Source organism: Hydrogenobaculum acidophilum, from assembly GCF_054656715.1.
Genome location: NZ_BAAHXP010000002.1, coordinates 1 through 112925 on the forward strand (window position 1 = coordinate 1; position 112925 = coordinate 112925).

At 35.6% G+C, this 112925-nt stretch carries 127 protein-coding genes and 3 tRNA genes (1 of these 130 running past the window's edge); 82 read left to right on the forward strand and 48 right to left on the reverse strand.

What is annotated here, in order from left to right:
- The 4 genes from ACYQZV_RS01115 to ACYQZV_RS01130 all read right to left on the reverse strand — a co-directional run.
- Window positions 1–90, reverse strand: a 90-nt coding sequence (locus ACYQZV_RS01115) for an iron-sulfur cluster assembly scaffold protein (RefSeq protein ID WP_459892770.1), incomplete at its 3' end; no start/stop codon positions are given.
- 80 nt (window positions 91–170) lie between these two features.
- Window positions 171–1181, reverse strand: a complete 1011-nt coding sequence (purM, locus tag ACYQZV_RS01120) for a phosphoribosylformylglycinamidine cyclo-ligase (RefSeq protein ID WP_459892330.1) — start codon at window positions 1179–1181, stop codon at window positions 171–173.
- The gene (gene thpR / locus ACYQZV_RS01125; RefSeq protein ID WP_459892332.1) at window positions 1178–1747 is read right to left on the reverse strand and encodes an RNA 2',3'-cyclic phosphodiesterase; all 570 of its coding nucleotides are present in this window, start codon (window positions 1745–1747) and stop codon (window positions 1178–1180) included. The genes purM and thpR overlap by 4 nt, the downstream gene beginning before the upstream one ends.
- Window positions 1744–1956 carry a hypothetical protein gene (locus tag ACYQZV_RS01130; RefSeq protein WP_459892334.1) on the reverse strand — a complete coding sequence of 71 codons (213 nt, stop codon included), beginning with the start codon at window positions 1954–1956 and terminating at the stop codon, window positions 1744–1746. Before ACYQZV_RS01130 ends, thpR begins: the two co-directional genes overlap by 4 nt.
- Window positions 1957–2020: 64 nt before the next feature.
- On the opposite strand from ACYQZV_RS01130, the gene asd reads away from it, so the two are divergent.
- From asd to argS, 5 genes are read left to right on the forward strand one after another with little or no spacing between them, the layout of a single operon-like run.
- A complete protein-coding gene (asd, locus tag ACYQZV_RS01135) occupies window positions 2021–3031 on the forward strand; it encodes an aspartate-semialdehyde dehydrogenase (RefSeq protein WP_459892336.1) in 1011 nt (336 codons plus the stop codon).
- Window positions 3018–3368 carry an iron-sulfur cluster assembly scaffold protein gene (locus ACYQZV_RS01140; RefSeq protein WP_459892338.1) on the forward strand — a complete coding sequence of 117 codons (351 nt, stop codon included), beginning with the start codon at window positions 3018–3020 and terminating at the stop codon, window positions 3366–3368. Before asd ends, ACYQZV_RS01140 begins: the two co-directional genes overlap by 14 nt.
- Window positions 3346–4272, forward strand: a complete 927-nt coding sequence (locus ACYQZV_RS01145; RefSeq protein ID WP_459892340.1) for a YbgA family protein — start codon at window positions 3346–3348, stop codon at window positions 4270–4272. Before ACYQZV_RS01140 ends, ACYQZV_RS01145 begins: the two co-directional genes overlap by 23 nt.
- Window positions 4269–4685, forward strand: coding sequence for a hypothetical protein (locus tag ACYQZV_RS01150; protein ID WP_459892342.1), 417 nt, complete (start codon window positions 4269–4271; stop codon window positions 4683–4685). The genes ACYQZV_RS01145 and ACYQZV_RS01150 overlap by 4 nt, the downstream gene beginning before the upstream one ends.
- A gap of 10 nt (window positions 4686–4695) precedes the next feature.
- The gene (gene argS, locus ACYQZV_RS01155) at window positions 4696–6306 is read left to right on the forward strand and encodes an arginine--tRNA ligase (protein ID WP_459892343.1); all 1611 of its coding nucleotides are present in this window, start codon (window positions 4696–4698) and stop codon (window positions 6304–6306) included.
- Window positions 6307–6346: 40 nt separating this feature from the next.
- Here argS and ACYQZV_RS01160 read toward each other — a convergent pair whose 3' ends face one another.
- The gene (locus ACYQZV_RS01160; RefSeq protein WP_459892345.1) at window positions 6347–7606 is read right to left on the reverse strand and encodes an NHL repeat-containing protein; all 1260 of its coding nucleotides are present in this window, start codon (window positions 7604–7606) and stop codon (window positions 6347–6349) included.
- A 185-nt stretch (window positions 7607–7791) separates the two neighbouring features.
- Here ACYQZV_RS01160 and ACYQZV_RS01165 point away from each other — a divergent pair, with 185 nt between their 5' ends.
- The 3 genes from ACYQZV_RS01165 (at window position 7792) to ftsY (ending at window position 10314) form a co-directional block, all read left to right on the forward strand.
- The gene (locus ACYQZV_RS01165; RefSeq protein WP_459892347.1) at window positions 7792–8460 is read left to right on the forward strand and encodes a substrate-binding domain-containing protein; all 669 of its coding nucleotides are present in this window, start codon (window positions 7792–7794) and stop codon (window positions 8458–8460) included.
- A gap of 61 nt (window positions 8461–8521) precedes the next feature.
- Entirely contained in the window at window positions 8522–8821 is a 300-nt protein-coding gene (locus ACYQZV_RS01170) for a hypothetical protein (protein WP_459892349.1), read from the forward strand.
- Window positions 8822–8922: 101 nt separating this feature from the next.
- Window positions 8923–10314: a signal recognition particle-docking protein FtsY gene (gene ftsY, locus ACYQZV_RS01175; protein ID WP_459892351.1), complete on the forward strand. Its 1392-nt coding sequence runs from the start codon at window positions 8923–8925 to the stop codon at window positions 10312–10314.
- Here the strand turns inward: ftsY and ACYQZV_RS01180 are convergent, their stop codons facing one another.
- The 4 genes from ACYQZV_RS01180 to ACYQZV_RS01195 all read right to left on the reverse strand — a co-directional run bounded on the left by ACYQZV_RS01180 (window position 10315) and on the right by ACYQZV_RS01195 (window position 13347).
- Window positions 10315–10449 (reverse strand): hypothetical protein, encoded by a 135-nt coding sequence (locus ACYQZV_RS01180; RefSeq protein ID WP_459892353.1) that lies wholly within the window; start codon window positions 10447–10449, stop codon window positions 10315–10317.
- 40 nt (window positions 10450–10489) lie between these two features.
- The gene (gene glgB / locus ACYQZV_RS01185) at window positions 10490–12385 is read right to left on the reverse strand and encodes a 1,4-alpha-glucan branching protein GlgB (RefSeq protein WP_459892355.1); all 1896 of its coding nucleotides are present in this window, start codon (window positions 12383–12385) and stop codon (window positions 10490–10492) included.
- The gene (gene galU, locus ACYQZV_RS01190) at window positions 12372–13247 is read right to left on the reverse strand and encodes a UTP--glucose-1-phosphate uridylyltransferase GalU (RefSeq protein WP_459892357.1); all 876 of its coding nucleotides are present in this window, start codon (window positions 13245–13247) and stop codon (window positions 12372–12374) included. The genes glgB and galU overlap by 14 nt, the downstream gene beginning before the upstream one ends.
- Window positions 13248–13275: 28 nt before the next feature.
- A tRNA-Val gene (locus ACYQZV_RS01195) sits at window positions 13276–13347 on the reverse strand.
- A gap of 116 nt (window positions 13348–13463) precedes the next feature.
- Between ACYQZV_RS01195 and ACYQZV_RS01200 the strand changes: the two genes are divergently transcribed.
- Both ACYQZV_RS01200 and ACYQZV_RS01205 read left to right on the forward strand, forming a co-directional pair.
- Window positions 13464–14687: an MFS transporter gene (locus ACYQZV_RS01200; protein ID WP_459892359.1), complete on the forward strand. Its 1224-nt coding sequence runs from the start codon at window positions 13464–13466 to the stop codon at window positions 14685–14687.
- A complete protein-coding gene (locus ACYQZV_RS01205; RefSeq protein ID WP_459892361.1) occupies window positions 14609–15031 on the forward strand; it encodes a hypothetical protein in 423 nt (140 codons plus the stop codon). The genes ACYQZV_RS01200 and ACYQZV_RS01205 overlap by 79 nt, the downstream gene beginning before the upstream one ends.
- 2 nt (window positions 15032–15033) lie before the next feature.
- Here the strand turns inward: ACYQZV_RS01205 and ACYQZV_RS01210 are convergent, their stop codons facing one another.
- A complete protein-coding gene (locus ACYQZV_RS01210) occupies window positions 15034–15561 on the reverse strand; it encodes a phosphate-starvation-inducible PsiE family protein (RefSeq protein WP_459892363.1) in 528 nt (175 codons plus the stop codon).
- Window positions 15562–15643: 82 nt separating this feature from the next.
- Here ACYQZV_RS01210 and fbp point away from each other — a divergent pair, with 82 nt between their 5' ends.
- From fbp to ACYQZV_RS01245, 7 genes are all read left to right on the forward strand, one after another.
- Window positions 15644–16789, forward strand: coding sequence for a fructose-1,6-bisphosphate aldolase/phosphatase (fbp, locus tag ACYQZV_RS01215; protein WP_459892365.1), 1146 nt, complete (start codon window positions 15644–15646; stop codon window positions 16787–16789).
- 18 nt (window positions 16790–16807) lie between these two features.
- Window positions 16808–18775, forward strand: coding sequence for an aconitate hydratase (locus ACYQZV_RS01220; RefSeq protein WP_459892367.1), 1968 nt, complete (start codon window positions 16808–16810; stop codon window positions 18773–18775).
- Window positions 18776–18778: 3 nt separating this feature from the next.
- On the forward strand, window positions 18779–19777 hold the full coding sequence (locus ACYQZV_RS01225) for a malate dehydrogenase (protein WP_459892369.1): 999 nt from the start codon (window positions 18779–18781) through the stop codon (window positions 19775–19777).
- On the forward strand, window positions 19774–20652 hold the full coding sequence (locus ACYQZV_RS01230) for a tyrosine-type recombinase/integrase (protein ID WP_459892372.1): 879 nt from the start codon (window positions 19774–19776) through the stop codon (window positions 20650–20652). The genes ACYQZV_RS01225 and ACYQZV_RS01230 overlap by 4 nt, the downstream gene beginning before the upstream one ends.
- 27 nt (window positions 20653–20679) lie before the next feature.
- Entirely contained in the window at window positions 20680–21753 is a 1074-nt protein-coding gene (locus ACYQZV_RS01235; RefSeq protein WP_459892374.1) for a type IV pilus twitching motility protein PilT, read from the forward strand.
- Window positions 21754–21897 carry a hypothetical protein gene (locus tag ACYQZV_RS01240; protein WP_459892375.1) on the forward strand — a complete coding sequence of 48 codons (144 nt, stop codon included), beginning with the start codon at window positions 21754–21756 and terminating at the stop codon, window positions 21895–21897.
- 66 nt (window positions 21898–21963) lie between these two features.
- A complete protein-coding gene (locus tag ACYQZV_RS01245) occupies window positions 21964–22566 on the forward strand; it encodes a peroxiredoxin (protein ID WP_459892377.1) in 603 nt (200 codons plus the stop codon).
- Between the two features lie 46 nt (window positions 22567–22612).
- Here ACYQZV_RS01245 and ACYQZV_RS01250 read toward each other — a convergent pair whose 3' ends face one another.
- From ACYQZV_RS01250 to ACYQZV_RS01265, 4 genes are read right to left on the reverse strand one after another with little or no spacing between them, the layout of a single operon-like run.
- Entirely contained in the window at window positions 22613–23473 is an 861-nt protein-coding gene (locus tag ACYQZV_RS01250) for a helical membrane plugin domain-containing protein (protein WP_459892379.1), read from the reverse strand.
- A 12-nt stretch (window positions 23474–23485) separates the two neighbouring features.
- Window positions 23486–24631 (reverse strand): NAD(P)/FAD-dependent oxidoreductase, encoded by a 1146-nt coding sequence (locus ACYQZV_RS01255; RefSeq protein ID WP_459892381.1) that lies wholly within the window; start codon window positions 24629–24631, stop codon window positions 23486–23488.
- Between the two features lie 14 nt (window positions 24632–24645).
- Window positions 24646–24873 carry a sulfurtransferase TusA family protein gene (locus ACYQZV_RS01260; protein ID WP_459892383.1) on the reverse strand — a complete coding sequence of 76 codons (228 nt, stop codon included), beginning with the start codon at window positions 24871–24873 and terminating at the stop codon, window positions 24646–24648.
- A 10-nt stretch (window positions 24874–24883) separates the two neighbouring features.
- Window positions 24884–25282: a DsrE/DsrF/DrsH-like family protein gene (locus ACYQZV_RS01265; protein WP_459892385.1), complete on the reverse strand. Its 399-nt coding sequence runs from the start codon at window positions 25280–25282 to the stop codon at window positions 24884–24886.
- Window positions 25283–25446: 164 nt separating this feature from the next.
- Here ACYQZV_RS01265 and thrB point away from each other — a divergent pair, with 164 nt between their 5' ends.
- The 8 genes from thrB (at window position 25447) to ACYQZV_RS01305 (ending at window position 33523) form a co-directional block, all read left to right on the forward strand.
- Window positions 25447–26334, forward strand: a complete 888-nt coding sequence (gene thrB / locus ACYQZV_RS01270; RefSeq protein ID WP_459892387.1) for a homoserine kinase — start codon at window positions 25447–25449, stop codon at window positions 26332–26334.
- On the forward strand, window positions 26322–27308 hold the full coding sequence (mtnA, locus tag ACYQZV_RS01275) for an S-methyl-5-thioribose-1-phosphate isomerase (RefSeq protein WP_459892389.1): 987 nt from the start codon (window positions 26322–26324) through the stop codon (window positions 27306–27308). The genes thrB and mtnA overlap by 13 nt, the downstream gene beginning before the upstream one ends.
- A 3-nt stretch (window positions 27309–27311) precedes the next feature.
- The gene (locus ACYQZV_RS01280; RefSeq protein ID WP_459892391.1) at window positions 27312–28286 is read left to right on the forward strand and encodes a gluconeogenesis factor YvcK family protein; all 975 of its coding nucleotides are present in this window, start codon (window positions 27312–27314) and stop codon (window positions 28284–28286) included.
- The gene (nadB, locus tag ACYQZV_RS01285) at window positions 28273–29808 is read left to right on the forward strand and encodes an L-aspartate oxidase (RefSeq protein ID WP_459892393.1); all 1536 of its coding nucleotides are present in this window, start codon (window positions 28273–28275) and stop codon (window positions 29806–29808) included. The genes ACYQZV_RS01280 and nadB overlap by 14 nt, the downstream gene beginning before the upstream one ends.
- A gap of 90 nt (window positions 29809–29898) precedes the next feature.
- Window positions 29899–31014 carry a radical SAM protein gene (locus tag ACYQZV_RS01290; protein ID WP_459892395.1) on the forward strand — a complete coding sequence of 372 codons (1116 nt, stop codon included), beginning with the start codon at window positions 29899–29901 and terminating at the stop codon, window positions 31012–31014.
- 82 nt (window positions 31015–31096) lie between these two features.
- On the forward strand, window positions 31097–32119 hold the full coding sequence (locus tag ACYQZV_RS01295; protein ID WP_459892397.1) for a flagellar basal body P-ring protein FlgI: 1023 nt from the start codon (window positions 31097–31099) through the stop codon (window positions 32117–32119).
- Window positions 32120–32130: 11 nt separating this feature from the next.
- Window positions 32131–32493 (forward strand): rod-binding protein, encoded by a 363-nt coding sequence (locus tag ACYQZV_RS01300; protein WP_459892399.1) that lies wholly within the window; start codon window positions 32131–32133, stop codon window positions 32491–32493.
- Window positions 32480–33523 (forward strand): DnaJ C-terminal domain-containing protein, encoded by a 1044-nt coding sequence (locus ACYQZV_RS01305; RefSeq protein WP_459892401.1) that lies wholly within the window; start codon window positions 32480–32482, stop codon window positions 33521–33523. The genes ACYQZV_RS01300 and ACYQZV_RS01305 overlap by 14 nt, the downstream gene beginning before the upstream one ends.
- Here ACYQZV_RS01305 and ACYQZV_RS01310 read toward each other — a convergent pair whose 3' ends face one another.
- Both ACYQZV_RS01310 and murC read right to left on the reverse strand, forming a co-directional pair.
- Window positions 33524–34297 (reverse strand): glycosyltransferase family 2 protein, encoded by a 774-nt coding sequence (locus ACYQZV_RS01310; protein WP_459892403.1) that lies wholly within the window; start codon window positions 34295–34297, stop codon window positions 33524–33526.
- Complete coding sequence (gene murC / locus ACYQZV_RS01315; RefSeq protein WP_459892405.1) at window positions 34278–35627, reverse strand: UDP-N-acetylmuramate--L-alanine ligase; 1350 nt, start codon at window positions 35625–35627, stop codon at window positions 34278–34280. The genes ACYQZV_RS01310 and murC overlap by 20 nt, the downstream gene beginning before the upstream one ends.
- A gap of 80 nt (window positions 35628–35707) precedes the next feature.
- Here murC and ACYQZV_RS01320 point away from each other — a divergent pair, with 80 nt between their 5' ends.
- The 10 genes from ACYQZV_RS01320 to ACYQZV_RS01365 all read left to right on the forward strand — a co-directional run bounded on the left by ACYQZV_RS01320 (window position 35708) and on the right by ACYQZV_RS01365 (window position 47830).
- Window positions 35708–36412: a SapC family protein gene (locus ACYQZV_RS01320; RefSeq protein WP_459892407.1), complete on the forward strand. Its 705-nt coding sequence runs from the start codon at window positions 35708–35710 to the stop codon at window positions 36410–36412.
- A gap of 1 nt (window position 36413) precedes the next feature.
- Window positions 36414–38612, forward strand: a complete 2199-nt coding sequence (locus ACYQZV_RS01325) for a methyltransferase domain-containing protein (RefSeq protein ID WP_459892409.1) — start codon at window positions 36414–36416, stop codon at window positions 38610–38612.
- Window positions 38609–39259: a succinate dehydrogenase/fumarate reductase iron-sulfur subunit gene (locus tag ACYQZV_RS01330; protein WP_459892411.1), complete on the forward strand. Its 651-nt coding sequence runs from the start codon at window positions 38609–38611 to the stop codon at window positions 39257–39259. The genes ACYQZV_RS01325 and ACYQZV_RS01330 overlap by 4 nt, the downstream gene beginning before the upstream one ends.
- A complete protein-coding gene (gene coaD / locus ACYQZV_RS01335) occupies window positions 39256–39729 on the forward strand; it encodes a pantetheine-phosphate adenylyltransferase (RefSeq protein WP_459892413.1) in 474 nt (157 codons plus the stop codon). Before ACYQZV_RS01330 ends, coaD begins: the two co-directional genes overlap by 4 nt.
- A gap of 119 nt (window positions 39730–39848) precedes the next feature.
- Window positions 39849–42662 carry a molybdopterin-dependent oxidoreductase gene (locus ACYQZV_RS01340; protein WP_459892415.1) on the forward strand — a complete coding sequence of 938 codons (2814 nt, stop codon included), beginning with the start codon at window positions 39849–39851 and terminating at the stop codon, window positions 42660–42662.
- A 17-nt stretch (window positions 42663–42679) separates the two neighbouring features.
- A complete protein-coding gene (locus ACYQZV_RS01345; protein WP_459892417.1) occupies window positions 42680–43351 on the forward strand; it encodes a 4Fe-4S dicluster domain-containing protein in 672 nt (223 codons plus the stop codon).
- Window positions 43352–43361: 10 nt separating this feature from the next.
- Window positions 43362–44261 carry an NrfD/PsrC family molybdoenzyme membrane anchor subunit gene (gene nrfD, locus ACYQZV_RS01350; protein ID WP_459892419.1) on the forward strand — a complete coding sequence of 300 codons (900 nt, stop codon included), beginning with the start codon at window positions 43362–43364 and terminating at the stop codon, window positions 44259–44261.
- Complete coding sequence (locus ACYQZV_RS01355) at window positions 44255–45217, forward strand: 4Fe-4S binding protein (protein WP_459892421.1); 963 nt, start codon at window positions 44255–44257, stop codon at window positions 45215–45217. The genes nrfD and ACYQZV_RS01355 overlap by 7 nt, the downstream gene beginning before the upstream one ends.
- Before the next feature lie 58 nt (window positions 45218–45275).
- Complete coding sequence (locus ACYQZV_RS01360; protein ID WP_459892423.1) at window positions 45276–46937, forward strand: methyl-accepting chemotaxis protein; 1662 nt, start codon at window positions 45276–45278, stop codon at window positions 46935–46937.
- A complete protein-coding gene (locus ACYQZV_RS01365; RefSeq protein ID WP_459892424.1) occupies window positions 46934–47830 on the forward strand; it encodes a hypothetical protein in 897 nt (298 codons plus the stop codon). The genes ACYQZV_RS01360 and ACYQZV_RS01365 overlap by 4 nt, the downstream gene beginning before the upstream one ends.
- Here ACYQZV_RS01365 and rlmB read toward each other — a convergent pair.
- From rlmB to ACYQZV_RS01390, 5 genes are read right to left on the reverse strand one after another with little or no spacing between them, the layout of a single operon-like run.
- Window positions 47800–48540 carry a 23S rRNA (guanosine(2251)-2'-O)-methyltransferase RlmB gene (gene rlmB / locus ACYQZV_RS01370; RefSeq protein ID WP_459892426.1) on the reverse strand — a complete coding sequence of 247 codons (741 nt, stop codon included), beginning with the start codon at window positions 48538–48540 and terminating at the stop codon, window positions 47800–47802. The genes ACYQZV_RS01365 and rlmB overlap by 31 nt on opposite strands.
- Window positions 48525–49229 carry a 3-deoxy-manno-octulosonate cytidylyltransferase family protein gene (locus tag ACYQZV_RS01375; protein ID WP_459892428.1) on the reverse strand — a complete coding sequence of 235 codons (705 nt, stop codon included), beginning with the start codon at window positions 49227–49229 and terminating at the stop codon, window positions 48525–48527. Before ACYQZV_RS01375 ends, rlmB begins: the two co-directional genes overlap by 16 nt.
- Complete coding sequence (locus ACYQZV_RS01380) at window positions 49226–49567, reverse strand: hypothetical protein (RefSeq protein ID WP_459892773.1); 342 nt, start codon at window positions 49565–49567, stop codon at window positions 49226–49228. The genes ACYQZV_RS01375 and ACYQZV_RS01380 overlap by 4 nt, the downstream gene beginning before the upstream one ends.
- Window position 49568: 1 nt before the next feature.
- Window positions 49569–50903, reverse strand: a complete 1335-nt coding sequence (locus ACYQZV_RS01385) for an MATE family efflux transporter (protein ID WP_459892430.1) — start codon at window positions 50901–50903, stop codon at window positions 49569–49571.
- A gap of 59 nt (window positions 50904–50962) precedes the next feature.
- A complete protein-coding gene (locus ACYQZV_RS01390; protein ID WP_459892432.1) occupies window positions 50963–51628 on the reverse strand; it encodes a hypothetical protein in 666 nt (221 codons plus the stop codon).
- A 176-nt stretch (window positions 51629–51804) separates the two neighbouring features.
- Here ACYQZV_RS01390 and ACYQZV_RS01395 point away from each other — a divergent pair, with 176 nt between their 5' ends.
- The gene (locus ACYQZV_RS01395; protein WP_459892434.1) at window positions 51805–52149 is read left to right on the forward strand and encodes a c-type cytochrome; all 345 of its coding nucleotides are present in this window, start codon (window positions 51805–51807) and stop codon (window positions 52147–52149) included.
- Window positions 52150–52302: 153 nt separating this feature from the next.
- The gene (locus tag ACYQZV_RS01400) at window positions 52303–53844 is read left to right on the forward strand and encodes an ATP-binding protein (protein WP_459892436.1); all 1542 of its coding nucleotides are present in this window, start codon (window positions 52303–52305) and stop codon (window positions 53842–53844) included.
- Window positions 53845–53964: 120 nt separating this feature from the next.
- Here the strand turns inward: ACYQZV_RS01400 and ACYQZV_RS01405 are convergent, their stop codons facing one another.
- The gene (locus ACYQZV_RS01405; protein WP_459892438.1) at window positions 53965–55416 is read right to left on the reverse strand and encodes a hypothetical protein; all 1452 of its coding nucleotides are present in this window, start codon (window positions 55414–55416) and stop codon (window positions 53965–53967) included.
- Window positions 55417–55715: 299 nt separating this feature from the next.
- On the opposite strand from ACYQZV_RS01405, the gene ACYQZV_RS01410 reads away from it, so the two are divergent.
- From ACYQZV_RS01410 to ACYQZV_RS01425, 4 genes are read left to right on the forward strand one after another with little or no spacing between them, the layout of a single operon-like run.
- A complete protein-coding gene (locus tag ACYQZV_RS01410) occupies window positions 55716–56027 on the forward strand; it encodes a rhodanese-like domain-containing protein (RefSeq protein WP_459892439.1) in 312 nt (103 codons plus the stop codon).
- A gap of 13 nt (window positions 56028–56040) precedes the next feature.
- Window positions 56041–56907 carry an aspartate/ornithine carbamoyltransferase family protein gene (locus tag ACYQZV_RS01415; RefSeq protein ID WP_459892441.1) on the forward strand — a complete coding sequence of 289 codons (867 nt, stop codon included), beginning with the start codon at window positions 56041–56043 and terminating at the stop codon, window positions 56905–56907.
- A gap of 10 nt (window positions 56908–56917) precedes the next feature.
- Window positions 56918–57790 carry a PSP1 domain-containing protein gene (locus tag ACYQZV_RS01420; RefSeq protein WP_459892443.1) on the forward strand — a complete coding sequence of 291 codons (873 nt, stop codon included), beginning with the start codon at window positions 56918–56920 and terminating at the stop codon, window positions 57788–57790.
- The gene (locus ACYQZV_RS01425; protein ID WP_459892445.1) at window positions 57791–58369 is read left to right on the forward strand and encodes a purine nucleoside phosphorylase YfiH/LACC1 family protein; all 579 of its coding nucleotides are present in this window, start codon (window positions 57791–57793) and stop codon (window positions 58367–58369) included.
- A 73-nt stretch (window positions 58370–58442) separates the two neighbouring features.
- Here the strand turns inward: ACYQZV_RS01425 and ACYQZV_RS01430 are convergent, their stop codons facing one another.
- Window positions 58443–58664 carry a type II toxin-antitoxin system HicB family antitoxin gene (locus tag ACYQZV_RS01430; protein ID WP_459892447.1) on the reverse strand — a complete coding sequence of 74 codons (222 nt, stop codon included), beginning with the start codon at window positions 58662–58664 and terminating at the stop codon, window positions 58443–58445.
- A 119-nt stretch (window positions 58665–58783) separates the two neighbouring features.
- Between ACYQZV_RS01430 and thrC (ACYQZV_RS01435) the strand changes: the two genes are divergently transcribed.
- Window positions 58784–59842 carry a threonine synthase gene (gene thrC, locus ACYQZV_RS01435; RefSeq protein WP_459892450.1) on the forward strand — a complete coding sequence of 353 codons (1059 nt, stop codon included), beginning with the start codon at window positions 58784–58786 and terminating at the stop codon, window positions 59840–59842.
- 2 nt (window positions 59843–59844) lie between these two features.
- Here the strand turns inward: thrC (ACYQZV_RS01435) and ACYQZV_RS01440 are convergent, their stop codons facing one another.
- Genes ACYQZV_RS01440 through metG form a run of 17 tightly spaced genes read right to left on the reverse strand, consistent with a single transcriptional unit; the run spans window position 59845 to window position 72268 of the window.
- Window positions 59845–60447, reverse strand: a complete 603-nt coding sequence (locus ACYQZV_RS01440) for a segregation/condensation protein A (RefSeq protein ID WP_459892452.1) — start codon at window positions 60445–60447, stop codon at window positions 59845–59847.
- Window positions 60437–60853 carry a molybdopterin-guanine dinucleotide biosynthesis protein B gene (locus ACYQZV_RS01445; RefSeq protein ID WP_459892454.1) on the reverse strand — a complete coding sequence of 139 codons (417 nt, stop codon included), beginning with the start codon at window positions 60851–60853 and terminating at the stop codon, window positions 60437–60439. Before ACYQZV_RS01445 ends, ACYQZV_RS01440 begins: the two co-directional genes overlap by 11 nt.
- Window positions 60850–61713 (reverse strand): acetylglutamate kinase, encoded by an 864-nt coding sequence (gene argB / locus ACYQZV_RS01450; protein ID WP_459892456.1) that lies wholly within the window; start codon window positions 61711–61713, stop codon window positions 60850–60852. Before argB ends, ACYQZV_RS01445 begins: the two co-directional genes overlap by 4 nt.
- Before the next feature lie 10 nt (window positions 61714–61723).
- Window positions 61724–63085 carry a dihydrolipoyl dehydrogenase family protein gene (locus ACYQZV_RS01455; protein ID WP_459892458.1) on the reverse strand — a complete coding sequence of 454 codons (1362 nt, stop codon included), beginning with the start codon at window positions 63083–63085 and terminating at the stop codon, window positions 61724–61726.
- Window positions 63072–63317: a hypothetical protein gene (locus ACYQZV_RS01460; RefSeq protein WP_459892460.1), complete on the reverse strand. Its 246-nt coding sequence runs from the start codon at window positions 63315–63317 to the stop codon at window positions 63072–63074. Before ACYQZV_RS01460 ends, ACYQZV_RS01455 begins: the two co-directional genes overlap by 14 nt.
- 4 nt (window positions 63318–63321) lie before the next feature.
- Window positions 63322–64497: a M16 family metallopeptidase gene (locus tag ACYQZV_RS01465; protein ID WP_459892462.1), complete on the reverse strand. Its 1176-nt coding sequence runs from the start codon at window positions 64495–64497 to the stop codon at window positions 63322–63324.
- Window positions 64498–64499: 2 nt separating this feature from the next.
- On the reverse strand, window positions 64500–65558 hold the full coding sequence (locus ACYQZV_RS01470) for a tetratricopeptide repeat protein (protein ID WP_459892464.1): 1059 nt from the start codon (window positions 65556–65558) through the stop codon (window positions 64500–64502).
- A complete protein-coding gene (locus tag ACYQZV_RS01475; protein ID WP_459892466.1) occupies window positions 65555–65698 on the reverse strand; it encodes a hypothetical protein in 144 nt (47 codons plus the stop codon). Before ACYQZV_RS01475 ends, ACYQZV_RS01470 begins: the two co-directional genes overlap by 4 nt.
- Window positions 65695–66369: a PspA/IM30 family protein gene (locus ACYQZV_RS01480; RefSeq protein WP_459892468.1), complete on the reverse strand. Its 675-nt coding sequence runs from the start codon at window positions 66367–66369 to the stop codon at window positions 65695–65697. The genes ACYQZV_RS01475 and ACYQZV_RS01480 overlap by 4 nt, the downstream gene beginning before the upstream one ends.
- A gap of 51 nt (window positions 66370–66420) precedes the next feature.
- Window positions 66421–66738 carry a DF family (seleno)protein gene (locus tag ACYQZV_RS01485; RefSeq protein ID WP_459892470.1) on the reverse strand — a complete coding sequence of 106 codons (318 nt, stop codon included), beginning with the start codon at window positions 66736–66738 and terminating at the stop codon, window positions 66421–66423.
- A gap of 1 nt (window position 66739) precedes the next feature.
- Entirely contained in the window at window positions 66740–67309 is a 570-nt protein-coding gene (locus ACYQZV_RS01490; protein ID WP_459892472.1) for a TetR/AcrR family transcriptional regulator, read from the reverse strand.
- Window positions 67310–67334: 25 nt separating this feature from the next.
- Entirely contained in the window at window positions 67335–68093 is a 759-nt protein-coding gene (locus ACYQZV_RS01495) for a tRNA (adenine-N1)-methyltransferase (protein ID WP_459892774.1), read from the reverse strand.
- A complete protein-coding gene (gene accB, locus ACYQZV_RS01500; protein ID WP_459892474.1) occupies window positions 68093–68539 on the reverse strand; it encodes an acetyl-CoA carboxylase biotin carboxyl carrier protein in 447 nt (148 codons plus the stop codon). The genes ACYQZV_RS01495 and accB overlap by 1 nt, the downstream gene beginning before the upstream one ends.
- A 1-nt stretch (window position 68540) precedes the next feature.
- Window positions 68541–69125 (reverse strand): elongation factor P, encoded by a 585-nt coding sequence (gene efp, locus ACYQZV_RS01505; protein WP_459892476.1) that lies wholly within the window; start codon window positions 69123–69125, stop codon window positions 68541–68543.
- Window positions 69118–69873, reverse strand: a complete 756-nt coding sequence (locus ACYQZV_RS01510) for a DUF815 domain-containing protein (protein ID WP_459892478.1) — start codon at window positions 69871–69873, stop codon at window positions 69118–69120. Before ACYQZV_RS01510 ends, efp begins: the two co-directional genes overlap by 8 nt.
- Window positions 69870–70745 (reverse strand): 4-hydroxy-tetrahydrodipicolinate synthase, encoded by an 876-nt coding sequence (gene dapA, locus ACYQZV_RS01515; protein ID WP_459892480.1) that lies wholly within the window; start codon window positions 70743–70745, stop codon window positions 69870–69872. The genes ACYQZV_RS01510 and dapA overlap by 4 nt, the downstream gene beginning before the upstream one ends.
- A 41-nt stretch (window positions 70746–70786) precedes the next feature.
- The gene (metG, locus tag ACYQZV_RS01520) at window positions 70787–72268 is read right to left on the reverse strand and encodes a methionine--tRNA ligase (protein WP_459892482.1); all 1482 of its coding nucleotides are present in this window, start codon (window positions 72266–72268) and stop codon (window positions 70787–70789) included.
- Between the two features lie 62 nt (window positions 72269–72330).
- Between metG and ACYQZV_RS01525 the strand changes: the two genes are divergently transcribed.
- Window positions 72331–72735, forward strand: coding sequence for a hypothetical protein (locus ACYQZV_RS01525; protein WP_459892485.1), 405 nt, complete (start codon window positions 72331–72333; stop codon window positions 72733–72735).
- On the opposite strand, the gene ACYQZV_RS01530 is transcribed toward ACYQZV_RS01525, so the two are convergent.
- The 6 genes from ACYQZV_RS01530 to ACYQZV_RS01555 are packed head-to-tail and all read right to left on the reverse strand — an operon-like array spanning window position 72732 to window position 76561.
- Window positions 72732–73019, reverse strand: coding sequence for a DUF503 domain-containing protein (locus tag ACYQZV_RS01530; RefSeq protein WP_459892487.1), 288 nt, complete (start codon window positions 73017–73019; stop codon window positions 72732–72734). The genes ACYQZV_RS01525 and ACYQZV_RS01530 overlap by 4 nt on opposite strands.
- A gap of 7 nt (window positions 73020–73026) precedes the next feature.
- Window positions 73027–73458, reverse strand: a complete 432-nt coding sequence (locus tag ACYQZV_RS01535) for a tetratricopeptide repeat protein (RefSeq protein ID WP_459892489.1) — start codon at window positions 73456–73458, stop codon at window positions 73027–73029.
- Window positions 73455–74483: a tRNA 2-thiouridine(34) synthase MnmA gene (gene mnmA, locus ACYQZV_RS01540; RefSeq protein WP_459892491.1), complete on the reverse strand. Its 1029-nt coding sequence runs from the start codon at window positions 74481–74483 to the stop codon at window positions 73455–73457. Before mnmA ends, ACYQZV_RS01535 begins: the two co-directional genes overlap by 4 nt.
- A 2-nt stretch (window positions 74484–74485) precedes the next feature.
- Window positions 74486–74926, reverse strand: a complete 441-nt coding sequence (locus tag ACYQZV_RS01545) for a thioredoxin family protein (protein WP_459892494.1) — start codon at window positions 74924–74926, stop codon at window positions 74486–74488.
- A complete protein-coding gene (locus ACYQZV_RS01550) occupies window positions 74923–75663 on the reverse strand; it encodes an MlaE family ABC transporter permease (RefSeq protein WP_459892496.1) in 741 nt (246 codons plus the stop codon). The genes ACYQZV_RS01545 and ACYQZV_RS01550 overlap by 4 nt, the downstream gene beginning before the upstream one ends.
- Before the next feature lies 1 nt (window position 75664).
- Window positions 75665–76561 (reverse strand): protoglobin domain-containing protein, encoded by an 897-nt coding sequence (locus tag ACYQZV_RS01555; RefSeq protein ID WP_459892498.1) that lies wholly within the window; start codon window positions 76559–76561, stop codon window positions 75665–75667.
- A gap of 147 nt (window positions 76562–76708) precedes the next feature.
- Between ACYQZV_RS01555 and ACYQZV_RS01560 the strand changes: the two genes are divergently transcribed.
- The 10 genes from ACYQZV_RS01560 to ACYQZV_RS01605 all read left to right on the forward strand — a co-directional run bounded on the left by ACYQZV_RS01560 (window position 76709) and on the right by ACYQZV_RS01605 (window position 83876).
- Window positions 76709–77011 (forward strand): ArsR/SmtB family transcription factor, encoded by a 303-nt coding sequence (locus tag ACYQZV_RS01560; RefSeq protein ID WP_459892500.1) that lies wholly within the window; start codon window positions 76709–76711, stop codon window positions 77009–77011.
- The gene (gene trxA / locus ACYQZV_RS01565; RefSeq protein WP_459892502.1) at window positions 77001–77327 is read left to right on the forward strand and encodes a thioredoxin; all 327 of its coding nucleotides are present in this window, start codon (window positions 77001–77003) and stop codon (window positions 77325–77327) included. The genes ACYQZV_RS01560 and trxA overlap by 11 nt, the downstream gene beginning before the upstream one ends.
- A complete protein-coding gene (gene trxB, locus ACYQZV_RS01570; RefSeq protein ID WP_459892504.1) occupies window positions 77324–78262 on the forward strand; it encodes a thioredoxin-disulfide reductase in 939 nt (312 codons plus the stop codon). The genes trxA and trxB overlap by 4 nt, the downstream gene beginning before the upstream one ends.
- Window positions 78263–78343: 81 nt before the next feature.
- Window positions 78344–79327 (forward strand): flagellar brake protein, encoded by a 984-nt coding sequence (locus ACYQZV_RS01575; protein ID WP_459892506.1) that lies wholly within the window; start codon window positions 78344–78346, stop codon window positions 79325–79327.
- The gene (locus ACYQZV_RS01580) at window positions 79324–80148 is read left to right on the forward strand and encodes a Gfo/Idh/MocA family oxidoreductase (RefSeq protein WP_459892508.1); all 825 of its coding nucleotides are present in this window, start codon (window positions 79324–79326) and stop codon (window positions 80146–80148) included. Before ACYQZV_RS01575 ends, ACYQZV_RS01580 begins: the two co-directional genes overlap by 4 nt.
- The gene (locus ACYQZV_RS01585; protein WP_459892510.1) at window positions 80123–81277 is read left to right on the forward strand and encodes a ribonuclease E/G; all 1155 of its coding nucleotides are present in this window, start codon (window positions 80123–80125) and stop codon (window positions 81275–81277) included. The genes ACYQZV_RS01580 and ACYQZV_RS01585 overlap by 26 nt, the downstream gene beginning before the upstream one ends.
- 45 nt (window positions 81278–81322) lie before the next feature.
- Complete coding sequence (thrC, locus tag ACYQZV_RS01590) at window positions 81323–82561, forward strand: threonine synthase (protein WP_459892512.1); 1239 nt, start codon at window positions 81323–81325, stop codon at window positions 82559–82561.
- A gap of 130 nt (window positions 82562–82691) precedes the next feature.
- Window positions 82692–83438: a YihY/virulence factor BrkB family protein gene (locus ACYQZV_RS01595; protein ID WP_459892514.1), complete on the forward strand. Its 747-nt coding sequence runs from the start codon at window positions 82692–82694 to the stop codon at window positions 83436–83438.
- Window positions 83439–83487: 49 nt separating this feature from the next.
- Window positions 83488–83790: a flagellar biosynthesis anti-sigma factor FlgM gene (gene flgM / locus ACYQZV_RS01600; protein WP_459892516.1), complete on the forward strand. Its 303-nt coding sequence runs from the start codon at window positions 83488–83490 to the stop codon at window positions 83788–83790.
- A gap of 13 nt (window positions 83791–83803) precedes the next feature.
- Window positions 83804–83876 (forward strand) — tRNA-Val (locus tag ACYQZV_RS01605).
- A 3-nt stretch (window positions 83877–83879) separates the two neighbouring features.
- Here the strand turns inward: ACYQZV_RS01605 and ACYQZV_RS01610 are convergent.
- Window positions 83880–85307 carry a chloride channel protein gene (locus ACYQZV_RS01610; protein WP_459892518.1) on the reverse strand — a complete coding sequence of 476 codons (1428 nt, stop codon included), beginning with the start codon at window positions 85305–85307 and terminating at the stop codon, window positions 83880–83882.
- Window positions 85308–85345: 38 nt separating this feature from the next.
- Between ACYQZV_RS01610 and oadA the strand changes: the two genes are divergently transcribed.
- The 6 genes from oadA to bamA are packed head-to-tail and all read left to right on the forward strand — an operon-like array spanning window position 85346 to window position 93412.
- The gene (gene oadA / locus ACYQZV_RS01615; protein ID WP_459892520.1) at window positions 85346–87205 is read left to right on the forward strand and encodes a sodium-extruding oxaloacetate decarboxylase subunit alpha; all 1860 of its coding nucleotides are present in this window, start codon (window positions 85346–85348) and stop codon (window positions 87203–87205) included.
- Window positions 87198–87812: an ATP phosphoribosyltransferase gene (gene hisG / locus ACYQZV_RS01620; protein ID WP_459892522.1), complete on the forward strand. Its 615-nt coding sequence runs from the start codon at window positions 87198–87200 to the stop codon at window positions 87810–87812. Before oadA ends, hisG begins: the two co-directional genes overlap by 8 nt.
- A 7-nt stretch (window positions 87813–87819) precedes the next feature.
- On the forward strand, window positions 87820–88554 hold the full coding sequence (locus tag ACYQZV_RS01625) for a motility protein A (RefSeq protein WP_459892524.1): 735 nt from the start codon (window positions 87820–87822) through the stop codon (window positions 88552–88554).
- Between the two features lie 5 nt (window positions 88555–88559).
- Window positions 88560–89351 carry an OmpA/MotB family protein gene (locus tag ACYQZV_RS01630; RefSeq protein WP_459892526.1) on the forward strand — a complete coding sequence of 264 codons (792 nt, stop codon included), beginning with the start codon at window positions 88560–88562 and terminating at the stop codon, window positions 89349–89351.
- A gap of 30 nt (window positions 89352–89381) precedes the next feature.
- Window positions 89382–91085, forward strand: coding sequence for an FAD-dependent oxidoreductase (locus ACYQZV_RS01635; RefSeq protein ID WP_459892528.1), 1704 nt, complete (start codon window positions 89382–89384; stop codon window positions 91083–91085).
- A complete protein-coding gene (gene bamA / locus ACYQZV_RS01640; RefSeq protein ID WP_459892530.1) occupies window positions 91085–93412 on the forward strand; it encodes an outer membrane protein assembly factor BamA in 2328 nt (775 codons plus the stop codon). Before ACYQZV_RS01635 ends, bamA begins: the two co-directional genes overlap by 1 nt.
- A gap of 1 nt (window position 93413) precedes the next feature.
- Here the strand turns inward: bamA and ACYQZV_RS01645 are convergent.
- A tRNA-Arg gene (locus ACYQZV_RS01645) sits at window positions 93414–93487 on the reverse strand.
- A 54-nt stretch (window positions 93488–93541) separates the two neighbouring features.
- On the opposite strand from ACYQZV_RS01645, the gene tyrS reads away from it, so the two are divergent.
- The 23 genes in view from tyrS to ACYQZV_RS01760 are tightly spaced (at most 53 nt apart) and all read left to right on the forward strand, a layout consistent with a single transcriptional unit that may run on beyond the window.
- A complete protein-coding gene (gene tyrS, locus ACYQZV_RS01650; protein WP_459892532.1) occupies window positions 93542–94720 on the forward strand; it encodes a tyrosine--tRNA ligase in 1179 nt (392 codons plus the stop codon).
- Window positions 94717–96027 (forward strand): nucleotide sugar dehydrogenase, encoded by a 1311-nt coding sequence (locus ACYQZV_RS01655; protein WP_459892534.1) that lies wholly within the window; start codon window positions 94717–94719, stop codon window positions 96025–96027. The genes tyrS and ACYQZV_RS01655 overlap by 4 nt, the downstream gene beginning before the upstream one ends.
- Window positions 96027–96449, forward strand: coding sequence for a transcription antitermination factor NusB (gene nusB, locus ACYQZV_RS01660; RefSeq protein ID WP_459892536.1), 423 nt, complete (start codon window positions 96027–96029; stop codon window positions 96447–96449). Before ACYQZV_RS01655 ends, nusB begins: the two co-directional genes overlap by 1 nt.
- Window positions 96442–97128: a uroporphyrinogen-III synthase gene (locus tag ACYQZV_RS01665; protein ID WP_459892538.1), complete on the forward strand. Its 687-nt coding sequence runs from the start codon at window positions 96442–96444 to the stop codon at window positions 97126–97128. The genes nusB and ACYQZV_RS01665 overlap by 8 nt, the downstream gene beginning before the upstream one ends.
- Window positions 97129–97147: 19 nt before the next feature.
- Window positions 97148–98023, forward strand: coding sequence for a UDP-3-O-acyl-N-acetylglucosamine deacetylase (lpxC, locus tag ACYQZV_RS01670; RefSeq protein WP_459892540.1), 876 nt, complete (start codon window positions 97148–97150; stop codon window positions 98021–98023).
- Window positions 98024–98074: 51 nt separating this feature from the next.
- Window positions 98075–98902: a DsbC family protein gene (locus ACYQZV_RS01675; protein ID WP_459892542.1), complete on the forward strand. Its 828-nt coding sequence runs from the start codon at window positions 98075–98077 to the stop codon at window positions 98900–98902.
- Window positions 98903–98933: 31 nt separating this feature from the next.
- Complete coding sequence (locus ACYQZV_RS01680; protein WP_459892544.1) at window positions 98934–100073, forward strand: acetoin utilization protein AcuC; 1140 nt, start codon at window positions 98934–98936, stop codon at window positions 100071–100073.
- 53 nt (window positions 100074–100126) lie between these two features.
- Window positions 100127–100858 (forward strand): Crp/Fnr family transcriptional regulator, encoded by a 732-nt coding sequence (locus ACYQZV_RS01685; RefSeq protein ID WP_459892546.1) that lies wholly within the window; start codon window positions 100127–100129, stop codon window positions 100856–100858.
- 22 nt (window positions 100859–100880) lie between these two features.
- The gene (gene guaA / locus ACYQZV_RS01690; RefSeq protein WP_459892548.1) at window positions 100881–102404 is read left to right on the forward strand and encodes a glutamine-hydrolyzing GMP synthase; all 1524 of its coding nucleotides are present in this window, start codon (window positions 100881–100883) and stop codon (window positions 102402–102404) included.
- A 1-nt stretch (window position 102405) separates the two neighbouring features.
- Complete coding sequence (locus ACYQZV_RS01695; RefSeq protein ID WP_459892550.1) at window positions 102406–103128, forward strand: pyridoxine 5'-phosphate synthase; 723 nt, start codon at window positions 102406–102408, stop codon at window positions 103126–103128.
- The gene (locus ACYQZV_RS01700) at window positions 103125–103568 is read left to right on the forward strand and encodes a DNA polymerase ligase N-terminal domain-containing protein (protein ID WP_459892552.1); all 444 of its coding nucleotides are present in this window, start codon (window positions 103125–103127) and stop codon (window positions 103566–103568) included. Before ACYQZV_RS01695 ends, ACYQZV_RS01700 begins: the two co-directional genes overlap by 4 nt.
- Window positions 103569–103615: 47 nt before the next feature.
- Entirely contained in the window at window positions 103616–104614 is a 999-nt protein-coding gene (gene fliG, locus ACYQZV_RS01705; RefSeq protein ID WP_459892554.1) for a flagellar motor switch protein FliG, read from the forward strand.
- Entirely contained in the window at window positions 104607–105356 is a 750-nt protein-coding gene (locus tag ACYQZV_RS01710) for a metallopeptidase (RefSeq protein ID WP_459892556.1), read from the forward strand. Before fliG ends, ACYQZV_RS01710 begins: the two co-directional genes overlap by 8 nt.
- A complete protein-coding gene (locus tag ACYQZV_RS01715; RefSeq protein ID WP_459892558.1) occupies window positions 105322–106599 on the forward strand; it encodes a FliI/YscN family ATPase in 1278 nt (425 codons plus the stop codon). Before ACYQZV_RS01710 ends, ACYQZV_RS01715 begins: the two co-directional genes overlap by 35 nt.
- Before the next feature lie 13 nt (window positions 106600–106612).
- Window positions 106613–107317, forward strand: a complete 705-nt coding sequence (locus ACYQZV_RS01720) for a flagellar hook assembly protein FlgD (protein WP_459892559.1) — start codon at window positions 106613–106615, stop codon at window positions 107315–107317.
- 17 nt (window positions 107318–107334) lie between these two features.
- On the forward strand, window positions 107335–109086 hold the full coding sequence (locus ACYQZV_RS01725; protein ID WP_459892561.1) for a flagellar hook protein FlgE: 1752 nt from the start codon (window positions 107335–107337) through the stop codon (window positions 109084–109086).
- Window positions 109087–109097: 11 nt separating this feature from the next.
- Complete coding sequence (locus ACYQZV_RS01730) at window positions 109098–109580, forward strand: flagellar basal body-associated FliL family protein (protein ID WP_459892563.1); 483 nt, start codon at window positions 109098–109100, stop codon at window positions 109578–109580.
- 4 nt (window positions 109581–109584) lie between these two features.
- Entirely contained in the window at window positions 109585–109857 is a 273-nt protein-coding gene (locus ACYQZV_RS01735) for a hypothetical protein (RefSeq protein WP_459892565.1), read from the forward strand.
- The gene (gene fliP / locus ACYQZV_RS01740; RefSeq protein ID WP_459892567.1) at window positions 109835–110593 is read left to right on the forward strand and encodes a flagellar type III secretion system pore protein FliP; all 759 of its coding nucleotides are present in this window, start codon (window positions 109835–109837) and stop codon (window positions 110591–110593) included. Before ACYQZV_RS01735 ends, fliP begins: the two co-directional genes overlap by 23 nt.
- Complete coding sequence (gene fliQ / locus ACYQZV_RS01745) at window positions 110590–110859, forward strand: flagellar biosynthesis protein FliQ (RefSeq protein ID WP_459892569.1); 270 nt, start codon at window positions 110590–110592, stop codon at window positions 110857–110859. Before fliP ends, fliQ begins: the two co-directional genes overlap by 4 nt.
- A gap of 1 nt (window position 110860) precedes the next feature.
- Window positions 110861–111640: a flagellar biosynthetic protein FliR gene (locus ACYQZV_RS01750; RefSeq protein ID WP_459892571.1), complete on the forward strand. Its 780-nt coding sequence runs from the start codon at window positions 110861–110863 to the stop codon at window positions 111638–111640.
- Window positions 111624–112685 carry a flagellar biosynthesis protein FlhB gene (flhB, locus tag ACYQZV_RS01755; protein WP_459892573.1) on the forward strand — a complete coding sequence of 354 codons (1062 nt, stop codon included), beginning with the start codon at window positions 111624–111626 and terminating at the stop codon, window positions 112683–112685. The genes ACYQZV_RS01750 and flhB overlap by 17 nt, the downstream gene beginning before the upstream one ends.
- On the forward strand, window positions 112682–112925 hold the beginning of the coding sequence (locus ACYQZV_RS01760; protein WP_459892575.1) for a 7-carboxy-7-deazaguanine synthase QueE. 395 nt of this gene lie beyond the right edge of the window; the window shows 244 of its 639 coding nt (coding positions 1–244); its start codon is at window positions 112682–112684; its stop codon lies off the right edge, out of view. The genes flhB and ACYQZV_RS01760 overlap by 4 nt, the downstream gene beginning before the upstream one ends.

Sequence of the window (112925 nt, forward strand, 5' to 3'; positions counted from 1 at the left end):
ACATTGGCCTACGCCGTTGGCATCTTCCAAAACCCCTACGTTTCTTGGGTTAAGGAAGTGATCCAAAACCACATCGCTATATTCAAACATACATGCAACCTCCTTTAAGTTGATAATATTAATGTATGTATTAATTTTTGATTAGTTATGACTATACTCAATTTTTATGACTATACGTCATTTAAAACAATTTTTTGACCATCTTTAGAACTTTCAATATGCCCTACCACAAAAGCATCTTTTAAAATACTTAAGGCAATATCCCTATCTTTCTCGTCTATTACGGCCATAAACCCTATACCCATGTTGAAGGTTTTATACATTTCTTTTTTATCTATGTTTCCAAGCTTTTGAAACCATAAAAATAAATCAGGTATATCGTAGTTATATACAATCGCTTTTAATCCATCTGGTATAACCCTTGGTAAATTGCCAGGGATTCCACCGCCTGTTATATGAGCCATGCCTTTTATCTTTATTTTGCTTTTTAGGTCTAAAATATCTTTCACATATATTCTAGTAGGTGTAAGCAATATTTCCCAAAGCTCTTTACCAAATTCGTTTACATAAGCATGGTATGTAAGATTTTGCTTTTCCAAAACATGCCTTATAAGAGAAAAACCGTTGCTGTGAAACCCAGATGACGGTAGCGCTATTATAATATCGTTTTCTTCTATATTGGATCCAGTTATCACATCGTCCTTTTTGCATATGCCTATACAAAATCCAGCCAAATCGTATTCTCCCTCTTTGTAAAAACTAGGCATCTCTGCCGTTTCCCCGCCCACTAAAGGCGTACAAGCTTCTTCACAACCTCTAATAATACCATCTATCAAAGGGTTTATGAGGCTATCTTCTATTTTTCCTATGGCTATATAATCCAAAAAAGCCTTTGGCGTTGAGCCAGTGGTTATTATGTCGTTGACATTCATAGCTACCAAGTCTATACCAACGGTGTTGTGTATATTTACACTTTGAGCTATCTTTAGCTTGGTACCTACCCCATCTGTAGTAGAAGTTATCACCAAATCACAATCTTCTACCAAAAATCCTGCCGCAAAAGCACCAAAAGGAAGCGCTTGTGTTAGGTTTTTATTGAGATTAGAAAGTCTTTCTTTCAAAAAGCCCACAAAACGATCGGCTTTTTCTATGTCTACACCTGCTTCTTTATAAGTGCTCATGTTCTGATATCACTCCCTTTTAAATAAAATTCCTCAACTATTGTATATATAGGTCCTACACTTGTAAGTGAGCTTTTAACAAGAGCTATTTTGTTTATTTCCTCTTCTAAAAAGAATATATCTTTATGTTTTCTCATAAACGGGTAGATTTTATTTGAGGTTATTTCATTTATTCTACATATACTTACGTGTGGATAGAAGGGTTTTGATTCTGGTTCTATACCACTTTTAGCGTTGGCTTTTACTATCTTGTTTGCCAAAACCTTTAAACTGTTTGCCCCTTTTGATATGCCTATCCAAAGAATACGAGGCTTGCTTGTGTTTGGAAAAGCCCCTACACCAGTGTAAGCCACTGTAAAAGGTGAAAAGTTTTCCGATATCTCTTCAAGATTGTAAAGAAGATTTACTCTTTTTGGCTCTTCTACATTACCTACAAACTGCAACGTAATATGAAGGTTTTGAGGCTCTACCCATTTTCCCAATATTGCATCTGATAATTCATCTTTTAATCTATTTATATGCTCTTCTAACTTTTTGGTAGTAAAAATACCTACAAAAAATCTCATGCTTCTTTTTTCTTCCCCAAAAGCCAAATACCAAAGCCTATACCTATAGCTATAAGTGTTACAAATCCTGCAAAATATTGGGATTTGTTATAGCTATAAAACCTATAAAATGTATCGAGGCAAAATACGTAAAATAGATAGTATCCATAAGCCACTATAAGATAAGAAAAACCTTTCCAGAGGTACTTCAATACATCCTTCATTTCCATATAAGTATATTATACAGAAAATCCGTTGCAGAATAGCTTCTAATTTATTATAATACTTATCTATATGGTAAATGTTGCGATAGTAGGGGCTACTGGTGAAGTAGGAAGAGCGTTTTTAAAGGTTTTGGAAGAAAGAAACTTTCCCGTAAAAGAGCTTAGGCTTTTTGCCTCTTTAAAATCAGAAGGCAAAACACTTACCTTCAAAGGTTGTGAATATAAGGTAGAGGCTTTAGAAAAGCAAGATTCTTTTAAAGGTATAGATATAGCACTTTTTTCGGCAGGCTCTAGCGTAAGCAAAGAATGGGCTCCAAAGTTTGCCAAAGATGGAGTAGTGGTTATAGACAACTCTTCTGCTTGGAGAATGGATGAAAATGTGCCTTTAGTGGTTCCAGAGGTAAATAAAGAAGACGTAAAAAAGCATAAAGGCATAATAGCAAATCCAAACTGCTCCACCATTCAGATGCTCGTGGCTATAAAGCCTATATACGATGAGTTTGGTATATCAAAGATTATAGTATCTACATATCAAGCGGTATCAGGGGCTGGAGCTAAGGCTATAGAAGAGCTAAAAACCCAAACGGAAAACTGGTGCCAAAAGAAAAGAATAGAACCAAATAGCGTGTTGCCAAAACGTATAGCTTTTAACGTGATACCTCATATAGATGTATTTTTAGAAGATGGATATACCAAAGAAGAAACAAAAATGTTAAACGAAACAAGAAAGATGCTTCATGACAACGATATAAGAGTATCTGCTACCACTGTAAGAGTACCTGTATTTTATGGTCATTCGGAAGCTATAAGTTTAGAGTTAAAGAAAGAGCCCGATGTTCCAAAGATAAGAGAACTTTTAAGAAAAGCTCCAAGTGTAATACTTATGGATGAGCCAAAGGACTCTGTATACCCAATACCAATAGTGGTGGAAGGAAGGGATGAAGTGTTTGTGGGAAGGATAAGAAAAGATAGAGCCTTTGACAACGGTATAAGCATGTGGGTAGTGGCAGACAACATAAGAAAAGGTGCTGCTACAAATGCAATCCAAATAGCGGAGGTGCTTATAAATGAAGGTAGATGAGTATTTGAAGGCTGGTCTTAAAAATGAAGTTTCAGAAAACTTAGAAGGTCTAATGTATGGCCTTTGCAAAGAAGGATGTCATCGTCTTGAGCTTTTTATAAAAAAAGAAAACGATACTATTGTAGATTGTAAGTTCAAAGCTACAAAGCGTTGTAAAAAACTCTTGGCGGTGTCTGATTTTCTATGCGAAGAGATAAAAGGTAAAAAAACTATAGATAAAACAGCTCTAAAACAAAAAGCCTTAGAACATTTCAAGGAAGAAAAAGAAAAAGACAAGGTAGAAAATCGTATAGACATATTTTTAAACGCTTTGGATGAAGCTGTTGGTAAAGCCTAATATCCTTGTAAGCTCTTGCTTTTTTGAAGCCTGTAGATACAACGGAGCTTTTATAAGCGATGATTTTGTTAAAAGCATATCAAATTTTGTAAATGTAATAAAAGTATGTCCAGAAGTAGCAATAGGCCTTGGCATACCAAGAGACCCAATCTTAATTCAAAAAAAAGACGATAGCTTAAGACTTATACAACCTTCCACTGGATTAGATGTTAGCCAAAAGATGATAGAATTTTCTAAAAATTTTGTAAAAGATTTAGATATAGACGGTGCCATCTTAAAATCAAAATCCCCTTCTTGCGGAGTTTACAGCGCAAAGTATTTTCACGAAAACGGGCAAAGCCTTGGTAAAGGTCCTGGTTTTTTTGCCAGGGAGCTTTTGGAAGCTTTTCCAGATTATCCCATAGAAGAAGAAAAAAGACTTTTAGACGATGATATAAAACATGATTTTTTGACAAAGATATTTGCCATCGCGGATTTAAAAAATACCTTTAAAAATATGAAAGACTACAGTGAACTTATAAACTTTCATACAAGGTATAAGTTTACATTGATGTATTACAATCAAAATATTATGAGGTTTTTAGGTAAGCTTGTGGCATCTTCTAAAAACGAGGATTTTGATGTTGTAAAAGATGCTTACAAGAAACATTTTTTAAAAGCGTTAAACTCAAAAAAAAGAAAATTAAGCCATATAAACGTCTTAGAGCATATTTTTGGGTACTTTTCAAGAAAGATAAGCAATGCCGAAAGGCGTCACTTTATGGAGGTGTTGAAACTTTTCAAAGAAGACAAGGTGGATTTGTTTGTACCTCTTTATATGTTAAAAGCTTTTGCTATAAGATTTGATGAGGAGTATATACTAAAACAAGCTTACTTGGAACCGTTTCCAAAGGAGTTGATATGATATTTCTAATATTAAAAGCTCTTCACATCATGTCTATAATTTTGTGGGCTGGAGCCTCTTCATCGCTAGGGCTTTTTACCATTGTAGCCTATGAAAAAGGTATAAATTGTGATTACGATTATATGTGGAAATTCTATAAAAAGCTTGTAAACTTGGAACTTTTTGCCTTTTTCTTGGTGATATTTTTTGGTATAGGAATGTACTCTATGCTTGGGTTTAAGCCTATACCTTGGCTTATGATGAAGCTTCCTATCGTCTTTGGGTTTTTCTTACCAATGGAAGCTTTAAACGTATATTTCATACATGTTAAAAACGACATAAAAGCTTATGGAAAGTTTATAAAGATCGTTTCACCTTTTCTAATCATAGCCGGCATATGCGTAATACTTTTAGCAGTGATAAGACCTTCCTAAGGAGAAATATATGAAAGAAGTTGTTAAAAATATTTTAAAAGAAACCATTAAAAAGATATACAACCTTGATACAAACCCTCAAATACAACTTCCAAAAGAAGAGTCTTACGGAGATTTTGCTTCAAACATAGCTTTTATTCTATCAAAATCCTTAAAACAAAAACCCCAAGATATAGCTGTTAATATATCAGAACATCTTAAGACATTTCATCATTTCGAAAAAATAGAGGCTCTAAATGGCTTTATCAACATGAAGCTATCTCATGGTTTTTATGAAAAGCTTTTGTTTGAATTTTTGGAAAATCCTACGAACTACCTTAAAGATTATACAATTTTTGAAGCTTTTGGTATAAAAAAAGATGACAAGATAAACTTAGAATATGTTAGTGCAAACCCCACCGGTCCACTTCATCTTGGGCATGGAAGAGGTGCTGTTATAGGAGATGTTCTTTATAGGCTTTTTAGATTTTTTGATATAAAAGTAGACAGAGAATACTATATAAACGATGCCGGCAACCAAGTAAACTTACTCACAAAAAGTATACTCCACTACATAGACCAAGATACATATCCTTTTCCAAAGGATGGATACAAAGGAGATTATGTAAAAGATTTAGCAAAAGAGTTTTTAAAAAACCATCCTTCAAAAGGAAATATAGACTTTGAAGAGTTAAAGAATTTTGCCATTTCAAAAATTATGGAAGATATTAAAATTACTCTAAAGCTTTTGAACGTAGAGTTTGATACATATTTTAGCGAAAGAACGTTAAAAGATGACGTTGAAAGAATTTTAAAGCTTTTAGAAGAAAAAAACGCATTAGAAGAAAAAGAAGGTGCTATTTGGTTTAAATCAAAGGGCGAAGATAAGGATAGAGTCCTAAGAAAAAGCGATGGGTCTTACACATACTTTGCATCTGACATAGCTTATCATTTAAACAAATATGAGAGGGGCTATAAAAAAGCTATAGACCTATGGGGAGCTGACCATCATGGTTATATACCAAGGCTAACATCCGCTTTAGAAGTGCTTGGCATACCATCAGATTGGCTAAGTGTAGAGCTTTTTCAAATTGTAAGACTTTTTAAAGATGGACAAGAGGTAAGAATGTCAAAAAGAACCGGTGAGATGATAAAGTTACAAGAAGTGATAGAAGATTTAGGTGCTGATAATTTAAGGTTTATGTTTTTGACAAAAAAAGCCGACACACCCCTTGATATAGATATAAGCTTGGTAAAAGCCCAAAACTCAGAAAATCCTGTCTTTTACGTGCAGTATGCTTACGCAAGGACAATGGGTATAAAAAGACAGCTAAAAGAACCTTTCGTATTTAGCTTTTACAAAGATAACTACACTTACGAAGAAGAGGAAGTTGAACTTATCAAACAAATACTTTCTTCAAAAGATATGCTCTTTGACGCTGTTATAAAAAAAGATCCAAGCCTTGTAGTAAAACTATCCCTTGATATAGCAAAAAGCTTCCACAAGTTTTACAACACTCACAAAGTTATAACCAAGGACGAGAACACTACAAAAAAACGCATATCCTTAGTTTATGCCACACAAAAAATCTTTGACATTATATTTGATATTTTAAATATAAAAGCCCCAGAGATTATGTAAAACTAAAGGGCTTTGCGCCCTTTAGCCTCTTAGATATGAATCATGGAGAAAACGGTTGTGATATACCACTAGCCGGCTTACACATAGACAATGATTGAGTATTTGACGGAGGACAGTACCCAGGTGTGCATAACACATTTAGTGTATTGTAATTGGAATCTGTATAGTAAACCACCAAACTTCCGTTGTAAGTAGTAGCCAAAACCCCAAACAACGCAGAACCATTACCAGTGTTTGCATTAACTGGTACAGAATCCACTTGTCTTACAGCCACCACTTGAGGAGAGAAAGTTTCTTGACATTGGCTTAAGCTCTGCATATTTGGAGCTATCTCTACCATGTTGTTGTTTAGCTGATTTACCGTAATCAAATCGCCGTTTATAGGGTTCATAGTAAGACCAAGCGGGGCATCTAAAGGTGAGCCCTGATAGACCTTGATAGGTGCAATTGTATTACTTATAATGCTTGCGCATGGAAAAGCGTATATAGCGTTATCTTGAGTGCTTGCCACATAAAGAGTATCCGTCTTTGGATCATAAACCATACCTTGAGGTCCTGTGGGGTCAAAAGCGTTTGTTCCACTTGGAAGATATCCAAGAGTTGTAACGGTTTCAGTGTTAAAATGGCCCGGCACAAAGTTTTGCCTTTGTACAGCACCAGATTCCACTTGTGTAACAAAAAATTCTACTACCGTAGAGCTGGGTGTTTTGTATACTCCAAGAGCTTGACCCCAAGGTCCTGCAAATTTACTGGTAGGAGGATTAAAAGTGGCACCGCTGTTGTTATCTATGATGCCTACGTTGTTTGGAAAGTTTGTACCGTTTGGTGTTATAACCAAGACATTACCATCTCCTGTAGTAGCCCCATCAAGAGGATTTATATACCCTGGGTCATAATTTGCTATCCAAGGACTACCTAATGGGCTTATAGCCACAGCTACAGGACCCACTCCCACAGTTTCACTATAAAACAGTGATATAGTTCCAGAGCTTGGAGAATATCTCATAATGGAAGTACCAGTATTTGCACCGGCGCTATTACTAAAATCTGTTATAAGTATATCACCTGGTTGAAGCACGTTTGAAGTATTGGTATAGCTTGGTGGAGTAGTGGCTAAGCCATAAGGATTTTGATCGCCATTTGGAGCAATAGTACAAGCTACTTGCTTAACCACACTTAGCTGAGAGATGGTGGATGGCATAGAAGAGGAGCTGCCGCTACCACCGCAAGAAGAAACGCCTATAGCAGCTATGCCTATGATAGAAATATATAACAAAGAGGAAGCTTTAATTTTTCTCATACATACCTCCAAAATTTAATTTAAAACTAAAATAATTTTTAATTTCAATAAAACAAAGATGCTTATCTTATTTTTAATATAAGTTAGATTTTGCTTTTTTATGAAAATTATATAATAAAATATATCTTGACTTTTATAGGTAAAAATTTACCATTTAACTAATAAAACATTAGGAGGTTTAAAATATGCTAATACATATATATGGTCCAGGAGGGCCTTATCCAGCAATGAACTATGTGGTAAAAGAGTTTAATAAAAACCAAAATAAGTGTAAGGCGATTATAAAAGCTGGACCTTTACCGGCTTGGAAAAAAGAGGCTTTGAAAAACGGAGATGTCATTTATAGTGGCTCTGAAAACATGATGGAAGATTTTCTAAGAAAACTACCCAATATAGATAGGGCTACCATAAAACCCGTTTACTATAGACCTTCTGCTATTATATATAGAAATATACAAATAAAAAGCTTTAAAGATTTAGCCAAACCTGGCGTTAAAATACTCGTGGTAAACGGTGCTGGCCAAGTGGGGCTCTGGGAAGATATGGCGATGAAATACGGAAATTTTAAGCTTTTAAAAGCCATAGAAAAAAACATATCTCATATATCCTACAACTCCAAAGATGCATTGGAATATTGGGATGCCCACAAGGATATAAACGCTTTTATCATATACAACATCTGGGCTATAGCCCATCATATAAAAGATTACTATGTACCAAAGCGTCATGTTATATATAGAGATATGGATTTATCTCTTACCTACAAAGGTGATAAAAATAGCTGCGCTAAAGAATTTTACAACTACGTAATCGAAGCAAAACAGACCTTTAAATACTTTGGATGGAGTTATTAGATGAAAAAATTAACTTTTGCAATTTTGCAGGTACAATAGGCGTTATAGTTTATCCTATACCATGGGGGCCCACGGTTACCTTAGCTACATTTCACCAAAAGTAGGCAAACTTGGGTTTCACTACATAACTGGTGTTATTATGGCTATCATATATGTTTATATCGTGGACCCTATGCTTAAAAGCCTATCAGTTATCGCTAGAGCCCTTTCCTATGCTTTGGTAATATGGCTAATCAACGCCCTTATAGTTTTACCAGGGTTAGGATACGGGATAGCTGGTATAAACAAACTCCCTATGATTGGCATAATATATTTTGCTTTTTGTCATGTGTCTTTCTTCTTAACAACTGCCATAGTATAAGATAAATGAACAACCAAATCTTCACAATGAAGGAAAAGTATAGTCTATAGATAAAATAAGAGAAACCCGCTAAAAACATGTAATTTTAGTATAATAATATTATGTTTTTCTGGAGAAAATCAGACACAGAGAAAAAGGCAGAAGAGGGTTCTAAAGAAGCGATACTAGAATTAATAAGAGAAGGTAAAACGTCAAAAGCCGAAAGCATACTAGAAAAATTTAAGGATAACGAAGAACTCAGAAAAATACTTTTTGGCCTTTACTTAAACAAAGGAGAGTATTACAAAGCTTACACACTTTTAGACAGATACAAAGATGTTGGTACCGCACCAGAAAGAGCACTTGTTTATGAAGAATCTGGTTATATTACAAAAGCCATTGAAGAATATCTAAAAATTGGGGATTTTAACAGTCTTTACAAAGCTGGCCTTCTCTACAAACACATCGGTGATTATCAAAAAGCTTTAGAGATTATAAATAGAGCTTATCAGATAGTCCCTTACGATAAAAAGAAAGAAGTAGAGAATGTAATTTTTGATTTAAAGAAAATATTGGGTATAGTGGACATACCAAAAGAGAGCTTTTTTGAAAAAATAAGCAAAACACTCCAAAAAACAAAAGACGCTATACTTTTAAATACAATATTTATCAACAGAAAGATAGATGAAGAGCTATTTGAAGAGTTAGAAGAAAAACTTATAAGAGCAGACATAAACGTAAAGCTTGTTTTAAACATTATAGAAAACCTTAAAAAAGAGGCTATAAAAAGAAATCTAAGCACTGCCGAAGAGCTAAAGCCTATTCTTAAACAAGAACTTTTAAATATTGTTAAAAACTGTGGAAACAAGGAACTCTTTTTTGAGCTTTTAAACGAAAAAGAAAAACCTTTCGTAATACTATTTTTAGGAGTAAACGGCTCTGGGAAAACCACCACTATAGGAAAGCTCGCTAGTATATACAAGGCTCAAAACAAAAAAGTGCTTTTAGGGGCGGCTGATACCTTTAGAGCGGCAGCTATAGAACAGTTAGAAGTGTGGGCCCAAAGAGCCAAAGTAGATATAGTTAAAAAACACGAAGGAGCTGATCCAGCCGCAGTGGCTTTTGAAGCGGTAAAAAAAGGCGTAGAAGAAAACTACGATGTTGTAATTATAGATACGGCAGGTAGGCTTCATACCAAAGAACCCCTTATAAACGAGCTTAGAAAGATTAAAAAATCAGTTCAAAAAGCCTATAAAAAAGCCCCTCACAAAGTCATGTTGGTATTAGATTCTACTATAGGTCAGAATTCCATATCCCAAGCTAAGATTTTCAAAGAGGCAGTGGATATAAACGGTCTTATTATAACGAAGTTAGACGGTACGTCAAAAGGTGGTAGCGTTGTATCTATTTGTAAAGATTTAGGTCTTCCGATATATATAACTGCCGATGGTGAAAGGATAGAAGATTTAGACCCATTTGAACCAGAAACTTTTGTAGATGCTTTGTTGAATTAATTAGTCCAAATCTTCCTCTTCTTCATTTTTATCAAGCTTTTGAGCCAAAACAAGAGCCCCAGTTATAGCAACCACTATTACAACAAGCACAACAGCCCCCAGACCTTCAAAATGAAGAAATCCTAAATTGCTCATATAAAATATTTTAAAGTATCATTATAAAATGTATATAAAATTAAGCTAGTTTGAAAAATAAAGCCCCTAAAGGTGGGAGCGTAAGCTCTATAGAAAAATCAAACTTATGCCAGCGCTCTTTTTTAGCCTCTACGACATGTATATTTCCTACGTTTGAACCCCAGTAATAGATAGAATCCGAATTTAATATTTCTTTATAAAGTCCTTCTTTTGGTACACCTACTTTATAGTTGTTTCTAACCACTGGTGTTGCATTGAATACGCATAGTATAAAATCACCGTTTTTGGCTTTTCTTAAGAAAGAAAAAACAGATTGCTCTACATCTTGAAAATCTACCCATTCAAAACCAGCAGGGTCATGATCTAATTCATACAAAGCCCTTTCGTTTTTGTAAAGTTTATTTAAATCCCTCACCAAGTTTTGTACCCCTTTGTGAGAGTCAAACTCTAAAAGATGCCAGTCTAAACTTTTATCGTGATTCCATTCGTCAAATTGACCAAATTCATCGCCCATAAAAAGAAGCTTCTTGCCTGGACTAGCGTACATATAAGACAGCAAAAGTCTTAAGTTTGCAAACTTTTGCCAGTAATCCCCAGGCATTTTGTTTAGCAAAGAGCCTTTGCCGTGCACAACCTCGTCATGAGAAAGCGGCAATATGAAGTTTTCGTTAAAAGCGTAAAGCATTCTAAAAGTGATATCTTGTTGGTGGTATTTTCTATGGATAGGGTCTTTAGAGAAGTATCTCAAAGTGTCGTGCATCCATCCCATATCCCACTTAAATCCAAAACCAAGCCCCCCTACATAAGTTGGCTTAGTAACCATAGGCCAAGCGGTGGATTCTTCGGCAACGGTGAATATACCAGGGTTAAAGTGATACACCGCTTCGTTTAGCTTTCTTATAAAATCTATAGCTTCTAAGTTTTCTTTGCCACCATAGATATTTGGCTCCCACTCTCCTTCTTTTCTAGAATAATCTAAATAAAGCATTGAAGCTACAGCATCCACTCTTATGCCATCGGCATGGTATTTATCAAACCAGAAGTTTGCACTGCTTATTAAAAATGACCTTACTTCGTGTCTTCCATAGTTAAATATAAAACTTCCCCAGTCAGGATGATAACCCTTCCTTTTATCCATATGCTCGTAAAGATGGGTCCCATCAAAAAAAGAAAGACCGTAATCGTCTGTAGCAAAATGAGAAGGCACCCAGTCAAGTATAACGCCTATATCGTTTTGATGTAACAAGTCTATAAGATACATAAAGTCTTTAGGCTCACCGTAGCGAGATGTAGGAGCAAAGTAAGAAAGCGTTTGATATCCCCAAGACCCGTAAAATGGATGTTCCATAATAGGTAAAAATTCCACGTGGGTAAAACCCATGTTTTTGACATACTCTACAAGCTGATGTGCTATATCTTTATAGGATAGGAAATTATTCTCTAAAGTCCTTCTCCAAGAGCCTATATGCACTTCATATATATTTATAGGCTCATGATAATGATTGGTATTTTTTCTTTTTAAAAACCAAGCATCATCTTTCCATTGGTATCCAGATAAATCATAGATTATACCGGCGCTTTTTGGTGGTATCTCTGTATAAAAGGCAAATGGATCTAACTTTTCAACTTCGTAACCAAAGTTTGAAACTATAAAATATTTGTATAGTTCAAAAGCTCTCAAACCCTCTATAAAAATCTCCCATATTCCAGAGCTGCCTTTTGGTCTTAACGGGTACTCTTTCTTGTTCCAAAAATTAAAGCTACCTTCTACATAAACCTCTTTTGCATTTGGAGCCCACACTGCAAAATAAACACCGTCTTTAAATACGTGAGCGCCCAGCTTTTCATAAAGATGATAGTGAGTTCCTTCGTTGAAAAGATATAAATCTTCCTCTGTAAGAAGACTTATATCATAGTTATACTTATAATAGGCCATTTTGCACTATATCTTTCAAAAAGCTAAAAAACTCTTCTTTCAAATCTTCTTTTTGTAAAGCAAGCTCCACTATCGTTTTTAAATAGTCTAGTTTATTACCTGTATCATACACTTTAGCTTTTATTTTATAGGCATAAACAGCCTCTTCCTCTAAAAGCATCTTCATCGCATCCGTTAGCTGTATCTCACCACCTTTGCCTGGTTTTGTATTTTTAAGCTTTTCAAATATAGTGGGTGTGAATAGATATCTTCCAAGTATAGCCAGATTTGATGGAGCTGACTCTACATCCGGCTTCTCCACCATATTTTCTATTAGAAATATATCGTCTTCAATTTCTTTGCCAGAAACTATACCGTATTTATTGACTTCGTTTTTTGGCACCTCATACACCGCCACTATGCTTTTACCAAATTTTTTATACAGATTCTTCATTTCTGAAATTATATTGACATCTGTTTGAATAACTATATCGCCAAGAGATACCACAAATGGCTCAGCGCCCACCACAGGTTCAGCCGTCAACACCGCATGCCCAAGACCAAGTTGCTCTTTTTGTCTTATGTATATAGGGTTTATAAGGTGTGATACCGTTTTTATATTCTCTAAAAGCTCTTTTTTACCATTCTTTTCTAAAAATATCTCTAAATCTGTGTTTACATCAAAATGATGCTCCAATGGTCTTTTGTGTCTCCCGGTTACAAATATTATATTTTCTATATCGCTTACCAAAAGCTCTTCAACTATAAACTGAATAACGGGTTTATCTATTATAGGGAACATCTCTTTTGGCATAGCCTTAGTGGCTGGTAAAAATCTGGTGCCCCACCCAGCAGCTGGAATTACGGCTTTTCTTACTTCCATAATTTGCCCCTTTTTGTATTAGTTAAAATAGGTGAGACAGGGGTCGAACCTGCGACCTACGCCTTGTAAGGGCGTCGCTCTCCCACTGAGCTACTCACCTTAACAATGTATTTATATAATAACATAAAATAAAAAAAATTGCAAAAGTTTTTATCAGTGGATGAGCCCTATCACTTATTATAAATTTTTTATATTCTCAATATATAATAATTGAATATGAAAGGGTTTACTAAAGAAGAGAGAAAATCGGTTTTAGGCATAACGTTCGCCATATCCGTTAGGATGCTTGGGCTTTTCTTGCTTTTACCAGTATTATCACCTTACGCTAAAAGTTTGCCAGGCTCTACCCCTATGCTTGTTGGATTAGCTTTTGGAACTTACGGTTTTGCTCAAGCTTTTTTACAGATACCTTTTGGATACTTATCAGACAAATATGGAAGAAAGCCAATAATTACCATAGGTATGCTAACTTATGTGCTTGGTAGCTTCTGGGCTGGATTTGCCCATACCGCTATAGAACTTGTTTTAGCTAGATTTCTTCAAGGCTTTGGCGCTGTATCTTCAGCACTTTCATCTTTAGCAGCGGACCTCACCAGAGAAGAGGTAAGAACTCAAGCCTTTGCCCATATAGGTGCTGCTATAGGCATGGTCTTCGCCTTTTCCATAGTAGTAGCTCCAATTATGGCTCACTACCTCGGTGTACCTATGATGTTTTATATTACAGGTATATTATCTTTTATAGCTATGCTTTATATCCTGCTTTTCATAAAAGAACCAAAAGTCCACGCAAAAGATAGAGAGATACACCCTTCATTAAAAAATATCATAGCTCTTATGAAGGATAAAAATCAGATTATGCTAAATACATCTGTAACTATAGCCCATTACTTTTTAGTATCTATTTTTACAGTAGTGCCGATTTATTTCATAAAACACAACTTCCCAAAATCTCATCATTGGATAGTATATTTACCTACGGTATTTGTTGCTCTTGTTATAATGGTACCAGCCACTATAATAGCTGAAAGAAAGGCAAAAATGAAGGAAGTTTTCCTAACAGCTATCTTTATGCTAATATTGGGTTTTATATCATTTTTTGTATTCAAAGGGATAATAGCAGGTACTCTTCTCATACTTTTCTTCTTTATAGGATTCTTCTTACTAGAACCCATTATGCCATCTCTTCTAACAAAATTGACCCATAAAGATTTAAGAGGGCTTTCCATGGGTTTTTACAACATGAATCAATTTGTTGGGGCTTTCTTAGGTGGTGTTTTTGGTGGTATCTTTCTTACAAGCCCAAAAACCATGCCAATAGTAGACATTGTCATAGCTTCATTTTGGCTTATATTAACTTATAAATGGTTAAGCTCTACAAAGATACCAAGAAGTTCAAAAGAGTTAGAAGAGGAATTTATAGAGCCGCCTGGGCTTTACTAATAGGATTTTCAATATTGCTGTATTCTTGCTCTAGCGCTACAAACAATTATAGCTATTATATATCTTCTAAAGTTAATTCCTTGGTAGGAGCAAACCTAAGCACATTGATAGAAGAGTTTGGCCCACCTTCAAGCGTTATTAAGCTAAAAGATGGGTCTAGAATATTTAGTTATGTTTTCGTAAGAAGATACATATATCCCTCAACTTGCACCGGATATTCATACTATTTTGGTACAGTAGATTGTTTTCCACCCGAGGTAGAAGAAAGGAAATTTTATGCAAACTTCTGGGTAGACAAAAACGATAAAATTTATAAAGCCGAGTTCTCTAACAATAAATTTTAAAATTAACCCTCTTCTATAGGTTCTGGTTTTGCAATATATTTTTTACCTTTTTTATAAACCTTTAAACGTTTGTAATACCCTTTTCTCAAATCTTTTACGAAGAAATATTTCGGCACATAATACATGAGTGCTAAAACAGAAAGCAAAATACTTATACCAATATAATCGTCTATATGCATATAAGGTGCTCTTATGAGAAGCTCTCTCAACACAGCTATAATAGTAGTTTTAATAATAAGAGCTGTATCAAGGCGTCTTTCTTTTAGATAGACTATCATAAGCCTAAAAAGCTCCGCTAATATAAAAAGGTATGTAAACTTTGGAAGTATCTTAGAGAAAGAATATTTATCGTATATCATATATTCTGCTATATCTAATATAGCTAGGATACTCAAGTAAAAAAGTAACAACGTAAGAGACACTATAATAGCATCCTCAAAAAATTCAAATAAATCACCTAGTTTGTCGTGGAGCTTATGGGGTTCTAACAATGATTTATAGGTTTTATATATAGGTTTTAAGTTTTTCATATAAAATTATTATAATAAATTCCACTATTAAATTAAGAAAATATATTAAAATATATGTAATAAACCTTTAAGGAGGAAAGCCATGAAAATAACACTAAGCGTTATCAAAGCAGATATTGGAGGATACGTGGGTCATTCATGTACCCATCCCGAGGTTGTAAAAGTCACAGAAGATTATGTAAGAAAGTTTGTTGGAAGCCTAATAATAGATCTTAAAGTGCTTACTTGCGGTGATGATATAGCCCTTGTCATGACCCATCAGCATGGTGTCGATAGCGAAAAAGTGCATAAGCTAGCCTGGGATGCTTTTAGCGCAGGCACAGAGGTTGCTAAAAAACTGAAGCTTTACGGAGCAGGTCAAGATTTGTTAACAGACGCTTTTAGTGGAAATATCAAAGGTCTAGGACCAGGCGTAGCAGAGATGGAGTTTGAGGAAAGACCATCTGAACCAGTTATAGTATACTTTGCCGATAAAACATCACCCAGCGCTTGGAACTTGGCTCTTTATGAAATGTTTGCAAGTCCAATGAACACAGCAGGTCTTGTTATAGACCCCAAAATGCATGAAGGTTTTACATTTACAGTATTAGATGTTTACACTGGAAAAGCCGTAAAACTAAATACGCCTTCAGAGCTTTACGACCTTTTAGCCCTTATAAGTTCAGCATCAAAATACGTTGTAAAGGAAGTACATAGAAACATAGACGGTGAAATAGCAGCAGTAGCATCTATACAAAAACTATCTTTGATAGCAGGTCAATACGTAGGAAAAGACGACCCAGTTATGATAGTGCGTACTCAAAGCGGTTTTCCAGCAGTAGGAGAGGCGTTGGAACCTTTTGCAAGACCATGGATAGTAGAAGGCTGGATGAGGGGTTCTCACAATGGACCAATTATGCCGGTTGGCTTTGAAGATGCCACACCATCAAGATTTGATGGACCACCAAGAGTTATAGCGGCAGGTTTTCAAATTGCGAACGGTATGTTGATAGGCCCAAGAGATATGTTTAAAGATAAAGCGTATGATTATGCTAGAAAAGTAGCTTCTGATATTGCAAACATATTAAGAAGACAAGGCATATTTGAACCTCATAGACTCCCCAGCGAAGAAATGGAATATACCACCTTACCAAAGGTAATAGAAAAGCTTAGCCCAAGATTTTTTGATGTAGACAGCAACGTAAGCGCTGACAAATCAAATATGCTAAGCAAAGAAGATATGGATTAAGGAGGATATCGTTAGGATATGGCAAAAGGTACGGTAGCTTATAAAATATTAGAAAATCACTTAGTAAGTGGAAAGCTAATACCCGGCGAAGAGATAGCTATAAAAATAGACCAGACGTTGACCCAAGACGCTACAGGCACAATGGCTTATCTGCAGTTTGAAGCAATGGGCGTAGATAGAGCAAAAACAGAGCTTTCTGTTAGCTATATAGACCACAATATGCTTCAAACGGACTTCAAAAATCCAGATGACCATAAGTATTTGATAAGTGTAGCAAAAAGATATGGTCTTTATTTATCAAAACCCGGCAACGGCATATGCCATCAAGTGCATTTGGAAAGGTTTGCTAAACCAGGCAAAACCCTCATAGGTTCTGATTCTCATACCCCTACTAGTGGGGCTGTGGGTATGATAGCGATAGGCGCAGGTGGCTTAGATGTGGCAGCGGCTATTGCTGGCGAACCGTTTACTCTTAAGATGCCAAAAATAGTGGGTGTAGAGCTATTGGGATCATTGCAAGAGTGGGTAAGCGCTAAAGATATAATTTTAGAGCTTTTAAGAAGGTTGACGGTAAAAGGTGGCGTAGGAAAGATATTTGAATATTTTGGCGAAGGCGTAAAGACACTCACAGTCCCAGAAAGAGCCACTATCACAAATATGGGAGCAGAGCTAGGTGCCACTACATCTATATTTCCATCGGACGAGCAAACAAAGTTATTCTTGAAAGCCCAAGGAAGGGAGTCAGATTTTATTGAACTCTTAGCTGATAAGGATGTAGAGTACGATGAGGTTATAACTATAAATTTATCTGAATTAGAGCCGTTGATAGCCTGCCCACACTCTCCTGATAATGTAAAAAAAGTAAGCGAGGTAGAAGGTATTCCTGTAGACCAAGTAGCAATAGGTTCATGCACCAACTCATCGTTTGCGGATTTATCAAGAGCTTCTATGTTGCTAAAAGGTCAAAAAGTAAACGATGATACCATATTTGCTGTGGCTCCGGGCTCAAAACAAGCCTTAGAATATGCCACCGAGACAGGTATACTGCTAGACTTTTTAAAAGCAGGAGCGAGGATTTTAGAAAGCGGATGCGGTCCTTGTATAGGTATGGGATATGCACCCCCTTCAAAAGGTGTTTCTGTAAGAAGCTTCAATAGAAATTTTGAAGGACGCTCTGGCACAAAGGATGCGCAGGTATATTTGGCTTCTCCAGAAGTTTGCACAGCTTCAGCTATAGCTGGAGTTATAAAAGATCCAAGAAAACTCGCCAAAGAAAGAAACATACAATACAAAAAAGTTGACATGCCAGAAAGATTTCCATATGGAGATGAAGCTATAATACCACCATTGCCAGAAGAAGAGGCTAAAAAGGTGGAAGTTTACAGGGGACCAAACATAAAACCTTTACCTGATTTTGACCCTTTCAAAGACAACGTAAAAGCCAAGGTAGCTATAAAGGTTACAGACAATATAACCACAGACCACATAATGCCAGCTGGAGCTCAGATATTGCCACTTCGTTCAAACATTTACGCTATATCAGAATATGTTTACTATTTGGTGGACCCAGAATTTGTAAAACGCACCAAACAAAACAAAGAAGAAGGATATGATAGCATCATAATAGGTGGAGAAAACTACGGACAAGGCTCTTCCAGAGAGCATGCCGCTTTAGCTCCGAGGTTTTTGGGCGTTAGAGCTGTTATAGCAAAATCCTTTGCAAGAATACACCACGCAAACTTGATAAACTTTGGCATAGCTCCTTTGGAGTTCATAAACAAAAATGATTACGACAAGTTTTCTCTAAACGATGAGATAGAGATATTAGACATTAGAAAATCTATAGAAGAAAATAAACCCGTGAAGATAAGAAATCTTACCACTGGAGAAGAAGTAGAGGCAACTTACAACCTGACTCCTAAACAAAAGGAAGTGCTTTTGGGTGGTGGGCTTTTAAGATATATAAAATCAAAAAATAGGAGATAAAGCATGGGGCACAAAAAAACAGTCTCTATAATAGGTGCTGGAAACGTAGGAGAGCATATAGCATCTCTTTTGGTATTAAAAGGTGCTGTAAATATACGTATGTTTGACTTGCCAAGAAAAGACGGTGAAAAGCTTTACGCTCACGTAAAAGGTAAGGCATTGGATATGTTGCAAATGGCCTGTGCCCTTGGGATAGATACTGATATACAAGGCTTTGTAGTAGACCAAGAGGGCAACGGCTACGAAGCTTTAGAAGGTTCCGATATAGTGGTGATAACAGCGGGATTTCCAAGAAAACCCGGTATGTCAAGAGATGATCTTCTTGGTATAAATATTTCTATTATGAACACGATAGCAACACAGATTAAAAAATATGCTAAAAGTTCGGTAGTGATAGTTGTCACGAATCCAGTAGATATAATGACATATTCAGTTTATAGGCTGCTTGGTTTTGACAAGAAGAAAGTGGTAGGAATGGCTGGTGTGCTTGATTCCTCAAGGTTTAGGACGTTTATATCCCTTGAGTTAAACGTATCCCCTAAAGATGTTCACGCTTATGTAATAGGCGGGCATGGCGACGAAATGGTACCTTTAGTAAGCGTTTCAAACGTAGGTGGTATACCAGTTTCAACGCTTATAGACGATAAAAAAATAAAAGAATTAGTAGAACGAACCAGATTTGGTGGTGGTGAGATTGTAGATTACATGGGGACGTCCGCCTACCACGCTCCCGCAGCCTCGGTAGTAGAAATGATAGAATCTATAGCTCTAAACGCTAAAAGAGTACTGACTTGCTCTGTACTTTTGGACGACGAAGCTTCAAATTATTATGAAGCTAAAAATCTTTGCGTCGGCGTTCCTGTGAAACTTAGCGAAGAGGGTGTAGAAAAAATAGTAAAAGTGCCGATGACAGATTACGAAAAAGAACTATGGAGAAAATCTGTAGCCTCTGTTAAAAAAAATATAGCCATAGCCGATGAATTTATAAGTAAGTATATATGAGGACAATAGATGCTTGGATTAAATATTTAGAGAGAACTAGAAGCTCTTTCACCAAAAATTCTTACATCAACAATATAAAAACTTTTTCAACTGTAATTTCTAAAAGCTTAGATACAGAGGAAGACTTAAAATGCATATCTTCCACGGATGTGTATAATTTCGTAGACCATTCGTCTTTATCCCCCCAAACTATGTTAGCTATACTAAGCGCTCTTAAGCACTATCTTAAATTTTCCTATAGAAGGAACATATTAAGCGAGGATATTTACAACGACATACTAAAAGCTATAGACGAAGTAAGAGAAGACTTAAATATGAAAAAACAAAAATATCCTCCAAAAGCCCTTTTAGAATCTGAAATAGAAAAGATACTTAAGGCAGTTAAAAATACAAAGTATTACAAAATATACAATCTTTTTCTAAACAGCGGTATAAGATTGATAGAATTCGAACGATTAAAACCAGACAATTTCTTTTTAGACAAATCCAACATACTGTGGATAAGGCTAGATGCCAATATGACAAAAAGGAATAAACCACGTATTACGCCTATAATAAGTTTTAATAAAGAAAAAACTATAGAAATAGGTCTTCAAATATACGAATGGACAAAAGATTTTGATGAAAATTTTAAAGTAAAAAGAGGTGTATTGCAAGTTTACACAGATAGACTATCTAAACGTTTGAATATCAGTTTTAGCATCCATAGCTTTAGACACACTTATATTACAAACTTAGTAAACTACGGATTTTCAGCAGAGATAGTCAAAGAGTTTGTTGGGCATTCTGATATTAAAACCACAATAGACACATATTACAAGTTTTCTCAGAAAAGAGCACAAGACTTGGTCAACAAACTATTTGGCAACAACTAAAATAAAGTTATAATATATAATAATATTATGCTTTTAGAAATATTGTCAAAGGCAAAAGAAAGTTCGGTATCAGATATCCATTTAAAAGTAGGATCAAAGCCGTTTTTTAGGGCTCATAAGCACCTTTACAAAGAGGAATCTTTACCGGCTATTACTGAAAACGATATGCAAACCATAGTAAAAGAGCTTACGCAAAAATATCCAAACAAGTTAAATGAATTTCAGGAAAAAGGTGAGATAGATATCTCTTATGAAACGGAGTTTTCAAGATATAGAGTAAACATATATAAACAAAAGGGTTATACCGCTATAGCCCTTAGAGTATTGTCAAACTTCATACCTCATCCAGAAGAAATAAACCTACCAAAAGTAATGCCAGATACTGTATTAAAATATTCAAAAGGTCTCATACTTGTCACTGGTCCAACAGGTAGCGGCAAATCTACAACGCTAGCATCTCTCATAGATAGAATAAACGAATCTTACGATAGGACTATTATAACAGTAGAAGACCCAATAGAGTATGTTTACAAAGACAAAAAATCTTATATAGTCCAAAGAGAAATAGGTCTTGACACTACTTCATTTCAAACAGGGTTAAGAGCTGCTCTAAGAGAAGACCCTGATGTTATACTGGTAGGTGAAATAAGAGATACAGAAACCGCCCTCATAGCTCTTCAAGCAGCAGAAACAGGGCACTTAGTGTTTTCGACCCTTCATACAATAGACGCCAAAGAAACCATAAACAGATTTATAGGTATGTTTCCTTTAGAAATGAGAGAGCAAATAAAAATCATGCTAGCCAGTGCTCTGGTGGCTATATTTAGTCAGCGGCTTTTGCCAAGAGCCGATAAGCCTGGCGTAATACCAGCGATAGAAATTTTATTAAACGTAGGCGCCACAAAAGATATACTGTTAGACCCAACAAGGTTAGATGAAATACCAGAGCTCCTAAGACGAAATAAAGCCGCTTACGGCACTCAAGATTTTGATACACATTTATTAGAACTTTACAACAAAGGACTTATATCTAAAGATGTAGCTCTTCTAAACGCCTCAAAACCTCAAGATATGTCCTTAAAAATGCAAGGCATTACGTAAATGATACAAAATTTATCTGGCAATTCTAAGCTTTTTCTTATCAATATAGTATGGGCTATTATGCTATTTCTTGGAATATTGGGTTTTGTTTTTGTTAAAAGCTTAAAAAAAGAAAACATTGAGAAAAAAGATGAATTTGATTAATATCATTGTTATCTAATTTAGAATAATTATTATTTAATATTAAATTTTATTTAGGAGGTAAGAAAGATGTCAGAACACGTTCATGTCGGTATGATGGTACCAGATTTCGAAATGGAAACCTACAATCCAAAGACTGGTTCTTTTGGAAAATTTAGCTTAGCAGAGGCTAAAGCTAGCAAGAAGTGGACAGTGCTATTTTTCTACCCAGCAGATTATACGTTTGTATGCCCTACAGAACTAGCAGACCTAAAAAGTATCCAAGACGAGCTTGAAAAAAACGGCGTTGAGCTAATTTCTGTAAGTACAGATACAAAATATGTACATCTAGCTTGGGCTAGAGATGAAAAGCTAATAGAGGGCATCAAGTTTCAAATGGGTGCAGATCCTACTGGTAAAGTTTCAAGGCTTTTCGCAGTATACGATGAAAATACAGGATTGGCTTTAAGAGGTACCTTTATCATAAACCCAGAAGGAAAACTAGTAGCTTCTGAAGTTAATTTCTACAACGTAGGTAGAAACGCCGAAGAACTCTTAAGAAAGATAAAAGCAAACATATACCTTATGAGCCATCCAGATGAAGCATGCCCAGCAAAGTGGCAAGAAGGTGCCAAAACCCTAAAGCCATCAGAAGCATTGGTAGGAAAAGTATACGAGGCGTTAAACTCTTAATACACATATTTGATAAGCCCCCATCGGGGGCTATCTTCAAGAATAATTAGCAATTTTGACATCCAGTAGCTTTAGCTAGACCTTGAGGCATATTTTTTATCAATGCCAACATAAACATGATACTTTGAAGTGTTTGAGGCTCTTTTAGTTCCTTTAAAACACCAAATATACTTGGTTTTTGTTCTTTTTGTGAAAACTCTTTAGTGGTTTGATTAATAGATTCAAGCAAATAACTACCTATACTTTGGGCTCTTAACGAAGCAAAATAATCTATTGTATCCACTACAATAGAAGCAACTCTTTCTAGCATAGAGTCAGAAAGGGCATTGCGTATAGTTACTAAGGCCTTTGCCGTATCTATAAGGGCTTCCATGGCACCATCTTTGGCTAAGGTGCTTAGCATAGGGATTATAGATTTTAGCTCTGCCATCCTTAGCTCATCGGTTAGCTCACCTAATTCAGCTACAAAAGACACAATCCTTTCTAGCATAGAATCTGTAAAAGCGTTATCCATAACCACCAAAGCATTTGAAAAGCCTATTATAGAATCTATAGATTTATTTAGGGTATCTGCATTTTTGGCTATTTTTTCTACCACTTCTATAAGTTGGGAGTTTGATATATAGTCTGTTAACTCTGCTATTTTAGACAAACTTACTACCAACCTTTCTATCATCGTATCTGAAAAAGCGTTGTTTAACGTGTTTATAGCCGATAAAAGCCCAAAAACAGAGTCTAAAGATGATTCCAAAATATCAGCGTTTTTAGATAACTTATCAATTACACTAAGAAGCTTAGAAGAGGCTATAGCATCTGAAATTTCAGCCAACGTAGACACACTACTTATGAGTCTTTCTACCATTGTATCGGTCATAGCATTTGTAGCTACATCCAAAACCTCTTCCATATCAAACCCTCCTTACAATACACCTCTTGCCGTAAGCCAGTACATACGGTTATAACCTAACTTCAACCAATGTATCATCTTAGAAGGTGGCATAGGGCTTGGTGGTGTAGTATAGTTAAAATGAATATAAGTACCCTTATCAAACCCGGTTTCTATAAAACACATAACTTTACCGTCATAGTCTCTGGCAGGATGTCCCTCTTTTATCTCAGCTATAAGGTTGTCTGCCACCACATCAGATTCAAAGTGAGCCGTAGAGCCTGCTTTTGAAATCGGTAAATTTGTAGTATCTCCTGCTACATACACATTTTCATATCCTTCATACTTTAGACTATACTTATTTGTAGGCACCCAACCGTCATTTGAAATACCAGAATCTATAATAGCTTGCGCCCCTCTATGGGGAGGTATAGTAATAAGCAAATCACACTCAACCGTAGAGCCTTCTGCACTATGAACAGCTATAGTACCATTGTGAGCTTCTACTTTTTCCATATTAAACAGCGTTTCGTACTTTATACCCCTTCTCTCAAACTCCGGCACACCCCACTGAGCTACGGGTTCTAATGTATGTATTCTGCCTATTGGGTATGTATAGTATATTTCTACCTTATCTCTTATGCCTTTCTTATTAAAGTAATCATCTAGCATAAAAGTAACCTCAAAAGGAGCCACTGGACACTTGTGAGGAACTCCCATGGTTATGGCAATACGACCTTTTTCAAATTTTCTAAGCTTTTCTCTTAGTTCTACAGCGCTTTCTAACGTATAAAACATATTTCCGTGTTCTTTAAGACCAGGTATGAGCTCTGGCATAGGTCTTGAGCCAGTAGCTATTACCAGATAATCGTATTTTAACTTTTTACCTTTTTCTGTGTGCACTTCACCAGCTTTTGGGTCTATACCCACCACTGTATCATGATGAAATATAATAGAAGGAGACAACAAGCTCCTTTGATCTCTCATTAATTCATCGGGTCTCATCTTATCAAAGAGTACATACAAAAATCCCGGCTGATAGACATGCTTATCGTCCTTGCTTACCACAGTGATTACAACCTCAGCCTTAGCAAGTTCTTCTTTTAGCCCTCTTGCTAAAAGGTTGGCAATTATAGTGCCAGCTACTCCACCGCCCACTATTACAACGTGCTTCGCCATATGCCTTACCTCCTTTATTTAAGCTTTTTTACAACTATGGACCAATATCCATCCTTTTCTTCTACACCAACCATTTCATGACCCACTTTCTTTACCCAATCTGGTATATCTTTTACTGACCCTTTATCTGTAGAAAGTACTTCTATAGTAGTACCCACAGGATTTGACTTTATGGCAGCTATAAGCTCCATCAAGGGTCCTGGACAAAAACTTCCTCTTGCATCAATTACTTTATCAGCCATCTAAACCTCCTTATACAAAAAGGATTTTTGCGTCTTCAGCCATATCAAGAAAGGCTGTTAAGCCCATAACATCATCAAACAAATCTTCTTCTAAGTCTTCCATACCCCACCCTAACACATCCATTGCCATTGAGCAAGCGTATATCTTTACATCCCCAAGCATCTTTATCTGTTTAAGGACGTTTATAAAGTTAGGAACATTTTTAGTCAACATAAGTTTTGAAAATTCGCCTTCTGGTATAATTTTATCTTTCAAGTCTTTACCTTTTTGAAAAGCCAAGATACCGTTCATTGATATGAAAAACAACACTTCACCGCCAACGGTAGCATGTATCGAAGCCATCATAGTAGCCAATTGAATTTTTTCGTGCACTTGGGTAGATATTACGAAGGCTAACTTATTGCTCATGTTTTACCTCCTTTAGTTAGAATTTTAATATGTAAGTTTTAACTATTCCATAGATATTATTTATACTAAGCAAAATTGATACTTATAAGCATATATAAGCATATACTAATATCATCAAGCGGATTCTTATTGAAAGCAAACCTCTTATATGTTAATATGTTTAGATGGATTTTAAGTTAAAAGTCCCGGCCTCTATGAGCAACTTAGGGGCTGGTTTTGACACATTTGGCTTGGCAGTTAACCTTTACAATATTTTTCATGTTAAAAGCTCTAACACATTCTCTATATCCTTTGAAGATTTAGATATAAAACCAGAGGAAAATCTTTTTTTAAAAGTTTACAGAAAATGTATAGAGGCTTTTAAAGAAAAAGAAATTCCAGTAGATATCACAATAAAAACCGAAATTCCTTTTTCAAGGGGATTAGGTAGTAGTAGCAGCGCTATAATAGGTGCTATAAAAATTTTTGACATTTTATACAAAAAGGAGCTCTCTTACGATGATATTTTTAAAATAGCTTACGAGTTTGAACCCCATCCGGACAACCTTGTACCAGCTTTGGTAGGTGGATTTAATGTATGTTTAAAAGATAATCACCACACGTTTTTTAACAAATTAGATTTTCCAGAAGAACTAAAAATATTGGCTATAATACCAGATGTAAAGATATCAACAGAAGAAGCGAGGAAAATACTTCCTCAAAAAATAGATATAAAAGATGCTGTTTACAACATACAAAGGTCAAATTTACTGCTTAGCTCTTTGATATTAAAACGTTTTGAGCTTTTAAAAGAAGCTATAAAAGATAAAATACACCAGCCTTATAGAAAAAGCTTAATACCATATTACGATGATGTAGAGAGTATAGCCTATGACAGCGGTGCTTTGGCTGTTTTTATAAGTGGTTCTGGGAGTACCATTGGAGTCTTTACGCTACAAAACGAATGCTTAATATGTAAAAGAGTATCTCTTTTTTTGAGTGCCAAAAACATCAAAAGCTCCTGTAAAATATTATCTGTGGATAAAGAAGGTGCTAAGATATGTCAGAGTTAAAGAGTTTTTTCTTTGAAAAAGATACGCTTTTCATACTTGATCAAAGAAAACTTCCTTTTGAGGAGGTGTATTTCGAGGCTAAAAATATAAAAGATGTGGCTTACGCTATAAAAGAGATGCTTGTAAGGGGAGCCCCTGCTATAGGTTGCGTAGCTGCTTATGGATTTATGATGGGTATAAAAAATGGGCTTAGCGTAGATGAGTCTTACGATATCTTATATCACACAAGGCCTACAGCTGTTAACTTGATATGGGCTTTAGATAGGATGAAAAAAGCTTACACCCAAGGGAAAGACCTTCTCGAAGAGGCTAAGAAAATAGAACAAGAGGATGTAGAAACAAATCTAAAAATGGCTAAACACGGGGCATCCTTAATAGCTGAAAAGTCAGTGGTTTTAACCCATTGCAACACAGGAGCTTTAGCCACAGCAGGGGTGGGGACAGCCCTTGGTATTATAAAAGAGCTTTATAGACAAGGAAAGATAGAGTATGTACTAGTGGATGAAACAAGACCTTACCTTCAAGGCGCAAGACTTACAGCTTTTGAGCTTTTAAAAGCCAATATACCTTACAAAATAATAGTAGACTCCTCAGCACCTTTTATTATATCAAAAGGCATCGTAAAAGCCGTTTTTGTGGGGGCCGATAGAATAGCATCAAACGGTGATACCGCCAACAAAATAGGTACTTTTATGCTTTCCTTGGCTTGCAAAGCTTACAATGTCCCCTTTTACGTAGCAGCGCCCACTTCCACCATAGATTTCAATGCAAAATCTTTTGAAGACATACCAATAGAAGAGCGCAAAAAAGAGGAGGTCCTAACGTGCAAGGGCATATTTGTGGCTCCAGAGAATTCTGATGCAGTAAACTACTCTTTTGATATAACACCAGCTCAAAACATAAGTGCTATAATAACAGAGAAAGGAGTTGCTTATTATCCTTACAAAGAAAGTTTGCAAAGGTTTAAGGAGTAACATATGAATATAGTAGCTATTGGAGGAGGCACTGGATTATCAAGTCTTTTATCTGGCCTTAAAAGGCTTGTAGGGAAAAGCGTAAACAACCTTTATGCTATAGTCACGGTGGCAGATAGTGGCGGAAGCACAGGTCAGCTAAGAAAGATATACAACATACCAGCGCCGGGGGATATAAGAAATTGCATAGTGGCCTTGTCAGAACACGAAGATGTAATGAAAAAGCTTTTTCAACATAGATTAAAAGGTGAAGGACTTGAAAATCATGCTTTTGGAAATCTTTTTCTTACCGCTCTTACAGAAATTACGGGTAGTTTTATAGAAGCTATCAAGCTTACTTCTAAAATCCTTGATACAAGAGGTAGTATCATACCTTCTACCACAGATAGTGTAAATCTTGTAGCTAAATTTAGCGACGGGGTTATAGTAAAAAACGAAGAAGATATCACAAACTATGGCAAACAGAAAAAAGCCCACATTGTAGACATCTGGATAGAACCAGAGAATCCCTTTGTACCTATAGAGGCCATAGCCGCCATAGAAAGTGCTGATTTTATAATCTTTGGACCAGGGAGTCTATATACTAGCATAATACCAAACCTTCTTATAAAGGAAATAAAAGAAAGCGTAAAGAATTCTCCAGCTAAAAAAATTTTTATATGCAACGTAATGACTCAGCCTGGGGAAACTGATGACTACAGCGCTTACGACCACGTAAACATGTTTAGGAAATTTACACAGATAGAATGCATAGACATAGCTATAGTAAACACCAAAATGCCACCAAACGATGTATTAAAAAAATATATAGCCACAGGGCAAGAGCCAGTAGTACCAGACGTGGCAAAAATATCCAAAGAAAATATAGATGTATACGCAGAAGACCTTATAAGCGAAAATATATCCTTTGTAAGACACGACCCTATAAAACTTACAAATTTATTGGAACAGCTTATAGGAAAATATGTATTATATTGAATTTGATACTGATTTTATACCAAACAAGGAAGCAAATATTTTGGTAATAGGAAGTGGCATAGCAGGGCTTTTTTGCGCTATCACTCTTAAAAACCTAAAACTAAACCCAATACTCATCACAAGGGGCATAGGAAATACCTATTACTCTCAAGGTGGTATAGCTGCTGTAGTGTCCAAAGAAGACTCCACGGCATGGCATGTATTAGATACTTTAAGAGCAGGCAGAAACTTAGGAGATGTAAAAAATATAGAGGTGCTTGCTCAAGAAGGACCAAACCGCATAGTGGATTTAGAGCTCTACGGTGTTAACTTTGACAAAAAAGAAGATGGAACATTCGAAACCACTATAGAAGGTGGGCATTCTTATAAGAGGGTTTTAAAAGTAAAAGATTATACCGGAAAAGCCATATACGAAGCTCTTTTCAAAAAAGCTAAAGAATTGGACATCAACATATTAGAAGGGGAGCTCTTGGAGATAATAACCCAAGATAACGCTTTGGTAGGCTGTATAGTAGAACAAAACAACGAGCTAGTATTCTGGAAATCAAGATTTTTAGTATTGGCTACTGGCGGGGCAGCCTCTATGTATTCTCACACATCCAATCCTCTCAAAACAAGGGCTGATGTTGTAGGAGTGGCACTAAGAAGAGGATTTTTGATAGAAAATCCTGAGTTTATACAGTTTCATCCAACAGTATTTAAAAATACTAACCTTCTAATATCAGAAGCCGTAAGAGGAGAAGGGGCTATTTTGGTAAATCAAAATAACGAACGTTTTGTAAACGAACTAGAACCGCGAGATGTGGTAGCAAGAGCTATATATAAACAGATATTAACAGGCAACGATGTATACCTTGATATGAGAAACTTAAAAGTGGATATAAAATCAAGATTTCCCACTATATACAACTTTCTAATGGAGCACAACGTTAACCCTTGTAAAGATTTGGTGCCTATAACACCAGCGGCTCACTATTATATAGGTGGTATAAGAACCGATGAAAACGGAGAAACTACAGTTGACGGGGTTTACGCTATAGGGGAAGTAGCTAGCACAAGAGTCCACGGAGCCAATAGGCTTGCTTCTAATTCACTTTTAGAGGGTGTTGTATTTGGATATAGAGCCGCTTATTCTATAGCTTTATCAAAAAGAGGTTTCAAGCTTTTAAAAGCCAAAAACCAAAGAAATAGTACAAAAGATATAGATTGCCAAGAGTATTTTGAAAATATAAAAGATATCATGTGGAAATACGCAGGACTTGAAAGAGATGAAGAGGGTCTTTCTTATGCTATTAGAAAAATAAAGGATATTATAAAGCTCTGCGCATTGGCAAAACCTAACAAAAAAAATAAAATCATATTTGACGTCGGTCTTTCCGCCTACGCTACACTACAAGGGGCTTTAAAGAGAAGAGAAAGCAGGGGCTGTCATTTTAGAAAAGATTTTCCTTACGAAAAAGATGAGTATAGATACAATACCAAAATATGCTTAGAGGATTCCTTAAGTGGCTTATTTGATTAACGTATTTTGCTTTTGCTATAAGAAAGTCTTATATCTATAGAAGGCTTATAACATTATAATTATATTGTTAGATTATATAGGAGGTTTTGTATGAACAAAGTCCTTTTGGATGCCTTAACCACCCAAAAAGAAAGTCCAGAATACCTTGAAATAAGCATGGCCGCCGCTATGACGCTTGGTTTGGTGCCAGGCACATTTTATAGAAATGCAAAGCTAAGCTGTATAAATACTCTTCTTACATATCCTTCTGGTTGCCATGCCAATTGTGCTTATTGTGGATTACAAAAAGCCAGAGAAGAAGAGTTCTCTAAAAGAAACTTTATAAGGGTAGAATGGCCTACGGTAAAATTGGACGACATATTAGAAAGGGCAAAAGAAGTTGGACACGTGGAAAGGCTATGTATAGCACAAATAACACATCCTCGTTCCATAAGAGACACCAAAGTGGTTTTGGAGAAGGTGTTACATGAGCTAGGAGACAAAATATTTGTATCGCTCCTTATAAACGCTACTGGCACAAGATACCAAGATATAGAAGATTACAAAAGATTAGGGGCAGATACTGTAACGGTAGCTCTTGATTGCGCAACACCAGAGCTTTTCGAAAAAATAAGAGGTAAACCTTTAAATAGCCCTCACAAATTTGATTACTTCTGGAAAGTGTTGGAATGGTCAGCCGAAGTAATGGGAGATGGCTTTGCAGGATGTCATTTAGTGGTAGGCTTAGGCGAAACAGAGCAAGAGATGATAGAGCGCATTCAAAAAGTCAGAGACTTAGGCGCTAGGACACACTTATTCTCTTTCTGGCCAGAAGAAGGCTCTTTGATGGAAAACGAAAAACCTTGTCCAGCCCCTCAATATAGAAGAGTCCAAATGGCAAGGTATATAATAGACAACGAATACGGCAGATATGAAGATATGAAGTTCAACGAAAAAGGTCAAGTTATAGATTTTGGTATAAAGAAAGAGCTCTTTGAAGAACTTTTCTACAGTGGAAAGCCTTTCATGACAGCAGGGTGCAGAGGTAAAACTACAGAAGTAGCTTGCAATAGACCATTTGGAGATAGCTCCCCCACAAACCTAAGAAGCTTTCCATTTCAACCCAACAAGTCAGATTTGAGTAGCATTAGAGAACAGATATTTGATTACGATATGGAAAGGGCATATCCCGATATATTGCATCCAAGCACTGGTAGATATTTTTAACTTGGTAAAAGCTAAAAACTTTGGAGGCTCTTATGCCTCCTTTTACATTGACTTATAAAGTTGTTTTTATAAATTTATCTCTATGAAGAAGGTATTATGGCTTTTAATACTAATTAACATATCTTTTGCAGTACGTATAAGGGATATAGTAACCTTTGAAGGCAACAGAAGTAACGTATTGATAGGATACGGCATAGTAAGTGGTTTAAATGGAACTGGCGATAGCAAAGCTACTATATTTACAGTAGATTCTTTGGTAAATGTACTTTCCAGAATGGGTATAAACTTTACACAAGCTCAAATCAACCAAATGACCACTAAAAATGTGGCTGCGGTAATGGTAACTGCCAAAGTCCCACCCTATGCAAAAGCTGGCACTCCTTTAAATGTAACGGTTTCATCTATCGGTGATGCTAAAAGCCTACAAGGTGGTGTGCTTTTGATGACTCCTTTAAAAGGACCAGATGGTAGAGTTTATGCCCTAGCCCAAGGGCAAATCATAGTCCCATCTACAGGAGGAAATGCTATAAATCAAAATTTAAACAGTGGATATATCCCGGATGGCGCAACTTTAGAAAGAAGCTTACCATTTACTATGCCAAAAAATTACATAGATTTATACTTAAACTATCCCAGTTTTAATACAGCCAACGCTATACAAGACGCTATAAACAATAAATTTGGATATGGAACAGCAGTAGCCATTGACAGCGATACAGTAAGAGTGAAGTTACCTCCTTACAACGCTGTTGATTTTCTATCTATGATAGGCGATTTAAACGTCCATGTCCACAACCCCTCTAAAATTATCATAGATAGTAGAACAGGCACAATAGTAATGGGGGGAGATATAAGGATATCTCCTGTAGCTGTGGCTTCTGGCAATATATCAGTAGAAGTAAGACAAGCTCCAGCAAATCCCCAACAAGCAAATAAAACCACGAAAAAGGGTAAAAAATACAGCATATTCTTTGTAAAAGCTCCAACACTAAGACAGTTGGTTAGCTCTTTGAACAGCGTAGGTGCTACACCCACAGATATAATTAATATCATACAAGCTATGGCAGCTCAAGGTGCCATCCACGCAAAAGTAGAGGTAGAATAAAGGAGTAGGTTATGTCAGATTTTAAACCAAACTATATCAACCCAAACTACTTACTTCCGCCAGATAACTTCACAAATGAATTTTCACACCTAAACAACAAAGAGAAGATAAAAAAAGCTTCAGAACAGTTTGAAGCATTTTTTTTAGAAGAGATTTTAAAAGAAGCCTATAAAACTTTCAACACTTCTGACGATTTTCAAGAAAATACCTATCAGGATATGTTTTTTCAAAATATCGCAAAGGTGCTAAGCGAAGCTGGTGGTGTTGGATTTGGTAAATTTATAGAAAAAGCGGTAGAGCAAGAAATAAAAGACCAGCATCAAACCAACTTGTTAAACCAAGAAAAGGGCAATAAAATAAATGGCGAAGCTTAAAGACTATTATGCTATATTAGGCATAAGAAAAGATGCCTCAGAACAAGAGATAAAAGCAGCCTATAGAAAGCTTGCTAAAGAATACCATCCTGATGTAAACAAAGACTACGAAGAGCTTTTTAAAGAGATTAACGAAGCCTATAGTGTTCTAAGCGATAAAGAAAAAAGAGAAGAATACGACAATCTTCTTATAAACCCAGATGAAAATAAAATAAGAAACTTTACAGAATATATCCAAGAATTTATAAACTCTATATTTAACGGTGAAAAAGAACAAAAGCCTAAAAAAGGTGAGGATATAAGGCTAAAACTGTTTCTTAGTATAGAAGAGGCTTACCTTGGCACCTCAAAGGAGATAGAATACGAAAAATGGATACCTTGTCCAGAATGCAATGCAAAAGGTTATATAGGAGAACCAGACAAAGTAAAATGTGAGGCTTGTGAAGGAACAGGGAAAAGGGTAAGCGGCATATTTTCTTTTCCAAGGCCTTGCTCGGTTTGTAGAGGAAAAGGATACATCATTAAAAACACGTGCAGTACATGTCTTGGTAGGAAAAGAATAGCTAAAAAATCGAAGCTAATAGTCCAAATACCACCTCAGACCAACGATGGCGATATACTAAAAGTAGTTGGTAAAGGACATGCTGGTTTTGGTAATAGAGAACCAGGCGATCTATATCTAAGGGTGTTTATTCAGGAGCATGAGATTTACAAAAAAGTTGGTAACGACATACATGTTGAACTCCCTATTAGCTATGCAGATGCCGTCTTAGGAGCAAACATCAAGTTTAAATGGATAGATGGGAAAGATTTGGATGTTTTTATACAACCAGGTGCCGAGTGCGGCTCTCAAAAAGTATTGCCTGGGCTTGGCTTTCACAACGGCAACCTTATCTTTCACATTAAAATCCAAATACCAAAACAACTGTCAAAAAGACAACAAAAACTAATAGAAGAACTAAGAAAATCAGAAAACGAAGAGCAAAACAAATCTATAATAGGTATAGTGAAAAACATATTGCAAAGATAACTATTTCCAAAGCTCTTTCTCTTTTGATTTATAACACTCGTACAAAAAAGCGTATTTCATAAATACATAAAACATACCAGAAAAAGCTATTATAAGTCCTTTTATACCCTCTTTGTATCCAGCTTTTAATATAAAAAATTTAAAGAATATCCAAAGCGGGTTTATTATAAGGTTGTAAAAATGAAAAGGCTTGTTTTTCTTGCAAAGTATATCAGCGCTGATCTTCGCATACTTTAACGTCCTTTCAAACTGGTCTTTTAGACTTTTAAAAGAATAATGATTTATATAACCATTTAGCTCATATGTTTTATTGCTACTACATACTACTGTTTCGTGTAGCTCACCACTATATTTACAAACATCTTTTTTAAAAACCCTTATTAGCTTTTCTTCGCCCCATACATGTTTTAAAAAATCGCCCATATAAAAAGTCCTTCTTTTTACTATGCCTACCTCGTAAAAAGAATTGAGAAACTCCTTCAAAGAGTTTTTAAGCTCTAAAGTAAGCTCTTCATCCGCATCTAGCACAAAAACAATATCGTTTTTGGTCTTTGATATACCAAAATTTACCTGTAAAGGGTAGTCGGTCCATTCGTTGAATATTACGTTGACACCTAGAGACTTGGCAATCTCCACAGTTTTATCTTCTGAACCAGAGTCTATTACAAGTATTTCATCCGCCACATCTTTTATGCTGTTTATAGCCCGTCCTATATTTTTTTCTTCGTTTTTTGTGAGTATAATAAAAGATATTTTACGAGCTGACAAACTCATGAGACCATTTTCCTATGGATCCCGCTCCCATAAACACAATAACACTATCCTTTAGAGACGATAGTCTATCAAAAAGCTCTTCTTTAGAAGTGATGTAAATACAGTCATTTTTGGATACTTTTTCAACCATGTCCAAAGAAGAAATACCAAAAGTATTTTCCTCAGAAGCTCCATATATATCCATTAAAAACACTTTATCTAACTTCTTAAAAAGCTCCACAAACTCATCTATGAGATAATAAGTCCTAGAATACCTATGTGGTTGGAAAACCACCACTATGTCTTTATCGCTGTGCTTTAGTTTCAAAGCCTCATATACGCTTTTTATCTCTGTAGGATGATGTCCGTAATCGTCGTAAATAAGATTTCCGTTTTTTTCACCTATAAACTCTATTCTTCTTTTGGCATTTTTAAAACTTTTTAAAGCTTCTCTTATAATAGGCTGCTCTATCTCCATGAGCGTTGAAACCGCTATCGCACCAAGGGCATTGTAGACGTTGTGAATACCTGGTATATGAAGCTCTATCGTGTTTAATTTGATACCCTTGTAGTATACGTCAAAAGCTGTAGGTATTTGCGATACCCTTATGTTTTTTGCCTGAAAATCCCCAGACTCTATTCCATAGGTTAAAACCTTTTTATGGATTTTAGAGACAATAGATTTTACCCCAGCGTCATCTATATTTATAACAGATGCACCGTAGAAAGGTACGTTGTTTATAAATTGTGTAAAAGCCTCTTTTATATCTTCATAATCTTTGTAATATCCAATGTGTTCTTTGTCTATATTTGTTACCACGTTGATAACAGAGTTTAGTTTTAAAAAAGAACCATCCGATTCATCAGCTTCTGATATCAAAATCTCACTTCGCCCAAGCACAGCGTTTGAACCAAATGTTTGCAATATGCCACCTATCAATACAGTGGGGTCCAAACCAGCCACATGTGATATGTGGGATATCATGGATGTTGTGGTAGTCTTACCATGAGAGCCAGATATGGCTATACCTTCCTTCATTCTAAAAAGGTCTGCAAGCATATCTCCTCTTGATATCACAGGAAGACCAAGTTCCTTGGCTTTTAAGAGCTCCTCATTGGCATTGGATATAGCCGAAGAATATACCACTACCTCTTTCCCAATAACGTTTTTAGGATCATGACCTATGTATATTTCAGCACCTTTTCCTCTCAACTCCTCTATAACATCGTTTTCTCTCACATCAGACCCAGATACCTCATAACCCATATCAATAAGTATTTTGGCTATACCACTCATCCCGATACCACCAATGCCTATAAAATGAAATTTCCTAAATTTTTCCCTAAACATGATGGTAATTATTATAACATCTACAATCCTTCACATAGAGATATAAATTAAAAGCTTTATTATATGTTATAATATTTGGCATGTTAGGTATATACAACTATCCGAAAGTTATAAACAAGGCGGAGGACAAACCACTAGAGATATGCATGCCAAAAAACTACTCTTTTAGCAGAGATTTTACAATAGTTCCGGTTGGCATGTCTGAGCTAGTTTATTTGGCAGCCCTTTATCCTATCGTGTTTGCTCACCACGAGGGAGTATTTGCTGCTTTTGCAGTGTTAGGAGGTGATGAAAACCATTACCTTACCAAAGACGGTAAATGGAAGATAGACCATAAACCCAAAGTGCTTGATTTTTATCCTTTTGGTGCCATAAGGGACAGGTCCACAAACAACATCGTTGTATTTTACGATAAGATGCCAGAAGAGGCTACTGAATGCGAGGATATAGAATTTATAAACGTATTAGGGGAAGATACACAACATCTTCAAAGAATAGCTCAAATGGCTATCAGTTTTTATCAAGATTTTGAGATAGCCGCAAACCTTATAAAAGAAATGCATGACCTCAAAATCCTAAGACAAACGGACTTGGAGCTTAAAATAGACAACGACGAAAAATTTCTAATAGAAGGAGCAGTGATGCCGGACCCAGGTGTACTTCTTGGCATATCTCCGGAAAAGCTTTACGATCTAACTAGAAGAGGGGTAACACCAGTTATATACAATGTGGCATCTTCCTTGATGAATGTAGAATTTATAAGATATTTAAAGAGGATGGGTTGACATGGAGATAATAAGGGTAAAAAGAACCTTTAAACAGCCATACGCTGGTGGTGCTGATTTTCATACCTTCATGGAAAAAAGCCGTTATGTGATAGCTAGAGACTTGATGGCTCAGCTTCCAAGGGACAACTACGAACAGACAAAAGTATCAGAACTTCCAAAAGAATATTACGGTGAGGATTTAAACGATAAAAGCCTTTTAATACTTAACCTATTTGCCCTCGGTGACTCTCTAATGTTTACACCTATTTTAAAACATCTCAAAACTAAATATCCTAAAAGCTACATAATAATGGAAACAAGGCCAGGTTACAATCTCTTAGAGGGCAACCCTTATGTAGATGAGTTTATATATACACCTGTACCTTATACAAGATTCAAGGAAGTAGATTATTATGCCGATTGTTACGAGTACGTTGGCTCTTACTTCTACAACTACATGAACTTGGTAGACTTTTGGGCTGCAAAGCTACGGCAGTTTGACATAAAAGATAAAGACCCAGTAGTAGTACCTCAACCAGAAGCCATGGAATATATGAAGCCCATTATCCAAAAGATAAGAGATGAAAATCCTGGCAAAAAGATAATGATGGCACACATGGTAGCTTCTTCTATACACAGAAGCTTACCACCTTACCTTGTAGCAAAAGTTATAGATAAGATGAAAGATGATTACGTGTTTGTAACTGCCCATCCAAAATGGGAAGCTCCGGCTGTTGATATATCAAAAGAGCTTTATATGATGGATGTAGAGAACCTATCGCCTTACATGGAAAAGCCTCAATACTTGGTGGCTTTGATTCAGGAAGTAGACGGTGTCATATCAGCGGATACAGTGGTACCTCATATAGCAGCAGCCCTTAAAAAACCATGCGTTGTAATATCAGGCGGTGTAGCACCAGAAGCACAGCATTTTCCAAAAATGAGCTATACTACATCACAACCTGTTTATGCTAAATATTTAGGCAATACATGTTCGGCTCCTTGTATTATGCACGCTGTAGCAGGTCCATGCCAAGAGGCCCAAATAAAACAAAAATTTTACAGCCCATGCTTTGATAATATAGACATAGATGAAGTGGTTTCAAAGTTTAACACCATCGTACATTACATACAAAATCCTGACAAAGACATACCCACTGAGTGTCCAGTCTGCAAAGAATCCAATATATACTTTGAAGAGGTAGAAAAATCCTGGGGATACAGACTATGGGAGTGTAGCGTTTGTGGTTCTATATTCTCTTTGCCAAGAAAAGCCCAAAAAACTTTGGACGACATACTTAACAAAGAGCAGTTAAAATCCTTTTATGATACAAAAGATATAGAGAACTTAGACAGTGTTGACAACAAAGAAAAATTAGGCATCACAAACATATTTACCATATATACTTACCCAGCTTTAAGAACGCTCATTGATATAGAACCAAGCTTGAAAAACAAAAAAATGCTTGATATAGGCTTTAACAGCGGTAAGCTCTTAGCTGTGGCAAACGAAATATTAGGTTTAGAAATCTACGGAGTAGAGCGTTCCAAAGAACAGGCTGAAAAAGTAAAAAAAGCGTTGGGCGATATGAAGTTAGATATAGCCAAAACATTAGACCACAACTATATTAAAAGCCTAAAAGACAGATGGGGAACGTTTAGTATTGTGATTTTAGAAAACATAATCGGGGGCTTGGAATATCCATACGAGTTTTTCGAGTCAGTAAAAGATATATTGGAAGAAAACGGTATTGCCATATTCACATTTCCAAACAAGGATAGGCCTTATATAAAAGTTAGAAAGGGTTTAGATTGGTCTATTGAAGATGGCGATTATCAATATACTATAAATAGAGTGAGCGTAAGAGGTTTAGAGATAGCGCTTAGAAAAGCCGGATTTAGTTATACCTACGCCAACGCCACACCACTGTTTCCGGGGGATATAGTACAAATAATGGGCCCGCCACCAGTTTTGACATTAAATACCGGCAATAACCAACAAATGAACATAAACCCAGCAGGTATGGAGACATATATTTATAATTATATGAAACCAATTTTTAACGCTTTTGGACTCCATGGCCAGTTTGGTATAGTCTTAGCGTCTAAAAAGCCCATAAATAACTATTGGTTTAAAAGGCTCGACGTGCTTTGGGAACTTGTCCAAACAAACGTAATGAGAAGAGAATACATTGTAAACACTTATTTGGATAGATGAAGCTAACGTTAAAGATAAAAAGACAAGATACTTTTGAAACCTTCGAAATACCATACAAAGAAGGCATGACTCTGTTGGATGCTTTAAACTATATAAAAGAATATATAGACCCTTCTTTGTCCTATAGGCAGTTTTGTAGAGCCGGTATATGTGGGACATGCGCTTTGAATGTAAATGGATTTCCAAAGCTTGTTTGCAAAGAGCAAGCCCTACCTTACGTCTTAGATGAAAAGCCAGTTGTTTTAGAACCCCTAAACAATGCAGAAGTTATAAAAGATTTGGTAGTGGATACGTCTATTATGACAAAGCGTATAAAAACTTACAAAATTTGGATAGACCCACTACCAGAAAATATATCCATAGAGCAAGAGCTAAGTAAAAAAATAGAAGAAGCTTCGGATTGTATATTGTGCTATGCTTGCCAAAGTTTTTGTCCAGAGGTTTTAGACAGAGACTATGCAGGACCTTTGTTTTTTGCAAAACTATACAAGCTTTTCGTAGACCCAAGGGACAAAGAGCATAGTATCAGGCTTTTAGAAGCAAAAGAGAGTTTGATATTGCACTGTCTTTCTTGTAACAAATGTAACAACGTATGCCCCAAAGAAGTAAAGCCTGCCACTTTAATAAGGGAGCTTTTAGATAGTTGAGTCAGGTTATATATCCAGGCACCTTTGACCCACCCCATTTAGGACATTTAGATATAGTAAAAAGAGCCTCTGCGATATTTGACAACGTATTTATAGCAATAGCGAGAAATCCTCACAAGAATCCTATGTTTGATGCCGATTTAAGGAAAGATTTATTTGATAAAATAATAAAAGCTGAAAACTTAAACAACGTACACATAGAAGTTTTTGATACCACCCTTGTAGAATACGCAAAATCTAAACATATAAACCTTGTTATAAGGGGTGTAAGGCTTTTCACAGATTTTGAGTATGAGCTTCAAATATCTATGAGCAATTACATATTGGGCGGTCTTGAAACGCTATTTATGATGCCAAGCCAAGAGTACATACACATAAGCTCCACGATAGTAAGAGATTTAATAAGATATAAGTCTTCTTTGAAAGGTTTTGTGCATCCTATAATAGAAGAAGATATACTTTTGTTGTAAAGATATAAAATTTTCATAAAATTTTTTTCTTGTCGTTATTTTTAAATAAATATATTGACTTTTATACAAATTAATGTCATTATAATAGTAGTAGTTAGTATTTACTTGGAGGTTTTGTTATGAATCTAACAAGGCGAGGATTTTTGAAAGGAATGGCTGCAGCTGGTACTGCAACTTTAATTGGCAAAAAAATACTAACCCCAGAACAAGCTAAGGCTATACAAACAAAAAATATTAAATACCTATACAAACCAAACATATGCAACTTCTGTGCAAACACCTGCGGCATAAAAGTAAGGGTTGCTTATGTAAACGGCAAACCCAATAGGCTTATGAAAATAGAGGGCAACATCCACCATCCTTACAACAGAGGAGTAGCTTGTGCCAGAGGTCAAAGCGGCATATCCTATATCTACGATAAAGACCGCATTAAAAAACCCCTTATAAGAATAGAAGGCTCTAAAAAAGGCGAATGGAAGTTTAAAGAAGCCTCTTGGCAAGAAGCTTTTAACTATATGATGAATAAACTAAAAGATGTCAAACCCTACGAGATGGCTTTGATGGGTGGGTGGCAAGGATGTGCTTTTTATGGTACATATCTTTTACCTTTTGTGGTGGGAGCTCAGATACCTACGCTTTTTGGTTCTCCTATACAACACTGCGTTGGTTCGGAGCATTTGGGACTTCATACGGTATTTGGCAACTACAACACCCACGACGAAGTGGTGTGTGATTACGATAGAGCAAGGTATATATTGGCAGTAAGAAGCAACGGCTCTTTGGCTGGTATATCCACAGGAAGAGCTCACAGATTTGGGGCTGGGGTTAAAAACGGTGCCAAGGTGGTGGTGTTAGACCCAAGAGCATCGGAGCTTGCAGCAAAAGCAGACGAGTGGATACCAATAAGACCTGGTACAGACAACGCCTTTGCACTAGCTATGCTTCATGTTATATTAAATAAAAAAGTAAATGGCAAACCTCTATACGATGAAAAGACGTTGAGATATTTTACCAACGCACCGTTTTTGGCTTTTAAAGATGAAAAAGGAAACCTACAACTCCTATCAGACATAGATAAAGACGGGGCTGTGGAAGCCTGGTATGTCTATGACGAGGCTTCAAACTCCGTTCAAAAAGTATACGGCTTTTACAATACAAACAAAGTATCGAAAGATAATAAAAACCTAAAACCGGCACTTTTTACAAACAATTTAAACGTAAATGGCAAAAATGTAAAAACTGTTTTTGAATATCTCATAGAATACACAAACTCTTATACGCCGGAGTGGGCTTCTAAGATATGCGATGTGCCCGCAAGCACCATAGAGCGCATAGCCACCGAGTTTGCTCTATCCAAACCAGCTATCATAGAACCAGGGATTTACGATTCAAGGTATGAAAACACCATCCAACTTAGAAAAACCTTAGCCATCATTCAGGCCATCACCAGCGGATACGACAAACCCGGCACTTGGGTCACCGGTGGGTCTTACAAGATGCTCATAAAAGACTTTTTTGAGTTTACAAAGAAAAACGGCAATAAAATCACCATACCCGTAAAAGGCTATCCGGATGTAGATATACCTGGTATTCTGAGAGTTTTAGATGTGGGATTTAAATACTTTTTCAATCCAAAAGCCTGGACACATGGATTTCCTTGTGTACAATGGGCTTACTTACAAAACCAACTATCAAAGGGTAAAGAAGCTACGGTATTTCCTTTTATAACAGACAACGGTTTTTACGAATCCACAAAAGGGGAAGTAAGTTGGAATGGAAAACCCTACAAGATAAAAGCGGTATTTGTATATGCTTTAAACTTAGTAAGAGGAGATGTGGAGTCTGAGCGCTGGAAAGAATTTTTATCAAACACTTTTGTGGTGGGTTTTGATACAATGCCATCAGATACCATGCTTTATGCAGATGTAATATTCCCAGACATTCCATACCTTCTTAAAAAAGATATCGTATTTGACATAAACACATCTCACGATTATTCTTTTGGTACCAGAGAAGCGGCAATGCCAAAAGACGGAGATGAAATGCATGCTCTTGATTTTATGTACATGCTCTCAAAAGCTATGAATATTCCATGGCTTGATACAATGGCAGATATATATCAATACTGGAAATGGAACAAACAAGAGCTAAATCAAAAATGCCAAGAATCTTGGAACAAAAACGGCACCATCATTCCAGCTATAAGAGAACTTCAACTTAGGATGGTAGCAGGAGAGCTAAAAGAGTATAAAGGCATCTCAAAATCTGTGGAAGAACTAGATAAAGAAATATCCGAAAAAGGTATTATAAACGTTATGGATAGAGAAGAGCTCATGGCAAAATACTCTGTGCCTTGGCATCAACCGGTACCTACTCCATCAGGACGTATGGAGATATATTCAAACATATTTGCTACTCTTCAAAACATGTTTGGATACAAACCAAACTACGACCCGCTTATAGCCTACATTCCACCAAAATGGAAAGGCAATAACATATCCCCAGAAAACATAGTCCTTGAAGAAAACGAGTTTTTCATCACCCACGGCAAAGTTCCAATACAATCTCATACTTGTGCCGCTACCGTTGACAATCCTATACTTGTAAGCATAGGAAAATGGAGAGAAGGAGTGTATTATGGGATTTGGATAAACGAGGCAAAAGCCAAAAAACTAGGTATAAAAGAAGGAGATGAAATCCTTATTATAAATGCCATGTACCCAAATCTCAAAGTAAAAGGCAAAGCTCACCTTACAAAACTCATTCGCCCAGATACGATATTTATCCCAGCAGCTTTTGGGGCAAAATCTTCAAAGCTCTCTTACGGAAAAGATTTAGGCACTCCTTTAAATGACCTCATACCTTATAGACCAGAGCCGGTAATAGGTGGGTACAGGGCAAATGAATTTACCGTAAAGGTAATAAAAGCTTAAAAAAGTAGGAGGCTTTTATGGAAAAGGTTATACCAAGATGGGTTTTTGTGGTGGATTTAAACTCTTGTGTGGGATGCAACGCCTGTATGGCAGCTTGTGCTCAGGAAAATCAAACACCTTATTGGTCCAACAAATGGAGAACAAAAGTAGAACAGTTAGAAATAGGAGAATTTCCAGAGGTAAAACGCGTATTTTTTCCACATCTTTGCATGCAGTGTCAAAATACTCCTTGCTATTACGCATGTCCCACTGGGGCTACTTACAAAACTGAGGAAGGTATAGTCCTTGTAAACCATGAAAGGTGCATAGGTTGTGAGGCTTGTGTCATAGCTTGTCCTTATGGAGCAAGGTATCCTTACGAGTCTGATGACGTGGAAGAGTGCGAAAAACTCTACGGCGAAGAAGCAAGACACACCACACCTCACATAGATAAATGCACATGGTGTTATCATAGACTAAAAGAAGGTTTAGAGCCCGCTTGCGTAGAAACCTGTCCTACCAATTGCAGAATGTTTGGGGATTTAAATGTAGATTCTTACGTATCAAGGCTTGTATTGGAAGGAAAAGCTCAACCTCTAAGCCCACAGCTTGGCACAGAACCAAAGGTATTTTATGTAACATCTAAAGAAACACCAGTAGGTGTGGTATCTCATCGTTTAGACGAGCCACCTTACAAAAAAACTATTTAAGGAGGTGTATATGGACGGACTTACCATGTACTTTGGAAACTACCAACACTTTGTACATCAAACCGCATGGGGATGGATGATAGCTGTTTACCTATTTTTAGGCGGTCTTGGCGGTGCTATCGGCGCCATATCCTCATATTTTTATCTTATCAAAAAAGAAAATCATCCAGTACTTTTTGGTCTATCTACGCTTCTTGGTATTGGGCTTGTGAACTTTGGTGGTATATTTTTGCTTATACATATGCTAAAACCTTGGTTTGCATTTTTTGTATGGACCCATCCCACTAGCTGGATATTTTGGGGTGCTTCTTTTATACTCACATACTCTATCACCGGTGCTATATGGGGGCTTTCTTTGATATCTTCTTCTATAAATTTTCCTTTTTCTCATATTTTTAAAAGCCTAAAAACTTCAACTCAAAACGTTCTTGGGTTTATAAGCGGTTTGATGGGGCTTTTAACCGCTGTCTACACTGGTTTACTTCTTTCTACCGCCCCAGCTATACCTCTTTGGTCAAACCCTGGATTACCTATTCTTTTCATGGTATCCGCTCTATCCACCGCTACAGCGTATTTTATGCTAGTATCACCTTCTCACATAGCTCATGAAAACGAAAAGCTTGATATAGCCTTACTCGCTTTAGAAATCATCATAATATCTGCTTTCTTTAACTATCTTTTTATATCAAGCGCTGCTGGTAAATATATAATTTCCAAAATGCTTTCATCTATTGGATTCATGGGATTTTTTGTAATACTTGGGCTTATAACACCTTTCATACTTGAAATATACGCCATCAAAAAACATTCAAAATCCATGGTGATACTTGCATCACTTTTGGTTCTTATGGGTGGGTTTTTACTTAGATTTTACATCTTAAAGTTTGGATATTACACATACCCATGGTAAACGTTTTTGAGCTTTTAGAGGTAAAGTTTCCTATATATTTTGATGATAAAAGATGTATAAACACAATAAAGCAAAAAGAAGAGTGTGAGCTTTGTAAAAACATATGCCCCACCAACGCTATAGATTTAGAAAGCCCTTCCATAGAAGCCTCTAAATGCACCCTCTGCGGTGCATGCTCTTTTATTTGTCCCACAGATGCTATAAAAATAAATATAGACTATGTTAGTCCTATAAAAAACTTGGAAAAAGAGCAAATATGCATAGGCTGTATAAAATCAAACAAAGCTGAGGTTGTATTGCCATGCATTCTAAATCTAAATGAAAAAGATATACTAAACATATCCTCCTCAAAAAAACTATACATAGACATAAGTCCATGTGAAAATTGCGCTTATGTATTCTCAAAAGATATTAAACATTTCATATCAAAAGCAAAATACTTATCAAAAATATTTAGGCTAGAACATATTCCTGCTGTTGTAGAAGGTATTTATGAGCCTAAGTTTAGATATACTCAGTTTAAAAACCAAGAAAAGCAAAATTTTAAACCTAAAAATACTGAAAAATTATGTGCTAATACAATCCCTTTTGAAGGTAAATTTGGCTATGTAGAAATTTCAAAAGAGTGTAATCTATGTGGAGCTTGCGCTTCTATATGTCCCCAAGGGGCTATAAAATTAGAAGAAGGTTTAAAATTTTCTCACGGGCTTTGTATAGCCTGTGGCCTATGTGAATATGCTTGTGCTATAAGCAATCCTTTAAAACCTCTCACCTTAAAAAAGGGTATAACACCATCAAAATACAACGACAACTATGAACATGTTTCCAAATCAGATATAAAAACTTGCGAGCATTGCGGGAAAACATTCTATGCAAAAGATGAAAACCAACACCTATGCTTACTTTGCCAAAAAGAGCAAAATCTTCAAAATATGATATTGGATTTTCTAAGGTAATGTGTAAGCTTGTGTATTATCATTGACAATAATCAAATTTCTAATGTAAAATATCGTTATGAAATTTAAAACTAAAGTAAACATAAGAATACTGTTGGCACTTTTTTTCCTATGGATAGTAAGTACTATAGCCATACTCTACAACACTAGGGTTTTAGCTATAAAAAGCGCCAAGCAAACCGCTTACATAGCTGCCAATACCGTAAGGATAGGGCTAAATTCAGATATGGTAAACGGTACTATGGCCACCAGAGAGTTTATACTAAAAGAAGTAAAGTATATAAAGGGCATTAAAGATGTTTATGTAATAAGAGGTGAAGCGGTAGATAAGCAGTTTGGACCTGGTTTTAAAAATGAAAACCCAAGAGACACAATAGATTACAAAGTTTTAGAAACTGGCAAACCTATATACGTGTTTAACGAAAATCTAAAAAACGCCTCCTTTAGAATAACAATACCTTATATAGCTAAGCCTTACAAAGGCATAAACTGTTTGCAATGTCATCAGGTCAAAGAGGGTACAGTATTAGGAGCTTTGACGTTAAAGCTCAACCTAAATAAGTTTAGAAATCTTGGCATACTTATGTCTATTGGTATATCTATATTTTACTTATTTGTAATAGTCGTAGTGTTTCTTGTAATGAGCAGATTTTTCTCAAAATACACTTCTACTTTCTCAAAAATAGAAACTTCTATAACTCATCTATCAAAAGGCGACTTCTCTGATTCTTCTGGAGCTCTTGAGGCTTTAAAAAGCGTAAACTTTAAGGATGAAATAGGAAACATTGTATCTTCTTATAGAAACTTGGCAGATGTATTAAAAACTATTTTTGATGAGCTTTTCAACTTGGCGAAATCTCTATCCCAAGAAGATTTAAGATATAGGGTATCTTCAAACTTTTCTGGTGAATTTGACAACATAAAAAACAATCTAAATACAGCTATGGATGAACTCTCTAAAAGCCTTAAAACATCTGTAGACAACTTTAACAAAATAGCCGAGCACATAGATTCCTTTGAAAAGGATATAAAAGATATCACGGAGAATATATCATTGCAAAATGAAGAAATTAACGCCATATCTTCTATGATAGAAGAGTTTTCAGCTACTTTAAAGGATATATCAAATAGCACAGAAAAACTTGATAACTCTACAAAATCTATGAACGATTCCATAGCTTCTAGCAAAGATAAGATGGAGGCTTTAGGTCAAGCTTCTTCAAAAATTATGTATTCTGGTAAAAGGATATCTGAATTTATAGAAAAAATAATAGATATATCAGAACAAACAAATCTACTTGCATTAAATGCCGCCATAGAAGCAGCTCGCGCTGGTGAGCAAGGAAGAGGGTTTGCAGTGGTAGCCGATGAAGTGAGGAAACTAGCAAACAACACTCAAGAAGCCGCTTCCGAAATAAGTGGTATGGTAAACGAAGTTATAAAGGCTATAGAAGATACCGTAAAAGCTACACAAGAATCTACGGAAGAATTTAAAACTATAATAACTGGTTTTGAAACTATGTCTATTCTTATAAGCCAGATAGCAAAAGCTATAGAACAACAAAATGTAGCTTTGAACGCAATAGTAAACGCTATATTTAATATAAAGGATTCTTCAGAAAAGAATACGTCTAAGATTTTAAATATAAAGAGCAAATCAGAAGTTGTAAAAAATATAGTAGATAGCTCAAAACAATTCATAAACAAGTTTAAGCTATGACAGATGCTATAAACTCATACTGGGACAGCGATAAAATAAACGAAAACCAATGGGAAGAAACAGTCCAAGGTCTGGACGAATACATAGAGGTAGGAACATCCCATTGGGCTCTCATAGATATTAAAGATGTGAGCATACCAGAGGAAATAGCTTTTCTTGATGGTATAGTAAGGCTTGACAGCGAGATGTTTTATAAAGAAGACAAAGCTAGGTTGAGACTTTTTAGCTTAGCAAGCGGCGTATGCGAGATGAAGCTAGGCGTTTACAATAGTTTTGAAGCTTTTAAAAGCATAAAAACAAAAAATATAGCAATACCAGATAAAGATATATCAAAAAAGTATACCGTTGTAAAACATATCAAATATGAGATAACATCAAAAGATAAAGACCACCTTGCTTTGTTGAAACAGCTTGAGCATGAAAGCCTGGTAGATTATGCAAAAACTTCTCCAACTAAATTTATAATGTGGGATGGCTCTTTACCTATTACATTTTTAGGGTTAGAAGATAAGTGGGTGTTTGGTATTATAAAATCCCACAGAAAATACTTTGTTAGCCCAAAAAATCTTGAGCTTTTATACGAAATAAAAGCCTTTCAAAGAACACCTATAATACACTACACAAGCCAAGACCAGAGGAACTTTTACTACACTTGGTACACGACTTTAAACAACGATATTACAGGCCTTGTTAGGATTGAAACCCTTGCAAATATGAGCATAAAAGAAGCATCTTCTTTGGCCAACACCGTTTGCACTATCCTACAAAGGTTTGCCTCAAGTCCGTTGTATGAGCAAAGAGCTCCGCAAAACTTAGCTCCTATAAGCGCTTTGGAAAGTTATCTAAGAAGTTACCTTGGATATTATTTCTTTGATATTCCATCATTTGCTTGACGCTTATAAATTTCCCATAGACATACAGCCCCGGCTGCACTCACATTAAGAGATGTTACTTTACCTCTCATGGGTATAGATACTTTTAAATCAGAAATATCCAAAACGCTTTTTGATACACCTTCTCCTTCAGAACCAAGCACTATACACATAGGATAAACAAAATCTACCTCTTGGATATCCTTCCCACCCTTTTCAAGACTGTATACCCATCCACCTAGCTCTTTAAAACGCCTTAGGGCTTTACTTATACTTGGGGTTTTTGAGATTTTAAGATGAAAAATAGCCCCTGAAGAAGATTTTACTACGGTAGGATTTATGGGGGCGCTTCTATCTTTTGGTATCAAAATCCCTATACCACCAAATACCTCTACGCTTCTTGCTATAGAACCCACGTTTTGAGGGTCTGTGATGTGGTCTAAAACTACAAAAAAGCCTTTTTCTTTAATGGTTTTCCTAAAAAGCTCCTCTTCATCCACATACGTGATAGGGCTTAGTATCGCTATCACCCCTTGGGTCTTTTTTGTATTTGAAAGTTCTTCTAACTTTTGCCTTGGGGCTATTTGGACTTTTATACCTTTTTCTTTGGCAAGCTCCAAAAGTTCTTTGGGCGCTTTTGAATCATGAGCTATCAGTATTTTCTCCATGGATTGACCAGACGAAAGAGCTTCCATCACAGGGTTTCTTCCCCATATTATATAGTTTTGCATAACATCTCCTTTACAAGCTCTATATCCTCTTCTACATCAATCCCGTGATAAAAATTTTTTGTATAAACCATCCTTATAGGTATACCATTTTCCAAAAGTCTAAGCTGTTCTAAGCCCTCTGTTTCTTCTAAAATGCTTTGAGGAAGTTTTATAAAAGTTTCTAGTATACTTTTTCTAAAAGCGTAAATACCTATGTGTTTTAGAGGGTATATAGAATTTACGTGATTTCTTTTGTAAGGTATTAAAGAGCGGGAAAAATAAATAGCGTTTGAATCTTTGTCGAGCACTACTTTTACATTATGGGGTGAGTCTTTATCAAGGTTTGTATATAAACTTGACACGTAAGCGTTTTGTAGGCTTTTAACAAGGTTTTCTATATCTTCTTTATAAGAAAATATTTCATCTCCTTGATGATTTACGATAAAATCTACATCAAAATCCTTAGAAGCTTCATATACTCTATCGCTACCAGAAGGAAGTTCTTCTTTTGTTTTAACAAAAGCTACATCTAAATCTTTGACTTCTTTGTAAACTTCTTCGCTGTCAGAGGTAAGTAGTATATCAAAACCTGTTTTTTTGAGATTCTCAACAACCCATCTTATGATGGGCTTACCGCATATGTTTATCAAAGGTTTATATTTTAATCTTGTGGATTTTAAACGAGCAGGCACCACTATTAGCGTTTTCATGATTTTAAAGAAAACACTATAACAATAGCTATCAAAATAAGTGCCGCTATAAATAAGCCTATATTTAGCATCGTAAGTCTTTTCTTTTCTTCCTCTAAAGTCTTAATGTATTGGTCTTTGGATTCTATCATGGCTTTTACATCTTCCACTATCTTCATTATATTGTCAAGCTCTTGTCTTATCTCCTTGTTTCTTTTTTCTAAAAGCTCATATTCAGTCTTGCATTTGACAAGCTCTCTATCTAAAGTTTCTATGTTTTGGTCTTTTTGCTCTATAGTCTTTTTTTGTTCTTCCACTATCTGTCTTAATTTTATCAACTCGGAATTTATATTTGCCATGCTATCCACTGGTTTTCTCCAAATATTTAAATATCGCTAAAAAAGAAACAGCCCTTGCTACGGTTTCCACACTCATAAATATCCACGGTATGTAAGGATTAAAAATATATTTTAGCATAACAAAGATAGGTATTATTCTAAAAATCCAAAAAGATAGGATGTTTATAATCATAGGTATGTGAGTTTTTCCAAAACCCTTTATAGCCCCAGATAAAACAAAACTATAAGACAAAAACGCTTGCGTTAGACCCACCATAACAAGATATATTTCGGCATAATGTATTATATTTTTATCGCTTGTAAAAATCATCGCCATATACTTTGATAAAATAATCACTAAAATCCCTACAACACTCATCGCCAAAGCGCTAAAGTTTGCAATAACCTTGGCTCCTTTAAAAGCTCCCTTTACATTGCCAGCACCGAAGTTTTGCCCCGTTAAAACGCTTGCAGATATGCTAAGAGCATACCCTATCATAAAAGAGATGCTTTCTAACCTAAGCCCTATTTGATAAGCCGCCAAAATGGTATTGCCAAACCTTGCCACAAAACCTACAAAAAGGTTAAAAGATAAGCTCGTAAGCCCTCTATCTATCGTCACGGGGATACCAAGTTTCAACATCTCTAATATAGTTTTTAGGCTTTTAAAAGAAAGCTCACCAAAGGGTTTTCTAACAAAAAGTACATAAGCATAAATCAAAAATCCAACAACTTCTGATATCACAATACCAAAAGCTGCTCCTTCTATGCCAAAAGCCTTAAAACCAAGTTTACCGTTTATTAATACGTAAGAGCTTATTATATTGGTTATATTCATCACCACGGATACTTTAAAGGGAAATTTAGTCTGACCTATACCGCTGTATGTAGCGTAAAACACTTCTGTGGCAAACTGTATAAAAGCTGCTAAAAAAATAGGTTTTAAATATATTTTTGCTATATTTGCTATATCTTTTTTGGCTCCAAACAAAAGCATAAGCTCTGGTATTAGTTTTGTGCCAAACATGGCAATTGGTATAGATAGCAAAAGCGATAAAACCATACCGCTTAAAAACACATCAAAAAACGGTTTACCAGCCCCAACTCTATGGGATACCATGATAGAGGTTCCGTTGTAAGTAAGAGCCATCAACGAATAAACAAACCACATCATCGATATTGAATAACCAACACCAGCTATGGCACTTTTACCAAGATGTGATACCAAAAGAAGTGATACAAGCGTTTCAATGGTATAAAGCAAATTTGAAATAATAACAGGCGTAGCAACACCAAGGACAGCTTTTAATATATCTTTCTTTGTTTTAGACTCGTCAACAATAAGATTCGCTTCCAAGGTGTTAATAGTATAGCACAATATATAATGTTAGCTTGTTTCTCTTAAAAGCTAAAAATTTAAGGAAATTCTTTTAAATCATGGTTTATAAAGCTTATAGCGCTGTTTTCAAAATAGCCGTTTGAAATTAAGATAAGCTTGCCTTTGGAATTCATACTAACAGCGTAGTATTTTGGCACAAACTCTATCATGGTTTTGTCGTTGGTACCAGGTGTTATAAACATATCCATAGTGAGTGTCCAAGCAGCTAAACCACCTAAAGAAGGTGCATTGACTACAAACCTAGACACTTCTTTTGGGGTTTGATTTTCGTAAAACTGAGCTGTGTTTGTAGTGATATCACATTTTATAAGCCCTTCTTTATAACTTTGCTTTAGGATATGATAGTTGTTTAAAGAACAAAATTTTATAAGCTCTTGGAATACCCTTCTGTATGGAGCATGTATAATAGCGATTTCTCTTTTTAAATGAGTAGAAGATGCTTTTGTCTTTACGTTGGTATTTATAGCTTTTGGATTTACAGAGGTTGGTTTTGATGCCAAGGCTTCTTGATTTTTACTTGAACTTGGATTGTAGACTTTTGCAGGTGCTCCCATGATGTATTTAGATTGTGAATGTGGATAAAGTAAACCGCTTGATTCTAACCCTTGTATATCCGTACCAGCACACGAGCTTACCAAAGACCCCAAAGCTACGATAGAAGATAACGCTAATATTTTTTTCATAATAAAACCTCCTTCACATATTATAAATCTTAGTTTACTAAATTATGAATGATATATGACACATTAAATATATTGGTGGATGTAAACATTTACATACCTAACTTTTACAGTTTTCATCATTTTTTCATGATTTTAGTATAAAATAATTTATATTCTTAGTAAAGGAGGTTAAGCCTATGACAAGTTTACTACGGTTCAAAGGTCTTCTAAGACGTAAAACAATGATGCTAGCTTTAGCTGGCGTAATGTTTACTCAAATAAGCGCTATGGCAATAAGCCCCCAAGCGTTGGCTCAAGAAAAAGGATGCTTTGCGTGTCATGCTATCGACCACAAAGTAGTAGGTCCAGCTTGGAAAGATGTGGCAGCTAAATATCATCACAACCCAAAGTATGTACCTTATCTTGCTAAAATGATAAGAAGTGGCAACTCTGGTATTTGGGGACCAGTACCAATGCCACCTCAAAACGTCACCCAAGCTCAAGCTGAAGAGCTTGCAAGATTTATACTATCTTTAAAATAACCACCAACATTTATACACATCCCCCTTTTTGGGGGTTTATAAAAATATCAATATATATTCATATGTTTATAAATTTGGGTCTTAAGTTATTGTCATTAAGAGATTTAAAAAATACCTACTAACAAAAATTACGACAAAATATATAATATAACTATGAAGACTTTACCTATAGGTATTCAAAGTTTTTGGTCTATAAGGACAGAAAAAGATTATTATTATGTAGATAAGACTAAGTATGTAAAAATGTTAGCTGATAATGGAAAATATTACTTTCTATCTCGGCCAAGGCGCTTTGGTAAATCGCTTTTCCTTGATACACTGAGACAAGCTTTCCTTGGTAAAAAAGAGCTTTTCAAAGGACTTTATCTATATGATAATTGGGATTGGGAGAAAAAATATCCGGTGGTGTATATAAGTTTTGGCTCTGGACTTATAACTTCCTCAAAAAAGCTTGAAAAGATAATGATACACATATTGGATGATAATGCAGAAAATTACAACATAGTGTTAAAAAAGCAAGATTTAATAAGCACAAAGTTTGAAGAGCTAGTTAAATCGTTATATATCAAATACAATTTACCTGTAGTAGTATTAGTAGATGAATATGACAAGCCTATATTAGATGCAATAGACAACTTAGATAACGCCTATGAAAATAGAGAGATGCTAAAAGATTTTTACTCTCCACTTAAAGATTTAGACCCGTATCTAAAGTTTGTATTCTTAACTGGTGTATCAAGGTTTTCAAAAGTATCTATATTCAGTGGGTTAAATCAGCTTAGAGATATAACGCTTAGCAAAACCTTTGCCACCATCTGTGGATATACTGAGTCAGAGCTTGAAAATGTTTTTCACGATAGAATAAAAGATTATGACAAACAAAAGATAAAAGAGTGGTACAATGGTTACAGCTGGACAGGAGAAAGGGTTTATAATCCATTTGACATACTTCTTTTTTTCTCAGAGGGTGTTTTCAAGCCTTTCTGGTTTGAAACTGGAACCCCTAGTTTTTTGGTGAAGATGATTTTTAAGAATAAGTTTTATTTGCCAAGTTTAGAAAATTTAAAAACCAGCGACGAGATTTTATCAAATTTAGATATAGATTTTATGAGATTGGAGAATTTACTTTTTCAAACTGGATATCTTACTATAAAAGATATTATAAATGACGAATTAAAGACATACTACACTCTTAGTTATCCAAATCGTGAAGTTAGAATGAGCTTAAACAGTGTTTTTTTAGCAGATTTATTTCCAGAACTTTCTAAAGAAGAAAGCGAAATAAAAATAAAAGAGGCTTTAAGAAAATCAAACCTAAAAGGTTTAGAAGAAGCCTTAAAAAGTTTTTTCTCAAGCATTCCATATCACTGGTACACCAAAAATGAACTTGAGAGATACGAAGGTTTTTACGCCTCTATCATCTATGCACTTTTTAACGGTGCTGGTATAATAGCAATCCCAGAGGATACTACCAACAAAGGTCGTATTGACCTGACAGCTTTTATGGAAAACAAAATCTACATTGTAGAGTTTAAAGTAGTAGATAGTCCATCAAAAGACCCATTAAAACAGATAAAAGAGAAAAAGTATTATGAAAAGTATATGAAAGAAGATAAAGAAATCTACATAGTAGGAATAGAGCTTCAAGAACAAGAGCGCAATATTGTAGGGTTTTCTTGGGAGAAGATAAAATAATAAATCCAAAATGATTTATATTAAAAACTGCAAAAGCCCCCACCGGGGTATAGGGCGCTTTTACAAAGGAGGGCAAAGCTATGAATAGAAAAAGGGGCACCAAAGCCCCTAAAAAGAGTTTTAGAACAAGTACATTACTTTAACAGCCGTTACATCAAAATCAGATGCGGATGGTCTATCTCCAACGCTTCCGTATTGAACTTGTCCCGGATGGTATTTTGACCACATCATGCGTTCAAGTTTTATATTGACGTTTTGCCATGGATACCAAGATACGCCAATTATATAGCCAGAATAATCTAAGTCTTGGACTTGACTTGAATTAGCATACATATATTTTGCATATATACCATATGTCCTTTCGTAGTAATAATCAGCTTTTAGGGCGAAACCAGTCCTGTTTACTGAAGTACCGGTAGAATATGATATACCTGTCCATTGGTCTGTGCCATAAAATTCACTATCGTGTTGTTTTTGAACTTCTCCAAAAAATTCTACGAGATTTTTACCACCTATATATTGAGCTTGGGCTTCCAAACCATAATCATCGACATTATCACTATAATATTGAGAAGCTGGTGATTCCATCTTTTCTTGACCAAAGTATCCAAAAGCACCTATCATAGAATATATGTTGTGAAATCCTGGTAGCCAATACTCCACATCTGCATAAACATCAGCATGTTTTGCCCCATGCCAAGAGCCTCCTCCAGGACTTCCCCCGGCTGTGTCTACTGGTGGAGTACCTTCGTCGTTACCATTTGATGGAGCATATAAACCTATGTTGCCATATATACCACCGTTTGTAAAGTTTCCAAACATAGCGTAAGCTTCAGCACCTTCTACTGGAGTAGCACCAAACGGGTCAAACAACGTATTATGCGTAGATAACACATTTTGTAAGTCTGTCAAACCCCAGTTTCCAGGCCCTGCTTGACCTACATCGTCAAATCCCACCATGTTTTCAAAGCTAAGACCGTATGTAAAGTTTTTGTTGTCAATTGTATGGTCTCCACCATTTAATATGACGTTGTACCCAGCCAAAGATGCTGAACCACCACTATCGTTCCATCCCCCTATTTCTACCCATGCCCCAAGGTGTGGTGTTATCTCACCAGCTATATAAAGAGAATCTCCTTTTACAAGGTTAAATGTATCTTTGGTTGGGTATCCTGCTGGATAAGAGAATGCACCTTGACCACCGGTTACTCTACCGTGGCCTACCATAGACCCGCCATCTTGATTTGCCCATACTCCAGCTATTCTTACAGATACCATAGGTATTTTGTTTATGACCAAGTTTGGCATACCACCTTCTTCTGCTGCTCTTTTCTTGGCAGCTTGTCTTACCATTTTGATAAGAGATGAGTAATCGTAGGTGTAGCCATGAAGCTTAAACTCTCTACCAAAGGGTGTAAGGTGAGGAAACACCGTATGACACACATCGCAGGCAAGTCCTGTTTGTCTTGCAAAGGACGGGATTGCAAAACTTGCTTTTGGCGCAAATACCGCCAACGAGAGAAGTCCAAGGACTCCGTAAGCCATCCGTCTTTTCAGCTTTTTGCCATTCATAACTACCTCCTTTAAAGTTCACTATAACTTCATTCTACTCCTAAATTATAAAAAAAATATAAAATTCATATATTTGATGTAAACATATATTTACTTATAATATAATTTATAACAGATATTAATTAATAATTTTTATTATTTACTTTACTCATTGAAAATTAATTTATATTTACTAACCATATCCTAGCTTTCGCCAAAAAAAGACAAATTTATAAAGTTTAGTTAAAATATTTTATTTATCAGATTGATTTATTTTTGCTTTTGGTATATTATTATATGAAATTGGAGGTTTGAAATAGATGTTTAATATACCCGAGATAACACCTGAAGAGGCAAAGAAGATCTTAGAATCAGAAGAAAATGTTGTGCTTTTAGACGTAAGAACACCTCAAGAATATAGGCAGATAAGAGTACCAAACAGCGTGCTGATACCGGTGGATGATTTAAGGTTTAAATTTAAAGAGCTTGACAAAAACAAAAAATATCTCGTTATGTGTAGGAGTGGAAATAGAAGCGCTTTTGCCACTTACGCTTTAAGGCAACTGGGTTTTGATGCTTACAACGTGATAGGTGGTATATTAAATTGGCCTTATGAATTAGAAAGAGGCTAAATGTTGGCTTGTTATGAAATATATAATAGAAGCTCAAAACATCAAAGATGATTACAAAGATATTTTAGAAAGAGCTAAGTTTTTCAAAGAAAAAAATGTTTATCCTACTTTAAACAAATCTTGTGCTCTTTTTTTTGAAGAACCATCCACCAGAACGAGGCTTTCTTTTGAAAAAGCCGCAAAAAATTTAGGTTGTGATACATATTATATACAAGGTAATTTTTCTTCAGCTGTAAAAGGCGAAAGCTTTTTTGATACGCTTTTATCTTTTAAGAAGATTGGCATAGATATTGTGATTTTTAGGACATCAGACATCATGTTTGATTACGAAGCCCTGCTAGAGCTTAAATTAGGCCTTATAAACGCTGGAGATAGCACACACGAACATCCTTCCCAAGGACTTTTGGACGTTTTTACGCTTTTAGAAAAAGTGCATAGTTTGAAAAATCAAAATATACTATATGTGGGAGATGTTTATCATAGTAGAGTTTTTAGGTCTGGGGCTTATCTTTTTAAATTAGAAGGTGCAAATATAGGCGTTTGTGGATATCCAAGCTTTATACCAAAAGATTATCCTTTTATGGATAAAGCCTTTACAAATTTAGACGAAGCTATAGAGTGGGCTCACCATGTAATAGCTCTAAGGATTCAAAAAGAAAGACACAAAGAAACCTATAATTTAGAAAGTTATTTTGACATGTATGGAATCACAAAAGAGAGGTATAATAAGATTAAGGGATTTTTGATGCATCCTGGCCCTGTAAATAGGGATATTGATATAGATGGTGATTTGTTGTACAAAGAGAAATCTTTGATAGCAAATCAGATTGAAAACGGCGTGTTTGTCCGAATGGCTATGATAGAATATGTCGTAGGATAGGAGATGGTTTATGAAATACACATATATAAGATACATGGATACAAACAAGATAGGCCTTTTAGAAGGTATAAACGAGCTTTTGCAAAAAGATACCTTTGTCATCATAAGCAAAGACGACTATGTAGATATAGCTAAAGTAGTAGGATATTCAGACAAGCTATACGATGTTAAACCTTCTTTCTTTATAAGAAAAGCCACAAAACAAGACATATCCCGCATGTATCACTTAAAAAAGGTATCTCAACATTATATGAAAATAGCAAAAGAGCTTTCTAAGCAACACAATCTCTCACTCAAATTTATAAAAGCTTATGTGCCTATAGATGATGTTAAGTCTTTCTTTTTCTATACAGCAGAGTCAAGGGTAGACTTCAGGCAACTAGTCAAAGACTTAGCAAAAGCCATCAAAAAAAGGATAGAGATGAGGCAAATAGGCACCAGAGATGCTGTTCAGATATTAGGTGCCGTTGGTATGTGTGGATTTAAAACATGCTGTTCAAACTTCATAGATACGTTTGAATCTGTAAATTTAAAAGATATGGAGATGCAGAATCTACCTATGTCTCCTTCAAAATTTACAGGTCCTTGTGGTAAACTAGTATGCTGTATGTCTTTTGAGAAAATAAACTATGTCATCAAATATATACTACCGCCTACAGGGACAGCTATAGGCTTTAACCACAAAGAATATACAATTTCTCATATAGACCCTATTAAAAACGTTGTTTCTTTATCTTCCGAAGAAGACAAATTAAATATAAATGTTACAGATTTACTTCCAGAAGGGTACGAAATAGCTGTAAAAAAATGCGCTTCTTGCGGTGGATGTTGCGCTTCTAACACAGACCACCAGGGTGTATTGTTTGAAGAAGTGTTTGTTTAGATGCTTTTTTATGGAGCGTTTAAAGATTTTAAAATAGGTATAACAAAAGAAGAAAAAGAAGAAGGTGTATTTTTACCAAAACAAATACATTCAAACCTTGTGGTCTATGTGGATAGTCATGATAAGAAAGTAGAAGCGGACGGTATAATCACTAATAAAACCGGCTTTAAAATAGGTATCAAAACCGCTGACTGCGTACCTATACTTTTAAAATCAAGAAACTATGTAGGGGCTATACACGCTGGTTGGCGTGGACTTTACAATGGCATTCTAAAAGAAGCCTTTTCTTTGTTTGATAGCTTTTTGGAAAAACCTTATTTTGCCTTTATAGGACCTTCAGCCAAAGAATGCTGTTATGAAGTAGGACAAGAGTTTCAAAACTATTTTAAAAGCCTAAAAACTATAAACGATAAACTATTTTTTGATACCCAAAAAGAAGCCATATCTCAATTGAAATCCCTAAATCCAAGTATTGAGCTTTTGATATACGATACATGCACCATATGCAACAAAGAAATACCAAGCTATAGAAGAGACAAGACAAAAGAAAGGATAGTGGTTTTTATAGAAAAGGTTTAAAGTTAAACGACTCAAGACTTTTCTAAAAATTCTTCTATACTAATTTGTATGTAAAACCAGAAAGCCTACCCACTTATATAGCTATTTTATATACGATATTCTGTGGGTCTATAGGCTTATTGCTTAGTTCAGAAAGATGCCTAACTACATCCAGCGCTATCTTAACAGTTTCTTCAATGGTCTTACCTTGTGCAACTAAACCCTGTATATCATCGGAAGTAGCAAGGTAAAACCCCTCAGGTAATTTTTCTATCGTTATTGTGAGTTTTGCAACGCTTTTTACACTTTCTATCATAATGAAAAGTATATGCTGTTATCAAATCATTGTAATGATTTAAATCACTATATCGTATTTGCAGATACAAACATCTTTTATGCATCTAAAACATAAATGGTGTGGTAGAATATTTAGATATGGGATATTGGAAAGGATTAATACATCAATACAAAGAATATTTACCAGTTTCTGAGAAAACCCCTATTATCACGCTGTATGAAGGCAACACCCCTCTTATAAAAGCCCAAAGAATACCAGATATGCTAAAAGTAGACGTGGAGCTTTATTTTAAGTTTGAGGGTTTAAACCCTACTGGGTCTTTCAAGGATAGAGGCATGACAATGGCCATATCAAAAGCCGCTGAAGCAGGTAAAAGAGCAGTTATATGTGCATCCACTGGAAACACTTCAGCATCAGCAGCCGCTTACGCCGCAAGGGCCGGTATGAAAGCTTTTGTAATACTTCCAAAAGGTGCTGTAGCCCTTGGCAAATTGTCTCAAGCCATCATATATGGTGCTAAGGTTATAGCGCTTCTTGGAAACTTTGACGATGCTCTTTTTATAGTAAGAAAGATAGGTGAAATTTTGCCGGTAGAAGTTGTAAATTCTGTAAACCCTTACAGAATAGAAGGTCAAAAAACCGCCGCCTTTGAAATAATAGATGCTTTAGGGGATGCCCCGACGTATCATTTTATACCAGTAGGCAACGCTGGCAACATAACGGCCTATTGGAAAGGCTATAAAGAGTATAAGGCTATAGGAAAATCAAAAAAATTGCCAATTATGATGGGCTATCAAGCAGAAGGCTCAGCCCCCATAGTAAAAGGCTACCCCATAAAAAATCCACAAACCATAGCAACGGCTATAAAAATAGGCAATCCTTACAGTTGGAGAAGCGCAATCCAAGCTGCCAAAGAATCAAACGGCAAAATAGACGCTGTTACTGACGATGAAATATTATACGCTTACAACCTTGTAGCTTCCTGTGAAGGTATATTTTGCGAACCAGCATCGGCAGCTTCCGTGGCAGGCTTTATTAAAAGCGCCAAAGAAGGTATTTTCAAAGAAGGTGATACCGTAGTTTGTACACTTACGGGTTCCGGTCTAAAAGACCCAGATACAGCCATGAAATCCGCTCAAACCCCTATAGAAGTACCCCCAGATTTAAATCAAGTTATAAACCTTATAGATTTATAAATTTATACCCTCTCTATTACTATATCCCCATAATGTTCTTTTTGATATATATCTGCATACTTATCGTATTGTATAAACATAAGAGCTGTAAATTGGACAGTGGCTTTGTCTTTTTCCATGATTTCAGAAAAATAAAACTTCGGTTTTTGCTCAACAGTAGTTTTAATATGCTCTATCACATCTTTTAGGATAGACTTGTGAAGTGGGATTTTACGTCTTTTAACAAAGTTGTATTTTCTTTCCTTTGTGAGAGTGTATTTTTTCTTTTCTTTTAAAGGCTTTACATCAGAGGGTTGTTCTTGAATAGCTTCAGAAGGTTGTTCTTGAGATTCGTCGTACATTTGGACAAGTTCTTTTAGGGTTATCCTTTGGCGATGTATCTTTGGTTTTGGAAAAAGAATTTCAAGCTTTTTTTTAAATAAAAAAGTGGCTGCAGAAAGGGCGTTGGCAGGTATTCTCATGTCAAGAAGCTCCATACTTCTTATTTGCTCTATATAAAGCTGGGCCAAGCTTGCTATATCTATGCTCCATGGGTCAATTTTACCATCTTCTACAAGTGGTATCAAAAGACTAAAAGGATGGTCTTCTGGAAGCTTAAACTCCATTTATATATCCTTCCACAAACCTTTTCAAAGCTTCTTGATCACCATCGTAATCGTATACTACATTTTCCAAAGGCTCATCTATATTGCCTATTTTTATCTTTGGAAAAGCCATATACTTAAAACCTTCTAATATTATTAAATCGTAATCTTTAAAAAAAGATATAGCTTCGTCAATGGTTTTGGGCTTTTGGTATAAAACAAATACATCTTTTGACAAAATAGCGCTTTGATGGTTTAAAGAAAGTATTCTGGCGCTGTCAGAGTTTTCTTTATCAAAGATGGCATGCCCTTTGGGGTCATGTTTTAAATATGCTATTTTATAGGCTTTTCCAAGATGCTTTATGAGATATTCTATAATAGTAGTTTTGCCACTGTTGTGATATCCCACAAAGGATATAATCTTCATAAAGATATCTCTGTGCCTATACCCTCTTTTGTAAATACCTCTATAAGGATTGAATGTTTTATCTTGCCGTTTATTATATGCACTTTTCTAACACCTCTTAATATGGCATCCACAGCCGATGTAATCTTTGGTATCATGCCTTTTGTAATAGTGCCATCTTCTATAAGCTCTTTGTATTGGGTTTTTTGTATAGAAGAGATGGTTCTACCGTTTTTGTCAAGGATACCATCGGTATCTGTTAAGAAGATAAGTTTCTCGGCCCCCAGTTCGCAAGCTATCTCGGTAGCCGCCATATCTGCGTTTATATTGTACATTTGGGTAGTCTCTGGCTCTATGCCAATAGGTGCTATCACAGGAGTATAATCATTTTGTATGAGTTCTCTTATTAGCTTGGTGTTTACAGCTTTTACCTTTCCTACAAAACCTATATCTTTGTTGTCTTGATAATACTTAGTACACACAAGAAGATTTCCATCAACCCCAGAAAGCCCAATGGCCCCATGCATATTTGACATCTCTTTGTTTAACATAGCTACTATATCTTTGTTTAGCTTGCCTATAAGCACCATCCTCGCTATATCTAAAGATTCTTGGTCAGTCTTTCGTATGCCGTTTATAAACTCCGTTTGTATGTTTAATCTATTTAGCATGTTTGTAATATCTTTGCCACCACCATGTACTAGCACCACCTTTATACCTACATATCTAAGAAGAGCTATATCTTTTGCAAAAGAATGTTTTAGTTCTTCCTCTTCCATAGCAGCACCGCCATATTTTACAACAAAAATCTTACCGTAAAAATCCCTTATAAATGGAAGCGCCTCTTGAAGTATAGAAGCTTTTTCCAGAAGATTTTCCATGTTAAAAGCCTCAATGAAGTTTTTGTTGAACAGACATTATAACGGTCTCAGACAAAGAAGGATGTGTATACATGCACCTTGATAAAAACTCCACATCTTTACCAGCTTTTACCACATGAACTACTTGATGAATAAGTTCTCCTGCCTGGGGTCCTAATATTTCTGCTCCAAGTATCTCCTTGGTGTTGGCATCGTATATAACTTTAGCATACCCTTCTGGCTCATCGTCTATGATAGCCTTTGGATTTTTTACAAAAGTAGCAGTACCTACTTCATAGTCAAACTCCATATCTTCTGCTTGGTCTATGTTTATACCAAAAGAGGCAATTTCATAAGCAGAATATATAATCTTTGGCACCAATCTATAATCAAGCTTTTCTGCGTCGTTGTTTATATGAGCTATCGCCGTTCTTCCCTCATACATAGATTTATGAGCCAGCATCAAAGAGGATGTTATATCCCCACAAGCGTATATATGATTTACCGATGTTTTTGCATATTCATCTATCTTTACAAAACCTTTTTCTGTAAGAGCTATATCTGTATTTTCTATGCCTATGTCCTTTGTGTTTGGGACCCTTCCCACTGCCTCCAATATGATATCGTATTCTATGATGGAACCATCTTTTAAAATGGCTTTTCGTTTGCCATTTTCTTCTTCTAAGTTTACAATGGTATTTGAAGTAAATATCTTTACTCCCAAGCTTTTAAGCTTTTTGCTAAGATAAGAAGCGCTGTCCTCTGATTCTGAAGGTATTATCCTTCTTGAGATATCCACCAGATAAACATCTATATCGTACATTTTAAAAATATAAGCAAATTCAACACCTACTACACCAGCACCCACTATCAAGACTGATTTTGGCCTTTCGGTGATACCCCATATGGTATCGGTGTTGTATATCTTGAACCTCGTTTTATCGTAATTAAGTATGCTAAACACCGAAGAACCAGTAGAAAGAAGTATGTACTTGCCCCTTATCACATCTCCTTTGGTGGTTTCTATGGTGTTGTTGTCTTTAAATCTACCTTTTCCGTAGTATATGTCCACCTTCAGGCTTTTAGCATAAGCTTTAAAGCTCTCTCTTATATCAGAAACAGCGTTATCTCTATTTTCTTTAAAAGCTAACCAGTCTATATCTTGGCTGTTTATCTTTATACCGTATTTTATGCCTCTTGAAAGGTGCTCCATTAACTTTGCACCAAAGCGCATATACTTAGAGGGTATGCAACCTCTGTTTAGACAATTTCCGCCTATAGTTTTTTCCGATATATCTATCATCGCTACGTGCATGCCGTATCTTTTGGCGTGGAGCATAGCCTCATAACCGCCAGACCCTGCTCCAAATATAACCAAATCATATTCCTTCATCTTCCTTGCTCCTATCCTTTTTGCTATCTTTAATTTTATTCTTTCTTCTTTCTTTGTAAACCTCTTGCCTTATGTCTTTAATCAACTTTTTATATTTGTAAAACACCCCAGGGGTTTTAATGGGAAGCTTGTAATACTTTTCCAACATAAGCATGATATCTTCTGTAGTAAGATATTTTTTGTTGGTAATAAGAGATTTTATATACTTATATATCCTTGAATCTTTTTTCATTAGGTTATTTAACTACCACGCATTTATGATTGTTTATATACTTTCTATAGACATTTTCTATATCAGCTTTTGTAATTGAGTTAACAATGTTTTCATACTCAAAAAATGTGTCCTTACCAAGCCCAACTAGTTCGTAATAGCCTATCGCATAAGATTTACTAAACCTAGTTTGATGCTCTAAAGAAAAGTTTCCAATTAATTTTTGCTTGGCAAGTTCTATATCATCGTCTTCTATTTGAAGATTTTTTATGATGGTATTTAAATCATCCAAAGCGTTTTGGGCTTTTTCTATGGAAGTGCCTATATAAGCTATCATTTTAGAGCAATAGAGATTAGTAGAAACAGAGCTATTTACCGCATAGGCATAGCCTTTTTCTTCTCTTAGGGTTTTAAAAAGTATAGAACTCATACCGTTTCCAAGCATCGCATTTAATATTTTAAAAGCAAAATAATCGTTTTTATCCAAAGAAGACGGCGCGTCGTATCCGCACATTATACTAGCTTGAGCACCACCTCTTTGTATTTCAACTATCTCATCGTTTTCTACATCTTTACAAAAACTTATTTCTTTTGTTGGCGGGCTTTTATAAAAAATAGAAGAAATACCTTTAATAGTTTCGATATCTCTATCTTCTAAGTTGTCTGCTACAACGCTTATAATACAATTGCTATTAAGAATATCTTCGTATCTTTTAGTTATATCGCCAATCGTTATAGAGTTTACACTATCTTCAGTACCTAAGCTAGATATTTCGTAAGGTGTACCTTTGTACAATATTTTTCTTAAACTATCAAAGGCAAAATCAAAGGGCCTTTCTTTTCTTGATTTTATAGTAGACAAAACGTTTTGTTTTTCTATACGAAGAGCTTCTTCTTCAAAAATGCTATCCGTAAGAATTTCTTTTAAAGTGTCTATTGATTCTTTTAGCTTTGTTTTTTTGGTAGCTATAGATATTGTAATAAAATCCGAATACGTTTTAAACCTTAAAAATCCTCCTACAGATTCAAAAATTTCGTTTATCTCTTGAGAGGTTTTAGAAGAGGTTTTCTTGCCCATCAACGATGTTAGAAGATTGGTGGTACCTTTTTTGGACTCATCCAAAGCCCCGCCTTTTAAAAAGATATTTATCGCCACTATATCAAAATCTGCATTTGTATTATGGTATATAATATTTTCCATCGTCAACTCCAAGAATCATCTTGATTTGTATCTACATCATTACCCCAATCATCTCCGCCCGTAAAATCTATAGTGTTATCTGTGTCTTGATTTATCATATCTTGAGTGTTGTCTACAATGTTATCTGCTGGTGGTTCGTTGTAATAGTTGTTCTCTACGATAGTAGGCCCCATGCCAAAACCTCCACCAAAACCACCGCTAAATATAGAACCCATCAAAGAACCCATTGCCATCATACCAAGCAAATCCATAAAAGACATTCCGCCACCCATCATAGACATATTTGGTTGCTGAGGATAGCTTTGAGATGGTACCGTATCTTGAAAATTTTTCAAATCTTCATGGGTTTCATAAGTATTTTTAACGCCTGTAGCCACTTCTTTTAGTTTGTCTTTCAGATTTTCAAAATAAACATACGCTCCTTGTATATCCTTTACATCGTTGTTTTTTAGCTTTTGAAGTAAATCTATCATGTTCTTTCTTATCTCATCCAACTCGTTTAGCCTATTTGAAAGGTCTTTTTTGGCTGGGTCGTCGTCTTTCAAAGATACCAAATCAATAGACAATTTCGTTTTAACCTTTTCAATATTCTCAAGATACAAAGTTAGCTCTTGCATAAGCTTTGTTTTTATATCTTCTTTGTTTTTCGTGGTAAGTTTGTTTGATATATACAAAAACACCGCTCCTGCTATGAGTAAAGCCCCTATCAAGAAAAATATCATAGCACCTCCAAATGTACTTTTTCTAACCTTTACAGATTTTTGTAGCTCTCTTTCATAGTTTTTGAGATATCCCCTGTGAGCAAAAGATTCTGACGGGTCAAGTTTTTTAGCCACCTTTAACTCTTGCAACGCTTTTTGATCTTTACCCTCAAGATAATACACTTGAGAAAGCATATAGTGGGCTTTAGCAGAGTTTGGGTCTTTTTGCAATACCTCTTTCAAAAGCATTTCGGCTTTGTGATAGTGTCCTGCTTGAACTTCCTTAGCTATATCAGAAGGCGTTGGAAGAGCTAACGCCACACTAAAAATAACAAATAAAAATAAGATAATTTTTTTCATAAATTAAATCTTTTCCTACCTATATTAAAAGCCAAAAACACGGCAAATAAAAATGCCCCAAGCATGATAAACCCCATCACCTTCAATATTATTATACCTATCGTTAAAACAACCACCAAAATGATAATCTGATTTATCATTTCAACCCCATCTCTTTTTTAAGAGCTTCAAGCTTATCGTCAACGGTACTTGATTTTTCTAAAGATTCAAACTCTTTTTCTATATCAGCCCCAGATTGTTCGTCTTCTATATTTTTTATAGCTTTTGCTCTAGCTTCTTCTTTTAGGACCTTTTCTTCTACTGAGTCAAGCTTTTCTTTTGCGTGAGAGTCTCCTATGCCGGTGGTTATCTCCGCAGCTTTTTCTTGAGCTTTTGCCACTTCGTATCTGGTGCCAAGGATATCTGCTTTTGATTCTAACTCCTGCTTTTTATTTTTTAGTTCTTGTATTTTAGCTTTTAGCTCGTTTATAGAAGGTTCTAAAACCTCAATTTGCTTTTGATAAACATCTGCTTGCTTTTTAGCCTCTTCTTCTTGCTCTAAAGCCTTTTTTGCCAAATCTTCTCTACCTGCTTGAAGGGCTTTTTTGGCTTTCTCATGCCAATCGTTGGCTTCTTCTTCAAATTGAGCTTTTTTTTGCTTTAAAAGCTCGTACTGAGCCATTACGTTCACCATGCTGGCGTTGGCTTTTTCAATCTGCTCTTCTAAGTCTCTTATCACCTGCCTTGCAGTTCTTCCGGGATCAGAAGCTCTATCAAGAGCATCATTTAAAGCACCCTTGATTTGAGTCATTAAATTTTCTAAAAAGCTCATAAAATACCTCCTTTATTATAATCTATATCCCCTAAATAAAATATCTGTGAGTTATAGAAAACTTTTTAACTTTTCTTTTATAAACTCTTTTGGCAATACACCAGTGATATTACCGTTTATATTAAAAGTCCTACAAGAGTAAGATATCTGGTCTGGAGATTTACCTGTGTATATATCTACTCCGTTTACATATATAGAAGGGGATCCCATAAATCTTACCTTTTGAGCAATTTCTAAATCCTTTACGTCTATGCTGTTTATTGGTATATTTAGGTTTAGTTCCTTTAAAGCCTCTACAAGGTTGTTGTAAGTGGGTGTAGAGTTTGGGCAACCCTGGAAAAACAAAAACTCTATTTTTTCTATGCTCATCTTAACCTCCTTTTCCATCTGTTTTAAAAATATTTAGCAAAAGCTTATAAGCTTTCTCTTGTATATCTTCTTCTATATCGTCTATAAAACCCATTTCATAGAATAAAAATATACGCTCTAAAGTACCTATAAAAAGTGCAGTAGCGTATTGAGGCTGTATACCTATTTCTTCATGGTTTTTAAAAAATTCGTATATAACATCCTTTGGCATCTTACCATCTTTTAATTTGAGTTCGTAGTCTATCTTAAAATAGTGAAATAAGTTTATAAATTTAAAAGCCTCTGGGTTTGTAAAAGCGTAATTCAAAAAAGCTTCTGTAAGATTTTTCAAAGCTTCCTCAAAGTTTTGAGCTTTTGATAAAGCACCGTTTAGATGGTTGTAAAACTCTTGGGAACTGTTGAGGAAAAGAGACCTTACTATTTGCTCTTTGCTATCAAAGTGCCTATATATAGCTCCTTCCGTTATTCCTACAGCCCTTGCTATATCTTTTATAGTAGTTTCTCTAATACCTTTGCTAGAAAATATCTTAAGAGCCTCATGCAAAATTCTATTTCTAGTTCTTCTTGGCATAGCGAAATTTTAACATAAGTAAACATTAACAACAATGATATATATTTCTAGCAAATATCAATATCGCCGTATGGGCCGGCATTATATCCTCTGGTCTTAAGCGCTCAGGATTTGGTTTCAACTTTCTTAGAAGTATCTCTGATATCTCATAAACAAAAAACTTATCTTTCAATGCTTCTAAAAGCTTAGAAACCTGATTGTAAGTAGGTACCAAAAAAGATATATTGGCACCGTGTTTTAGTTCTTTGTGAAGCTTGTCTATATATTCCCATGGTTCTTTTGTATCTACAAATGCACAATCAAAAAAAGCGTTTTCGTAAGATATATCTTGATAGTTCGATAGTATAGGCTTTACTCTGTCATCCAAAAATCCAAAGGTTTTTAGGTTTTTAACAGCGTTATCGTAAGCTTTTTGATTTTCTTCATGAGTGTAAAGAGTTGCATCTTCTTTCATAATACTTAGTATAACAGCACTCATTACAGCGCTTCCCATCCCAAACTCTAATATATTTTTACAATCCGGTATATTTAGCTTAAAAGCTGTATAAAAAGCGTCTTTTGGATAAACTATTTGAGTTTCTCTCTTAAACCCATGCTTTACTATCTCTTCAATAGTTGGCTTTGCTACAAAAAATCCGTTTATAAATATACCTTCTTCCTTGCCAATTATATCGTCATACCTCAATATATGATATTTTATATTTAAACTTTCGTTTCTCTTTACTCTTTTTATATAGACTTTATCGCTGTATCTTATTATAACTATATCGTTTTCTAAAATCATCAAAGAGGCGATATTTCAAAAAGAGGTTGACCGTATTCCACCACTTCACCGTTTTCTACTAAGATGCTTTCTATCCTACCTTTTATATCGCTCTCTATTTCATTCATCACTTTAAGAGCCTCTATTATACATAAGGTTTGACCTGGTGATATGATATCACCCACTTCCACAAAAGGGGGGGCTTCTGGAGAGGGAGCTCTGTAAAATGTCCCCACCAATGGGCTTTTTATAACATGATAGTTTGGTTTTGAGGGCGCTTCTTCTTTGATATGTTCTGTCTTTTGTCTTGACAAATCTACTCTTTTTATTTCTTCTGAAATGTTTTCAGGAATGTAGACCTGCCCTTTTTCTAATTCTAAAGTAAAATCTCCAGAAGTCAATTTCAGCTTTTGCAAGCTAGAATTGTCTAGGGCTTTTATAAGAGCAAGTATAGGTTCTAAATCCATATCACTTTTTCTGGGCTCTATCCAACCTTTCAAGGTACTGGCCTGTCTTGGTATCTACCTTTACAATATCTCCTTCGTTTATAAAAAATGGTACTTGGATAACGGCGCCAGTTTCAAGTTTTGCTGGTTTTGAACCGCCAGCTGCGGTATCTCCTTTAAATCCTGGGTCTGTCTCTACCACCTCTAACTCTACGGCTTTTGGAAGTTCTATTCCTATTGGTTTATTTTTATATATAAATACTACTACGGTCATGCCTTCTTTCAAAAATTTAGCTTCTTCCTTTATGTCTTCGGCGTTTATACTAACCATTTCGTGAGTATTTTGAGTTAAAAAGTAATATGCATCAGAGTCTTTATAGGAGAATTCCGCAAACATTTGCTCAAAATCGGCAAGCTCTATGCTATCAGAAGACTTGTAGGTAATTTCAATAGCGTTGCCAGTATTCATATTTTTTGCTTTTACTCTAACAAAAGCCTGACCTTTGCCAGGTTTTACGTGATCGTAATCTACCACTCTATAAGGCTCACCCTTATACTCAATAAACATGTCCCTTTGAATACGGTTTATATCAATCTTCTCAGCCATGATTACTATTATAACATAAATTTACACTTAGATACTTTATAAATTGCTTAGCGCTTCTACCCGAATATCCACCGGTATTTAAAGCAAATCTATCGGCTTGTCTTTCAATCTCTTCATTCCACATCAAATTTAGGCTTTTAACATAATGCTTTACTATGCTTATATACTGCTCTTTTGAAAAACCCCAGAAACCCAGCCTTAAACCAAATCTATCTACCAAAGCGTAAGCATCGTTTAGGTTGTCTTCTGGAAACTTTTCATCTTCTATCTTTTCTATAGTTAAATCTCTTCTATTTGAAGTAGCGTAGACTATAAGGTTATCGGGGCGCTCTTCTATATCTCCTTCCAAAAGAGCCTTCATCAAAGAAAACCTCTCGTCTTTTTCGCTGAAAACAAGGTCATCAAAAAACAAAACAAATCTATAAGGCTTATCGTATATATATTCGTATATAAAAGCCAAATCTTCAAGGTTTGACTTGTAAGCTTGTATCATTCTAAGCCCATCATCTTTAAACCTATAAAGCATTGACTTTACAAGGGCCGATTTACCAGTTCCCCTTCTTCCCCACAACAAAGCGTCGTTTGCCATATAACCTTTCACAAAGCAGTGGGTATTTTGTATAAGCTTTTCTTTTTGATCGTCTATATACAAAAGATCATCTGGATTTACCATAGCTGGTCTTTTTATAGGTTCTAAGTTTTTATCTATAATTCTAAAAGCTAAAAAAGTTTTTAATTCAAGGGTCATACAAGAAGATTGTATCTTTTAAGAGCTTCTTTTAGTTTTTCCTCGTTTTGAGGAAGCATTTCGCAAAGGGGTAGTCTAAACTCTTTTTTCACCATACCCATCAACGATAAAGCGGTTTTAACAGGGATTGGATTTGTCTCTATAAACATAATTTTAAACATATCTAAAAGATAATAATGCATATCTCTTGCTTTTTCAAAATCACCTTTTAAAGCGTAAGATGTAAGTTCTTTTATCTCTTTTGGCATCACGTTGCTTACCACAGACACCACTCCCTTAGCGCCTAAGCTCATCATAGGTAGCGTTAAAGAATCGTCCCCAGAAAATACTGTAAAATGCGGTATTCTTTTTAAAATCTCAGATATTCTATCCATGTTCGGAGTTGATTCTTTGGAGCCTTTTATATTTGGATAGTCTTTTGCAAGTCTTTCAAGAGTATCCACAGATATTTCTATACCTGTCCTAGAAGGGATATTGTAGATGTATATGTCTATATCAACTTCTTTTGCTATTTTGCTAAAATGTCTATAAAGTCCTTCTTGGGTAGGTTTGTTGTAATAAGGCACCACCAAAAGTGCGCTATCAGCACCTACAGCCTTTGCAAAAGTTGTAAACCTAAGAGCTTCTTCGGTGGAGTTTGCACCAGTCCCAGCCATTATGTGTATACGTTTTTTTGCGCTTTTAACAGCAAACTCTATAACAGATTCGTGTTCTTCGTAGCTTAAAGTAGGCGATTCACCGGAAGTCCCGCACACCAATATACCATCTGTATTGTTGGCTATTTGAAACTCTATAAGCCTTTCAAAGGCCCCGTAATCCACTTCACCGTTTTTAAAGGGTGTTATTATGGCAGTTATGCTTCCTGTTAACATACTAATAATATAACCTAAAAATCTTTATTTAGCTTTTTATTTTAATCTATCTTTGGAAATAAACTTATCTTACTTTTAATCCCCTCAAAATCTATGCTATAAGGTATTGGAAACTTTGTAGAGTCTATGTTTGCACCTACACTGTCAAACACTTCTTTCATCTTATGAGGCATAAAAGGATTTAGCGTCCAGCAAGAGATAAGAATACCGTCCACAAGGGTAAGAAGCACGTCTTTTAAAGAAGGATCATTGCTTTTAGCTAAGGTCCAAGGTGCTTTCTCGTCCACATATTTGTTTAGAAAATCCACAAGCTTCATAACCTCTTCTAAAGCCTTGTGAAATTGGAGCTCATTCATATATTTATCAAAAGCCTCTAAAACTTCATTTGCCAATGTCTTATAACGCTCGTCTTCGTTTATTTGGCTTTTAGATGTAATATCGTATTTTATACACATGGCAAACACTCTACTTACTAAGTTTCCAATGCCATTGGCAAGTTCGCCGTTTATACGTCTTTTAACAGCTTCTTTAGAAAAATCGCCGTCTTGGCCAAAAGCCACTTCTCTTAGCAAGAAATACCTTGTCTCATCTAAACCGTATTCTTTTACCACATCGTAAGGGTTTATGACGTTGCCTAAAGATTTTGACATTTTTTGACCTTCTACAGTCCACCAACCATGAGCATAAACGTGTTTTGGAAGCTCCATATCAAGAGACATTAAAAAAGCTGGCCAATAAACAGCATGAAATCTCAAAATATCTTTTCCTACTATATGAAAATCAGCTGGCCAAAAGTGAAGACTGTTTTTAAACTTTAAAGCGGATATATAATTAAACAAAGCATCAAACCATACGTATATCACATGGTTTTTATCAAAAGGAAGCTCTATACCCCAAGATACCCTTTCTTTTGGCCTTGTAACGGACAAATCTTTTAAACCTTGCTTTACAAAAGATACCACCTCTTCTTTGCGGTAGTCTGGTTTTATAAAATCTGTCTCGTATAAGTTTAAAAGCTTTTCTTGATACTTTGAGAGCTTAAAAAAGTATGTCTCTTCTTTTATAAAATCGCACTTTTTCTTGTGTATAGGACAATGATAATCAAAATCTTTTATCTCGGATTCTGGTTTAAACTCCTCACATCCAACACAATAATAACCCTCGTAATAGCCTTTGTATATATCACCGTTTTCATAAACCTTTTTTATAATCTCCTGGACATAAGCCTTGTGATACTCATCAGTGGTCCTTATGATGTGGTCGTAAGATATATCTAAAAAATCCCAAAGGTTTTTAAAATTTTGGAAGTTTTTATCGCAAAGCTCCTGTGGGCTGATACCTTTTTCTTCAGCAGCTTTTTGAAGTTTTAGCCCATGTTCATCGGTACCCGTTAGAAAAAATACATCAAAGCCTCTTTGTCTTTTATACCTTGCTACCGTATCTGCCGCTATGGTAGTATAAGCGTGCCCTATATGTGGCACATCGTTTACATAGTATATAGGCGTTGTTACATAAAATTTCATAGATACCAATATACCATACTTTATTCTGTTTTAAAAGCTAAACACTATGCTATAATAAAAACGTGAGGGTTTCAAAAACTTATAGACTAAACTCAAAGACGCTTATGAAAATAGAAGCTTTGGCTGAAAAACTAGGGGTTTCTTCCACAGATGTTGTAGAAAAAGCCATTGAAGATTTTTACAACAAAGAAATGAAAGGCTTTCACTGCATACCCATTGAAAGATACAACGAAGTGGTAGACAAACTAAAAGAATCAAACGACGTGATAATATCACTAAACAAACAAATCACCTCTTTATACGAGCAAATAAAACAATTAGAATATGACAAGATATCTTTAGAGTTTAAGTTAAAAGAAAAGGAAAAAGCTTTCAACAGGCTTAAAAAGAAAATAGAAAACGTACCGTTTTGGAGAAAAGACATATCTGAGCTATTTGGTCCTAAAAAAGAAGACGAAGAAGATTAGATATTTAAAAACTCTAAACTAACATTGAAAAGTATGTCTGGCCACTGTCTTTCGCTAAATTTTACGATAGAATTTAACACTTGATTTACACCTTCTCTGTCTACCCCCACAACAGCAGCGCCTATCCTTGACCGTTGCCAAGAATCATGAAAATCTACCTCAGAGACAGATATCTTAAAATTGCTAACTAGTTTATCTTTTATAGATTTAATATAGTGTCTTTTTTCCTTCAAAGAAAGAGCATCTGGCATATAAAAATCTATTATTACTATACCAACAATCATAAAAATATTATAGCTTATTGTTTATTTCTTCTAGGGTGCTTTGATAAGCCTTGTTGTCTGGTTTAAGTTTCAAAGCTTTTAGTATGTAAAACTTTGCCTTTTTAAAATCCCCAAGCTTATAGTAAGTGTAGGCTAAATTGTTTAAGGCGTCGGTATTTTTCGGATTTATCTTTATAGCTTTCTTATAACATTTGATAGCATCGTCATATTTTTTTTCTTTAAAAAAAACGTTTCCCAAATTAAAGTAAGCAAGGTCGTAGTTGCTGTCTTTTTTAATAGCCATCTTATACTGGTATATGGCGTCTTTGTAATCTTTTTGCTTTTCATAGGTGTATCCGAGCTCTACGTGTTCTTTGGCACTAAGAGGGTCATGCACTATAACTATGTAGGAGCAAGAGCTTAGCATCATAGTAAAAGCCAAAGACAAAAGCTTTTTCAAGATATGATGCCACCTCCTAAAAGAATATCGTTATGATATATAGCTCCTACTTGGCCTTTTGCCACTTGAGTGGCTGGTTCTTTTAAATAAACCTTTAAAGCATTTTCGTCTTCTTCAATGCGCTCTATAGGTATTGGTTTTGAGTTGTATCTAATCTGTATATACATATTATCCTCCTTAAAATCCCCTATTTTGTTGTAGTCTTTAAGAGTTATAACCTTTTTAACAAGATACTCTTTCTCACCCACATATATTATATTTTTTTCTACATCTTTTTCTACCACATAAAGAGGCACGTAATAAGATATACCAAGTCCATGTCTTTGACCTATAGTATACCTATGAACACCTTTGTGCTTTCCGAGGACTCTTTGGGTTCCTATGTGGATTATATCTCCTGGCATCATTTCTATAAACTGAGACAGATAATCTTCTAAGCTCATACCTTTCAAAAAACATACATCCTGAGAGTCTATCTTGTTGGCCACTGGAAGATTTATTTTTTTAGCAATTTCTCTGGTCTGTTGCTTTGTCATATGACCTATCGGAAATATAAGATATTCTAAGCTTTGCTTTGGTACAAGCGCCATGAAGTAAGACTGATCTTTTTCTTTAGCTCTTTTTACCTTGTCTCCTTCTTTTATCACATAGTGCCCTGTGGCTAAAAAATCTATATCGGCAGCTTGTTTTAGATAAAAACCCAAAAACGCAGTCTTTACATCTTTATTACATATTGCACAAGGGTTTGGAGTAAAACCTGTTTTGTAGCTTTTGATAAAATAATCTATCACCCTTTCTTTAAAAAGTTCTTCCCAGTCAAGGGTTATATGAGGTATTCCAAGCATATCGCATATTATCCTAGCGTCTTGCACATCCTTTGGAGAACAGCATACTCTTGCATTTTCAGGACATTCTTCTTTGTAAAATCTAAGGGTAACCCCTATTACATCATGACCTTGCTCTTTCAGAAGATAAGCGGCAACGCTTGAATCAACACCGCCGCTCATCCCTACGGCTATTCTCATAACTATCTGTCAAGCTTGCTTAGTATATATATAAATTGCTCCTTGGTCTTATAGCCTTGGTAAACCTTGAAATGTCCATTTGGATATATTACAGCAAAAGCAGGTGTTCCAAAAAGCCTAAACTTTCTTATAAACTTATTACCACCAGCATCATCTACATTCACAGAAGAAAATATAAAATGTTTGTTTACAAAATTTACCACATCGGGTTTTTGCAATACATATTGGTCAAAAAGATCACAGTATGTACAGTCGTTTCCGTAAAAATACAAAAGCACAGGCTTATGCTCCTTTTTCGATAGTTCTTTAGCTTGATTGTAATAATAAATATAAAGCCCATGCCATATGGTAGGAGTAATGTTTGTACTACTCTTGGTGGTGCTATCACCAAAACTTCCCATGCTAAAAGCCAAAAATAATAAGCTTATAAAAAAATACTTCATGTATATATAATAGCAGTTAAAAAGTAATCAAGTATAAGAATTAGCATAGAGGACACCACCACAGAAGAGGTGGTAGCTCTTCCAACACCTTGATTGCCACCGCTTGTCTTAAAACCAAAGTAGTTGCTTACAATGGCTATCACAATACCGTAAACGAAAGATTTATAAAGACCGCCGTATATATCGTAAAAATCCACAATCTCTTTTGTTTTATCCCAATACATATGCCCATTTATATGAAATATAACAGTGCTAACAAGGTATCCACCAATTATACCTGATATATCTGACAATATGGTAAGAAGAGGTAAATCTATCATGCAAGCAAAAAGTATTGGGCTTGTAATATAAGCATAAGGATTTATAGCTAAAGTCTCAAGAGCGTCTATTTGCTCGGTTACTTTCATAGTGCCTATAGAAGCTGTAATAGCAGAACCAACCCTTGCCACCACCATAAGAGATGTAAGTACAGGTCCAAGCTCTCTTCCCATTGAAAGAGCTACCAAAACCCCTATAAGGTATTCTGAGTTAAACTTATGAAGAGTAGAATACGTCTGCAAAGCCAAAACCCCACCCGTAAACAAAGAAGTAATAACAACAACGGGCACCGTATCAGCCCCTATGTAAATCATCCTATCTATGAAATGTTTTGTTTTGGGTCTATTTTTGAAAATATGGATAAAAGCCACAAGAAATATATAAAGGGCTTCTCCCAAAGCGTTTATAAACTCTACCATGTTATTTTTTCTCCACCTTGTTTATTATAAAATACACTATACCCACAAAAAGCATCAATATTCCAAGTATTAAAAGCTCAATGCTCTTTTTGGGATACAAAGATATTATAAGTATTTTTCTTATAATAGCAGCCAAAGCTATACCAGCAAACACTTTAAGAGACAAAGGGGCTCCTTTTAAATGTTTTAACTCTTCGTTTAGAAGCTCAGATATAGCGTATAAAATAAGCGTAGAGCCAAGAATTTCAAGGGCCGTAGATTCAGGGGATACCCTGCCAAGCACCAGATTTACCGATTCATACAGTATCCACCCACCACCCACCAAGGCTAAAAAACTCATTATAGTAACTATAAAAATATCTATAGACCTTGAAACCCCTTGAATAGCATCTATAAATATTTTCTGCATTTTAGAGGCGCCTAAATATGTTTTAAACTCTTCCTCCCTGTAGGCTTCTGTTATAACATCAAGGTTTATATCCAAGATTTTATCTATGGATTTTAAAATCTTTATCTTTTCATCGGCATCTGCCGTTTTTTCTATTACCAAGGTTTCTATAAACTCCCTTACAAAATTCATAGAAGAGTTTAGATAATGAGGCGGCAATCCTATTTGGACATGCTTCATGCCAATACGTTGAATTTTAGAAATATAAAGGTGGTCAATGTTTCCTTCGAAAAGCTCCAAAAACCAAGCTTGTAAATGGGCTTTGTGCCTTTCTCTTATTTTTTCATCTTTTAAATATTTATCCTTATCTTCAAAAATATTAAAATACTCATAAAGCTTATTTACAAAATCATCCTTATACTTAAAAGCTATACTCTTCATCTCTTTGAGATGTTTTTCGTCTTCTTCATTCCAACTATAATGTTTTTTAATCTCTTCTATGCTTCTCATAAACCGATTTCCATGCTTATAAAAATTATAACGTATTCTAAGATATTTGCTAATCCCACTTTGTATATAACTATTTACAAGAGAGGTTGTCTTTTTTTATTCAAAAAATTACACTATATAAAAAAATTAGTTTATAATATTTTCATTATGAGTATAGAGATAGAAAAAGAGGAAACTTTGTTAGATGTTGCCGAATTTTTAAAAGCCTTAGGACATCCAGTTAGGCTAAAAATAGTAGAGCTTCTAATAGAGCATAAACAATGTGTGAAAAACTTGGGGGATGTCTTGGGTATTCCACAACCAAATATATCTCAGCATCTGGCTATACTGCGTTCAAAAGGCATAGTAGGATGGAAAAGAGAAGGGTCTATAATATGTTATTATATCAAAGACAAAAGAGCTATAGAAGTTTATAATCTATTGTTTAAGGAGGTTCAAGATGGCAGATAATGTTATCGAATTGACAGATGCCAACTGGGAAAGTGAAGTGATAAACTCTTCTGTCCCTGTCTTGGTGGATTTTTGGGCACCATGGTGCGGTCCCTGTAGAATAATAGCGCCTGTAGTAGAAAAGCTGGCTGGTGAATTTGCAGGTCAGATAAAAGTAGGAAAGCTAAACACAGATGATAACCCTGGTGTTTCCATGAGATATGGTATAAGAGCTATACCTACAATAATGATGTTCAAAAATGGAGAAGTAGTAGATACTAGAGTCGGTGTTCAACCTGAAGATAGTCTAAGAAAAATGATTAAAAACAACCTATGATAAACACTCATAAGCTTTACGATTGTATAATAATAGGTGGTGGTCCGGCTGGCCTGACGGCCGGCCTTTATTGTGCTAGGGCTAAAATGGATGTTGTGCTTTTAGAAAAAGCTACCCTTGGAGGTCAGATAGCTATTACAGATTTAGTAGAAAACTATCCAGGGTTTCCAGAGGGCATAAGTGGCAAAGAACTCACCAACAAGTTTAAAGCCCAGGCGGAAAGGTTTGGACTTAAAATTTATAGGCAAGGCGTAAATATCGTAGAAAACACCGACGACAACATTAAAATCATAAAACTAGATAATGGCTCAGAGCTAAAAGCTAAAACCGTTATAATTACCACTGGCGCCAGGATGAGAACTCTTGATGTACCAGGAGAAAAAGAATTTCTAAATAGAGGTGTTTCATATTGTGCCACTTGCGATGGAGCTCTTTTTGAAGATGTACCTATAGCAGTTGTAGGTGGTGGAGATTCTGCGGTCCAAGAAGCGAATTTTCTAACACGCTTCGCTTCAAAGGTATATCTAATACATAGAAGAGATAAGCTTAGGGCAAAACCTCTTCTTCAAGACAGGCTATTTGCAAATCCAAAAATAGAGTTCATACCAAACAAAGTAGTAAAAGCTATACAAGGCGCTGATTTTGTAAATTCTTTACTCTTAGAAGATACCAAGACTGGTGAACATTCAACGTTGGCTGTAGATGGTGTTTTTATATTTATAGGTATGATACCGGCCACAGATATTGTAAAAGACTTGGTTGATATAGATGAGTATGGCTACATAAAAGTAAATGAAAATATGGAAACTTCAGTTCCAGGTATATTTGCAGCTGGGGACTGTAGAAGTGGTCAAACAGGTCAAGTGGTGGTTGCAGCTGGTGAAGGATGTATAGCGGCTATGTCTGTTGAAAGATATCTTCAAAATACCGAATAACATGTAATGAATACATTACAACAAGCGGTAAATATATGGTACAGCAGCTCAAATACAACGAATATAATAATCGTCCTATGGATGCTGTTAGTGGTGATATTTTTATTTTTTCTGCTCCCTTATGCAATTGTAGAAACGAAAAAAAGAGCTAGGTTAAAAGAAGAATTTTTTAAAAAAGCTACAGAATACGGTTTGTCATATCTAGAGGCAGAGCTTTTATGGAAGTATTCATCAGATTACAGGTGGAACATAGCGCTTATGTTCAACAACAAAAAGGTTTTTGATATAATATCATCAAAAATATTAAAAAAAGACATGACTTATTCCAAACTAATAGATGAAATGAGGCATAAATTAGGATTTGATAGAACCCCGTGGTTTTTGCCCATATCAACCACAAAAGATATAGAGTTATATCAAAGCGGTAAAATTATATTCAACGAAAGACAGTATGAAGCTGTGGTATGGGATAAAGACGAAAATTATATTTATTTAGCTCTTTACAACGTCAGCTCATCACCAATAAAAATAGGTGATTACATAACATTTAGTTTTACAACACAAGATTATGTACAGACATCTTTTACCTCGAAAGTAGTAGGAATCTCAGAAGATGCCGGCAAAATACTATTCAAAGTAGAGCACTCAGATAAGATAACGCGAATCCCCGTAAGAGATGCCGTAAGAATAGAGCTTAGCCTAAGAGCATACATGTATCTACCCACCAAAGATGAACTCGATGCTTATGAAAAAGAGCAGATTTTACCAGAACCAGAGGAAGACAAACTCATAGAGGGCACTATAAAAGATTTAAGCATAGGAGGTGCTAGATTTTGTACTAGTGCTTCTTTACAAGAATTTCAGAAAATTTTTATAAAATTTCATATATACGATAAAGATTTGCTAATAGCTGGAGAAATAAGAAACAAATTTGACGCTGTAGACCATTATTGCTATGGTATAAAATTCGATACCATAGGAAAAGAACAAGAAGATTATATAAGAAACTATATAGTAGAACAACAAAGGCTGCTTGTAAAATCTTATAAGTTAGGTGAGATATGAAAAAAGATAACCACATACTATTGATAGGCGTTGGTAATATGGGAAGCAAGTACTTGAATATATTAAAACAAATTACCGATAAGATATTACTATGCGATACCGACGTTGATAAAATATCTGACAAAGGATTAATGTATACATGCGATATCGGTGACATACAGGTTCCTATATCAAAAGCCATCATAGCCACTAACCCAGCGCATCACGTAGAAATAGCAAAAAGGCTTCTAAATATAGGTGCTGATATACTCATAGAAAAACCTCCAGCCACTTCTTACGAGGAATTTATAACGTTGAATGAGTTTAAACATAGAATATGGATATCTGAAATAGAGCGGTTTTCTATGTGCATAAAAGAATTTCCAAAACATATAAAGCCAAAATCCATAGAGATAAAAAGGCTAAACAAAGGAAGAGGATACATAAATCCATTGTGGGATTTAGCTTGGCATGACCTGTACAACCTTATATATCTTTTTGGTGATATATATATAGAAAATATAAGCCAAGGGCATATTTGGGAAATAAAAGGAGTGGTTGATAAAGATGTACCTTTTACTATAAAAGTAGCGTGGAATCATCATTTTGTAGATAGAAGCTGGCTTGTACACACCCAAAAGGGAGTGATTTTTATGAACTTTGCCGACGAAGAGATTATAACAGAGGATGGTATCTCTTACACAAGGAAAGACGGCAACAAGCTTCTAGATATGGTAAGTCAGTTTTTAGACGGTTTAGAAGATAACTCTTTTGATAGGGCAGCTAAAATACTAAAGATATTAGACAATATAAAAGATGAAGTTAATAGTACACAAAGATAAAGACTTAATATTTTCGATGCTTTTCAAAAACAATGAGCTTTTAGATTTAAAAGTAGACAACTTAAGCAATCCAGAATATACATCAGCTATATTCTTAGGTAAAATAAAATCTATAACTCAAGGGGTAGAAGGATATTTCGTAGATATAGGCTTAAAAAAAGATGGGTACTTACCTTTTAAAGAAGCCGATAAAACTTATAAGGTAGGAGACTACGTAATAGTACAAGTGAAAAAAGAGCCTTCAAAATTTAAGGGTGCTAAATTAACCACAAAGCTCAATTTTAGAGGAAAATATATCATATATCAAGAAGCTGAGAAATCTATAAAATTCTCTCATCTTTTTGATGAAACACTAAAAAATGATTATTTGGAAAAAATTTTTGAGCTTTTAACGGAAAAAGAATCAATAATACTAAGAACCCAAGCCAAAAACGCAGACATAAAAGAGATAGAAAAAGAGCTAATATATTTTAGGCAAAAGATAAAACGAATAAAAGATATATCATACAAAACTATAATGGAGTTAGAGGAAAGAGAGCCTTTCTATATATCTATGATAAAGGATTATTTTTCAAATATAGAAAAAATCTTAGTATCAGATACAAAGGTTTACAACGATATTGTAAATTTCACTTTATCAAATGAACTAAATATCAACATTGAACTTGTTATAGACAACCAAAAGCTTGAAAACCTCTTTGAAGTGGAAAAACATGTGAATAGGCTTTTAAGCAAATATGTATGGCTAGAAAGTGGTGGATTTTTGGTAATAGAAGAAACGGAGGCTATGGTTACAATAGATGTAAACAGCGGTAAAAATACATGCGATTGCATAGAATCAAGTTCTTTTTCAACAAACTTAGAAGCGGCAAAAGAGATTCCAAGACAGCTAAAATTAAGAAATATGGGCGGTATAGTAATGATAGATTTTATTTTTATGAAAGACCAAAACCACAGAAAAGAAGTTTTAAACATCTTAAAAGATGGTTTTTCCAAAGACAACGTTCAAACCACCGTTTACGGTTATACAGCCCTTGGTTTAGTAGAAGTGGCAAGGAAAAAAACCGGGAGAAGCTTAACCCAAATTATAAAGCCTCACAAACAAGAAAATATATCAATAATTTCTTAAAAGAGCTATAATAATTATTTATCACATTTTGGAGGTTTTTAAGAAATGGCAAAACTCAAAGGACTAAAGTGTAGAGAATGCAAGCGTGAGTACCCTATAGAGCCTATCCACGTTTGTGAGTTTTGTTTTGGTCCTTTGGAAGTAAACTATGATTACGATTATATTAAAAGCACAATAAACAAAGAAAAGATATCTCAAGGTCCTAAAAGCCTTTGGAGATACATAGATTTATTACCAGTAGAAAACCCTACCGTTGGACTTACGGCTGGCTTTACCCCTTTAAAAAAAGCCAATAAACTTGGCAAGCTACTCGGCCTTAACAACCTATACATAAAAGACGATTCGGTAAATCACCCTACGTTGTCTTTCAAAGATAGGGTTGTCTCTGTGGCTCTTTCTAAAGCAAAGGAGTTTGGTTTTGATACAGGGGCCTGTGCATCCACCGGTAATTTAGCAAACTCTGTAGCCGCTCACTGTGCACAATCAGATTTAAATTGCTATGTTTTCATACCATCGAATTTAGAATCTCAAAAGATAATAGGTAGCCTTGTGTTCAATCCTATTGTTGTGGCTGTTAATGGCAACTACGATGATGTCAATAGGCTTTGTTCAGAAATTGCCAACGACTTAGGATGGGCTTTTGTAAATATAAATATAAGACCATATTATGCAGAAGGTTCAAAAACTCTTGCTTTTGAAACCATAGAACAGCTTGGCTGGATAGCTCCAGATGCCATAGTGGCTCCAGCGGCGAGCGGCTCTTTGATAACAAAGATTTACAAAGGTATAGAAGAGTTTTACAAAGTAGGGTTAATAGACAAATACAACACCAGGGTATACGGAGCTCAGGCGTTAGGCTGTTCTCCAATAGCTCAAGCTTTTAAAGAAGGGCTTGATTTTGTAAAACCCGTAAAACCAAACACCATAGCTAAATCTATAGCCATAGGTAATCCAGCGGATGGTATATACGCTCTTGATGTAGTAAAAAAGACCGGTGGCACGTGGGAAACCGCAAGCGACGATGAAATAATAGAAGGTATGAAGCTTTTGGCTCAAACAGAAGGGATATTTACAGAAACAGCCGGTGGTACCACTATAGCCGTTCTTAAAAAATTAGCGGAGCAGGGTTATTTCAAAGCAGATGAAATAGTAGTCGCCTATATCACAGGAAACGGTTATAAGACTATGGAAGTGTTAGAAGGTAAGCTAAGCGAAACTATACATATAAATCCAACCCTCAAAGAATTTAAAGAAATAGTCCTAAAAAGGACTAAAGGAGCGTGAAAGATGGATAGAGGAATGGGCACTTTAGACCTTATTACTACGATCGTAGTTTTAGGGGTTATAGTGGCTGGTATAATAGTTTTACTCACAGCAGCTTTTTAAATATGTGAAAAGTCTAATAAACTTCTTATTGGATTTTTTTAGGTTAAAAATACTTTACCATGCCGGTGCTTTGTCTTTTAGCTTTATAATGTCTATAGTACCGCTTATACTTGGCGCCGGTTTTTTCTTGCATATGTTTTTGGAAAACAAAATAGACAACTACATCTATCATCTTAGTGTCATGTTTCCAGATTTTGCTAGAAAAATGATAAAAGATATATCTTATTTAGAACAAAAAAGATTAAAAGCGGGTATTATAGGTGCTTTGGCGTCATTGTACTTTGCCACAGGTTTCATAAAGGATCTTGATTACGCTATAAGCCTTATGTGGAACAAAAAGGAAGCAAAGCGCATAGAACCAATATATTTTCTGTATCTTCTTTTCTTCGTGGTAGTATTTACCGGTGGTTCTGTTTATCTATTTTACATAAGCTTGGTGTTTAAACACTTGAATCTGCCGTTTGAGTTTACAAAGAACGTAAGTTATCTTTTGTTTTTTTCAGTATTTTTCTATTCTATATACTCAATTTTTATACCAGAGAAAAGGCTAAATAAACTTTATACTATCGGAATATCTTTTGTTGAGTCTAGTGTTTTGCTGCTTTTAAAATATGTAATTACCATGTATATCTCACATCTTCTTATAAAAAGTATCGTTTATGCATCGCTTTGGCTCATTATAGCTTTCTTGATATGGATAGATTGGCTTATGGCTTCACTTCTCTTAGGAGCAAGGGCTCTTTTTTATCTTCATAAAAACATTGCAAATATTTAATGTTAAAATATCTTTATAAGTATCCGATACTATTAAAAGAGGTGTAATTATGAATAGGATAGAAGGAGAAATTTATAAGAACATTGGCTTAGATACTCCTAACATCGGAAAGGATAAAACACAAAAAAATGTTGAAAAGTCTACTCAGGAAAATACAACCCTTCAAGAGGAAAACAATACCCAAGGATATAAACTAGAATTGTCTTCTATAGCCAAAAGTCTAAAGCCAGATTCTGAAAAAAACTTGGAGGATATGAAAAAGAAGATAGAAGAAATAAAAGCTAAAATATCTAGCGGCACTTATGAGGTAGATACTAACAAAATAGTACAAGGTCTATTAAAATACTTTTAAGAAGATATCCTAAGGGCGATTAGCTCAGTTGGGAGAGCGCCATCCTCACACGGTGGAGGTCACAGGTTCGAGCCCTGTATCGCCCATGTTTAATCTTCCTGATTAGGATAGTGTAACACCCTTATATAGGTCTCTGGTATATGAAAACCTTGTTTTTCCAACTTAAACGTATCTATGCTGTAATGTATAATCATGCGTCTTACACCAAAAGCCACACCTGAAGCTATCATAGACGGAACAATAACTCTATAGTCTCTCGTCATTTCAAAGCTCATTACAACAGCGGTAATGGGTGCACTAACAGTAGAACTAAGCATAGCTGCAATACCCACTACCCCGGAAGATACCATGCTTATAGGAATGTGAGGGTCTATTTGTTTTGCCAAAAGCCCTATACCTCCTCCTAAAGTGGCTCCCATGAAAATCCCCGGTGAAAATACACCACCAGAGCCGCCAGAGCCAAGAGAAACACCTGTCAGCACAAGCTTCATAAAAAATAATAGTATCAAAAACCACGCGTTTTTGATAACTTCGTTGAGCACATCCTGAACCGTAGCATAACCTATACCTTGAACATAGTAATGTCCTGTAAAATGCATAAACATAACCGCACAAAACCCCACTATAGTCATACCTATAAAATGTCTTATGTAGGGGTTTTTTGAGATTTTAACAAACACGGTCTCAGAGTAATATATCCAGTACACGTACATAGCCCCACCTATCCCCACCGCAATACCCAAAAATATGTAAAATAAAACCGCTTCAAACGGTAAAGCTTTTATAGAAGGAATTATAAACTTGGTATTTTCTACTATAAAAGAAGGCTTGTTGCCCCACCAAAGTCTTCCTACATAACTAGCAACCCCAGCAGATATTATAGAAGGTATAATTGTCCTTACGCTAGCTTCTGGCGATATTACTTCCAAAGCGTAAACTACACCAGCCAAAGGCGTATTAAAAGCTGCACCTATACCACCACCAGCACCAGCAGCTATTAGAGTGTATATTTGCCAATATTCTAGCTTAAATATCTGGCCCAGCACAGAGCCTATAACACCACCTATTTGCACTATTGGCCCTTCTCTACCTACTGAGCCACCAGCGCCTATAGATATAGATGACGCTAGGATACGAGCTCCAATAATCCTAGGCCTCAATCTACCTTTTCTATAATAAATAGCGTGTAATACTTCAGGAGTACCAAATCCTTTAGCTTCTATGGCATAATTTTGTACTATATAAACCACCACCATACCAGCCAAAGGAGGCACAAACATTACAAACCAACCGAGAGGACTTGGAAGGCTATGTTTATCGGCATTGTAAAAAATATCTATCTTTTGATAAAAAAATAGGTTATGAAAAAACGCTATCATGGACCTAAATACTATAGCACCTGTACCACCCAATAGCCCAGTTAAAAAAGATAGCAAAAGCATATGAATTGGAACTTCATGGTGGAGCGTTATAAAATCTAAGAATTTATCCATGTATGTCTTAAACCTTTCAACCATAAAGATTTATTTTAGCATTTTTAGTGTATAATAGTGGTATGGAGAAATTACTTTTTACAGATGTAAGTCTGCGAGATGGCATACAAAGTCTTTTAGCCACTAGAGTAAGAACAGAAGACATGATACAGACTCTAGAAATATTGGATAAATGTGGTTTCTGGTCTTTAGAAGTATGGGGCGGAGCAACGTTTGATGTATGTCTTAGATATCTCAAGGAAGACCCATGGGAACGCTTGAAAAAATTCAAATCCATTGCAAAAAATACAAAACTAGAAATGCTTTTAAGAGGACAAAATATCGTTGGTTATAGAAACTATCCGGACGATATAGTGGAAGCTTTTATTAAAAAATCTTACGACAACGGCATAGAAGTATTCAGAATATTTGATGCGTTAAACGACGTACGTAATATGAGAAAAGCCATAGAAACTGCCAAAAGCTTAAACGCCATCGTAAAAGGCGTACTATCTTACACTACCAGCCCAGTACATACGGTGGAATACTATATAAAGATAGCCCAAGACCTAGTAAATATGGGTATAGACATAATATCCATTAAAGATCAAGCCGGTATTTTAACGCCGAAAATGGCTTTTGATTTGGTAAAAGCCCTAAAACAAGAATTCAAACTTCCCATTCATATACATACGCAAACTACAGCAGAGCTTGCAAACATGGCTCAGCTAAAAGCGTTAGAGGCAGGGGCTACTATGTTTGATACCGCTTTTTACAGCCTGTCTTCTCAGACATCTCATCCTTCTGGTGAGACCATGATATATGTATTTAAAGAGTTTGGTTATCAAGTGGATGTAAACCAAGCACTTTACGAAGAAGCTGGAAATATATTCAAAGAGGTAAGAAAAAAGTACAAAAAATATGATACTTTACCACCGTATCCTGATGTATCGGTTTTAACCCATCAGGTCCCAGGCGGTATGATAAGCAATTTTATAAGCCAGTTAAAAGAGCAAAACTTAGAAGACAAATTAGAAGAAGTGTTGAAAGAAGTAGCTAGGGTAAGAGAGGACTTAGGTTATCCTCCTCTTGTAACACCAACAAGCCAAATGGTGGGATCCCAGGCATTTTTAAATGTAATAAACAAAGAACGCTATAAAGTAGTTACAAAAGAAATAAAAGATTATGTAAAAGGACTATACGGAAGACCACCTGCTCCTATAAAACCAGAAATTATGGAACTCATATTAAAAGATGAAAAAGATAAAACATACTTTGACATAAGACCCGCTGACCTTCTTCAAAACGAGTTGGAAGAAATAAGGAAAGAAGCATACACAGCAGGGGCTAGAAACGAAGAAGACGTATTGTCGTATGCTATATTGCCAGTGGTGGCTAAAGAGTTTTTTGAGTGGAGAGAGAAATTCGAAAAAGGATTGGTACAAAAAGAAGTTGAATACGCTTACAGCGATTGCAATGAAAATGCGCCTGTCGAATTCAATGTTGCGGTTCATGGTGAACAATTTAATATAAAAATAGTGGGTAGAGAAAGCATATCAAAAGATAGAAAAATATTTTTTGTAAGAATAAACGACCAGTTGGAAGAAGTAGCTATAGAGCCTATAAAAGAAATATCTATATCCCAGCAAAAAGTAACAAGCGGCGATATTCCAGAAGGTGTATCGGTAAAGCCAAAAAGACCAAAAGCCCAAGATATAGGCGATATATCTTCAAACATATCCGGTAAGGTGGTAGATATAAAGGTTAGCATAGGGGATAGGGTAAAAGAAGGTGATACACTTTTAATAGTAGAAGCTATGAAAATGGAAAACGAAATAAAAAGTACCATAGATGGACAAGTAGAAGAAATTTTGGTAGAAATAGGTGAAGTTATAAATCCAGGTGAAGTGCTTATAAGACTTAAGCCAGAATTCGATGGTTAGAATAGCAATACCAAAAGGAAGGCTTTTAGAAGAGATATCAGAACTTTTTGTAAAAAAAAATATAATATCTACGAAACTTGAAGAAAGTAGAAAGCTTATAGTTGAAAAGGATTGCTTTAAATTTCTAATAGTAAAACCATCTGATGTGGCAACATATGTAGAGCAAGGTGGGGCAGATTTAGGGGTGGTGGGTTTAGACGTATTAAAAGAAGACCCAAAGGATGTTTACGAGCTTTTAGACCTTAAAGATATAGGAAAATGTAAAATGGTGGTGGCAGGCAAACCAGAAAAACTTGAAGATTACAAGATACTTCACTTTACAAAGGTAGCTACAAAGTATGTAAATATAGCAAAAAAATTTTTTGAAGAAAAAGATGTTTCAATAAATATCATAAGACTCAATGGTTCCGTAGAAATAGCACCAACAATAGGTTTAAGCGATTACATAGTAGATATAACGCAGACTGGCAATACCTTAAAAGAAAACGGGCTGATTGTAATGGAAGAGATATTCGAATCCTATGCCAAAATAATATGCAACAAAGCATCCTTCAAAATAAAAAAACATGATATATTTAAAATATTGGTGAAATTTACCGATACTTAGGTAAGCTATGGATATATTCTCTATAATAGGGTTTTTAGCTTTTGGCACATTGTTATTAGGGGCTTTTCTAGACGGGGCTCATCTTGCTATTCTAATACAACCTCCAGCATTTTTGATAGTAGTACCATCCACGCTCTTAGGAGTCCTTGGCTCTGTACCAGCTGGTAAGATAGGCTATATAATAAAAGCTCTAAAAATGGTGTTTAGCGGTAGCGTGGTAAATCCTGAAAAAACCAAAGAAGAAATCATTGAAATAGCCAACAAGGCCCGTAAAGAGGGTATACTTAGCCTTGAATCTAGTATAGACGAAATAAAAGACCCACTCATAAAACGTGGAGTGGAGCTTATGGTGCTTGGCATGGACGAAGAGACTATAGTTTCCATACTAGAAGCAGAATTAGCAAAAGAGGAAGAAGAATTAAAAATAGGTGTTGAGTATTGGAAAACATGCTCTGAAACCTCACCAACAATGGGACTTACAGGGGCTGTTTTTGGACTTATGCACGCTCTTACAGAGCTAAACGACCCAAACAAACTTGCAGAAGGCATATCAACGGCATTTGTAGCAACAGTCTACGGTATAACTAGTTCTTATCTTGTTTTTGGACCATGGGGTAGGAAATCAAAAACTAAGCTAGATATGATAGTAATGGCTGGATATATGACAATAGAAGGTATAAGGCTTATAGCCAAAGGTGAAAATCCAAGGCTTATAGAAGAAAAACTAAACGCCTATGCATAGAAGATATGGCTAAGAAACATAAATGTCCAGAAGAAGCTTCAGAAAAATGGGCGATACCGTACGCTGACTTTTTAACGCTGTTATTGGCTCTTTTTATAGCTCTTTGGGTTATAATGAGGGGTCAAAAATCCATAAGAGTTTATGCTGAGGCTTTTGCTGAGGCTATGGGCATGAGGATATTGCCCTTCGAGCAGACTTTACCTACTCAGATATTACCGGAGGCAGTATTGCCAAAAGTTCAACTGACCCCAAAAGGTCAGTATATAAATATGCAATTAAAAAGAATAAAAGAAATGTTAAAAAAACAAGGTTTAGAAGGCAAATTCCAAATAAAGCTTGTGCCAGAGGGGATAAAACTTATACTTCAAGATACCGTGTTGTTTAAGAGCGGCAGTGCAGATATAGACCCTAAATATTATCCACTGTTAGATTCTATATACAAGATTATATCGAGTTTACCAAACCCCATAGAAGTAGATGGATACACCGACAACACACCCATACATACACCTATTTTCCCTTCCAACTGGGAACTGTCCACAGACAGAGCAGCTTCTGTAGCACGGTATTTTATATCAAAAGGCTTTGATCCTTCCAAGGTAAAAATAGCCGGTTACGGGAAATACCATCCATTGGTTCCAAATACCACGCCACAAAACAAAGCCATGAATAGAAGGGTAGAAATAACTATCTTAAATATAAAAGGTAGTGAGCTAACAACGCTAGCCAAATATGAAAAACCCAATACCAATTTTGAAAACAAATGGAATATAGAAAACAACAACCAATCTCAGTAGAATTTTACCAAATTCATATATAATATTTGTATGCTAAAGTACGATATCGTTATAGTAGGTGGTGGTGGCGCAGGTCTTATGGCTGCCATAGAAGCTTCCAAAGACAAAAACATAAAAATAGCGGTTGTTTCTAAAGTATTTCCCACTAGGTCTCATACTGGTGCCGCTCAAGGAGGAATGAATGCAAGTATAGGCATAGCTGATCCGAATGACTCTTTTGAAAAACATGCTTTTGATACAATAAAAGGCTCTGATTTTTTAGCAGACCAGCAAGCCGTACTCTTTATGTGCAAATATGCTCCGGAGTTAATATATGAACTTGATAGAATGGGTGTGCCGTTTTCAAGGACAAAAGAGGGTAAAATAGCACAGAGACCTTTCGGAGGTGCATCATTCCCAAGAACGGTTTACTCTGCAGACAGGACTGGGCATGTGCTTTTACATACTTTATTTGAACAAACAATGTCTAAAGAAAATATAGATTTTTTCAACGAGTACTTTTTACTCGATATAGATATTCAAGATAACAAAATAGATGGTCTTGAGCTTTTAAATATAAAAGACTCTAGCGTGTTATACATAAAAACCAAAGTCCTGATACTTGCTGGCGGTGGTTTTGCTAGGATATATTGGCATAGAAGCACAAACGCCTCAGGCAACACGGGAGATTTACAAGCGATAGCCCTAAGAAAAGGCGTAGCCTTAAAAGATATGGAGTTTATCCAGTTTCATCCTACTGGACTTGCAAAAACTGGAATTTTGCTATCAGAAGCCTCTAGGGGAGAAGGCGGATACCTTATAAATGCCCGGGGCGAAAGATTTATGTCAAAGTACTCTCCAAACAAGATGGAACTAGCTCCAAGAGACATAGTATCAAGGGCCATAGAGCTTGAAATAAAAAGTGGGCTTGGCATAGGAGAAGGGACAAGTGCTTACGTTTATCTAGATTTAAGGCATTTAGGAGAAGAAAAGCTCAACGAAAGGCTTCCTCAAGTAAGACAATTGGCTATAGATTTTGAGGGAGTAGACCCAGCCAAAGCTCCTATACCTATAAGACCCACAGCTCACTACTGTATGGGTGGCATAGATATAATTGATTTTAAAAGCTCAGAAACGAGTGTAAAAGGACTTTTGGCGATAGGCGAATGCGCCTGTGTTTCTGTGCACGGTGCCAATAGGCTTGGGGGAAATTCCCTTACAGAACTTGTGGTATTTGGAAAACACGCTGGTGAATACGCTAGAGAATATGCAAAGAATACAGATTTTTCCAACAATAAACCCTCTATAAATTCAGAATCTTATATAAATTCCTTAATGCAGCGAGAAGGAAACATCAAACTCTACGAGGTAAGAAATAAAATGGGGGAAACCACTTGGTTTAACATGGGTATCTTTAGAACAGAGGAATCTTTAAAAAAAGCTTACGAAGAGCTCACAAAACTTTTAGATATGTGGAATTACATCCCGGTTTCAGATAAATCAAGAGTATTTAATACAAACCTTATCGAGCTTTTAGAATTAAAAAATATGCTTGAATTATCAAGAGTTGTAGCGCTTTGTGCACTAAATAGAAGAGAATCGAGGGGAGGACATTCAAGAGAGGATTACAAGGAAAGAGATGATAAAAACTTCCTAAAACACTCGATAGTTTGTTATAATGAAAGTGGAGAACTTAGCTTAACTTATAAAGATGTAGATACAAGCCTTTATAAACCGGAGGAGAGAAAGTACTGATGAAGAAAATATTTTTAACGCTTCTTTTATTTGTAGCTTTAGGTTTTTCTCAAACCATATCAAAAATAGAGGTGGTGGGCAACAGATACATACAATCTAGTTTAATAAAAGGTTTTATGAAGCTACATCCGGGTATGCAATTTTCTCAAACAATGCTTTCAGAAGATATAAAAAGATTGTATGAAACTGGTTATTTTAAAAACATAGCGGTAAAAGAAGTTAAAAAGGATGACCACGTAAAGCTTATATATATAGTCGAAGATTTACCTATTATCTATAGGATAGAGTTTAAAGGTAACAAAAGGCTTAGCTCAAAGGATTTGGCAAAAAAACTAGGCATTGAAACAGAGGTTGGTAAATTTGGATTAAATCAAGCCACCAGAGGTCTAACACCATCTTCTAGCATAAACGAAAAACTGGAAATAATAAAGCAGTTTCAACTTGGCAAAGTCTTAAGTGAAGAGGATATACACCAACTTATGGAACGTATCAAAAAAGCTTACGAAGAGGCTGGTTATTCTCATGTTGGCGTAAGTTATAAAATAATTCCAGTAAAAGGAGCCTCCAGGCTGGTGTTTTATATAAAAGAAACAAAGCCAACTTATGTAATGGATATACACTTTAAAGGTAATAAAACCTTTAGCGACGGAAGACTTTTGGACCACATGAAAACTCAGCCTTTTAGTTTGTTAGCTTTTAGGTGGCACCCACCTTTTAACAAACATATACTAATGGATGATATAAAAAGACTTAAGAAATTTTATGAAGACGAAGGGTTCTTCGAAGTACAAATAGATAAGCCTATCATCAAAAAGCATGGACACTGGGTAAACGTTACAATAATAATACATGAAGGGCCAAGATACAAAATAGGAAAAATTGTTTTCAAAGGCAACAAGATGTACTCTGAAGATGAGCTTTTGGATAAGATAATAGAGCATAGAGATAGCAAGAGATATTATAAAAAATCTATTATAAAGCTCATAAAGAAGCGAATATTCGATAAATATGGCCAAATAGGTTTTATTAACGAATACACAAGCGTAAAGAAAGAACCAGATTTTAAAAATAAAACTGTTAATTTAGTTTTCCATGTGTATGAGGGTGGGCCAGTATACGCAGGGAAGATACATATAAGAGGAAATTATGAAACAAGAGACTATGTTATAAGACGGGAGATGAGGGTACAAGAGTATGATCTTATAACAAGACACGAGCTAAGCAGATCCAAAGACCGCATAATGAACCTTGGATATTACGATAATGTCCAGATAGTACCAGTACCAAGACCAGACAATTTCGATGATATATATACAAAAATTCAAGAAAGGTACACCGGTCAATTTTCCGTTGGTCTTGGTTACAACCAGGTTACAGGGTTAGCTGGCTTTGCATCTATAAGAAAAGGCAACTTTTTAGGTACAGGTGATATAGCTGGTATATCATTGTCTTATGGTGCAAATTATGAAAATGATTCTATAAGTTACACACACAAATGGCTATTTAACAAGCCTATAGACGTAACGGGTTCGTTGTACGATACAAAGATTTACTACATTGATTACACTGTGCAAAGAGTAGGCTTTGACTTATCCTTTACAAGAGAGTTTGGAGAGTATTGGTATGCAAGTGCAGGTACTAGTATACAAAAAGTAACGTACTCCGATATATCATCTTCTACGCCTCCCGTAATCCAATCTCAAGCAGGTACCTGGCAAGCCAGAAAACTCATATTTTCTCTATCTCACAATACAACAAACTACTACCTTTTCCCATCCAAGGGCTCTATCCAATCTATAACCTACACAATAGCACTACCAGTACTAGGTGGCACCGAAAAATATCAAAAGTTGGTATTATCAAACGCAAACTTTATAAAAGACCATATATTTTACACTGGGACCATATTCTCAGCAAGAGAAACTATTGGATGGGCTCAAGCTTACTCAAATTCTGTAGTACCTTTGGATGACGAATTCTTTGTGGGCGGTGATTACACTATAAGAGGTTATAGCTATGGATATGCTGGTCCTTTGGATTCTGCAGACGAACCTATAGGAGCCACTAGAGAAATAGTATTAAACTTTGAAGCAGACTATCCTCTTTACAAAAACATCTTTTACGTGGATGCTTTTTACGATACAGGTAGAGGCGCGGACTCTTGGTCTGGCCTAAAACCCAGCAACTGGCTAGGAAGCTACGGTGTAGGCATAAGATTTATAACAGCTTACGCACCAGTAAGATTAGACTTAGCCTTTAAAACAAAACCAGTACCCGGAGACACCGCAAGGGAAAAGATATCCTTCGTTCTAGGTTCGTTTTTCTAATCGCCCTGGGCAGGAGTCGAACCCGCAACCTTGGGATCCGTAGTCCCATGCTCTATCCAATTGAGCTACCAGGGCTAGATAGATATTATAGCATATCAAAAGCCGAAAAACGTGTATAATATATAGTCTATGGATATACAAAAACAACTTGAGATTATAGAAAAAGGCACAGTAGAAATCATAGAGAAAGATGAACTTGTGGAAAAGTTAAAAAAAGGTAAACCTCTTGTAGTAAAAGCTGGTTTTGACCCCACCGCCAAAGATTTACATTTAGGACATACAGTGCTTTTGCAAAAGCTAAGAGACTTTCAAAATTTAGGTCATGAAATAATATTCCTCATAGGTGATTTTACCGCAACAATAGGGGACCCTACCGGAAGAAACGAGACAAGACCCCCTCTTTCTAAAGAAGAGGTGTTAGAAAATGCCAAAACCTATCAAGAGCAAGTTTTCAAGATTTTAGACAAAGATAAAACAAGAATCTTATACAACAGCGAATGGCTTTCTAATATGAGCGTAAAAGATATTATAACCCTCACTTCAAAATACACAGTAGCAAGAATGCTAGAAAGGGACGATTTTCACAAAAGATACAAAGAGGGTTCACCTATACACATACACGAATTTTTATACCCTCTTTTTCAAGGTTATGACTCTGTGGTGTTAAAAGCGGATGTAGAGATAGGGGGTACCGATCAAAAATTTAACTTGCTTGTGGGAAGAGAGCTTCAAAAAGATTATGGTTTAGAAAAACAAATCTGCATAACGATGCCACTTCTTGTAGGAACCGACGGTGCAAAAAAGATGTCAAAAAGCTATGGAAACTATATAGCTTTAAAAGATGACCCAAAGGACATGTTTGGAAAAATAATGAGCATATCTGACGAGCTAATGTACGATTACTATACGCTTTTAACGGATAAAACCCCTCAAGAAATAGAATCCATAAAATCTATGCATCCGATGGAGGCCAAAAAACAACTAGCTTACATAATAGTATCAAGATTTCACTCAGAAGAAAAAGCAAAAGAAGCAAAAGAATTTTTCGAATCAACGTTCTCTCAAAAAGAGTTTCCAAAAGATGCACCGGTATTTAGCTTTTCGCAAAAAGAAAAATTTAAAGCCTATGAGCTTATTGTAAAAATTGGCTTTGCATCTTCTAACAACGAAGCTAGAAGAATTGTAAAAGGTGGTGGATTAAAGATAAACGGCGAAAAGATAACCGACGAAAACAAAGAAATTACAGTAGAAGACGACATGAAAATACAAGTGGGTAAAAAGCATTTTGCCATAATAAAAGCAATATGATTAGTTTAGATGATTTTCTTAGCAAAAAAGAATCTATATGCGTAGTGGGGCTTGGTTATGTCGGTTTACCGCTTGCAGTAGCTTTTGCAAAACATTTTACCGTAATAGGGTTTGATATAAACAAAGTAAGAATAAACGAACTAAAAGCTGGTATAGATAGGACAAAAGAAACAACAACAGAAGAACTTCGAAATAGCAACATAGTTTTTACCTCAGATGAAGAGTACATAAAAAAATGTAAATTTATAATCATAACAGTCCCAACACCTATAGACAAGCACAAAGTTCCAGACCTAAAACCTATATTTAGCGCCTCTAGCATAGTTGGTAGAAATTTGCAAAAAGATAGCATAGTAGTTTACGAATCTACCGTATATCCAGGTCTTACAGAAGAAGAGTGTGTACCTATTTTAGAGAAAGAATCTGGTCTTGTTTGGAAGAAAGATTTTTACGTGGGGTACTCACCGGAAAGGATAAATCCAGGAGATAAAATCCATAGATTTGAAAACATAGTAAAAGTAGTTTCTGGAGACACAGAATACAGCCTTAATACGATAAGCGAAGTATACGCTAAGGTAGTAAAAGCAGGTATATTTAAAGCAAAATCCATAAAAGTAGCAGAGGCTGCCAAAGTCATAGAAAACACCCAAAGGGATATTAACATAGCCCTAATGAATGAGCTTTCTATGATATTTCATAAAATAGGCATAGATACAAAGGATGTTTTAGAGGCTGCTTCTACAAAATGGAATTTTCTAAAGTTTGAACCAGGGTTGGTGGGTGGACACTGCATAAGCGTTGACCCTTACTATCTTACCTTTAAAGCTCAAGAACTTGGACACCATCCAGAAGTGATTCTCTCCGGTAGAAGGGTGAACGACTCGATGCCAAACTTCGTAGTGCAAAATGTTTTAAAGCTTTTAATAAAAGCAAGAAAACAAATAGAGTCATCAAAAGTGCTCATACTAGGATTGAGCTTCAAAGAAAATATACCAGATATAAGAAACTCAAAAGTTGTAGATATATACAAAGAGCTTCAAGAGTTTGGTATAAAAACCTATGTATACGACCCTTATGCTTACAAGGATGAGGTGTTTAGAGAATACGACATTGAGCTCTTGCAAAGTCCGTACGCCTTTTCACCTTACGACGCTGTAATAGTAGCGGTAAAACACAACGCTTTTGGGGAATACGATATTAAGTTTTATGAACAAATCATCACAGACCCTAAAATAATAGTAGATGTCAAGCACCTATACGACAAAGAGCTATTTACTAAAAAGGGCTTTCTTTACTGGAGTTTATAATGAAAGAGATAAGAGCAAAAGCAAGGGAATTGGCCATAAGAATACTATACGCGTGGGATATAAACGGTGGTGATATAAAAAACATATCAGAAGAGATTGTAAACATGGAGGAAGAACCAACCCAAAAGGATACCAAAAAGTATACAAGACTTATAATAACAAAGTTTGAAGAAAACGTAGAAAGCGTAGACAAAAAGATAGCCTCATATCTTGAAAATTGGAACTTTGACGATTTGGGGAGCGTAGAAAAAGCTGTTTTAAGAGCGTCTTTTTCAGAGTTTTTGTATATAAAACCCGCTAAGTACATACAAGCTATAATAGATTATGTAGATATATCAAACAAATACGGCAACAAAAAAACACCTTCGTTTATAAACGGCATATTATCAAAGCTAGTAAAAGATATTTACACCAATGTATAGCCTTCTTCTTACAAGAGAAGAAAAAGACAACTTAGAATCTAAAAAGATATTTTCTTCTTACGGCATAAACACGATAAGTTTACCTATGATAGAGATAGTACCAAAAGCCTTTGAGCTATCACATTTTGATTTTAAAAAACTTATATTTAGCAGCAAAAAAGCTGTGGAGATTTTTTTTCAAAACGTATCCATTTGCAAAAATGCAAACATAGACATATACGTTGTAGGACAAAAAACAAAGGAGTCTTTGCTAAAGTGTTACGACAAAAAAAATGTGGTAATGGAAAATACTATAAAAGATATATTGCCTAAGATAAACCAAAAAAGCCTATGGGTAAGAACAGACTTTGAATTACCAGAAGATATCCAAAATATGCTAAAAGACAAAGATATTTATATACTAAAAGCCTATGAAACAAGGCTAAAAACCTACGACTTAAACATCATACTAGAAAATATAGAAAAAGTAAACGGAGTTTTCTTTGGAAGCCCATCTGCATTTATAGGGCTTTTAAAAAATTTGCAAAATTACAAATACATTTTAAACGAAAAAGATATATTCGCCATAGGAAACACTACGGCAAATACTATAAAAAATGAAGGAATAAGCGTAACTTACGTGCCAAAAAATCCAAGCTTAGAAAAGATAGCAGAATACATAGCGCGCATTGGCACCTAATTTGCTTATATAAAAGTGTATGGATAAAGAACGCTTTTTGCAAAACACCATAGCAGATTCTTTCACTATAGAGGGTATAGGCATACACTCTGGTAGCATATCAAGGGTCAAGTTTCATCCAGCAGAAGAAAATACAGGTATAGTGTTTGTAAGAAATACTCATAAAGTAAAAGCGCACGTGGAAAACGTAGTGGATACTTCAAACTCAACGTCTATAAGCAACGGCATAGTTTATTTCAGGACCATAGAGCATATAATGGCTGCCCTTTATTTAGCCAACATAGACAATGTGATAATAGAATTTTTAGATGCTGAAGAATCACCTATTATGGATGGGAGTGCTTGCGAGTTTTTCAAGCTTTTAGAAAAAAACAGAGTTTCTCAAAGTGTACCAAAGTTGTTTGGTTATTTATCAAATATCGTTAGAGTTTCAAATGAAAACAGATATATAATGGGAAAACCACAGAAAGAGTTGTCAATAACCTTTGAAGGATTCTTTGGGAATTTCTTAAAGCATCAAATCTACACTTATACATCAACAGTAGAAAATCTCATGAAAGACAAAAACCTCATAAGCGCTAGGACTTTTTGTCATATTGAGGATATAGCAAAACTAAAGAAGATGGGCCTTGGAAAGGGTGGTTCTTTAGACAACAACGTAGTTCTAACAGACAGTGGCGTATTAAACAAAGGTGGTTTAAGGCACTCTCATGAACCCGTTAGCCATAAGGTACTAGATTTGATAGGCGATTTATATTTAGCCGGCATCAGGTTTTCGGCAAATATATACTCTTATATGGGAGGGCACAAACTAAACGTAGAGTTTGTAAAAGAAGCTATAAAACATATAAAGACCATAGAATATTCTTCAGAACCAGCCAAAATAGCTTCTTAAACTATCACAAAAATTTCATGTTATATTAATATAATAAGCTTGGAGGTTAAAATGAAAACTAAGTTTAATAAAAGTAAGCTGTTTAAGTATAGCATAGTGCTATCATTTGGTATTGCGGTCTTAGGATTAAATGCATGTAGCAAATTAGAAGCCACCAAATGCCCATCCACCAGCACGTTAACCACCAATATACAACATTTCACACCCCCTGGGGCTAAAGTAGATGTAGTTACAGAAAAACCATTACAACAGATAAAAGGCCTTTGCGAGGTTGTAGTAAAAATAAACGGTGGACCACCAACGGTTATATACACAGACCCAAAAGGCAACTATTTTATAGCCGGTCAGCTTCTAAACGCTATCACTAAAGAAAACCTCACCCAAAAAACAATGGAACAATTTTTAAAAGTAAGCAAAAATCAAGAATCTAACTTAAACCAGTATGTAGCCTTTAGCTATTATAAAGGAAAATCTTACTTTGGTACAAACCCACCACCTGCAGACAAATACATATATCTTATAACCGATCCAAAATGTCCATTTTGTCATGAAGCAGAACCCCTTATACAAAAATGGGCAGACAAAAACGGTGTAGAAGTAAGGGTTATACTATTCCCATTGCCAATCCATCCAGGTGCATTCCAATCCGCCGTTGGTCTTTGGTGTAACAAAAAAGGTTGGAACAGCTTGCATGCCGCCTACAATGCAAAATCGCCAATGTCTCAATGCCCTGCTGGGGATACGTTTATAAAAAATTCTATGCAAGAAGCTATGAAGTTAGGGGTACAAGGAACACCTACTATAATAGGGATGGATGGCAAAATGCATCCAGGAGCGCCAAGCAGCGAGAAACAACTCGACGAATGGTTGGGCAAATGACTTAATTTAAAAGTTTTCAGCTTTTAAAAGCGTGAATATTTTAATAGCAAGTGAAAAGTATAAAGAGTTAAGGTATCCCAAAAATCATCCGTTAAGAGTGCCTAGGGTATCCTTGATGATAAACTATCTTAAAACCCTAGGCTTTGACCCAAACTACATTGAAGGAAGAAACGCCACTATAGAAGAACTTCTTCTATTTCACACAAAAGACTATATAGATGCTCTTATAGAAGCTGACACCAATATGAAATCCAGCAACTATATAAGAGAAAAATACTCCATCGGAACTATTGAAAACCCTATATCGGCTGGGATGTGGAAAGGCTCTCTTCTTGCTACGGGTTCAAGCGTTCAAGCGGTAGAATATTATATTAAAAACTATAAAACAACAAAAGAGTTTGTGTCCTTTAACCCTGCTGGCGGTATGCATCATGCGATGAAATCAAGAGCAAATGGATTTTGCTTTCTAAACGATCCGGTCATTGCTATTAAATATCTATTAAACAACGGATTTAAAAAAATTATATATATAGATTTGGACGCCCATCATCCAGATGGTGTACAACAAGCCTTTTACCATTCAAAAGATGTTTTCTTATTAAGTTTACACCAATCACCAGACTACGCATTTCCATTTAAAGTAGGCTATCAGGATGAACTTGGCATAGGAGAAGGATTTGGATATAACATGAATGTCCCGCTCCCACAAGATATAAATGACTCTGAGTTTATTTATGCTTTAGAGAAAGCCATGGAGATTGCTATTGGCAAATTTACTCCAGAGGTATTTGTAGTGCAAATGGGGGTTGACGCTTTAAAAGAAGATTACTTATCTAAGTTTAATTTATCAAACAACATTTATATAAAAGCTATAGACGTTATAAAATCTTACACAAAAAAGTTTATATTGCTAGGCGGCGGTGGTTACAACCCCATAAGCCTAGCTAGGGCATGGGCCTTGATATGGCTTTATTTAGAAGGAGTAAAACCTGAAGGAATAAAGATAAAGAAAGAGGCAAAAAGACTTTTAACATCCATAGAGTATGAGGATTTCGATGAGCTTATGGAAGATGATATATACGATACTATTTTAGACAAGCCACGAGATGGAGATATCAGGATAAAAGAATATCTTGAAAAAATATTTTCTTTGCATAAATTTATTATATGATGGTATAATCATAGTGTTATATCACTAATTTAAATTATTTTGGAGGTTAGCGTATGGAAACCATGGAAAAACCAAGGAGCACCATAGATCAAAAAATAAGATTTTTAAAAAGCGTTAGCATATTCGAAAATATGTCTAACGATGAGATAAAGGAAGTAGCAAGCCTTTTAAACTCACGAGAGTATAGAAAAAACGAATATATATTCTTCGAAGAAGAGTCTGAACCTGGCCTTTTCATACTGATGGATGGTATAGTTAAGCTCATAAAAGAAACCCAAGATGGACGTACTATTATAGTAAGGCTTGTATTTCCAAAAGATACTTTTGGATGGATTGAATGGGGTGGATCAAGCATAAAATCCAAAATAAAAACCACATACACAGCCCAATCTATGACAGAATCTTCAGTATTGTATTTATCTAATCAAGACTTTATAAATCTAGCGATAAAGTATCCAGCTTTTGCTGTAAAAGTTACATGTGATGCTACGCATAACTTGCTTTACGCTTACGACATTCTAAAATCCATAGCCTCTGGTAGAGTAGAAGAGCGTATAGCCAGAGTACTGTTAGAGCTTGCAAAATCTGTAGGTGAAGAAAAAGAAGGTGGCAAAATATCTATAGAAATCCCTATCACTCGTCAAGATATAGCAGAAATGACAGGTACTACGGTAGAAACAGCTATACGTATCATGAGCAAGTGGAAGAAAGAAGGGATCATACATACCGAAAGAGGGTATATAGAGATTTTGAAAAAAAGAGAGTTAGAAAGGTTGATGATATAAAACTTGCAAGGGATTTGTAAGGTTGGATAGCTCCGTCGTCATAGTAAGCTTTGGCTCCCAGTATGTACAGCTAATTGCTAGAAAAGTAAGAGAGCTTGGAGTTTATAGCGAAATAGTCTCCCCAGATATAACAATAGAAGAGATATTATCAAGAAATCCGTGCGCAATAATCTTATCTGGGGGGCCACATTCTGTTTACGAAAAAAATGCGCTTCGCATAGACAAGAGAATATATGATTTAAATATCCCAATTCTTGGTATATGTTATGGACATCAGCTTATAGCTTACGACTTTGGCGGTGTTGTAGAACCCTCAGAAAAACACGAATACGGTAAAGCTTACTTAAAATTTAAAGAGGACATCTTTTTCAAAGATGTTCCGCAAAATACTTCAGTATGGATGAGTCATGCCGACAAAGTATCAAAACTGCCACCACATTTTGAGTCTATAGGATTTTCAGACAACTCAGAAAATGCCGTTATAAAACATAAAACTAAGCCAATATACGGAGTTCAGTATCACTTGGAAGTTTACCATACAGAACACGGCAAGAAGATGCTATCAAACTTTCTTTTTGATGTAGCAAACTGCAATCCTAGCTGGAGCATGAAGAATTTCAAAGAGCATAAAATAGAGGAGATAAAAGAAATCACCCAAGACAAAAAGGTAATCTGTGCTATATCAGGTGGTGTAGATTCTGCCGTAGCAGCTGCTTTAACCCACAAAGCAATAGGCGATAGGTTAACATGTATATTCGTAGACCATGGACTTCTTAGAAAAAACGAAGCAAAAGAAGTTATTTCAAACCTTACAAAGCTCGGTTTAAACATAGTGGCTTTGGATAGAAGTAATATTTTTTTAGAAAAGCTCAAAAACGTAGAAGACCCAGAAGAAAAACGTAAAATCATAGGAAACACATTTATAGAAATATTTGAAGAAGAGGCTAAGAAGTACAACGCAGAGTTTTTGCTTCAAGGCACCCTTTATCCAGATTTAGTAGAATCTGCAGGTATACATGGCTCTGCCAAAATAAAATCTCATCACAACGTAGGGGGGCTTCCGGAAAAAATGAATCTAAAGCTTTTAGAGCCTTTAAAAGAGTTGTTTAAAGATGAAGTGAGGGCGTTGGGACTCGAGCTTGGACTTCCAAAAGATATGGTGTATAGACACCCGTTCCCAGGACCTGGTCTTGCTATAAGAATTGTAGGAGAGGTAACAGAAGAAGACTTGGATATCCTAAGAGAAGCCGATGCTATCTTCATAGAGGAACTAAAAAGCTGGGAGCTATACGATAAAACGTGGCAGGCTTTTTCAGTGCTTTTACCTATTAAATCTGTAGGCGTTATGGGAGACAACAGAACTTATGAAAAAGTCCTGGCGTTGAGGGCCGTAGATAGCCAAGACGGCATGACAGCCGAACCTTCAAAACTACCTTACGAGTTTTTAGAACATGTTATGAGACGTATAATACAAGAAGTAAAAGGTATAAACAGGGTTGTTTACGATATATCTTCAAAACCACCAGCTACTATAGAGTGGGAATAATATGAGGTTAGGCGTAAATATAGACCACGTGGCTACACTCAGAGAAGCCAGAAAAACCTTTGAACCCTCTATCGTAGAAGCTGCTTTTATAGCAAAAAGAGCCGGGGCCCATCAGATAACAATGCACTTAAGAGAAGACAGAAGACACGTAAAAGACGAAGATGTAAAGCTAGTAAGAACATTGGTGGAACTTCCTTTAAATTTAGAAATGGCCCCAACAGATGAGATAAAAAAAATAGCCTTAGAAGTAAAACCCCAAAGGGTTACTCTTGTACCAGAAAAAAGGCAAGAAATCACCACCGAAGGGGGACTTGATATCGTTTCTAACGCTTCTTATCTAAAAGGGTATATAAAAGATTTTAAAGAAAACGACATAGAAGTTTCATTCTTTATAGACCCGGATATTGATCAAGTAGAAGCGTCAAAAACAGTAGGAGCAGATGCCATAGAACTTCACACTGGAAGGTTTGCAGAAAGTTATTACAAAAGAGATTTTAAGCTTTTAGAAAAAGAAAAAGAAAGGATTAGAAACGCTGCAAAGTTTGGGAAAGAGTTAAATCTAAAAGTATATGCAGGACATGGCATAACTTATCAAAATATACATCTTATAAAAGATATGAAAGATTTAATAGAAGAGCTCAACATAGGGCATTCTATCATATCAAACGCAGTCTTATTTGGTCTTGAAAAAGCGGTAAAAAGTATGTTGGAGCTAATAAGTTGAGCAAATATTCTGAAAAAAGGGATTTTTCAAAAACCCCAGAACCACAATGGAGCATAGCAAAAGAGCATGAGCCTATATTTGTAGTTCAAGAACACCACGCTTCTCATCTTCACTGGGATTTTAGGCTGGCTTTGGACGGAGTTTTAAAATCTTGGGCTATACCCAAAGAACCACCAACGGAGAAAAATGTTAAGAGGTTGGCGATCCAGACAGAAGACCATCCGTTAGAATACGCAAATTTTGAAGGCGTTATCCCAGAAGGTCAATATGGGGCTGGCGTTGTAAAAATCTGGGACAAAGGAACTTTTGAGCTTTTAGAAAGAACCAATACAAAATACGATTTCATTTTACATGGTGCCAAGCTAAAAGGTAAATATCATCTTATAAAATTTCCAAAGGGTGGGGAAGATGCATGGCTCTTCTTCAAATCTTCGGATTAGCCATTGTCTTAAAAACAAAAATAGTTTATAATAGCAAAGAATAGCTTATGCCAATAGACAAACTTACAAAGGCCCAAAAAGCAGCTGTATTGATGATGGCTTTACCACCGGATGTGGCGGTTGAGATAATGAAAGAGCTAGATGAGTCTGAGCTACAAGATATATTCATAAACATGAACTCGCTCCAAGGCATAACTCTCCAAGACGTAGAAGAGATAGCCAAAGAATTTTTACAGGAATACCAAGAGACCACTATAGTTTCACCAGATACAGAACAGCTCTTGGAATTTGCTAGAAAGGTGCTACCGCCAGAAAAGTTCGCCAAAATATACGAGTTTGTAAGTAGTTCCACCATCATAAAAAGTTTTCAAGAGTTGGAAAAAGTAGATATAAAGATTTTGGCCTCTTTATTGGCAAAAGAACATCCTCAAACAATTGCAGTGGTACTATCTCAGTTAAGCCCTATGAGAGCAGCGGATGTATTACAATATCTACCAGAAAATATAGCTGTAGAAGTAACAAAAAGGCTTGCAACGTTGGAAAATATATCACCGGAATTCTTGGGGGAGCTAATAGAAAACTTAGCTGAAGAAATAAGAGGTATAGGTCTTACCGGTTTCTCTCAAAAAACAAACGGTCTTGTTCTGGCAGCAGAAGTTTTAAACTTGTTGGATAAAAAGGTAACAGATAAGATTTTAACTAAGATAGAACAAGAAGACAAATACTTGGCAGAAAGAATAAAAGACAAAATGTTTGTATTTGATGATATAGCAAAACTAAGCAACAGAGATATAGTAGAAATATTAAAAGCCGTAGACAAAAATACGTTAATGATAGCTCTAAAGGGTGCTTCTGACGTGATAAAGGATAAATTTTTCTCAAATATGTCTCAAAAAGCGGCTACTATAATGAAAGAAGATATGGAAGCAATGGGACCAGTAAGGGCATCTGACGTAGAAAAAGCCCAAAAAGAAATAATAGCCGTTATAAAGAAGTTAGCAGATGAAGGCAAAATAGATTTATCTGGCGGCGCTTCTTATGAATGAGCATTTTGAAGCCATTCAAGAAGTCGTATTAGAAAAAGATGATAAAAAAGAACAAAAGAAAAACACCAAAGAATCCACCATATCAAGCGTTTTAGAGTTTTTAAAAAAAGAAACCCAAGCCAAAATACAAAAGTACAAAGATACCATACAACAGCTAGAAAATAAGCTCCAGCTAAAGGAAGAAGAAATAAGAAGATTAATGGAGCTTAAGAAAAATCTTGAGGAAGAATTGAAAATCTCGAAAGAAAAGCTTGAAAACATAGAAAAAGAAAAAGAAAAACTACTTCAAGAAGAAAGCGAGCTAAAAGCTATTATAGAACAGCTAAGAGAAAAAGAAGCTAAAGAAGAGGTATATAAAAACGCCGTTATAAAAAGCTTAGAGGCCATAGCCACCAACATAAATCAAACAAAACAACTAGCCTTAGACGAGGTTAAAACGATAATATCTACTGTATTAGAAATAATATACGCAAAATGCACCATAGATATAGATTCTATAATAAAAAGCATCTTTGAAGATTCTAAGATGTTTAAAGATTTTATAATATTAAAAGCCAACAAAACTTTCATAGAAACTTTTAAAAGATATGTTAAGCTTATTGATAATATAGAAGTGGAATTTATAGAAGAAAACTTTGAAGACGGGGAATTTCAAATAGAAACAAAAGACTTTGTACTAGAACGCTTCAACAAGGAGATTATAAAAGATGCTATTGAGAAAGCCTTACAAAATATACGGTAAGGTAAAAAAAGTAAGTGGCATCTATATAGAGGCTACAAACTACAATTCTGGCGTTGGAGAAGAGGTATTGGTAAACAACGATGCCAAAGGAGAAATAATAGGTTTTGATAACGAAAATGCTATCATCATGTGCTTTGACAATAGCGTAAACGTTAGGCCCGGCACAAAGGTATTATATACAGAAGAGCCAGTCTCTACTTACGTATCTGAAGATTTTCTTGGCAAAGTGTTAGACCCTTTTGGAAACATTATATATAGCTCTAACAACAAAGGTGTAAAAACAATAAAGAAAGCACCTTTAAATTTAGAAAATTACTCGCCCATGGAAAGAAAAAAAATAACGAAAATATTTGACACAGGAGTAAGAAGCGTAAACGCTTTAACCACAATAGGTATAGGACAAAGGGTAGGTGTATTTGCAGGAGCTGGAGTAGGAAAAACCACTACGCTTGGCATGATAATGAAGCATAGCTCTTCTGATGTAGTGGTATTAGCTCTTATCGGAGAAAGGGGAAGAGAAGTAAGAGAGTATATAGAGGACATATTAGGAGATGCTTTTGATAAATCTGTAGTTATAGTATCCACATCAGACCAAACGCCAATCATGAAAGTAAAAGGAGCCGTAAGCGCCCTAGTACATGCAAGATTTTTTGCTAGCAAAGGTTATAACGTACTTCTTGTAATGGATTCTTTAACAAGGCTTGCTATGGCTCAAAGAGAGATAGGATTATCCGTAGGGGAACCACCGACATTAAAAGGATATACGCCCTCAGTATTTTTAATAATGTCAAAAATAATAGAAGCTTGTGGCCTCATAGGAGATTTTGGAATAACTGGAATATTTAGCGTATTGGTAGAAGGAGACGACACCTCTTTAGATCCAGTGGCGGATAGCGCTATGAGTTTTTTGGATGGACACATACTTTTATCTCGCAAAATAGCAGACGCTGGTATATACCCAGCCGTAGACCCCCTTAAAAGTATAAGCCGTATAATGCCAAGCATAGTTTCAGAAGATCATTGGAACTCCGTATTAAAATTTAAACAAATTTTATCAGAGTTTTACTCGATGGAAGATATCATCAAAGTAGGACTTTACAGAAAGGGTTCTAACCAAATAATAGATAAAGTTTTAGAGTATAAAGCCGATATAGATAATTTTTTCATGCAAAATCCAAAAACTGGCATAAATTATATTAATAGCTTACAAGAGTTAAAAGAGCTTGTAAGCAAGATAAGCTAAAAGGAGGTCAAATATGGGTAGTATAAATAGCTCTAACTTAGTAAGTGGACTCTCAACTGGTCAAAGTATATCTAGCCCTTCCTGGCTTCCGCCAGTAAAAGTTGTGCCACCAGGTACTCAACAGAGTTTGATGAATCTTAGTGCCAGTGCCTACATGGAAATATACACCACAGAGTTAAAATACCAAGACCCAGCATCTTCAAGCGGTAACGATGTAACATCTATGATAAACGCTACAGTACAACTCCAACAAATAGGTTATTACAGCATGGCACAGCAGCAAACCCAAGCGTTAGAAGCTTTGCTTTCTCAGATGACCACACTCAACTCTATAAATATGATAGGCAAAGAGTTTGTGTTTAGCACAAGCGGCATAGATACTACAAAAAATGTCAATTATTATCTTGACGCACCTACAAGTATGTCTAATGTAACAGTAGAAATAATGAACAGCAATACCCCAGTGAAAACAATTACCATGAGCCTAACGGCTGGTTTAAATCCTTTAAACTTAAGCAATTTGCCTCCTGGTCAATATGGAGTGCAAATATTATCAAACGGTATTCCAAATCATAACGTAAAGCTTGGCTTAGCAGATATAGTACAATCTGTTAATCTAAGCGGTTCAAATTTAGATTTAACGCTTCAATCCGGCTTAACAGAACCAGCATCTAACATAATTTACGCTGGAGCGATACCTAGCTCGACTACAATTTAAATTTAAGGAGGTGGTCTATGTTACCAAGTTTTTACAACGCAGTGTCTGGTCTCGATGCTTTTAACAACTATCTAAGTATAGTATCAAACAACATGGCAAACGCTGACACTATAGGCTATAAAGCGGTAAGCCCCATATTTGAAAACGTTGTTGCAAACGTAAACGTTGGTATAAACACCTTAACAAATACACTAAAATCTACGATATACGGTGCAGGTGTTATAGTTGATTCTACACAGATAGATTGGCAGCTTGGAAACTTTGAACAAACCGGTAACAACACAGATTTGGCAATACAAGGAAATGGACTTTTCATGTTACAAGACCCAGCAAACGCTGGCAATGTGTTTTATACAAGAAACGGGCAGTTTACTATAAGTCAACAGGGTTATATGGTAAGTCCCGACGGTTTAAAGCTTTTAGGATACAAAGTGAATCAATCAGGCTCTGTAGTCGGCACTTCTTTACAGCCTATATACATAATTCCACAACAGCCGCCAAAAGCTACAGACCTAATAACATACCAGCAACCAACTAACCTAAATTCTACAGCTCCAAGCATAACTCAAGCTTTTAACCCTCTAAACACCGCTACCTTCAACTACCAAAATACGTTAACCACGTTTGATAGCTTAGGCAACACCGTAGAAGGCGATACATACTTCCAAAAAACAGGACCAAACACATGGAATTATATATATGCAGAAAATGAAAAAGCAGCTTATTACAGCAATACATCTGGCAATGTGCTATATAGAAACGTAGCCGGAACGTGGCAAAGTACTACTATCAGCGGCGGGTCTTTAACGTGGTACAATATCACAACTCCACCAAACACAGCAAGCTCAAGCATTATATCCGCCACAGTTTCCCCGTACTATATGATATCTGGCACCAACTCTTCAGGCTCTATGGTCACAGACTGGGTAGTAAACGTTACAACATCATCCACCACAATAAGTTATGTAGTAAATCCCACAAGACCCCCAGGTGGAACACAAGAATGGGACACAATAGGCTCTGGGGCCACAAGCGGTTTTGTTCCATACAACTTATCTAGCGGTATAGGCGTACCGGTATACACTGGCAGTAGCACGATATACGCAGCTACGGCTGTATTAAACTTTGATCCAAACACCGGTAATATAACAACAAGTTCCACCGTAGGTGTATATATTTATCCTACTTCCTCTAGTTACGAATACTTCATAGGTACCCAAAGTCCGCTTGTACTGGGAGATGGAAATATCGTAGGAAATTTAAACTCTGCCAGCTCCCAATCTACAGGAGGATTAGCTTTCGGGCAACTAATAGGAGCCAAACCCACCACGAGCACAAGCGCAGGGATAATAGACAACTCATATATAACCCAAGACGCATCTGATTTTACCATAACAGCATCTCAGGATGGATACTCTCTTGGAAACCTTGTTAACGTTTATGTGTTATCAAGTGATGGTACCGTTGTCGGTGTTTACTCCAACGGTCAATCTACGCCTCTTTATAGGGTAGCACTTGCACAATTCCAAGATCCTAACGAACTTATAGAAAAAGGGTCTAATCTGTATACATCAATCTACACACCCACTATATTATTACCGGGAAGCGCAGACATAATCCAATCAGGCATGTTAGAACAATCAAATGTAGATATAGCTCAAGCTTACATACAACTTGTAACTGCAGAAAGATCATATCAAGCCAACGCAAAAGTAGTAACATCTTCGGACAACGTATTACAAGCTACATTAAACATGGTGACAGGTTAAAATAATATAGTATGGCAGAGGAACAAGCAAAAGTAGAGGGTAAGCAAGGAAGCAAAAAAAAGCTTATATTTATATTGATACCAGTAATCCTCCTCTTGCTCATAGGAGGGGGTGCTGGAGCATATTTTTTCATAATACATAAGAAAAACCAAACAAAAAAAGCTATACCAGTAGCACCCCAAAAACTTGGCATAATGTACAATTTGGGCTCTTTTTTAGTGAATTTGGCAGACAAAAACGCCAATACATATGCTAAAGTCTCTATTACGCTGGAATTATCAAACCAAAAAGTCCAAGAGGAAGTTATAAAAAGATTGCCCATTATAAAAGATGCTGTCATAAACCTTTTGAGCTCCAAAACGTACGATGAGATAAGGACCCCGGAGGGCAAAGAAGAACTGAGATTAGAGCTTATAAAAAGAATAAATGCCATATTGGTAACAGGTGGTGTGCAAAATATATACTTCACACAATTTATAGTACAATCTATGTAGATTTGTGGAAATAATATTATTTTTAAAAGCTGTAAGTGCCCTTGGTATGGTTCTCTCGCTTATAGCTTTTTTATATACAGCTTTTGATTGGAAGAGTATATTGACCAAAACTTATCAAAGCGACAATATTATAAGCATATACAAGATAATACCATTAGACAAACATTCAAAGTTCGTCATATTAAAAGCTAAAAAAAAGCTAATATTGGTATTTGTAGCAAAAGATTATGCTAAACTTATATATGAGATGGATGATGAGGGTGAAAACGTTAATTAGCTTAATTATTTGGCTTTTATTATTTTCACACTTAGCTATGGCTCAAAATGAAAATCCTATAAACGTAATACCCGGTGTTCAAGTAAGTTTTAACAACGGCAACTTTACAGAAGCTATAAGACTTATACTTATCCTAACAGTTCTTAGCTTAGCACCTTCTATAATCATAATGACTACGTCTTTCATAAGGATAGTAACTGTTTTGTCAGTGCTAAGACAAGCCATAGGCCTTCCAAATGTCCCTCCAAATCAAGTTATAACATCTTTAGCGCTCTTTTTAACATTTTATGTCATGTATCCAGTGATCAATCAAATAAACAAAAACGCGTTGCAACCATACCTTCAACATAAAATTACCGATAAGCAATTTATACAAAATACCATAGAACCTCTTAAAGAGTTTATGGTAAGAAATACCAAGGTAAGCACCGAAAGAACTTTTTTGCTAGCTTCAAATATTCCAAACAAAGATAATATCAAAAATATAAACGATTTGCCTTTGAGCGTAGTTATTCCAGCCTTTATGGTGAGCGAGCTATCTATAGCTTTCCAAATTATATTTTTGCTTTATTTACCTTTTCTTATCATAGATATGGTGGTGTCTGCTATACTACTAGCTATGGGCATTATAATGATTCCTCCCACTGTAATATCGTTACCTTTTAAAATCATGCTTTTTGTGCTGGTAAATGGTTGGGAGCTTGTCATATTATCCTTAGTAAGGAGCTACCATTGAGTCAGGATCAAGTGCTTACCATAACAGAAAACATGATTAAAATGACAGTACTTTTGTCAGCCCCTGTATTGTTAACAACTTTTATCGTCGGGCTTTTGGTAAGCATACTACAATCCGCCACCCAAATCCAAGAAATGACCCTTAGCTACATTCCAAAAATTCTTGCAGCATTTTTTGTGATTTTTTTGCTAGGAAGTTGGATGATGAAACACATGGTAGATTACACTAAAGAACTCATAATAAACATACCAAACTATATAAGGTAATATGACGCTTACAATTTCAATTCCTTATCTTATCACTTTTTTACTCATAACGCTTAGAGTATCCTCTATAGTTTTTTTAGCTCCGGTGTTTGAAGATTTACCCAATGGCTTTAAAATATTTTTCGTGATAGCTTTTAGTATATCTCTTTATTATTATAATCCTGTGAAACCAGTTTACACAGACAGTTTTATAATGCTAATCCTTATGGGTGTGAAAGAGTTTAGCTTAGGTTTTATCATAAGCCTTATAATTAGATTTCTAGTGGATATTTTCTTTGTGTTTGGAGAGTTTGTATCAAGCTCACTTGGTCTTTCAAACGCCACGCTTTTAAATCCCCTAATGGGAAATTCCACAATACTAGGTACTTATTTCAGCTACTTTTCTATGGCGCTTTTCGCAGCATCTTCTGGCTTTGAATACGTGTATTTTGTACTATCTGATAGTTTAAAAAATATTCCCCTTGGTATTTTTGATATATATAGCTTGAGGCCAGAGTTTGTATTAAATATCTTTTATAAAAGCTTTTATACAGCATTTCAACTCGCATTGCCCCTTATAGCAGTAGGACTCGTGATGAACTTAATTCTTGCCGCTGTAAATAGACTCATTCCGCAAATAAACGTTTTTATGGTGGGTATGCCACTCCAAACACTGATAGGATTAGTATTTTTAATCTTTGTATTTCCCATATTAGGTATTTTGATGCACGACATATTTAAGCATTATTTTATGTATATGTTAGAAATAACAAGGGGATATCGCTATGGCATCGGAAAATAAAACAGAAAAGGCTACACCGTATCGAAGGGGTAAACTAAGACAAGAGGGAAATGTAGCAAAAAGTCAGGAAGTAATATCCGCTCTTTTGATGCTTGTTTCAACAGTTGCTCTATTCTTTATAGGGTATAAAATCTATATATTATTCTCCGATATGCTTTTGGATGGCAGCTTAGCCGTTCAAGATTCTTCCTTCACTCCCTACGATACAACAAGATTTATGGGGTTGTCTTTTAGGAAACTCTTGACAGATATATCACCTCTTTTTATATTGGCCGTTTTAATAATTGTATTTGGATACATTTTGCAGTTTGGATTTATATTTACCTTCAAGCCTTTGGAGCCAAATTTTTCAAAATTAAACCCAGTAGAAGGCCTAAAAAACTTATTTAGCTTAAATGCACTTTTTGAACTTGTTAAAAATTCCTTAAAAATAACCTTACTTTTAATAGCGTCTTTTTTTGTGGTATATTTCAGCTTTCATACGCTTTTATGGTCATCCTATATGCCTGCAAGACAGGGTTTAGAAGAAATGGCAAAGCTCATATTTAAACTTCTTATATCAATAGGTATAGTTGGGCTTGTTTTAGCTGGCGTTGATTTTGCTTACAAAAAGTTTGACTATGAAAAACGTATAAAAATGTCAAAACAAGAAGTAAAAGATGAATTCAAGCAATTTGAAGGAAATATTGAAGTAAAAGCCAAAATAAGAAGAAGAATGATGGAGCTATCAAGGGCTAGAATGATGCAAGAAGTACCAAAAGCCAGCGTAGTTATAACAAACCCAACACACTTTGCTATAGCCTTAAGGTATATACCAAAACAAGATAGAGCTCCCGTAGTGGTGGCAAAAGGTCAAGACTATATAGCGCAAAAAATCATAGAGATAGCCGAAATAAACGAAATTCCAGTGGTTAGAAAACCAGAATTAGCAAGGGCTCTTTACAAAGCCGTAGATATAGGAGAAGAGATTCCACCAGAATTTTACAAGGCTGTAGCCGAAATCATAGCATACATAGTAAAGAGAAAACAGCGCGGGCTTCTATGATAAACGAGATTTTTTACTCTTTACAAGGAGAAGGGTTTTTAATAGGTACTCCGGCTTTATTCGTAAGATTTCAAGGATGTAATCTAAGATGCGTTTGGTGTGATGAAAAAAATGCCTTAGATTTTGATAAGATTGGAAAATCATACAATATAGCTATAGAAGAGATAAAGCATATGCTATCTTTACACAACCCAAGCCTTATAGTGCTAACAGGAGGAGAGCCTCTTTTAAATGAAGACT

Excerpts from the sequence above, each read along its gene's own strand:
- trxB (WP_459892504.1), top strand. The coding sequence starts at position 77,324 with ATGATAAACACTCATAAGCTTTACGATTGTATAATAATAGGTGGTGGT.
- ACYQZV_RS01510 (WP_459892478.1), bottom strand. The coding sequence starts at position 69,873 with ATGACCCTTGAATTAAAAACTTTTTTAGCTTTTAGAATTATAGATAAA.
- ACYQZV_RS01665 (WP_459892538.1), top strand. The coding sequence starts at position 96,442 with ATGTATAGCCTTCTTCTTACAAGAGAAGAAAAAGACAACTTAGAATCT.
- ACYQZV_RS01235 (WP_459892374.1), top strand. The coding sequence starts at position 20,680 with ATGCTTTTAGAAATATTGTCAAAGGCAAAAGAAAGTTCGGTATCAGAT.
- ACYQZV_RS01725 (WP_459892561.1), top strand. The coding sequence starts at position 107,335 with ATGTTACCAAGTTTTTACAACGCAGTGTCTGGTCTCGATGCTTTTAAC.
- flgM (WP_459892516.1), top strand. The coding sequence starts at position 83,488 with ATGAATAGGATAGAAGGAGAAATTTATAAGAACATTGGCTTAGATACT.
- ACYQZV_RS01460 (WP_459892460.1), bottom strand. The coding sequence starts at position 63,317 with ATGAAAAAAGATTCAAGGATATATAAGTATATAAAATCTCTTATTACC.
- ACYQZV_RS01530 (WP_459892487.1), bottom strand. The coding sequence starts at position 73,019 with ATGATTGTTGGTATAGTAATAATAGATTTTTATATGCCAGATGCTCTT.
- ACYQZV_RS01575 (WP_459892506.1), top strand. The coding sequence starts at position 78,344 with ATGCTGTTAGTGGTGATATTTTTATTTTTTCTGCTCCCTTATGCAATT.
- ACYQZV_RS01710 (WP_459892556.1), top strand. The coding sequence starts at position 104,607 with ATGAATGAGCATTTTGAAGCCATTCAAGAAGTCGTATTAGAAAAAGAT.
- ACYQZV_RS01165 (WP_459892347.1), top strand. The coding sequence starts at position 7,792 with ATGCTAATACATATATATGGTCCAGGAGGGCCTTATCCAGCAATGAAC.
- ACYQZV_RS01220 (WP_459892367.1), top strand. The coding sequence starts at position 16,808 with ATGGCAAAAGGTACGGTAGCTTATAAAATATTAGAAAATCACTTAGTA.
- ACYQZV_RS01560 (WP_459892500.1), top strand. The coding sequence starts at position 76,709 with ATGAGTATAGAGATAGAAAAAGAGGAAACTTTGTTAGATGTTGCCGAA.
- ACYQZV_RS01365 (WP_459892424.1), top strand. The coding sequence starts at position 46,934 with ATGACAGATGCTATAAACTCATACTGGGACAGCGATAAAATAAACGAA.
- thrC (WP_459892450.1), top strand. The coding sequence starts at position 58,784 with ATGGGATATTGGAAAGGATTAATACATCAATACAAAGAATATTTACCA.
- ACYQZV_RS01390 (WP_459892432.1), bottom strand. The coding sequence starts at position 51,628 with ATGAAAAAAATATTAGCGTTATCTTCTATCGTAGCTTTGGGGTCTTTG.
- ACYQZV_RS01545 (WP_459892494.1), bottom strand. The coding sequence starts at position 74,926 with ATGAAGTATTTTTTTATAAGCTTATTATTTTTGGCTTTTAGCATGGGA.
- ftsY (WP_459892351.1), top strand. The coding sequence starts at position 8,923 with ATGTTTTTCTGGAGAAAATCAGACACAGAGAAAAAGGCAGAAGAGGGT.
- glgB (WP_459892355.1), bottom strand. The coding sequence starts at position 12,385 with ATGGCCTATTATAAGTATAACTATGATATAAGTCTTCTTACAGAGGAA.
- argB (WP_459892456.1), bottom strand. The coding sequence starts at position 61,713 with ATGGAAAATCTTCTGGAAAAAGCTTCTATACTTCAAGAGGCGCTTCCA.
- ACYQZV_RS01720 (WP_459892559.1), top strand. The coding sequence starts at position 106,613 with ATGGGTAGTATAAATAGCTCTAACTTAGTAAGTGGACTCTCAACTGGT.
- trxA (WP_459892502.1), top strand. The coding sequence starts at position 77,001 with ATGGCAGATAATGTTATCGAATTGACAGATGCCAACTGGGAAAGTGAA.
- ACYQZV_RS01585 (WP_459892510.1), top strand. The coding sequence starts at position 80,123 with ATGAAGTTAATAGTACACAAAGATAAAGACTTAATATTTTCGATGCTT.
- fbp (WP_459892365.1), top strand. The coding sequence starts at position 15,644 with ATGAAAATAACACTAAGCGTTATCAAAGCAGATATTGGAGGATACGTG.
- hisG (WP_459892522.1), top strand. The coding sequence starts at position 87,198 with ATGGTTAGAATAGCAATACCAAAAGGAAGGCTTTTAGAAGAGATATCA.
- thpR (WP_459892332.1), bottom strand. The coding sequence starts at position 1,747 with ATGAGATTTTTTGTAGGTATTTTTACTACCAAAAAGTTAGAAGAGCAT.
- ACYQZV_RS01465 (WP_459892462.1), bottom strand. The coding sequence starts at position 64,497 with ATGGAAAATATTATATACCATAATACAAATGCAGATTTTGATATAGTG.
- ACYQZV_RS01170 (WP_459892349.1), top strand. The coding sequence starts at position 8,522 with ATGGGGGCCCACGGTTACCTTAGCTACATTTCACCAAAAGTAGGCAAA.
- efp (WP_459892476.1), bottom strand. The coding sequence starts at position 69,125 with ATGGCTGAGAAGATTGATATAAACCGTATTCAAAGGGACATGTTTATT.
- ACYQZV_RS01675 (WP_459892542.1), top strand. The coding sequence starts at position 98,075 with ATGAAAACTAAGTTTAATAAAAGTAAGCTGTTTAAGTATAGCATAGTG.
- ACYQZV_RS01550 (WP_459892496.1), bottom strand. The coding sequence starts at position 75,663 with ATGGTAGAGTTTATAAACGCTTTGGGAGAAGCCCTTTATATATTTCTT.
- ACYQZV_RS01295 (WP_459892397.1), top strand. The coding sequence starts at position 31,097 with ATGAAGAAGGTATTATGGCTTTTAATACTAATTAACATATCTTTTGCA.
- ACYQZV_RS01395 (WP_459892434.1), top strand. The coding sequence starts at position 51,805 with ATGACAAGTTTACTACGGTTCAAAGGTCTTCTAAGACGTAAAACAATG.
- nadB (WP_459892393.1), top strand. The coding sequence starts at position 28,273 with ATGTATTATATTGAATTTGATACTGATTTTATACCAAACAAGGAAGCA.
- ACYQZV_RS01445 (WP_459892454.1), bottom strand. The coding sequence starts at position 60,853 with ATGAAGATTATATCCTTTGTGGGATATCACAACAGTGGCAAAACTACT.
- ACYQZV_RS01610 (WP_459892518.1), bottom strand. The coding sequence starts at position 85,307 with ATGGTTGAAAGGTTTAAGACATACATGGATAAATTCTTAGATTTTATA.
- ACYQZV_RS01290 (WP_459892395.1), top strand. The coding sequence starts at position 29,899 with ATGAACAAAGTCCTTTTGGATGCCTTAACCACCCAAAAAGAAAGTCCA.
- ACYQZV_RS01325 (WP_459892409.1), top strand. The coding sequence starts at position 36,414 with ATGGAGATAATAAGGGTAAAAAGAACCTTTAAACAGCCATACGCTGGT.
- ACYQZV_RS01245 (WP_459892377.1), top strand. The coding sequence starts at position 21,964 with ATGTCAGAACACGTTCATGTCGGTATGATGGTACCAGATTTCGAAATG.
- purM (WP_459892330.1), bottom strand. The coding sequence starts at position 1,181 with ATGAGCACTTATAAAGAAGCAGGTGTAGACATAGAAAAAGCCGATCGT.
- ACYQZV_RS01635 (WP_459892528.1), top strand. The coding sequence starts at position 89,382 with ATGCTAAAGTACGATATCGTTATAGTAGGTGGTGGTGGCGCAGGTCTT.
- ACYQZV_RS01160 (WP_459892345.1), bottom strand. The coding sequence starts at position 7,606 with ATGAGAAAAATTAAAGCTTCCTCTTTGTTATATATTTCTATCATAGGC.
- asd (WP_459892336.1), top strand. The coding sequence starts at position 2,021 with ATGGTAAATGTTGCGATAGTAGGGGCTACTGGTGAAGTAGGAAGAGCG.
- ACYQZV_RS01490 (WP_459892472.1), bottom strand. The coding sequence starts at position 67,309 with ATGCCAAGAAGAACTAGAAATAGAATTTTGCATGAGGCTCTTAAGATA.
- ACYQZV_RS01180 (WP_459892353.1), bottom strand. The coding sequence starts at position 10,449 with ATGAGCAATTTAGGATTTCTTCATTTTGAAGGTCTGGGGGCTGTTGTG.
- ACYQZV_RS01280 (WP_459892391.1), top strand. The coding sequence starts at position 27,312 with ATGAATATAGTAGCTATTGGAGGAGGCACTGGATTATCAAGTCTTTTA.
- ACYQZV_RS01355 (WP_459892421.1), top strand. The coding sequence starts at position 44,255 with ATGGTAAACGTTTTTGAGCTTTTAGAGGTAAAGTTTCCTATATATTTT.
- ACYQZV_RS01205 (WP_459892361.1), top strand. The coding sequence starts at position 14,609 with ATGGTTAAGCTCTACAAAGATACCAAGAAGTTCAAAAGAGTTAGAAGA.
- ACYQZV_RS01310 (WP_459892403.1), bottom strand. The coding sequence starts at position 34,297 with ATGAGTTTGTCAGCTCGTAAAATATCTTTTATTATACTCACAAAAAAC.
- ACYQZV_RS01225 (WP_459892369.1), top strand. The coding sequence starts at position 18,779 with ATGGGGCACAAAAAAACAGTCTCTATAATAGGTGCTGGAAACGTAGGA.
- ACYQZV_RS01250 (WP_459892379.1), bottom strand. The coding sequence starts at position 23,473 with ATGGAAGAGGTTTTGGATGTAGCTACAAATGCTATGACCGATACAATG.
- mnmA (WP_459892491.1), bottom strand. The coding sequence starts at position 74,483 with ATGAGAATAGCCGTAGGGATGAGCGGCGGTGTTGATTCAAGCGTTGCC.
- accB (WP_459892474.1), bottom strand. The coding sequence starts at position 68,539 with ATGGATTTAGAACCTATACTTGCTCTTATAAAAGCCCTAGACAATTCT.
- ACYQZV_RS01320 (WP_459892407.1), top strand. The coding sequence starts at position 35,708 with ATGTTAGGTATATACAACTATCCGAAAGTTATAAACAAGGCGGAGGAC.
- ACYQZV_RS01425 (WP_459892445.1), top strand. The coding sequence starts at position 57,791 with ATGCTTTTTTATGGAGCGTTTAAAGATTTTAAAATAGGTATAACAAAA.
- dapA (WP_459892480.1), bottom strand. The coding sequence starts at position 70,745 with ATGTTAACAGGAAGCATAACTGCCATAATAACACCCTTTAAAAACGGT.
- galU (WP_459892357.1), bottom strand. The coding sequence starts at position 13,247 with ATGGAAGTAAGAAAAGCCGTAATTCCAGCTGCTGGGTGGGGCACCAGA.
- nusB (WP_459892536.1), top strand. The coding sequence starts at position 96,027 with ATGAAAGAGATAAGAGCAAAAGCAAGGGAATTGGCCATAAGAATACTA.
- ACYQZV_RS01140 (WP_459892338.1), top strand. The coding sequence starts at position 3,018 with ATGAAGGTAGATGAGTATTTGAAGGCTGGTCTTAAAAATGAAGTTTCA.
- ACYQZV_RS01750 (WP_459892571.1), top strand. The coding sequence starts at position 110,861 with ATGACGCTTACAATTTCAATTCCTTATCTTATCACTTTTTTACTCATA.
- ACYQZV_RS01470 (WP_459892464.1), bottom strand. The coding sequence starts at position 65,558 with ATGAAAAAAATTATCTTATTTTTATTTGTTATTTTTAGTGTGGCGTTA.
- ACYQZV_RS01455 (WP_459892458.1), bottom strand. The coding sequence starts at position 63,085 with ATGAAGGAATATGATTTGGTTATATTTGGAGCAGGGTCTGGCGGTTAT.
- ACYQZV_RS01240 (WP_459892375.1), top strand. The coding sequence starts at position 21,754 with ATGATACAAAATTTATCTGGCAATTCTAAGCTTTTTCTTATCAATATA.
- ACYQZV_RS01485 (WP_459892470.1), bottom strand. The coding sequence starts at position 66,738 with ATGAGCATAGAAAAAATAGAGTTTTTGTTTTTCCAGGGTTGCCCAAAC.
- ACYQZV_RS01200 (WP_459892359.1), top strand. The coding sequence starts at position 13,464 with ATGAAAGGGTTTACTAAAGAAGAGAGAAAATCGGTTTTAGGCATAACG.
- ACYQZV_RS01580 (WP_459892508.1), top strand. The coding sequence starts at position 79,324 with ATGAAAAAAGATAACCACATACTATTGATAGGCGTTGGTAATATGGGA.
- ACYQZV_RS01630 (WP_459892526.1), top strand. The coding sequence starts at position 88,560 with ATGGCTAAGAAACATAAATGTCCAGAAGAAGCTTCAGAAAAATGGGCG.
- ACYQZV_RS01555 (WP_459892498.1), bottom strand. The coding sequence starts at position 76,561 with ATGAGAAGCATAGAAGAGATTAAAAAACATTATAGTTGGAATGAAGAA.
- ACYQZV_RS01685 (WP_459892546.1), top strand. The coding sequence starts at position 100,127 with ATGGAAACCATGGAAAAACCAAGGAGCACCATAGATCAAAAAATAAGA.
- murC (WP_459892405.1), bottom strand. The coding sequence starts at position 35,627 with ATGTTTAGGGAAAAATTTAGGAAATTTCATTTTATAGGCATTGGTGGT.
- ACYQZV_RS01360 (WP_459892423.1), top strand. The coding sequence starts at position 45,276 with ATGAAATTTAAAACTAAAGTAAACATAAGAATACTGTTGGCACTTTTT.
- bamA (WP_459892530.1), top strand. The coding sequence starts at position 91,085 with ATGAAGAAAATATTTTTAACGCTTCTTTTATTTGTAGCTTTAGGTTTT.
- ACYQZV_RS01625 (WP_459892524.1), top strand. The coding sequence starts at position 87,820 with ATGGATATATTCTCTATAATAGGGTTTTTAGCTTTTGGCACATTGTTA.
- ACYQZV_RS01150 (WP_459892342.1), top strand. The coding sequence starts at position 4,269 with ATGATATTTCTAATATTAAAAGCTCTTCACATCATGTCTATAATTTTG.
- ACYQZV_RS01695 (WP_459892550.1), top strand. The coding sequence starts at position 102,406 with ATGAGGTTAGGCGTAAATATAGACCACGTGGCTACACTCAGAGAAGCC.
- ACYQZV_RS01255 (WP_459892381.1), bottom strand. The coding sequence starts at position 24,631 with ATGGCGAAGCACGTTGTAATAGTGGGCGGTGGAGTAGCTGGCACTATA.
- flhB (WP_459892573.1), top strand. The coding sequence starts at position 111,624 with ATGGCATCGGAAAATAAAACAGAAAAGGCTACACCGTATCGAAGGGGT.
- ACYQZV_RS01415 (WP_459892441.1), top strand. The coding sequence starts at position 56,041 with ATGAAATATATAATAGAAGCTCAAAACATCAAAGATGATTACAAAGAT.
- rlmB (WP_459892426.1), bottom strand. The coding sequence starts at position 48,540 with ATGCAAAACTATATAATATGGGGAAGAAACCCTGTGATGGAAGCTCTT.
- thrC (WP_459892512.1), top strand. The coding sequence starts at position 81,323 with ATGGCAAAACTCAAAGGACTAAAGTGTAGAGAATGCAAGCGTGAGTAC.
- ACYQZV_RS01715 (WP_459892558.1), top strand. The coding sequence starts at position 105,322 with ATGCTATTGAGAAAGCCTTACAAAATATACGGTAAGGTAAAAAAAGTA.
- ACYQZV_RS01655 (WP_459892534.1), top strand. The coding sequence starts at position 94,717 with ATGATTAGTTTAGATGATTTTCTTAGCAAAAAAGAATCTATATGCGTA.
- ACYQZV_RS01420 (WP_459892443.1), top strand. The coding sequence starts at position 56,918 with ATGAAATACACATATATAAGATACATGGATACAAACAAGATAGGCCTT.
- ACYQZV_RS01730 (WP_459892563.1), top strand. The coding sequence starts at position 109,098 with ATGGCAGAGGAACAAGCAAAAGTAGAGGGTAAGCAAGGAAGCAAAAAA.
- ACYQZV_RS01230 (WP_459892372.1), top strand. The coding sequence starts at position 19,774 with ATGAGGACAATAGATGCTTGGATTAAATATTTAGAGAGAACTAGAAGC.
- ACYQZV_RS01375 (WP_459892428.1), bottom strand. The coding sequence starts at position 49,229 with ATGAAAACGCTAATAGTGGTGCCTGCTCGTTTAAAATCCACAAGATTA.
- ACYQZV_RS01210 (WP_459892363.1), bottom strand. The coding sequence starts at position 15,561 with ATGAAAAACTTAAAACCTATATATAAAACCTATAAATCATTGTTAGAA.
- ACYQZV_RS01380 (WP_459892773.1), bottom strand. The coding sequence starts at position 49,567 with ATGGCAAATATAAATTCCGAGTTGATAAAATTAAGACAGATAGTGGAA.
- oadA (WP_459892520.1), top strand. The coding sequence starts at position 85,346 with ATGGAGAAATTACTTTTTACAGATGTAAGTCTGCGAGATGGCATACAA.
- mtnA (WP_459892389.1), top strand. The coding sequence starts at position 26,322 with ATGTCAGAGTTAAAGAGTTTTTTCTTTGAAAAAGATACGCTTTTCATA.
- ACYQZV_RS01495 (WP_459892774.1), bottom strand. The coding sequence starts at position 68,093 with ATGATTTTAGAAAACGATATAGTTATAATAAGATACAGCGATAAAGTC.
- ACYQZV_RS01410 (WP_459892439.1), top strand. The coding sequence starts at position 55,716 with ATGTTTAATATACCCGAGATAACACCTGAAGAGGCAAAGAAGATCTTA.
- ACYQZV_RS01345 (WP_459892417.1), top strand. The coding sequence starts at position 42,680 with ATGGAAAAGGTTATACCAAGATGGGTTTTTGTGGTGGATTTAAACTCT.
- ACYQZV_RS01440 (WP_459892452.1), bottom strand. The coding sequence starts at position 60,447 with ATGGAGTTTAAGCTTCCAGAAGACCATCCTTTTAGTCTTTTGATACCA.
- ACYQZV_RS01260 (WP_459892383.1), bottom strand. The coding sequence starts at position 24,873 with ATGGCTGATAAAGTAATTGATGCAAGAGGAAGTTTTTGTCCAGGACCC.
- fliG (WP_459892554.1), top strand. The coding sequence starts at position 103,616 with ATGCCAATAGACAAACTTACAAAGGCCCAAAAAGCAGCTGTATTGATG.
- tyrS (WP_459892532.1), top strand. The coding sequence starts at position 93,542 with ATGGATATACAAAAACAACTTGAGATTATAGAAAAAGGCACAGTAGAA.
- argS (WP_459892343.1), top strand. The coding sequence starts at position 4,696 with ATGAAAGAAGTTGTTAAAAATATTTTAAAAGAAACCATTAAAAAGATA.
- ACYQZV_RS01145 (WP_459892340.1), top strand. The coding sequence starts at position 3,346 with ATGAAGCTGTTGGTAAAGCCTAATATCCTTGTAAGCTCTTGCTTTTTT.
- ACYQZV_RS01130 (WP_459892334.1), bottom strand. The coding sequence starts at position 1,956 with ATGGAAATGAAGGATGTATTGAAGTACCTCTGGAAAGGTTTTTCTTAT.
- ACYQZV_RS01430 (WP_459892447.1), bottom strand. The coding sequence starts at position 58,664 with ATGATAGAAAGTGTAAAAAGCGTTGCAAAACTCACAATAACGATAGAA.
- fliP (WP_459892567.1), top strand. The coding sequence starts at position 109,835 with ATGAGGGTGAAAACGTTAATTAGCTTAATTATTTGGCTTTTATTATTT.
- lpxC (WP_459892540.1), top strand. The coding sequence starts at position 97,148 with ATGGATAAAGAACGCTTTTTGCAAAACACCATAGCAGATTCTTTCACT.
- ACYQZV_RS01305 (WP_459892401.1), top strand. The coding sequence starts at position 32,480 with ATGGCGAAGCTTAAAGACTATTATGCTATATTAGGCATAAGAAAAGAT.
- ACYQZV_RS01340 (WP_459892415.1), top strand. The coding sequence starts at position 39,849 with ATGAATCTAACAAGGCGAGGATTTTTGAAAGGAATGGCTGCAGCTGGT.
- ACYQZV_RS01480 (WP_459892468.1), bottom strand. The coding sequence starts at position 66,369 with ATGAGCTTTTTAGAAAATTTAATGACTCAAATCAAGGGTGCTTTAAAT.
- ACYQZV_RS01405 (WP_459892438.1), bottom strand. The coding sequence starts at position 55,416 with ATGAATGGCAAAAAGCTGAAAAGACGGATGGCTTACGGAGTCCTTGGA.
- ACYQZV_RS01300 (WP_459892399.1), top strand. The coding sequence starts at position 32,131 with ATGTCAGATTTTAAACCAAACTATATCAACCCAAACTACTTACTTCCG.
- ACYQZV_RS01400 (WP_459892436.1), top strand. The coding sequence starts at position 52,303 with ATGAAGACTTTACCTATAGGTATTCAAAGTTTTTGGTCTATAAGGACA.
- metG (WP_459892482.1), bottom strand. The coding sequence starts at position 72,268 with ATGAAATTTTATGTAACAACGCCTATATACTATGTAAACGATGTGCCA.
- thrB (WP_459892387.1), top strand. The coding sequence starts at position 25,447 with ATGGATTTTAAGTTAAAAGTCCCGGCCTCTATGAGCAACTTAGGGGCT.
- nrfD (WP_459892419.1), top strand. The coding sequence starts at position 43,362 with ATGGACGGACTTACCATGTACTTTGGAAACTACCAACACTTTGTACAT.
- ACYQZV_RS01330 (WP_459892411.1), top strand. The coding sequence starts at position 38,609 with ATGAAGCTAACGTTAAAGATAAAAAGACAAGATACTTTTGAAACCTTC.
- ACYQZV_RS01475 (WP_459892466.1), bottom strand. The coding sequence starts at position 65,698 with ATGATAAATCAGATTATCATTTTGGTGGTTGTTTTAACGATAGGTATA.
- ACYQZV_RS01265 (WP_459892385.1), bottom strand. The coding sequence starts at position 25,282 with ATGAGCAATAAGTTAGCCTTCGTAATATCTACCCAAGTGCACGAAAAA.